The following is a 110985-nucleotide window of genomic DNA, read 5'->3' as shown; positions in this document are numbered from 1 at the left end:
CGGTCTCGCTCGGCGAACCGTCGCCCCGGCTGCTCCAGGACGCGGTCCGCAAACGCGCCGCGATCGCCGCGCTGCCGTACCCCGTACGCCCCGACCGGGAACGCCCGCGGCCCCCGGCGCACGCCCTCGACGAGGGTGGACTCGGGCTGCTGCAACGGGAGTTGCTCACCCACGTCGACGGCCGACGTACCGCACGCGATCTCGCGTTCCGCACCGGGCGCGGGGTCTACCCGGTCACCGCCGAGGTCGCGCGGATGCTCGCCGAGGGCCTGCTGGAGTGCGCGGACAGCCCCGTGCCGATCCCGGTGCGGGTGCCGGCCGAGGCGCCCGAGGAGTTTGTCGTGTGCCGTCGTGAGCAACCGGCGCTCCCACCAGCGCAGTTCACCGCGCCCGCCGAGCTGCCCCGCCGTAATCCGGGCGCCAGCGGTATCACCGAGACTCTCGTCCCCGAGAAGAGCGGGGCGGGCTGGAAAGGGTTCTTCCGCCTGCGGAACGGAACCTGGAAATGACCCTGATGAACAAATGCGATCAGTTTTAGGGGAGTTGAGTAAGTGGATCACAAAGCCCTGACTTTGGAAATGCGCGAACTGCGGGAAAAGGTGACCGGTATCACCGATACCGCGCTCACGGCGGCCGACGGACTGCTGATCGCGGCCGACACCGCCGACACGATCGACCCGGAGGCCCTCGCCGCGCTGGCCGCGGCCGGCCTGGGCCTGGCCCGGCGCACCGCCGAGGCCACCGACCGCGGCACGCTGCGCCAGACGGTGACGTACGGCAGTCACGGCTGCGCCGCGACCTACGCCGTGGGCGACACCGCGCTGATGGTGGTGCTCGGCGACGAGGGGATGGACGTGGACCGGCTGCACCTCGCGGCCCGGCCGACGCTCGACCGCATCGAGTCGATCCTCACGGAGAAGGCGTCAGAAGGAGTGTGAAGGGATGGCGACGAAACGTATGACCCCAGGATTCTCCGACCAGGTGATGGGCCTGGTCAAAACCCTCCGCACCGATGCCCCCGACTGTGTGGCCTCGGGTGTGGTCGACATGTCCACCGGCATGCTGCTGTCGTACGAGACCATCGACAACCACCCGCCAGAGGTCCTCGACCTGCTGGCGGGTGCGACCCTCGACCTGTTCCAGGGCCGGACGGTCGCGATGATCGAGGACGTCTTCAAGGAACGCCGCGGGATCACCAGTGACCACCACTACTTCCAGGAGATCCTCGTCAACAGCGAGAACCTCACCCATCTGTTCGTGCGAATGACCGAGCAACAGGACGTCGTCGCCGTGGTCGTCTGCCGCAAGTCCGTGAACGTGGGCATGCTCTTCGCCCAGGTCCGGCGCGTGGTGCGGGAGTACGGACTCTGACGAGGGCGGGCGGGCGGCTGCGCACGGACTCCTACTCCGTGCGCAGGCCGTCCGGTCGCATCATGCGCAGCAGCGGCGGCAGGCTCAGCAGGGTCACCGCCAGGACCACCGCCGCGCCGATGCCGGACATCGCCAGCACGCTCGACCAGTCGATGCGGATCGCCGTGGCGCTCATCTTCAGCAGCACAGCGCCCAGCGTCAGCCCCACCGCCGTGGCCAGGACCAGGCCGAGCCCGATCGGGATCGCCGTCTGCCACAGCACCGACAGGCTCAGGGTGCGCCGCCGGGTGCCGAAGGCGACCAGCGCCGACAGCAGCTTCCTGCGCTCCCGCAACTGCTCCAGCTGCGAGACCAGCAGACTCGCCCCGATGAGGAGCAGCACACAGCCGGCACCGATGAACAGTCCGGTGCGGATCGAACGGAACTGCGGCGACTCGTCGTTGACCGACATGACGAACACGTCCGCCAGCGGGTCCATCGCCGCGACGGTGTTCCGCGCGTGGTCGCTCGCGTCCGGCACCGACTGGTCGAGCGAGACGAACACCTTCTGGTCCAGGCCCTTCACCGCGCTCGCGGGCAGCGCGCCCGAGGTGATCAGCAGCCCGTCACGCGCGTAGCCGCTCGGGTCCTCGCGGTGGGTCGCCGTCTTCACTCCGGCCGGCATCTTCCAGGTGGCCGGAGTGCTCGGCATCTCGTCGTACGACGGGTCGAAGTACACCGTTCGGCCGGCCCTGGCCAGCTGCTCCGTCTTGGTGGCGGCCTCGGGGTCGGCGCCGCCGGTGATCCGGAAGACGTCGCCGTTGCGGCAGGCCGTCAGGTGGGCCACCTCACGCAGCTGTGCGCAACTGCCGACGGTCACTTCCGCCACGTCGTCCGGGTTCTTCGCCCGCTCGCCGATCGTGGTCTGCGAGATGGCCGACGTAGCGCGCACGCCCTTGGTCCCCGCGAGCTTGTGGTCGGCCTCGGCCAGCGAGGTGCCGCCGGCGACGGTGACCTCCATCTGGGCCCGGCGCAGATCGTTGCCGGTCGGCTTGGTGTAGTTGCCCTGGACGCCGGAGAACAGCATCTGCAGGGCGATCGCCCCGGCCACCGCGACCGCGATGCCGTTGACCATCCGGGCGGCCGTGCCACTGCTCAACTGGAGCCTGCGGACGGCGAGTTGCCAGGACACCGAGCCGGAGTTCAGCCGGGCCACGGTGGCCTCGACGACCCAGGGCAGCAGCGCGGTGACACCGACGAGCAGCAGGACCGTGCCGCCGATCACCAGCCACTGGTTGAAGTTGCCGTTGGAGTCGCCCTTGCCGGTCATCGGGTAGAGCATCGCGAGGCCGGCCAGCGGCAGCAGCAGCCGCCACCACAGCCGGCGCCGCGGCGGCTTCGCCTTGCGGACCACACCGAGCGGCTCGATGACGACCCCGCGCAGCGCGAGCAGCGTCACCAGCACGGCCGCGGCCGGTACGGCGACGGCGACGAGCAGGGCGAGCGCGGGCGACGGGTTGAGGTCGCTGGGGTACAGGCTGATGTCCCGCACGTCTATGAGGGACACCAACTGCCGCCCGACCAGGAAGAACACGGTGCCGAAGACGAGCCCGAGGAGCGCCCCCGCGAGCGCCTCGCCGCCCGCGATCCGGCGCGCCATCCGCCCGTCCGCACCGACCAGCCGCAGCGCCGCGAGCCGCCGGTCCCGGCGCTCGCCGCCGAAACGCACGGCCGCCGCGATGAACACCGCGACCGGCAGCAGCAGCACGATGAACACGATCAGGATCAGCAGGAGCAGCACCGGGTCCAGCTTGTCCGGCGTGTTGCCCGGGGAGGGCCCGTAGTAGTTGATGCGCTCGACGGTGCCGCCGGACTGACGCCCTTCCAGTCCCTTCCCGCCCGCGTAGTAGGCGAGTTCGGCGGGCCCGATGAGCCCGGTCTGCCCGATCGTGCCGGTGATCCGGTAGGGCAGCCGCTCACGCAGCAGTTTCCCGGAGTCGGACTCCAGCAGCTTCTCCAGCGCGGGGGAGACGGCCATCGTGCCCACCGCGGGGAACTTCGCGACCCCCGGAGGCAACGGCGCCTTGGTGCCCTCGGGCTGCAGCAGCCGGCCGCGGACGTCCTTGCTGCCGAACGTGGTGTCCGTGTCGGCGACGATGAGCGTGTTGTCCGCCTTCGCCAACTGCTTCCCGCTGTACGTGAAGTCCATCCGGGCGTTGCCGCGCGCGTCTCGCTCGGACAGCGCGTTCGGCAGCGCGGTGGTGAGCAGCAGCAGTGCCACCCCGAGCCCGACGCCGACGGCCGTCAGGACGGCCCGCACCCAGCCCTCACGCCCGCCGCCGAAGGCGAAGCGCACCCCCATGGCCAGATCGGCCGACCTCCCCCACGCTCGGCTTCGCTCGCGCGGGAGGTGCCCCCATCGCACGTTCATACGACGCGCTCCATGTCCCTGGACTTGCCGTCCCGTACGACGATCTCGCGGTCCGAGTACGCGGCCACCCGCGCCTCGTGCGTGACCAGCACGACGGCCGCGTTCGTGGACCGGGCCGCCTCGGTCAGCAGCTCCATCACGCGCTCGCCGTTGAGCGAGTCGAGCGCGCCGGTCGGCTCGTCGGCGAACAGCACCCGCGGGCTGGTGACCAGCGAGCGGGCCACGGCGACGCGCTGCCCCTGCCCGCCGGAGACCTCACCGGGCCGCTTCTTCGCGAGGTCGTCGACCTCAAGCCGCTGCATCCAGTTCAGCGCGGCGCGCTCGGCCTCCTTGCGGTGTGTGCCGTTCAGCCGCAGCGGCAGGGCGACGTTCTCGACGCAGGTCAGCTCCGGCACCAACTGCCCGAACTGGAACACGAACCCGAACTCCGAGCGGCGCAGCGCGCTGCGCTGGGCGTCGCTCATCGTCGCCATCTCCTGTCCGTTGTACGTGATCGAGCCCGAGTCGGGCGGCACGATCCCGGCGAGACAGTGCAGCAGCGTCGACTTCCCGGACCCGGAGGGCCCCATCACCGCGACGACCTCGCCGGGGTGGATGGAGAACTCCGCGCCGTCCAGCGCGGTCGTCGGCCCGTAGGCCTTGCGCAGCTCCTGGGCCGCGAGCAGGGAACCAGCGGGATGTGTCGTCACTTGGCCACCACCTCGGCGAGTTTGTCGAGGCGCGCGGCGGTGAGCTCCAGCCACCGCAGGTCGGCCTCCAGATGGAAGAGGGCGTGGTCGCAGATCAACTGGTCCGCGAGATCGCCCTTGCGCTTGCGGTCGGTCAGGATGCGCATGCTGCGCAGATGCTCGGAGCGCTGCACGTCGAGGATCTCGGCCGCGTTCCGGTGCGTGAGCAGCGCGAGGACGACCTTGGTGTAGAGGGCCGACTGCAGATACGGCTCGGGCTTCTCCGGCGTCGCGAGCCACTTCTGTACGTCGGTGATCCCGGCGTCGGTGATCGCGTACCGCTTGCGCTCGGGACCGCCGCCGGCCTCGATGCCGTCGACCTCGACGAGACCGTTCTTCAGCAGGCGGGACATCGTCGAGTAGACCTGGCCGTAGTGCAGCGGCCGGTCGTGACCGAACTTCTCGTCGAAGGCCCGCTTCAGGTCGTAACCGTGACGCGGGCCGGACTCCAGGAGCCCCAGGAGGGTGTGACCGATGGACATGCGGAGCACTCTACACACGGGGTATACCTGGCGTGTATACGCACGGTGTGTAGATCATGGCGGCCCGTACGAGTCCGCAGGTGGGGGCCGATTGTCACGGTTCTGCCACACGGGGTCTGCACCATCCAGCCCGTCCGGCGTTTGAGGACGAGGCCGTTCAGGCCGACGGGGGTCTGGGGGCGGAGCCCCCAGGAGGCCGACCACGACGAGGCAGCGGCCCGGCCTCACCGGGAAGCCGTCCTGCCTCCGCCAGCGCCCGCCGCAACAGAAACTCGATCTGCGCATTGGCGGACCGCAGTTCATCACCGGCCCACCGCGCGATCGCGTCGTACACCGAAGGGTCCAGCCGTAGCAGCACCTGCTTGCGCTGCTGCGGCTGACGCTGAGGGGTTGAACCCCCGGAGGGAACCGTCACTGGTACAGGGTGCCCGTGTTCAGCACGGGCTGCGGCGCCCGGTCCCCGCAGAGCACCACCAGGAGGTTGGAGACCATCGCCGCCTTCCGTTCGTTGTCCAGCTCCACGATGTCCTGCTCGGTGATCCGGGCCAGCGCGGCCTCGACCATGCCCACCGCGCCGTCGACGATCTGCCGCCGGGCCGCGACGACCGCCCCGGCCTGCTGCCGCTGGAGCATCGCCGAGGCGATCTCGGGCGCGTACGCGAGATGCGTGAAGCGGGACTCGATGATCCGCACGCCGGCCGCCTCGACCCGGGCGCTCAGCTCGACGGCGAGCTTCTCGGTGATCTCCTCGGCGTTGCCGCGCAGTGAGAGTCCGCCCTCGTCGTGGGCGTCGTAGGGATACTCGATGGCGATGTGCCGTACGGCCGTCTCGGTCTGGGTGGCGACGAACTCCGTGTAGTCGTCGACCTCGAACGTGGCCTGCGCGGTGTCGCGGACCTTCCAGACGACGACCGCGGCCAGCTCGATCGGGTTGCCGTAGGCGTCGTTGACCTTGAGTGCCGCGGTCTCGTGGTTGCGGACCCGGGTCGAGATCTTCGTGCGCGAGGTGAACGGGTTCACCCAGCGCAGCCCGTCCCGCCGGATCGTCCCCCGGTACCGCCCGAAGAGCTGCACGACCCGCGCCTCGCCCGGCGCCACCGTGTTGAGCCCGCTCATCGCGGTCACCGAGGCGAGGAAGAGGAGGATGCCGCCGATGATCAGCGCGGCCTTGCCGCCGGCTCCCTCGACCGCGGTGGCGGTGATGATCAGGCCGACGGAGACCAGCACTCCGGCCAGCCCGAAAATCAGCGCGAGCCCGCCGCCGACACTGTGCGCGGCGAACTCCCGCACGCGCGGGGCAGGCATGTCGGGTACGTCTGCGGGTACTTCGGTGGTCATGATGCTCCCCCATAGCTTGGTTCTAGCAATCTGATATCAGATTACCCGTCCATGGCAACCCTCAACCCCGTTCGTACGTCGGTTCCATAAGGGCGGGTGCTGATTGTCACGTCCGTAATGGACCGGATCGACAGCCCTTTGTCACAACTCCTGGTGTTAGCTTTCTGAGCTGACTTGACGGGCGAACCTGTGTGACACCAGAGCACAAGAGAGCGAAGCGGAGCGAAACGGACTCATGGGACGAGCGGAAGAGAGACGAGCGCGCCAACGCGGTGGCCACCGCGCGGCGCCCAAGACCCGCCGCTCGTCGGGGGCGGACGGCACGGGCGCCACGGGCACCAAGGGCTCCAAGGACGGCAAGAGCTTCATACGCAGGCTCTTCACCTGGAAGAAGATCCTCGGTACGTTCCTCGGCCTCTGCCTGCTCGGGATCGGCGCGTTCATCGTGCTCTACATGATGATCAGCATCCCCGCGGGCAACGCCGACGCGAAGCTGCAGAGCAACGTCTACAAGTACAGCGACGGCTCGGTCCTGACCCGCAAGGGCGATGTGAACCGCGAGAACGTCGACCTCTCGCAGGTCCCCAAGGCCGTCCAGCAGACGTTCGTCGCCGCCGAGAACAAGACGTTCTACAGCGACGCCGGCGTCGACCTCAAGGGCACCGCCCGCGGTCTGCTCAACACGCTGTCCGGCAAGGGCGCGCAGGGCGGATCGACGATCACCCAGCAGTACGTGAAGAACTACTACCTGACGCAGGACCAGACCGTCACGCGCAAGCTGAAGGAAATGGTCATCTCGCTGAAGCTGGACCGCGAGAAGTCCAAGGACTACATCCTCGCCGGGTACATCAACACCAGTTACTACGGCCGCGGCGCCTACGGCATCCAGGCCGCGGCCCAGGCCTACTACCGGGTCGACGCGAAGAAGCTGTCGGTCGAGCAGGGCGCCTATCTCGCCGCGCTGCTCCAGGCGCCGAACCAGTACGACTGGGCGATCGCGACCGACACCGGCAAGAAGCTGGTGCAGGCGCGCTGGAACTACGTCCTGGACAACATGGTCGGGCAGGGCTGGCTGAGCTCCACCGAGCGCGAGGCCATGAGGTTCCCGGTGCCCGAGGCGCCCAAGGCCGAGGCCGGCATGGCGGGCCAGACCGGCTACATGGTGTACGCCGCCGACCAGGCCCTGGAGAAGCAGCTGATCGCCTCGGGGCAGGCCGCCAACGCCAAGGACGCCGAGGCACTGGTCACCGCGGGCGGCTGGACGATCACGCTCAACATCGACAAGAAGAAGCAGGCCCAGCTGGAGAAGGCGGTCAAGTCCCAGCTGACCAGCAAGCTCGACGCCAAGAAGCGCAAGGTCGACGCGAACGTCCAGCCCGGCGCGGTGTCGGTGAACCCGAAGACGGGTGCGGTCGTGGCGATGTACGGCGGCGCGGACTATCTGAAGCACTTCACGAACAACGCGACCCGCAGCGACTACCAGCCCGCCTCCACCTTCAAGCCGGTGATCCTGGCCGCGGCCCTGGCCGACGAGGCCAAGACGCAGAGCGGCAAGCAGATCACGACCGACACGCTCTACGACGGCACCAGCAAGCGCCCGGTCGTGGGCAGCGACATCGGGTTCGCGCCGGAGAACGAGGACGACCAGAGCTACGGCAAGGTCACCGTCCAGACGGCGATGAACAAGTCGATCAACTCGGTCTTCGCGCAGCTCGGTGTCGACGTCGGCATGGACAAGGTCCTGAAGACCGCGGGCGAACTGGGCATGGACACCGGCGACCTGAAGGCCGTACCGGCGCAGACCCTCGGCACCATGGGCGCGAGTCCGATGGAGATGGCCGGCGTCTACGCCACCTTCGACAACCACGGCAAGAAGGTCACCCCGGCCCTCATCAAGTCGGTCGCGCACAACACGCGCACGGTCACCATGCCCGACCCGATCGGCGCCCAGGTCATCCCGCGTGAGGCCGCCGACACGGTGTCCTCGGTGCTGACCGGCGTGGTCGACGACGGTACGGCGAAGGTGTCGGTGGCCGAGAATCCCAAGCGCGACGGGCAGCAGGTCGCTGGCAAGACGGGTACCTCCGACAACAACAAGTCGGCCTGGTTCACCGGTTATACGCCCGACCTGGTCACCTCGGTGGGCCTGTTCGGGGAGGGTGCGCCCGGGACCAGCAAGGCGAGCCAGCAGGTGCCGCTGACCGGTGCGACCGGCCTGATCACCGCAGGCGGCGGCCGCATCAACGGTGGTGGCTATCCCGCGCAGATCTGGGCGACGTACATGTTCGGAGTGACCAAGGCGAACGGCAAGTTCGACCTGGACACCGACCAGGGCGCGGCGGTCGAGCCGGACTTCACGCCGACGGCGACCCCGACCCCGACGGCGACGCCGTCCCCGACCCCGACGACCAAGTCGCCGTCGCCGACCCCGACGACGGAGTCACCGACGCCGACCCCGACTCCGACGCCGACCCCGACACCCACCCCGACGCCGACGATCAGTCCGCCGGTGACACCGACCGGCGACGACACGGACAACCCGTTCGACCAGCTCAACCAGTAGTCAGGTCACACGGAGAGAGGGCGCCCGGCACTTCGCCGGGCGCCCTCTCTCCGTGTGCCGCTGGGTGAACTCGCGTACCGCTAGGCGAAGTTCGCGGCGATCCGGTCGCCGAGTTCCTTGTCGATGTTGTGCCAGTACTGCAGGGCGCGGTCGAGGACCGAGCGGGAGACGTCGGCCTTCAGATGGCCGCTGACGTTGGCCACGAGACGGTCGCGGGCCGCGTCGTCGAGGACCTCGCGGACCATCGTGCCCGCCTGCCCCCAGTCGTCGTCCTCGGCGTGCAACTTCGTTGCCTCACGCACCAGTTCACCCGCCGTCTGCCAGCTCGCCGGATCGCCGAACTGCCCGTAGTCGGCCGCCGGACCGCCGTAGGAGTTCGGTGCGTACGGCCGCGCCGCGTTGGACGCCTCGTAGCGCATCGGGCCGTCCTTGGCATACGAGTTGACCGGGGAGTGCGGTCGATTGGGCGGCAGCTGGGTGTAGTTGGGGCCGATCCGGTACCGGTGGGTGTCCGGGTACGAGAACAGCCGGCCCAGCAGCATCTTGTCCGGGGACGGGCCGATGCCCGGCACCAGGTTCGAGGGCTCGAAGGCGGCCTGCTCGATGTGGACGAAGTAGTCCTCGGGGTTCCTGTTGAGGGTCATCCGGCCGACGTCGATCAGCGGGTAGTCCCCGTGCGGCCAGACCTTCGTCAGGTCGAAGGGGTTGAAGCGGTAGTCCGCCGCGTCCTCGAACGGCATGATCTGGACCTTGAGGCTCCAGCTCGGCGCGTTCCCGGACTCGATCGACTCGTGCAGGTCACGGCGGTGCTTGTCGCCGTCGGAACCGGCCAGCTCGTCGGCCTCGGCCTGCGTGAGGTACTCGATGCCCTGGTCGGTCTTGAAGTGGTACTTCACCCAGAACCGCTCACCGGCGCCGTTGATCCACATGTAGGTGTGGGAGCTGTAGCCGTTCATGTGGCGGTACGTCTTCGGGATGCCCCGGTCGCCCATCAGCCAGGTCACCTGGTGTGCCGACTCGGGGGAGAGGGTCCAGAAGTCCCACTGCATGTCGTTGCTGCGCAGCCCGGTCGCCGGGTGGCGCTTCTGCGAGCGGATGAAGTCCTGGAACTTGATCGTGTCACGGACGAAGAAGACCGGGGTGTTGTTGCCCACCATGTCGTAATTGCCGTGCTCTGTGTAGAACTTGAGCGCGAAGCCGCGGGGGTCGCGCCAGGTGTCGGGCGAGCCCTGCTCGCCTGCGACGGTGGAGAACCGCGCCAGCATCTCGGTGCGTTTGCCCGGCTGGAAGAGGTCGGCCCGGGTGAACTGGCTGACGTCGTTGGTCACTTCGAAGAAGCCGTACGCACCGGAGCCCTTGGCGTGCACCACCCGCTCGGGGACCCGCTCCCGGTTGAACTGGGCCATCTTCTCGATGAGGTAGTGGTCCTGGAGCAGGATCGGGCCGTCGGGACCGACGGTGAGCGAGTGTTCGTCGCTCTCCACCGGGATCCCGACGTTGTTCGTGGTGTACGGAATCTGCTGGGGTGTCTGCGTCACGAGCGTCCTCCTGTTCAGGGAAAGTAGGTCGCTTCGCCTTCGCGTACCCCAGCAGTCAACTCCGACGCCGGTATGTCGGCAACTTTTGGACGATGTCTAATTCCGGTTCAGTTCGAACCAGACCACCTTCCCGGTGCTGAGCCGGGTGGCTCCCCACCGACGGGCCAGTCTGTTGACCAGGTACAGCCCGCGTCCGCCCTCGTCCGTGGCCCGCGCCTGCCGCAGCCGGGGCAGCTGGGGCACGTCGTCGCCGACCTCGCACCGCAGCACGTCGGTCCGCAGCAGCCGCAGAGTGACCGGGCGGGACGCATAGCGCACGGCGTTGGTCACGACCTCGCTGACCAGCAGTTCCACGGAGTCACTCATGTCCTCCATGCCCCAGCGGGCCAGCGCGCGGCGGGCCAGCCGGCGGGCCTGGCCGGGGGCCGAGTCCTCCGGGTCGAGGAACCAGTACGCCACGTCGCTCGGCGCGATGCCGTCGAAGCGGGCGGCGAGCAGCGCGATGTCGTCGTCCCGGTCGCCCGGGCCGAGCATGTCGAGCACCTCGTCGCACAGGGCTTCCAGGGGCGGCGGGTGATCGGGTCCGGTGAGCTGCGCGACCGCGGCGAGCTTCTCGCGCAGCTGCTCTATCCCGGTCCACACGTCCCGAAGCCGCGACTCGACGAGCCCGTCCGTGTAGAGGAGCAGCGTCGCTCCCGCGGGCGCGTCCAGCTCCACGGCCTCGAAGTCGACCCCGCCGACCCCGATCGGCGCGCCGGGCGGCACCCGCAGGACCTCGGCCCGGCCGCCCAGGTGCAGCAGCACGGGCGGCGGGTGGCCCGCGTTGGCGATGGTGATGCGGTGCGAGACCGGGTCGTAGACCGCGTAGAGGCAGGTCGCCATGCGGTCGGTGCCCAGCCGCTGGGCCTGTTCGTCGAGGTGGTGCAGGACCTCCTGCGGGGGCAGGTCGAGGCCGGCCAACGTCTGGGCGGTGGTGCGGAGTTGGCCCATGATCGCGGCCGAGGTCATGGAGTGGCCCATGACGTCGCCGACGACCAGGGCGACCCGGCTGCCGGGCAGCGGGATCGCGTCGTACCAGTCGCCGCCGACGCGCGCGGTCTCGGCGGCGGGCAGGTACCGGGACGCGAGCCGTACCCCGGTGGGCCGGGGGAGGGTCTCCGGGAGCATGGTGCGCTGGAGCTCGTCGGCGATGTACGCCTCACGGCCGTAGAGGACCGCCTTGTCGATGCCCAGGGCGCTGTGCGTGGCGAGTTGGGCGGCGACGAGGAGGTCGTCGGCCTCGAACGCCATGCGCTCGGGGCGGCGCAGGAAGAGCGCGGCGCCGATCACCCGGCGCCGGCCGCGCAGTGGCGCGAGGATCGCGCGCTGACCGGCCGGGACGATCAACTCGCCGCCCTCACCGAGGAGTTCCGGCAACGCGGCGCGGGCGGCGGGAGAGTCGGCGAACACGGGACGTACACCCCGCAGCACCTCGTTCAGCGCGCCGCCGGGCCGTACCTCGCACAACTCCGCGGTGACCGCGGACAGTTCGGAGGGCTGCTCCGGCTGTATCGCCGGCATGAAGCCGTTCTCCGTGTCCCGCTCCTCCGGGATGCGGTCGGTACGGCGCAGCCGCAGCACGACGGGACCCGTGGGCCGCTCGTCGCCCACCGGGAGCGGGTCGCGCAGATAGACCAGGATCGCGTCCGAGAACGTCGGTACGGTCGCCCGGCACAGCCCCATGACGATCTCGTCGAGGTCGATGCCGCGGGCGATCCGCCGGGTCGCGGCGCCCACGAAGCGCAGCCGGTCCCCGTCCCGCCGCATCGGCATGGGACCGCCGGACGGCAGCCCCTGTCCCGTACGGCGCTCCTTGGCGGCGTCGGAGACCTCGGCGCCGCCCGGCTGGGCCGGGATGCCGTCGGGCGACGGGCGGGGGCGATGGGTGTCGGGTTCGGCGGCCGAGGGCTGGGAGTGCTCGGAGCCGGCTGCGGCGGTATCGGGCTCGGGCTTCACAGGGGTACCTGCCGGGTCCTTCCCCTTGGCGCGGGACGTGCTCGTACCCGGCGCCGAAGGCGGCTCGCCGGTGCGTGCCTGTGCCGGTAAGCCAGCTCCACCGGACGGCCTGGACGGCGTCGAGGTGTGCAGGAGCGCCCCGCGGGGGTCTGCGGGGTCGGCGCCGCCGGGGCGCTCGAAGGAGGTGGGGTGCTCCGTCACGCGTGTCGAATCCGTCCGTCCGGGACCGCACGCGGTACGTGCGGATCGTCCCGCTGAAATGCCGATACCCGGAATACGTGCCCCAGGAACGGAATTCCCGCGTGGTCAGAGGCTGTTCCTGTGCCACCGGCGGACCGGCGGCCCGCTCCGGTGTCGCCCTGATACCCCTCGCTCACGTCCTGCCGCCCCTCGGTGACGTCTGGTCAGTCCCGGTACATGCCCCGGGAGTTGTGCGGTGCCCTTGCGGAGGACGATCCTACGGTTGCGCACCGGGGGCGCATCAAGGGTCTCATGTGGACATGTGCGCGGGGGTGCGGTCCCAGTCCTCCGGAAGTGAAGGTACAGCCCAGGACGGATCCGGGCGCCAGTGCTGCCATCCGTCCGCGAACGGCGACCCCCACGCGCGGATCGTCTCGATCGCGGACCAGCCCGCTTCCCTTACCCGCTCGGCCAGTTGGGGATCCATCAGACCGTCCCGCTGGGCCTGCGCGAACTCGTCCTCGTCGAGCCAGCGCCAACTGCGGTCCGGGTGCACGGAGATGTCCAGGAAGTGATCCACGGAGTCGACCCCGCCGTCCCAACGGACCTGCGGTTCCTCAAGGTTCACGTACCAGTTCTTGAACTGCCATCCGGGCTCCCAGAAAAGCCATACCGACCAGGGCTCACCGGGCCGCGCCAGCTTCAGCACACCCGTGCCGAACCAGTGGTCGCGCTGGACCGTACGCGGCTTGGTGTAGCGGGTCTCCAGCGGCTCCCCGTGCACCGACGTACCGTCCGCGAGCACCGGCTTCACACACTCGGTGCCGGGCGCCATCCAGACGGCGAGCAGTTCCTCGTCGTCCCGGACGACGGTGACGGGGCGGGCGATGTGGAAGCGCGGTCCGGCGTTCTCCCGGTAGCGCCACAGGATCTGATCCCCGGGCGCCCAGAAGGCCGTAGACGTACCCGCTTCCACCGCTCGCACCGCTCCACCGTCTGTCATGAAGAGATATTAGGTGCCCCGGGCATACGACGCTGCGGTGCGCGTCACGGTTCACGCCAGGGCGACAATTGGTTACGGACGCGTCATCCGCAGGACATCGAGGGCCTCGTCGAGCTGCGCCTCGGTGAGGTCACCGCGCTCCACATAGCCGTTCTCCAGCACGACCTGGCGGATCGTCTTCCGTTCCGCCAGTGCCTTCTTGGCGACCTTGGCGGCCTCCTCGTACCCGATGTACTTGTTGAGCGGAGTGACCACGGACGGCGAGGACTCGGCGTATTCACGCGCTCGCTCCCGGTGCGCGACGATCCCCTCGACGGTCCGGTCGGCCAGCAGCCGCGAGACGTTCGCGAGCAGCCGGATCGACTCGAGAACGTTCTTGGCGATCACCGGCAGCATGACGTTCAGCTCGAAGTTGCCCGCGGCCCCGGCGGTCGCGACGGTCGCGTCATTGCCGACGACCTGCGCGGCGACCATCAGCACGGCCTCCGGAATCACCGGGTTGACCTTGCCGGGCATGATCGAGGACCCCGGCTGCAGATCGGGCAGCGAGATCTCGGACAGCCCGGTCCGCGGCCCGGACGCCATCCACCGCAGATCGTTCGCGATCTTCGTCAGCCCTACGGCGATGGTCCGCAACTGCCCGCTGGTCTCGACGATCCCGTCCCGCGCGCCCTGCGCCTCGAAGTGGTCCCGCGCCTCGGTCAACGGCAGCCCGGTGACCAGCGCGACCTCGGCGATCACGGCGGCGGAGAACCCGGGCGGGGTGTTGATCCCGGTCCCGACGGCGGTCCCGCCGAGGGGCAGTTCGGCGAGCCGCGGCAGCGAGGCCTCCAACCGCTCGACGCCGTAGCGCACCTGCGCCGCGTACCCGCCGAACTCCTGCCCCAAGGTCACGGGCGTGGCGTCCATCAGGTGGGTCCGCCCGGACTTCACCACATCGGCGAACTCGACGGACTTGCGCGACAGCGCGCCCGCGAGATGCTCCAGCGCGGGGATCAGGTCGTGGATGACGGCACCGGTGGCCGCGATGTGGATGGAGGACGGGAAGACGTCATTGGACGACTGCGAGGCGTTGACGTGGTCGTTCGGATGCACGTCGCGCCCGAGCCGTTCGGTCGCGAGGGTGGCGATCACCTCGTTGGTGTTCATGTTGGACGAGGTCCCGGACCCGGTCTGGAACACGTCGATCGGGAAGTGCTCGTCCCAGTTCCCGCTAGCCACCTCACGGGCGGCCTCCTGGATCGCCTCCGCGATGTCCTTGTCGAGTACGCCCAGTTCGGCGTTCACCTTCGCGGCGGCGCCCTTGATCCGGGCCAGCGCCTCGATGTGGGCGCGTTCGATGGGCTGCCCCGAGATCGGGAAGTTCTCCACCGCCCGCTGGGTCTGCGCCCGCCACTTCGCGTCGACCGGGACCCGCACCTCCCCCATCGAATCGTGCTCGATACGGAACGGACCCACTGTCTGACCGTCGGCCATCGCCGATCACCTCCTGTGGGGGACAGCATCGCGGACACGTCCCGTGTTCCCACCTCAGCGGACGGAAACGGAGTGTCTCGGCCGAGTGCTCAGCGCTCAGCGGCCGGGCGGTGCTCAGCGTTCAGTGGCCGGGTGCGGTGCACACCGGCTGCCCGGCCACCTCGGCACAGGCCTGCGCCCCGCGCGGGTCGGCGGCGGCCAGCATCGGGCTGCTGTAACCGTCCGTGCGGTGACCGGGGTACTCGGCGGACAGCTCGTCCTGCCCGGCCCTGACGGAGATCTCCCGCGCCCCGCCGACCCGGGTGCGCACTTCCGACCAGACGGTGGCGCAGGACGGCGAGTACCGCAGCAGCACGACCTGACGGGCCCGGGTCACGGCGCTCTCCGTACGGGCGTCCCGCGCGCAGCTCTCGGAGGAGGGCAGCGCCCCCTGACAACCACTGGCCCGGCAGGAGGCGACCGTGTGATCGAGGACGTCGGTGGCACCGGCGGTGACCGCGACGGTGGTGGCCATGGCGGCGAGGGCGACGAGGGCGCGGGCCGGGGGACGCAGCCGACGGGGTCGTACGGGCGGCACGGGCGGCACGGACGGCACGGGCGGCGAGGACGGGATCGCAGGCTGCGCGGGGGGAGTGGCGGACGGTCTGGACTGCTCCTGGACCGCCGCATCCCACAGCGAGAGCAGCGCGCCGGGGTCGGTGTGGGCGAGCCGGGCGAGGGCCTCTACGGCTGCCCGGGGCGGGAGTTGGTCGCCGTTGAGATAGCGGTGCCAGGTCGATTTGCTGAACGGGGTGACGGAGGCCAGCGCGGCCAGGCTCAGCCCGGTCCGCCGCTTGAGGAGCCGGAGCCGTTCCGTCAGGAGCGGCCCCGCGTCGTCGTAAGGGCCGGACAGGGACCGCTGCTGCTCGGCCGTCACGTGGCTTTCCATCCTGCTCCTCGCCGTACCGGGGTGAACGCCGTGATCCGTTCCCGGGGCCGGCCGCGTGCCACACCCCGATCACCGGAATATGAAGGGGTGTTGACGTGGCACCACCCGACAGGACGCACGGGGCCGTCCCGCCGGGTGGTGCCGTGGGTCAGACGAGGGTCAGCACCAGCGGACGGCGCTGCGGTTGCTGACGTAGTGCGCGGAGACGTAGCCCTCGTGGTGCGGGAGCTTGTACCAGCGGTGGTTGCCGAAGACGTACGACCCGTACGTCTTGCAGACGATGGGCAACGTCCGCCCGACCGACCGTGAACCGACGACGCGGTACCCGGTGCCGGGGCCGGAACGGACGTTCAGCCGCTTGTGGTGCCGGGTGGTGACCTGCCCCAGGGCGTGCCGCGTCACGTGGTGGTGGGCGACGTGGTGTCGGGCGTGGGGAGCCGGGGCGGTGGTGGCGGCGACGGCTGTCACGGGGAAGACGGCGACGGCTGCGATCGCGGCGACGAGCCCGTTGCGCAGAGTGCGTCCGATCATGGGGGGTTCCTCCGAGTCGACCGAGGACCACGGGGTGTGGTCCAGTCGGTTCGGAGCTTTTCCGGCAAAGCGCCTGAAAATGCCGTCCCGCATGTCCCTGGGACGAACTGGGACAACATGCGGGACATGTCAGCACGTTGGGGGTCCAGGGGGCGGAGCCCCCTGGCCGGGTGAAAGGGGCAGCGCCCCTGGGGATGGGACGGGTAGGGGCGGCGGGGGCGAGCTGCATCCATCAGCGGCTCCGCCACGGGCCCTACGCCAGCCCAGGCCCCCGTACCGGGATGTGAGTGAACGTCGGCTCCGGTGCCGGGTTCTGGAAGAAGTCGTTGCCCTTGTCGTCGACGACGACGAACGCCGGGAAGTCCTCGACCTCGATCTTCCAGACCGCCTCCATGCCGAGCTCCTCGTACTCGACGACCTCGACCTTCTTGATGCAGTCCTGGGCGAGCCGGGCCGCAGGCCCACCGATCGACCCGAGATAGAACCCGCCGTGGGCGTCGCACGCGTCGGTGACCTGTTTGCTCCGGTTCCCCTTGGCGAGCATCACCTTGGACCCGCCCGCCGCCTGGAACTGCTCGACGTACGAGTCCATGCGCCCGGCGGTCGTAGGCCCGAAGGACCCGGACGCGTACCCCTCGGGCGTCTTCGCCGGACCCGCGTAGTACACCGGGTGGTCCTTCAGGTACTGCGGCATCTCCTCGCCCGCGTCGAGCCGCTCCTTGATCTTGGCGTGCGCGATGTCACGGGCCACGACGAGCGGCCCGGAGAGCGAAAGCCGGGTCTTCACCGGGTACTTGGTCAGCTCGGCGAGGATGTCGTCCATGGGCTGGTTGAGATCGATCTTGACGACGTCACCCGACTCGTCCAGGTGCTCGTCGGTCGTCTCCGGCAGGAACCGCGCCGGGTCGGTCTCCAGCTGCTCCAGGAAGACACCCTCGGCGGTGATCTTCGCGACGGCCTGCCGGTCGGCCGAGCAGGACACGGCGATGGCGACCGGGCAGGACGCACCGTGCCGGGGCAGCCGCACCACCCGCACGTCGTGGCAGAAGTACTTGCCCCCGAACTGCGCCCCGATCCCGATCCGCTGCGTCAGCTCGAAGACCTTCTGCTCCAGGTCCTTGTCCCGGAAGCCGTGCCCCAACTCCGAACCCTCGGCGGGGATCTCGTCCAGGTAGTGCGCGGAGGCGTACTTCGCGGTCTTCAGCGCGTACTCGGCGCTCGTGCCGCCGACGACGATCGCCAGGTGGTACGGCGGGCAGGCCGCCGTGCCGAGCGAACGGATCTTCTCCTCCAGGAACTTCATCATGGAGCCCTCGTTGAGGACCGCCTTCGTCTCCTGGTAGAGGAACGACTTGTTGGCCGAGCCGCCGCCCTTCGCCATGAACAGGAACTTGTAGGCGCCGCCGTCGGTCGCGTACAGCTCGATCTGGGCGGGCAGGTTCGACCCGGTGTTCTTCTCGTCCCACATGGTCAGCGGGGCCATCTGCGAGTACCGCAGATTGAGGTTGAGGTAGGCGTCGTAGATGCCGCGCGACAGCGCCGACTCGTCCTCACCTTCGGTGAGGACGTTCTGCCCCCGCTTGCCCATGACGATCGCCGTACCGGTGTCCTGGCACATGGGCAGCACACCGGCGGCGGCGATGTTCGCGTTCTTCAGGAGGTCCAGCGCGACGAACTTGTCGTTGTTCGACGCCTCGGGGTCGTCGATGATCCGGCGCAGCTGCGCGAGGTGGGCGGGCCGCAGGTAGTGCTGGATGTCGTGGATGGCCTCGGCGGCGAGCTGGCGCAGCGCCTCGGGCTCGACCTTGAGGAACGTCCGCCCGTCGGCCTCGAAGGTGGAGACACCCTCGGAGGTCACCAGCCGGTACGGGGTGGTGTCCTCTCCCATGGGGAGCAGATCGGTGTACGCGAACTCAGGCATCGCAGCCCATTCCTCACTCGACAGACGGCCGCCCGCCGACACTGGCGGGCGCTCACCAGCGTAGAACCTGCCACTGACACCGAGCTTGTGAGGTAAGGCTCAGTTCTCCGGGACCTCTCCCCGGGACTGCGCCACGCCAACGTTGTCCACACCCCTAGTCGCGATCTATCGCGTTTCGGTACGCTGCTGCCGTGGACCTTCAGAAGCAGCCCGTATCCGCGCCCACGGCCCCGCAGCCCGCGCCCGCCGCATCCGCGCTGCGCGCCTCGGACGCCGACCGTGACCGCATCGCCGACATCCTGCGCGAGGCCCTGGCGGAGGGACGCCTGGACTCGGACGAGCACGCCGAGCGGGTCGAGGGGGTGCTGAGCGCCAAGACGGTCGGCGAGCTGGAGGTCTTCATCCAGGATCTGCCGGCCGCCCATGGACACCGTGCGACGACCCCGTCGTACAGCCCCGCCCCGAACCGCCCGCCGGAGGGCGCGATCCCGGCCGAGGTCGACGAGCACGTGGTGGCGGTGTTCAGCGCCGCGATGCGCAAGGGCCGCTGGCGCGCGGGCCGCCGTATGCACGCGTACGCCGTGTTCGGCAGCGTCGAGATCGACCTCAGCGAGGCGATCTTCGAGTACCAGCAGGTCGTCATCAAGGCGGTCTCGGTCTTCGGCAACGTCGAGATCCGCGTCCCGGAGAACGTGTCGCTGCGCGGCACCGGCGGCGGAGTCCTCGGCAACTTCGAGGTGGACACGCTGGATTCCATCGAGCCGGACGCGCCCGTGGTCTACGTCGACGGGTGGGCCGTACTCGGAAACATCGAGGCAAAACCCAAGCGGGGCAAGCTAGTTGCGGACATTCTCGATCGGGTTCAGCGCAAGGTCGACAAGAATTTGCGCAAGCACCTGGACCGTTGACGGTTGTGAATCGGGACACATGTGGAGCTGATCGGTCCGCGCCCGTCCGGTCCTGACATCGCGCAGAAGCGCCCGAAAACCAGCGCTTCGGAACTCAGTGCATAGGCGCGCGCACAGCGGGTAGGCCTTGCTGCATCGTCTCTCGCTCGCGAAGCCGTCGTCAGGAGTAGACCGTGCTGCAACCGCCGCATTCGTCCCTGCAGGTAGCTGCTGTTCCGGCTCAGCGGGTGCCTGCGCGAGACAGGGACCAAGACGCTCCCTGGCACACCGAAGCGGTGTGCCGGCGCGACGAGGCAGGCCTGTTCTTCGCACCCTCCAAGGAACCCACCGCCGCCCGACTCTCCCGCGAGGACGCCGCGAAGCGCGTCTGCGCCCGCTGTCCGGTCATGGTCGAGTGCCGGGAGCACGCACTCCTGCAACCCGAGCCCTACGGCGTCTGGGGCGGCCTCACCGCCGCCGAACGCCGCGTGGTCCTGGCCAGGCGCCGCCGTCGCGACCTGGAACTCCAGAAGGCGCGAGCGGCGGGCCGCATAGCAGCGGCCGGCTGACCGACCGACGTAGAAAGGGGCGCCCCCACCGCACCGGGGGCGCCCCTTTCACGTACGACCGTGTGGTCGTGGCTTCGTTGGCGCTACGGCGCTACGTCGTGGCTACTTGGCCCGGTCGAAGTCGATCGCGCTGTACGCCCGCAGCTTGCTCAGCCGGTGTTCCGAATCGATTCGCCTGACGGTCCCGGACTTGGACCGCATCACGATGGAGTCGGTCGTCGCGGTCTCCGCGCGGTACCGCACACCCCGCAGCAGCTCGCCGTCCGTGATCCCGGTCGCGACGAAGAACACGTTCTCCCCGGACACCAGGTCGTCGGTGGTGAGCACCCGGTCGAGGTCGTGCCCCGCGTCCAGCGCGCGCTGCCGCTCGGCGTCGTCCTTGGGCCACAACTTGCCCTGGATCACGCCCCCGAGACACTTCACGGCACAGGCCGAGATGATGCCTTCAGGGGTGCCGCCGATACCGAGCAGCAGGTCCACGCCGGTGCCTTCGCGCAGCGCCAGGATCGACCCCGCGACATCCCCGTCGGAGATCAGCTTGATCCGCGCACCGGTCTCCCGGATCTCCTTGATGATGCCGTCGTGCCGCGGCCGGTCCAGGACGACGACGGTGACGTCCTCGGGCGTGACCCGCTTGGCCTTGGCGACCCGGCGGACGTTCACCGAGATCGGGGCCTCGATGTCGACGAACTCGGCGGCCTCGGGCCCGGCGACGAGCTTGTCCATGTAGAACACGGCGGACGGGTCGAACATCGAACCCCGGTCCGCGGCGGCGAGCACGGCGATCGCGTTCGGCATGCCCTTGGCGTTGAGGGTGGTCCCGTCGATCGGGTCGACGGCGATGTCGCACTCCGGCCCGGTCCCGTCGCCGACGCGCTCGCCGTTGAAGAGCATCGGCGCCTCGTCCTTCTCGCCCTCACCGATGACGACGACGCCGTTCATCGAGACGGTGGAGACGAGGGTCCGCATGGCACGCACGGCGGCGCCGTCGGCGCCGTTCTTGTCACCGCGCCCGACCCAGCGGCCCGCGGCCATCGCGGCGGCTTCGGTCACCCGGACGAGTTCCAGGGCGAGGTTGCGGTCGGGGGCCTCGGAGGGGACTTCGAGTTCGGACGGCAGATGATGATGCTCGGTCATCGGAGCGCACCTTTCTGATACGACGACGGCCGGATGAGGGTATGGCCCCGACTCTATCGCCAGGCAGACAAAATGAGCAGGGGGGCCCACGGATGAGCGGACCAGGGCACCTGAGACGATAGGGGCGTGGCAGGTTCGAACGGCAAGCAGAAGACGGTCCGGGACATGATTCTCTCCCTGGGCCTGATCGGGATCGCTGCGGCGATCGTCTACATCTTCATCCCGCACAGCGACCACGCTCCCGACGTCAAGCGGGTCGACTACCGCGTGGAGCTGCTCACGGCACGCCGTGCGGCGCCGTACCCGGTGGCGGCCCCGGAGGGCCTGGCCAAGACGTGGAAGGCGACCTCGGTCAGCTACGACGGCGCCGCGTTCGACGCCTGGCACCTCGGATTCAGTGCCCCCGGCGGACAGTACGTGCAGATAGAACAGTCGACTCAGAAGCCGGCCGACTTCGTCGACACCGCCAGCCAGGGCTCCGCCGCGACGAAGACCACCCAGGACATCGACGGCCACACCTGGACCCGCTACACCGGCGGCCGCTACGACGCGCTCGTGCTCGCGGGCAAGGGCTCGACGACGGTGGTGGCGGGCACGGGTTCGTTCGCGCAGCTGACGGAGATGGCGAAGGCGCTGCAGACGAAGTGAAGTGAGCTGACGGCTGCGACGAAGGCCCCCGGCGCTGTGCGTGCCGGGGGCCTTCGTCATGTCGTCAGGGGGTCATCCGGCTCAGACGGTGGTGACGACCTCGTCGTACGCCAGGCGCGGGGAGCGCGGGAACCAGGCGTCCGGGCCCGGCTTGCCGATGTTGATGACGACGAACGGGGTGTGGTCGTCGTCCAGGAACTCCTTCTGGACGCCCGCGAAGTCGAGACCGGTCATCGGGCCGGCGGCGAGGCCGGCGGCGCGGATGCCGATGATGAAGTACGCGGCCTGGAGGGCGGCGTTCAGCGCGGCGTTGCCCTCACGGACCGAACGCTCGCCGAAGACGGCGTCCTTGGCCTGCGGGAAGTGCGGGAACAGGTTCGGGAGCTCCTCGTGGAACTCGTTGTCCGCGGAGAGGATCGCGACCAGCGGGGCGGCGGCGGTCTTCTTCTGGTTGCCCTCGGCGAGGTGCTGCACGAGACGCTCACGGGCCTCGGGGGAGCGGACCAGGGTGATGCGCAGCGGCGACTGGTTCATGGAGGTCGGGCCGTACTTGACCAGGTCGTAGATCGCCTGCACCTGCTCGTCCGTCACCGGCTCGTCGGTGAACGTGTTCGCGGTACGGGCCTCGCGGAACAGCAGGTCCTGGGCGGCGGGGTCAAGAACGAGAGACATACGAGAACTTCCTCGGGGTGGCCGGAAACCGGAACCGGACCGTGGTCCGGATAGGCTGACGAGACCGACCGTACGCGATATGAGGTTCAACGTTCAACCAAAACCGGAGCAGGGTGATCCGTATCACGGGGGAATGCCGTGGGGGCGGCTTGCGAGGGGGGCGGTTGTTGCTGGTGAGCGATCAGCGTCGGCGGCGGCGGTGGTCGGCGGCGGGTATCGGCTGGCCGCCATCACTGACGGGCGTTTGCGGGCGCGGCTCGCTGTTCCGCTGCGGGCTGCCGCAACTCGCCGTCCGGCGCTGGTAGTTGCCGGCTGATCGCTGGCGCTGCGCCGGCTGGCGGCCGCTGCGACTCGCTGTCGGCTGTCGGCTGCCTGCGGGCGCCATTCGCCGTCCGCTGCGGGTTGTCGGCTGTCGATACCGGCCATCGGCTGCCAGCCGTTGCCATCGGTTCGCCGACGCCGACGCCGACGCCGACGCCGACAGCTGTCAGCTGCTGTGACTCGCTGTCGGCTGACGGTTGGCGCTACTTGCCGTCCGTTGCCGGCTGTCGGCTGTTGTGACTCGCTGTCCGCTGCCGGTCGGCGGGTGCCCGCCGTTCGGCGTCGCTGTCAGCCGGCGCTCGCTGCTACTCGCCGTCGGTTGCTACTTGCTGTCCGCTGTGGATTGTCGGCTGCTGTTGCTCGCCGTCCGCTGCCGGTCCCCGGCCGCTGGTCGCTGCCAGCTCTGCGCTGGCGCTGCCAGGTGGCGGACGCTGCGGCTTACCGTCTGCTACCGGCGGGCGCTATGTGCGGTCCGTCGCTGGTTTTCGGCTGTTGTGACTCGTCATCGGCTGGCTGCCGTTCCTTGGCTGCTGGCTCGGCACCGTCGCTGACAGCGGGCGGCTGCCGCGACCCGCTGTCGCTGTCGGCGGGCGCTATTCGCCCCTCTGCCGCTGGTTGCTGGCGGTTGTTTTCGCCATCTGCTGAGAGTCGTCGGCGGTTGGTAGCTGCCAGCAGTTCGCTGTCGTTGCGCCGGACGGCGGCCGCTGCGGCTTGCTGTCCCTCGTCGGCCGTCGCTACGTGCGATTCGCTGCCCGCCGGTTGCCAGCGCCGCTGCCCGCGCGGGCTGCCCCCTCGCGCTACTCGCCGTCCGCCTCTCCGGCCGCGCCCTCGTCCTCTTCCTCCGCGAGCGCCGCGTCCAGCCTGGCCCGGGCCCCGTCCAGCCAGCGGCGGCACACCTTGGACAGTTCCTCGCCGCGCTCCCAGAGGGCGAGGGACTCCTCCAGGGTCGTGCCGCCCGCCTCCAGGCGTCGTACGACCTCGATCAGTTCGTCGCGTGCCTGCTCGTACCCGAGCGACTCTTCCGTCACCTTGCTGGTCATTCGCCCACCCTATGCATCAACAGGAACTACGCCTCGAACAGGAACTACGACTCGGCCCGGACCGTGAACTCGCCCTCGGCGACCCGCGCGCGGAGCACCTCGTCCGCGCTCACCTCGTCCGGGTCCCGGACGACATGGCCGTCGGCCCGCTGCAGCACCGCGTACCCCCGCTTCAGGGTGGCCGCGGGGGAGAGGGCCACCACGCGTGCGTGCGTGTGGGTCAGCTCCGAGTCGGCGCGGTCCAGAAGGTGGCCGAGGGTGCGCCGACCGCGGTCGAGGAGGGCGGCGACATGGTCCGCGCGCTCGTCGATCATCCGGTGCGGATCCTGTATCGACGGCCGGGACAACGCCTGCGCCAGCCCGCGCTCCTCCCGGTCCACGAACGCCACGACACACCGCCGAGCCCGGTCACGCAGTTGCCGTACGCGCTCGTACTCCTCGCCGACGTCCGGTACGACCTTCTTCGCGGCGTCGGTGGGCGTGGAGGCACGCAGGTCGGCGACGTAGTCCAGGAGGGGGTTGTCGGGCTCGTGCCCGATCGCGGACACCACGGGCGTACGGCAGGCCGACACGGCCCGTACGAGCTGCTCGTCGGAGAACGGCAACAGGTCCTCCACGCTGCCGCCGCCCCGCGCCACGATGATCACGTCCACGCCGTCGAGCGCGTCCAGTTCCTTCACGGCCTGCACGACCTGCGGCACGGCGTGCACGCCCTGCACAGGCACGTTGCGCACCTCGAAACGGACCGCGGGCCAGCGATGCCGCGCGTTCTCCAGGACGTCCCGCTCGGCCGCCGAGGCCCGCCCGCAGACCAGCCCGATCAGCTGTGGCAGGAACGGCAACGGCTTCTTCCGGTCGGCCGCGAACAGCCCCTCGGCGGCCAGCGACTTCTTCAACTGCTCAAGCCGCGCGAGGAGTTCCCCCACCCCGACCGGCCTTATCTCGGTCGCCCGCAACGACAACTGCCCCCGCGGCGCGTACCACTCGGGCTTCGCGAGTACGACCACCCGCGCGCCCTCGCTGACGACATCGGCGACCTCGTCGAACACCTGCCGGAAGCACGTCACGCTCACCGAGATGTCGTACGACGGGTCACGCAACGTCAGAAACACCACACCGGCACCGGGGCGCCGCGACAACTGCGTGATCTGCCCCTCGACCCACACCGCACCGAGCCGATCGATCCACCCGCCGATCAGCCGGGAGACCTCACCGACGGGGAGCGGCGCGTCCGGAGCCGTGTTGAGAGCCATGCGCCCGAGAGTAACGGCCACCTGTGACAACGGGGTCGAGGTGTGGGGCGGGGTGGGGTGGCCTGCGGGGGCTGTCGTTGACGTGTCGGCCGGCATCCCTTCAACACAGGCCGCGCAAACTCTGCCCGTCCGGCGTTTGAGGACGAGGCTCCTTCAGGGCCGATGGGGGTCTGGGGGCGCGGCCCCCAGGAGACGCTCGCCCCCACCCACGCCCGGGTAGCTACTGCCGGACCGCCCCACGCGACTGCACCGCCAGCACCACCAACCCCACCGCCAGCCAGATCGCCCCCACCACCTGCGCGGTCCCGGACGCCTCCACGATCACGGCGATCGTGATCGCCGCCCCCAGCACCGGCACCAGCACGTGCCGCCACCACACCACAGGCCCACCCCGGCGCCGTACCGCGAACCACCCCACCACGCTCGCGTGCAGCAGCGTGAACGCGGTGAGCGCGCCGATGTCGACGACCGAGACGAGGTGGTCGAGGCCGTCGTCGCGGCGGGCCGCCCAGACCGCGGCGACCAGGGTGATGACCGCCGCCGACAACAGGGCGACCCTCGGTACCCCGGAGTCGGTCTTCGACAGTGCGCGGGGGAGGCGCCGGTCGCGGGCCATCGCGAAGACCAGGCGGCCCGCCGCCGCCTGCCCGGCCAGCGCGGCGAACGCCGCGCCGATCGCCTTGCTGACGGCGACCAGGTTGTGCAGCCAGTCGCCGACCGAGACGTCCACCGCGTCGTAGAACGCCGATCCCTGTTTCCCCGGGTCGGCGGCCAGCTGTGCGGACGTCGTCGGCTCCAGGAGGGCGACCAGGTACGTCTGGGCGATGAACAGGACACCGGCCAGGGCGAGGCAGAACAGCAGCGCCCTGGCGACCTTCTCGGAGCCGCCGGTGACCTCCTCCGCGAAGGTGGCGACCGCGTCGAAGCCCAGGTAGGACAGGACGGCCACCGAGACCGCGCCGATCACCGCGGACAACGCGAACGCGCCCTGCGTGCCGTCCCCGGACAGCGGCGACAGCCAGCCCCGTTCGGCGCCGTCGCGCGCGAGGACGACGATCGCCGACACGATGAAGATGACGAGGACGACGATCTCCATCGCGAGGACGAGGAAGCCCACGCGGGCCGCCGCACGCACACCCCAGAGGTTGAGGCAGGTCGTGATCACGACCGCCAGCGCTGTCCACACCCACCGGGAGACGTCCGGGACCAGCGCGTTCATGGCGATCCCGGAGAAGAGGTAGGCGACCGCGGGGATCAGGATGTAGTCCAGCATCGCCATCCAGCCGGCGATGAACCCGGCCTCCCTGCCGAGCCCTACGCGCGCGTAGGCGAACACAGAGCCCGCCTGAGGGACGACCCGCACCATCTGCGCGTAGCTGAACGCGGTGAACGCCATGGCGACCGTGGCCACGATGTAGACCAGCGCGACGGCACCGTGCGACTTGGCGTCCAGGGTGCCGAACACGCCGACCGGCGCCATAGGGGCGATGAACAGCAGCCCGTAGACGACGAGATCCCGGAAACCGAGGCTGCGCCGCAGCTGGGGCCCGTCGCCGGCCGAGGTCTCCGTCTCCGTGGCCGTACCGCTGTCCCTGTCCGCCATCTCGCGTCTCCCGTACGTCGTGCCTGGCCCCCACCCCTCCCACTCCACGGCCAGTCTCCCCAAGGACGCGATCTTTGACCCGTCGAGCGCGGCCTTACGATGGGACGCATGACTGCTTCGTCTGGCCGCCGTGTCCTGCTCGCCGCCCCCCGGGGCTACTGCGCGGGTGTGGACCGCGCCGTGATCGCCGTCGAGAAAGCCCTCGAGCAGTACGGGGCTCCGATCTATGTCCGGCACGAGATCGTGCACAACAAGTACGTCGTCCAGACCCTGGAGAAGAAGGGGGCCATCTTCGTCGAGCGGACCGAGGAGGTCCCCGAGGGGAACATCGTGATGTTCTCCGCGCACGGCGTCGCGCCCGTCGTCCACGACGAGGCCAAGCAGGGCCGCCTCGCCACCATCGACGCGACCTGCCCCTTGGTGACCAAGGTCCACAAGGAAGCCGTCCGTTTCGCCGACGACGACTTCGACATCCTCCTGATCGGCCACGAGGGCCACGAGGAGGTCATCGGCACCTCCGGAGAGGCCCCCGACCACATCACCCTGGTCGACGGCCCGTCCGATGTCGCCAAGGTAGAGGTGCGGGACCCGTCCAGGGTCGTATGGCTGTCCCAGACCACCCTCTCGGTCGACGAGACCATGGAGACGGTCGACGCCCTGAAGGAGAAGTTCCCGCAGCTCATCTCCCCGCCCAGCGACGACATCTGCTACGCCACGCAGAACCGCCAGCTCGCCGTGAAGCAGATGGGCGAGGAGGCCGACCTGGTGATCGTGGTCGGCTCGAAGAACTCCTCCAACTCCGTACGGCTCGTCGAGGTCGCCAAGCTGGCCGGCGCCCGCGCCGCCTACCTGGTGGACTTCGCCGACGAGATCGAGGAGGCCTGGCTGGAGGGCGTGACCACGGTCGGCGTCACCTCGGGAGCCTCCGTACCGGAGGTCCTGGTCGAGCAGGTCCTGGAGTGGCTGTCCGGCCGCGGCTTCGAGGACGTCGAACTGGTCAAGGCGGCCGAGGAGTCCATCACGTTCTCGCTGCCCAAGGAACTCCGCCGTGACCTGCGCGAAGAGGCGGCCGCGCTGGTCGCCGAGCGCACGGGTTCGGACCGTACGGCACCCTCCGGGCAGTGACTGTCAGTCGTTCGTCGTAGCGTGGATCCATGCAGATCTTCGGCGTGGACATCGGTGGATCCGGGATCAAGGGCGCCCCTGTGGACCTGGACAAGGGCGAATTGACGGAAGAGCGGTACAAGGTGCTGACCCCGCACCCGGCGACGCCGGACGGAGTGGCCGACGGCGTGAAGGAAGTCGTCGACCACTTCGGCTGGACGGGACCGGTCGGGTTCACGTTTCCGGGCGTGGTCACCGGCGGGGCCACGATCCGTACGGCGGCGAACGTCGACAAGAGCTGGATCGACCGGGACGCGGGCGCGCTGTTCAGCGAGCGACTGGGCGGCCTCCCGGTGACGGTCGTCAACGACGCGGACGCGGCGGGCGTCGCCGAGATGCACTTCGGCGCCGGCCAGGGCCGCAAGGGCACGGTGATCCTGCTGACCTTCGGCACGGGCATCGGCAGCGCCCTGTTCGTCAACGGCATCCTCGTGCCGAACACGGAGCTGGGCCACCTTGAGCTGAACGGCCACGACGCCGAGAAGAAGGCGTCCAGCAAGGCCAAGGAGGACGGCGAGCTGACGTGGGAGCACTGGGCCCACCGCGTCCAGAAGTACCTCGCCCACGTCGAGATGCTGTTCTCGCCCGAGCTGTTCATCATCGGCGGCGGGGTCAGCCGCAAGGCGGACAAGTTCCTGCACTTCATCGAGGACATCAAGGCCGAGATCGTCCCTGCGCAGTTGCAGAACAACGCGGGGATCGTGGGGGCGGCGATGCATGCGGCGGGGGACGACTAGGGGTGGCTAGGGGTGGCTAACGGCGACCGGTGACGACTGGGGCTGGCTGTCGCTGCTGGCTCCGGTGGAGTTGGTGGTTGGTGGTTGGTGGTTGGGTGGTGGGGGCTCGGGGGCGCTTGATCGGTGCGGGTGTGCCGGTCTTGGGTGGACGCGCGGGTCGCGGTGGGCTGAGTCCGGTGGGTGTCGGCTGCGAGGCGGGGGGCCTGTGGCAGGTGACTACGGAGGGCGTCCGCCGCGACCTGCGTGAAGGGGCGGCGGCGCTGGTCGCTGGGCGCGCGGGGTCGGGCGGGCTTGTAGGGGCCCGGGGGTGGCTCGGTCGACGGGGGATGCTCCGTGGCTGAGTCTCCGGCTCCGGAATCGACCCTGCGACTGGCCTCAGGACCGGTGGCCTCAGGACTGGTGGCCTCAGGACTGGTGGCCTCAGGACTGGTGGCCTCAGGACTGGTGGCCTCAGGACTGGTCCTGGGACGACCCTGGCTCCCGACCTGACCCTGGCCCCGACCTCGACCCGGCTCCGGTCCCGACCTGGCCCTGGTCCCCGCCCCCGACCTCGACCTGACCTCGGTCCTGGCCCTGACCTCGGTCCCGATCTTGCCCTGACCTCGACCCGGTTCCCGACCTCGACCCGGTTCCCGACCTGGCCCGGCCCCGGTTCCCGACCTGACCCCGGCCCCGGTTCCCGCCCTCGACCTGACCTCGGTCCTGGCCCTGACCTCGGTCCCGACCTGGCGCTGACCTCGACTCAGTCCCGACCTGGCGCTGACCTCGACTCGGTCCCGACCTCGACCCGGGCCCCGACCTGGCCCCGTCCTCGACCCCGACCCCGACCCCGCTCACGGTCCCTGTCCTTGTCCCGGAGTCGGCCCCTGGGACAGGCCTAGGGATCGACCCCGGGGTCGATCCCGCGGCGGCTCCAGGGAGTCACGCCCGTCGGCGACGCCTCAGTAGCCGGACCCTGCGGACCGTCGCGATGAGGCCCGCGACGAGCGTCCCCCCGTACAGCCAGCCGGCCTGCGTGGCGAGTCCGGTGAACAGGCCCATCAGGCGGTTGCCGAGGCCGCCGCTGCCGTCGGCCACCGGGAAGAGGCCGACGGCGAAGGCGATCGGCACGACGACCGGCGCGGTCAGCAGGTCGCCGCGTCGGATCCAGACCGCGGTGAGCACGCACACCGGCACGAACAGCACGCCGTAGACAGTCAGCGATGCCCCGAACAGGAACTGGTCGATACACCCGAGCACGAACATCACGGCCGCGCAGAACAGGCCGCCGCCGAGCCCGGTGAGCCGGGGGTTCGGCAGCTGACGTACGGTCTCGGCCGCCGTAGGGCTCGGGCGGCGTACGGCCGCCGGACGGCGCTGTGCGGTGCCGCGAGGCTGCGGGCCCGGGCGGGTCGTGCGGGCCGGGCCGCCGTTCGGGCCCCGGCCCGCCTGCGGGGGCAGGGGCGGGGCCCCGCGTCTTGCGCCGGGCTGTGGGGGTCGTGTCCTGTGTTGCTCCACTGGACCAACTTAGGTCGGTTTATGTGCCGAATAGGTCCTCAGACACGCCGATGGGCAGAGCTTGGCCACGTGTTCGACGCGGAGCCGGGAGGGCGCGGCTCACGCCGTAGACTGGTGGATCGGCCCCCGGCCCCGGTCCCCGCGCCCCCGGCCGGCCCCTCCACTGCTCTCACGCCACTCACGTACGGGAAGTCGCAACGTGTCGCTCACGATCGGAATCGTCGGTCTGCCGAATGTCGGCAAGTCGACCCTGTTCAACGCCCTGACCAAGAACGACGTGCTGGCGGCCAACTACCCGTTCGCCACGATCGAGCCGAACGTCGGCGTGGTCGGCGTCCCCGACCCGCGCCTGACGAAGCTGGCCGAGATCTTCTCCTCACAGAAGATCCTCCCGGCGACGGTCGACTTCGTCGACATCGCGGGCATCGTGAAGGGCGCGTCGGAGGGCGAGGGCCTGGGCAACAAGTTCCTCGCGAACATCCGTGAGTCCGACGCGATCTGCCAGGTCATCCGCGCCTTCAAGGACGAGAACGTCGTCCACGTCGACGGCAAGGTCTCGCCGAAGGACGACATCGAGACGATCAACACCGAGCTGATCCTCGCCGACCTGCAGACCATCGAGAAGGTCCTGCCGCGCCTCCAGCGGGAGTCGCGCATCAAGAAGGACATCGGCCCGAAGGTCGCGGCGGTCGAGGCGGCGCAGGAGATCCTGGAGAAGGGCGACACCCTCTTCTCGCAGGGCATCGTCCAGGGCTCGGGCAACGAGGAACTCCTGCACGACCTGCACCTGCTGACGACCAAGCCCTTCCTCTACGTCTTCAACGTCGACGAGGACGAGCTGGTGGACGAGGACTTCAAGACCGAACAGCGCGCCCTGGTCGCCCCCGCCGAGGCGATCTTCCTCAACGCCAAGCTGGAGGCGGACCTCGCCGAGCTCGACGACGAGGAGGAGGCGATGGAGCTCCTGGAGTCGGTCGGCGTCGAGGAGCCCGGCATGACGACCCTGGCCCGCGTCGGCTTCGACACCCTCGGCCTCCAGACCTACCTCACGGCAGGCCCCAAGGAATCCCGCGCCTGGACCATCAAGAAGGGCGCCACCGCCCCCGAGGCCGCCGGCGTCATCCACACCGACTTCCAGAAGGGCTTCATCAAGGCGGAGGTCATCTCCTTCGCCGACCTGGTGGAGACGGGGTCGGTCGCCGAGGCCCGGGCCAAGGGGAAGGCCCGTATGGAGGGCAAGGACTATGTGATGCAGGACGGGGACGTGGTGGAGTTCCGCTTCAATGTCTAGCCGCTGACATATCACCACGTTGCTGATCTCGCAAACATGCAGGTCAGAGAGGGTCTGACTCTTCGGGGTCGGGCCCTTAGTTTTTCCCGTGCTGGGATGGTGCTGGGATAGCTGACCCCTCGTCACCTGCCATCACCCCTGCTCATCCCTACCGTGCTGGGACGGGATGGGATGCCCGTGCTGGGATTTGTGCGAGCGGGACGCTGGCCGAGTGTGAGGTAGTGCGGACGTGGCACTTTTCCTACTCGTTTGACACAATCGGGGTATGGCTGAGACGACGTACAGCATCGGGGAAGGGCCGGCGACACGGGTGAGCCTGTCGCTGCCGGAGGGGACCGCAGAGGCGATTCGGGCGCGGGTGGGCAAGCGGGAGTTCTCCGCATTCATCGCCGAGGCGGTCGAGCGTGAGCTGCGCGGACAGGTCCTGGACGAGTACCTGGCGGACTACGAGAGCCGCAAGGGGCCGGTCTCCGAGCCGGCTCGTCAGCGGGCGCGGCAGGTCTTCGACGAGGTGTTTGCCGAGGAGGCCGAGTGGCCCGCCGCCGGTTGAGTCACGAGGGAACTCTGGTCCTCGACAGCGAGGGACTCTCGAAGCTGCTCGCCGACGATGAGCAGGTGGTGGCTCTGATCGCTGAGGCGCGCTCGCGCGGCATGGAGGTCGTGATCAGTGCGCTCACCATCATCGAAGTCGTCCACGTCCGTACGAACAAGTCCCGCCTGAACTGGGTGCTTTCCGGGCTGCGGGTCGTCCCGGTCGGTGACGAGGAGGCGAGGGCGGCCTCGAAGTTGCTGATGAATGCCGGGTTGCACGGACACAAGTACGCGATCGATGCGGCCGTCGCCGAGGCCGCGCTGCGACAGCACCGCCCCGTGGTCATGCTGACTTCCGATATCGACGACATGACGAAGCTGTGCGGCGAGCGGGTCCGGCTCGTGGCGGTGTGATTTCCCCTGGTTCGGCTTCTGCCTTTCGACGGTTGATCAGTGAGTGGCGGTGGAACTACCAGTATTCGGCGGACCACCGGTTTCGGTAACCGGCGATCCGCCGCTATGTTGCCGATCTTCCGCCTGGTGAAACTCCGTAGGTCGCGGGCGGAGTCAAAGCTCAGTAGGAGCGGGGCCCGTAGGGGCTCCAGTGACCGAGGAAGGGCTTGAGGTCGTCGCCGCTGGGCTTCGGTGGCGTGGGCAGTTTCGGCGCTGAGACCGATTCGGTGAGGATTTGGAGGTGCGCGTCCGCGAACGCGAGCCACGCCTCGATCTCGGTCCGCTCCTGCCCGGGCGGAAGTGATGTGGCGTGGTCGCGTACTGCTGCGATGTATTCGGTCAGGCGGCTGGCCTGGTACCAGGTGTCTGCCTGTTCTCCGAGGCGTTTGACGCGGTAGGCGTGGGCGTAGGCGGCGTGGGCTTCCTGCATGGCGGCTTCCCGGCGCTTTCGCTCTACCTCTCTGGCTTTCTGGTCCGCGAGGCGTTTGCGCTCCGCGGCTTCGCCACGGAGGCCGACCTCCTGCACGATCTCGGCGAGTTGTTCTTCCAGAGGCCGGTCGGGGAGATCTGCCCATTCGCTTGCACGGTGCGGGCTGCCACCGCGGAGTATGAAACGCAGCCGGCTGGAGGGGGTGTAGTCGAAGCGGGGGATGCGCATCCATGAGTACTTCTTGGCGTCGGCGAGTTCTTTGTCCGTCGGGACGTGTTCGCTGTGGTCCTGTTCTTGAAGGACGAGGAAGCCGACACTTTCGCCTTGGGCAGTGATGGAGAAGTGCGGTGGTGCCTTGCGCCGCCGATGGGGCGGGGGAGCGCCTTGTGTGGTTCCGAGCGCTGCCTTGTGGCCTTGTGCTTCGGTGGCGGTGATGAGGGTGTGGATGATGCGCAGGGCTCGGCCCTGGAGGGGTTTGGTCAGGCCCATGGGCTGCGGCTGCTTTTGAAGGGCGTTCACGACGGCATGGGGTTTGGAGAGTCTGGCTGGCACATGGAGCGGGGTGAGTTCCGCGAGGCGCCAGGCAGGGATGTCGACCAGCTTGATCTCGTAGCCGCGGTGGGTGCGGTATCCGTGGAGTTCCTGCGTGTGGGGGATCTTGCCGGACTTGCGGGCGGCATTGACTCGTGACGCCCAATTCACGGCGTGCGGGCCGGATTCGATGGGCTTGATGAGGCAGCCGTCGTTCGCAGCGGCCAGTTCTTCGAGTAGCTGGTCCGCGTAGTTCGCCAGGGCCTTCGGCGCGGCTCTGGGGCGCCGCGGTGCCGGTTTTCGGGCAGGTCGTTCCGGCGGTCGGGTGCTCTGCTCCACGGGGTGGATGCCGTGTTCGATGAGTTGCTGCCGCCCCTTCTCGGTGAGGTGGGCGCTCCAATGCCCGCGGCGTTTGGTGATTTTGATGAGCCCTCGGTTCTGCAGGGCCTGTCCGCTGGTCTTGTAGGTGCTGTCCGTCCAGACCTCGTCGGGACACCCCTGGCTCACCCAGTCGAGCACGGCCTGCTGCCGCTTGTTGAGGGCCTGTTCCATGTAGCCTCCCGCCGTTCCCTGGGTGCCCTGCCCCCGGAGACGATGCCCGCTGCCCTTGCGGGAATTCTGGGCTGTTGAAAGGACTCCTCGTTCGGGTGAGAGATATAGAGTGCGTGTTTACGGCGAGAGTAGTTATTCCTGGTATTGATGCGAAACGGCTTGGGTTCAGAGTCGTCGATAGGGATCTGGCTGAACTGGCTTGGGGTGCGGGTGGATGCCCGGGAGGGGCAGTGGGCCGACATCGTGGTGCACGCAGCTGAGCCCGAGATCGGGCGTACGTGGACGTTGTCGACGGTCGCCGCGGTGCGCGTCTGAATCAGATCACCGTGGACGGAGCCGTCTTGCCGAGGTAGATCTTGAACGCCTCGCGGATCTGGCCACGTGTGTAGCCGGCGGTGTTGACGTTGGCCGGTACGACCTCCCGCTCGTATCCGCGCTTGCGGGCGGACAGGTACTTGACCACGCTCGATGCTCCCGTGTTGGAGACGAACAGGTTGCGGGCGGTCCGCAGGTCGGTGTGTGACCCTTCGAAATTACGCGCGTGGCCGATGCCGACCCGGCTGGCGGTGTAGTACTTGCACTCGATGGCCAGCAGGCACTTATTGCCTCGCGGCGCCATCCGGATCTGCTGTGAGAGTGCAGCCTCGTCGGTCGGCAGGATCAGGACATCGCACTCGTGCACTCGCGGTGATCGAACTCGGCCTCGACAGCCCTGAGCCGGAAGCCTGACAGCAGGCCCGGCCCAGGGCGCCTCAGCCGGTCAGGGCCGTGGGTCGTGGTTGATCAGCTTCAGCAGGCTCAAAAGCTGCTTGGTCTCCGTCAGTGCCTCGGCTTTCGTCTCCGGGGCGTCCATGTCCCAGTGAGCCAGCTCATTCCGGTACTCCTTGACGGCGGTGATGCGGCGCACGAGTGGGAGCGTCGGCCGCTCGCAGGTAGGGGTGCGCTCAAGGGGAAGCGGATTCGGCCAGGCTCCGGGAACGCTGCACGTGGTGAGCGGGCTCGGGCGGCTATGCAGCCTCGTCGAGCATGGCGGACTGGGCCGACTCGCTTTCGACGCCGATGACTTCGACGGTTACGCCGCGAGCGGCGAGGGCCTTCGCGGTCTGGGCCAGGGTGATGGCGGAGAACGGGAAGAGGGAGTCCGGCGTGAGCTTGGCTCCGTCCTTCAGAAGGATCGCGAAGACGACGCGGCGCGGGGTGAAGTCCTCGGGGATGCTGCGGGCCGGATCGCTGTTGACGTGTACGGACCGGGCGAACTCCGCGCGTACGGCCGCGTTCTCGAAGAGGAGCTCAACGGAGACGCGCGCCTGGCTGAACAGGTGACTCAGCGGGCTGGAGGAGTGCGCGGGCTTCACGAGGACAAGAGTGTCGTCCTCGGTGAACAGGTCGCAGATCTCGACGGAGTTGCTTGCCCGAAAGGGGTTGTGGACATTCTTCTTGTCCAGGCAGACCCAGCCGCGACGGGCCTGGGCGGCCAGCTTGTTGTAGTCGCCTTCGTCTACGGGACGCATCACGCGCATACCCTTCTTGTTGAGCTTCTCGACGAGCGGCCAGCGGGGGAGATCGACGGAGGGCGCGTCGGGGAACAAGGGAGCCACGGTCTCGTTGACGTTGCGCAGGTAGCTCGCCCCGAGCTCGTACCACTCCCCGTCGAGCAGACAGAACGTGCGGGAGCTGAGGGAGAAGGTGGCCTCGATCCACTTCATGGCGGTTTCCTTGGACAGGGCTTCCATGGAGGCGGTGCGCGGGGCGAGCGCGGTCCGTGCGGAGAGCGTGTCACGAAACAGTTCGACGGTGCCCTGCCGGAGCGCCGTGACGCGGGCGCCTGCTTTGATCACACGGGCCCGCTCCAGGACGTAGTCGAGACTGAACTCGTCCCGGAGGTGGGGCGGGCAGGACCCGATCTTGATGGTGCAGGCGGTGGACCGGGGCAGGTCGGTGTTCTGGGAGAAGGGGACGGCGGTGATGATCCGGCCGTCTGCGGGACGGCCGAGCGTGGCGTCCAGTTCCGCGTCGAGCGCGTCGATGAGGGAGGGGACCTTGACCGGGGTGATGTGCTCCACGAAGGCCAGGTCGGGGTGGGGAAGGACGTGCTCGCAGATCGCGGCGATAGCGCGGACGTCCTTGACCAGCGTGGTGGGGGTGGTGCCGAGTTTGATACGGAGACCGATGCCGCCCTCCGCGGTCATGGCCCCGTTCCTGGTGCCGCTCCCTGCGGTGAGGTCGACTTCGTCGAGGTAACCGCCGAGGTGGCGGATGATCCGCCCGTGGTCCCGGAGTCCGAGTGCCGGTACGGAGGCGCCGGCAGGGATCAGGGAACTGTCGATGCGCGCCTGGCCGAGGACGCTGGTGGTGAAGTCCCGCACCTGACGCGGGTTGATGGCGCGGATACCGAAGGACAGACCGAAGTGCGCGTCCTTGAGCTGGGCGGGGAGAAGCCGGTAGCCCTGGTCGAAGCCGATCGCGTACACCACGTCGTCGACCGCGAGCACGAGCAGTGCGCCGGTGCGCTGCTCGCTCTGCAGCAGGTCCGATTCGCCGGCGAGCCGGAGGACATCCTTGCCCCAGGCGGCTTCCTCCTTCGCTACGGCGAAGGACACCGCGAGGGCGGGAACTCCCATGTGATCGCTGACGTCGCGCACGACCGCGTCCAGGGTGTCGAGGGCGTCGACGTCGAGGGCTTCGAGCATCGACTCAGGGGTCGCCTTGACGTGGGTCAGGCGGTACAGGGTGCGCTTCGACGCGGTGCTGGACACAGAGGTCTCCTGGGGCGAGGTTGCGGTGCGGTTCGGTAACACGAGCGGCCTTGCGGGACGGGTGGTGTTGAGGCGGACAGGGGCGAGTGCCCGGCAAGGGAGCAGAGGTGCGGCGATGAGGACGCCGGTGCGGTCGGACTCGTATGGGGTCGGCGTCCCGGCGGGTGGTGCCGGGGTGATGGTGACGAAGGTGCCAGAAGATTGGAGTTTAAATTGTTCGAGAACCTGATAACCCTGGTTATCAACCGCTGGCGAACTGAAAGCTCGACCGGCTGTAGCGTGTGAGGTGCACTGGGAGAAACGTTCTCGACCGAGAGCACAAGGCAGTCGTCACGAAGGGAGCGGAACCGCATGGTCGGCACACATGAAGCAACCGCTCCCATCCTGTCGGAGGAGACCTCCTGGCGGATCAGTTACGCCGAAATCGGGACCTTGGCCCAGGTTCAACGGCCCGTCGTCACCACCTGGGTGCGCCGGCACGCGGACTTCCCTGAGCCCGTCGCATACGAGGGAGCCAGCCCGCTCTTCGACGGCGGCGAAGTCGCCGAATGGCTGCTGTCCACGGGCCGCGGCAATGCTGGCTCCGACCAGATCCAGGCGGAGTGGGTGCTGCACACTCTGTCCGCCTGGCGGCGCGCGATCCCTGCCCGCACGCTGGTCGACACGGTGACCGCGCTGCTCTGCCTGCGCCGGCTCCTCGACGAACCGCTCTCCGAGCTGCCGTGGCGCACGATCCTGGAGCGCGCCGCGGAGACCGATTTCGAGGACGCCTACCTCCACAGAGAACTGCGCGACCTGCCGGACGCCGAACGTCAGGGCCCCCTGCTCGCCGTCCTCGCCGACCAGCTCACCGAGGCCGCCTACACCCCGGCCGACGCGCTCGAACGGGTCATGGACGCGCGCCGCCGCCTGGGCTGCGACGACCTCGCCGCCGACGAACCGATTCCGCTGGTGAGTCGGGTGATGGCCCACCTGTCCGGCATCGCGCGTCTGAACGAGCGCGAGCAAGGGGCGACGGCCGCCGTCCTGTACCCCAGGAGCGGAGATCTGCTGGTCGCCCTGCGCGAAGCAGTGTCCGACGCCGAGGGCATGCCCTTCTTCCTCTCCGCGGACCCGATGCCGGACCTAGTCCGGCTCGCCCGCCGCCGTCTCATGGCCCAAGGCGTCCAGGAGTACGAGATGGACCTCGTGGACGGCGAGGAACTGGCCACGGACGACTGGGGAGACCCGCACGTCGTCGTCTGTGCCCTCCCCTACGAGGCGGCCGAGACCCGCAGCCCGCTCGCCGTCCTGCACAGCCTGCAGGACCTCACCGATCTCCTCGCCGAGGACTGCACGGCCATCGCCCTGGGCCCCGCCGACGCGCTCGTCCGACCCCTGCCCGCACGCGGGGAAGCAGACCGCCTGCGCCGGGACTTTCTGGAACAGCACCTCCTCAAAGCCGCGATCAGCCTCCCTGAAGGCGTACTCCCCTTCCGCCCGGCTCACCGCACCGCGATCTGGGTCCTGCACCGTACCCCCGAAGCGCGGCGCACCGGCCAGGTCCTCCTCGCCGACCTTTCCTCACGCACCCTCACCGCGCAGGCCCTGGAAACGCTGGCCGAGGACATCGACATCTTCCGTGATGCCGGCTGGCGGTCGGACGGCCGTCACGAACCGCGCAACGCCGTCATCGTCCCGGCCACCACCCTGACCGGCGCACCGGGCACTGCGTTCACCCCGCAGCACCGCTCGCACGCCGACCGCTACACCCGCACCGTCGTCGAACGCCCGGCCCGCATCTCCGAGACCGAACTCCGCCTCCAGCAGCTGACCGACGCCACCCGCAGCGCACTCGACCACGCACCCACGATCCGCGCCAACGCCGTCCTGCGCCCCGACGACCAGCCGACCCGCCGTACCACCGTGGCCCGCCTGCTCAAGGACCGCCGCCTGCGCCGACTGCCCGGCCACCGCATCGCCGCCGAACACCTCCTCACCGAAGGCGCAGGCCACTACACCGTCCTCACCGCGGCCGAGATCACCGGCAGCGCGCCGGTCGACAGTCACCGCATAGACCGCGCCGTACTGCTCAACACCTACGAGCACGCCTACTTCACCGAACCCGGCGACATCGTCGTCACCGCCACCCCGAGCTTCGGCGCGTACGTCGACGACGAGGGCCTGTCCGTGGTCGCTTTCCCCGCCCGCGTCCTGCGCGTACGAGCCGACGCTGAGCATCCCGTACGGCCCCGTGTCCTGGCAGCGCTTCTGCGCTCGGCGGCGGCCGAACACCGGCGGGTGAGTGGCGCGGTCCGCTCCGCCCGCCGCATAGAGGACCTCCTCATCCCCGACCTCCCCGGCGACGAGGCCGAGCGGTACGACGCGCTCCTGGCCGACATCGCCCGCCGTACGGCCCTGCTGCGCCAGCACGCGGCGGCCCTCGAAGACCTGACTTCCCTGACCGCCGCCGGCCTAGTCGACGGCACGCTGACCCTCGCTGAACCACTCTCGTCTGACCTCCGCCTGACTCGCGAAATCTCTTGAAGGAGACCCGAACGCCCATGCCGCCCCGGAAGAAGAAGCCCGCCGACCAGGCGGAACTGTTCACCGCCTCCACGCCCAAGGAAATCCAGGCCATCCTCTGGAAGGCCGCGGACAAGCTGCGCGGCTCCATGGACGCCAACCAGTACAAGGAGTTCGTCCTCGGCCTGATCTTCCTCAAGTACGTCTCCGACGCCTTCGAAGAGCGCCGCGAACAGCTCGCCAAGGAACTCGCGGAGGAGGGCATCGCCGAGGACCGTATGGAGGAGTTCCTGGAGGACCAGGACGAGTACACCGGGCATCACGTCTTCTGGGTCCCCGAGAGCGCCCGCTGGTCCTCGATCTCCGCCAACGCCAAGAGCGGCAACGTCGGTGAGGCCCTCGACCAGGCCATGGACGCCATCATGAAAGCCAACCCGTCACTGACCGGCGTCCTCCCCAAGATCTTCAACAAGGACAACGTCGACAAGAAGCGCCTGGCCGAACTCGTCGACCTCATCACCGACGCCCGCTTCGGCGGCAACGACGACAAGCCCGCTCAGGACGTCCTCGGCGAGGTCTACGAGTACTTTCTCGGCAACTTCGCCCGCGCGGAGGGCAAGCGGGGCGGCGAGTTCTACACCCCGAGCAGCGTCGTCCGCCTGCTGGTGGAGGTCCTGGAGCCGTATGAGGGCCGCGTGTACGACCCGGCCTGCGGCTCCGGCGGCATGTTCGTCCAGGCCGCCAAGTTCATCGAGGCCCACCGTGGCCGCGGCCACAAGGCTGACATCTCCGTCTACGGCCAGGAGCTCAACGAACGCACCTGGCGCCTGGCCAAGATGAACCTCGCCATCCACGGCATCGACGGTAACCTCGCCGCCCGCTGGGGCGACACCTTCGCAGACGACAAGCACCCCGACCTCAAGGCCGATTACGTCATGGCCAACCCGCCCTTCAACATCAAGGACTGGGCGCGCAACGAGTCGGATGCGCGGTGGAAGTACGGGGTGCCGCCGATGGGCAACGCCAACTATGCCTGGCTCCAGCACATGATCAGCAAGCTGGGGGAGCGGGGGACGGCTGGCGTCGTCCTCGCTAATGGCTCGATGAGCAGCCAGCAGAGCGGGGAGGGGGAGATCCGGCAGGCGTTGGTGGATGGGGACATGGTGGCTTGCATGGTTGCGCTGCCCTCTCAGTTGTTCCGCACGACGCAGATTCCTGCTTGCCTGTGGTTCCTGGCCGAGGACAAGTCGCCGGGTGGCGTGAAGGGGCAGAAGGTTGCTGCTTCGGATCGCCGCGGCGAGATTCTCTTTATCGATGCTCGCGGCATGGGCGAGATGGCCGACCGCACCGAGCGCGTTCTAACGGAAGCCGATCTTTCCAGGATCGCGGGTACATACCACGCGTGGCGTGGGACGACGAGTGCGAAGGATGCAGACGAGACGTACGAGGACGTTCTCGGGTTCTGCGCCAGCGCGGATCTGGAAACAGTCCAGAAACACGGATATGTACTTACGCCCGGACGGTACGTCGGGGCGGCTAAGGCGGAGGGGGAAGATGCCGAGGCAGTCACGGAAAAGATCGCGCGACTGACGGGCGAGCTGTACGAACTTTTCGACAAGTCGGAAGCGCTGGCAAAAACGGTGCGCGCACAGCTGGGGCGGATCGATGCCTGAGGAAATTCGCGCGGTCCCGCTCGATTCGCTTGTCAGTGACAAGATTTCCTATGGAATTGTTCAGCCTGGAAACTTGGAGGCTGATGGAGTTCCGATCGTTCGGGTAAAGGACGTTCGCAGCGGTAAAATTGACACATCGGACCCGTTGGTTGTTTCTCGTGAAGTGGAGCAGAAATACACGCGAACGCGATTGCGTGGCGGGGAAGTCCTATTGACGCTCGTCGGATCAGTAGGTGAAGTTGCCGTTGCCTCTGAGGAAGTCCGTGGATGGAATGTGGCGCGCGCCATTGCTGTAGTTCGGCCGAGTTCAGAGGTTACGGCTCAGTGGTTGAGGCTGGTTCTTTCAAGCAGTGCAGCGCAGCGCTATTTTGGCGACCGGTTGAACACTACAGTTCAGGCCACGCTCAACCTGAAGGACGTGCGCACTCTCCCGGTGCCGATGCCCTCGCTGCGTGAACGCGACGCGGTGTGCGCTGTTGTAGGTGCACTGGACGACAAGATCGCCGTCAATGAGCGCATTGCGGCCACCTACGAGCGGCTGCTCCAGTGCCGGTTCGTTGAGCTAGGTCTTGGTGACGATCCGGACGGTGACTCGGTGATCCCGATTACGGATCTCATCACTTTCGGTCCGAAGCTCGGAAAGCCTGTCGCTGCTGAGCCGGTATATGTGGACATGGCGGCGCTTCAGGCGAATCGCGCTGGAATTCCGTCTTGGGCTCGGCGTGAGCCGAAATCTGGCCCTCGTTTCATGAATGGTGACACGCTCATGGCACGTATCACTCCTTGCTTGGAGAACGGTAAGACCGGCTACGTCGACTTCATGGAGGACGGAGAGATCGGGCTAGGGTCTACCGAGTTCATCGTGCTGCGTTCCCTTCCGGGAGTCCCGAGCGAGCTGAGCTATTTTCTGGCTCGCGACTCTCGGTTCCGTGAACACGCTATCCGGAACATGGTTGGCTCGTCTGGGCGTCAACGGGTCAGTGCGGCAGATGCTTCGAACTACACGGTGATGGCTCCTGATGCCGAGCAGCTCGCGGCGTTCGGAAAGGAAGCCTCCGCCACTTTTGCGCACATGAAATCTCTGGAGAGTGAGTCCCGCACTCTCGCTGCTCTCCGCGACACCCTCCTTCCCCAACTCATGTCTGGCCGTATCCGCGTCAAGGACGCCGAGAAGATTGTCGAGGACCACGTATGACCACGCACGGGAACGACAACGACCACGGCACCGGCGACACCCCTACCCCCGAAAATTTCCGCCCCCTCGAACTCGACTGGGAGCTCCTCGCCCTCGAAGAGCTCTTGGAGCTCGACTGGCCGAAGGCCGAGGGTAATGAGCTCGCTCCCGGATCCGGCCACCGCCGTTCCTGGGACGACCTGATTCTCTACTCCGATCTTCGCGAGGCCATTGAGAGGCTCAACCCGGCCCTCCCCCCGGACGCCGTCCGTGAGGCCCTCGCAACCGCCGCGACCCCGACCTCCCAGGACACGTACGAGGAGAACCGGAGCGCGCACGGGTACCTCACCGACGGCGTCCACTCCGTCACGTACACCGACGCGCTCGGCGCCGAGCACACACCGACCGTTCGGATCGTCGACCTGGAGAACGCGGACGCGAACACGTACCGCGCCGTCCGCCAGGTGACCGTGATCAACGGCGAGCGCAACCGCCGCTTCGACCTCGTTCTGTACGTCAACGGTCTCCCGCTTGCCGTCATCGAGCTCAAGCGGGCGGGCGACCCTAACGCCACCCTCGCCGCCGCGCACACCCAGATCCGGCACTACGTCGAGGAATTCCCGACCGCCTTCCGCTACAACGCGGTCGTGCTGCTCTCCGACGGGATAACCGCCAAGTACGGCACCCCCTTCACCCCGTACGAGCACTTCGCCCCGTGGAACACCGACGAGTTCGGCGCCCGTGTGGATGCCCTGGGTGACTTCAGCGCCAACGTGGGCGCGGACGGCGACGACATCCCGACCGGCCAGGACCTCGCCCTGCACGGCCTGTTCACCCAGCCGCGCTTCCTCTCCCTCGTCCGGTCCTTCATCAACTTCGTGCCGGCCAAGCGCATGAAACGCATCGCGAAGCCGCACCAGTACTTCGCGGTCACCCGTGCCGCTGACGCTGTACGCCGCGCCGCCGCGACTGACGGCAAGGCCGGTGTGGTCTGGCACACCCAGGGCTCGGGCAAGTCCGAGGAGATGGTGCTGACCACCAACCTCGTCATGCGCGACCCCGCCCTGCACAACCCCACCGTCGTGGTCGTCACCGACCGCACCGACCTCGACGACCAGCTCTTCGACACGTTCAAGGAGAGCGAGGTCCTCCCGGAACAGCCCCACCAGTTCCTCAACCGCGCCGAACTCCGCGAAGAACTCGCCGCTAAGCGCACCGGCGGCATCCTCTTCACCACCCTGCAGAAGTTCGGCCGCACCAAGCAGGAGAAGGAGGCCGGGACCGATCACCCGCGCCTCTCCGAGCGGCGCAACGTCGTCGTCGTGGTCGACGAGGCCCACCGTAGCCATTACGACCACCTCGACGGCTACGCCCGTCACCTGCGTGACGCGCTCCCGCACGCCACGTTGCTCGCCTTCACCGGCACTCCGATCTCCGAGGCCGACCGCAACACCCGCGAGGTCTTCGGCGACTACATCGACACTTACGACCTCAAGCGGGCCGCTGACGACGGCGCGACCGTGAAGGTCTACCACGAGAGTCGCGTCGTCCAGCTCGTCCTCGACCGAGACGTCGACCCCACCACCATCGACACCGAGGCCGACCGCATCACCGACGGCCTGGACGACACCGAGCGCACCCGCGTCGAGCAGGCCGTCGCCACCATGAACGCCATGTACGGCGCCCCCGCCCGGATACGCGACCTGACCCAGGACCTCGTCGAACACTGGGAGGCGCGGCGTACGGCGATGCTGCCCTTCGTCGCGGACGCCGACGACGCACCCGGCGGAGCCCCCGGCAAGGCGATGCTCGTCTGCGCCACCCGCGAGATCTGCGTCCGCGTCTACGACGCCCTGCGCGAACTGCGCCCGGGCTGGCACACGGACGACCCCACCACCGGCGCCATGAAGATCGTCTACTCCTCGGACTCCCGCAAGGACAACAAGGAGCTGCGCGCGCACGCTCTGCGCGACTCCCAGCGCAAGGCGGTCATCAACCGCGCCAAGGACCCCGAGGACGAACTCCAGCTCCTCATCGTCAACAACATGCTCCTGACCGGCTTCGACGCGCCGTCCATCCACACCATGTACCTGGACCGGCCGCTGCGCGGCGCCGGCCTCATGCAGGCCCTCGCCCGCGTCAACCGCCGTTTCCGCAAGAAGGAGGACGGCCTCCTCGTCGGCTACGCCCCCCTCACCGAGAACCTCCAGAAGGCCATCGCCGAGTATTCTGCCGACGACCAGGCGGACCAGACCCTCGGCCAGGACATCGACCGTGCCCTGGACGAACTCCGCAACGAGTACGACATCCTCGACCAGATGCTCCGTGGCTGGAACTGGCGCGAACGCCTCTCCCGTCCCGACGCGAAGGCCTTCATCAAAGCGGCCTACACCACGGCCGAGCACCTGCGCAGTCCCGCCACCCCGGGCAACAACCCCGACCAGCTCGACGACCCGAACCAGACGCTCAGCCGCCGCTTCCGTGAGCACGGCTATCGCCTGGAACGCTTCTTCGCCCTCGCCGGCTCCTCCGCCGATGTCGGTTCCCGATTCCCTGACCAGCCCTACTGGAAGCGCGACATCCAGTTCCTCGTCGAGGTCCGTACGTACATGGCGAAGCTCGACGCCATGGACCGCGAAGCCCAGGGCCTGCCCGTCGCCCGCGACGTCGCCCTCTACCTTTCGCAGCTCACCTCCGCCGTCGTGGAGACCGGCGGTGTCACCGACCTCTTCTCCGCGGCCGGACTGGACAAGGCCGACCTCACCCACCTCAACGACGCACTCGTCGGCCGCCTACAGAACAGCGAAACCCCGCACCTGGCCGCCGAAGCCCTGCGCCGCCTCGTCGAGCAGAAGATGCGAGAGCAGACCCGGCACAACATCGTCCGCCAGACCGCGTTCTCGGAACGCCTCCAGGATCTGATGACCCGCTACATGCGGCAGCAGCTCACCAGCGCCGAGATCATCGCCCAGCTGGTGGAACTGGCCAGGACAGTCGCCGAGGACGCCCGGCGTGGCGAGAAGTTCACCCCGCCGCTGGGTGATGACGAACTCGCCTTCTACGACGCGGTCGCCGACCTCGGCAGCGCTCGCGACCTCATGGGCGACGAGATCCTCTCTGGTATCGCCCGGGATCTCGTCGTCCAGGTCCGCAAGAACCTCAAGAAGGACTGGATCGCCCGCGAACCCGTCCGCGCCAAGCTCCGGGCCACCATCAAGCGCCTCCTGGCTCGCCACGGCTACCCGCCGGAGCAGTCGGAGGACGCGATCAAGCTGGTGATCCGTCAGATGGAGCACTTCGCCGACCGGTGGTCCCAGGACGGCTCGGCCGCCGACGCATAGCCCTCGTTCGTATGGCTCCTTGCCCCGGCACAGCGCTTGCTTGGCGCGGCGGTTCTCTGCCCGGTTGGATGCCCCGTGTTAAGACCGGCATCGGACGTGTCCGCTGCCCTTGCTCAAAAGCAAATTCCAGTGCTGCGCGACGCGGAGAGCGCCCGGCCGCTACTTTCGAGTCCGCGGAAGGGTCCGCAGAACGGTAGAGCAGTCTGGGGGAGTTAGGGCATGTCGCAGAGAGCGCTGCTGTTGATGGTGGTCGTCCTGGCGTCTGTGGTGGTGGGGCTCGTGGCAGGCATTCTCGAGTTTGCGGGCGCGGGGAAGATTGTCACAGCTGTCAAGTACGGCGGTGGTGCCTGTGGAGTCGCCATGCTCATCGGACTGGCCACTGTTACGTGGCTGATGTCGTCGTGATCCCGAAGGAGCGAGGGAGTGAGCTGGGGCGCCTGAAGTACCGGCGAGTGCTACTGGCCGTTGAGAAGCTGCGCAGCACGACTGATGCCGAGACGACGTACCGACTCGCCTTTCAAGTGGTCTACCTCCACTGCTGGTCCAGCCATGGAGCAGCAGTGGAGCCGGGGCGCCCGTGGCGACCCGGCTCGGGGTCCGCGGGTGCGATGCTGAATGCGATCTGGCCGCGTACGCCCGTCGCTCGTACCTACAACCTGCCCGCGTGCCGCGACGAAGGCGTGAGCCGTCCCTTCGAGCTCATCGATCCGGCTCTCCACGAGCTGATCGTGGAGGTTCGGCGGCTGGAGCCCGACGTGGGGCTCTTCGATGTGTTGCTCGACATGTACTCGACGCGCTATTCGCGCGGCGATGACTACTTCACGCCGAATGATCTGGCGTACCTCTTCGCAGGACTGGCCGCTCCCCGAGGAGGCGAGGTGGTTCGGGACCCGGTGTGCGGAAGCGGGCGACTACTGCGAGCCGCCGCCTACCGGGCTCGAACCCAAGGTGGCGAAGTGCGCTTGTCCGGAGCGGATCTCAATCCGACGGCACGCTATGCCGCGGCCGTCAACCTCGCCCTGCACGGATTCCATGCCGACCTTGGCAAGGGAGAAGCTGACAGCCTCCGGGCTGGGACGTCGCCGGAACCGGCCGACGTGGTCGTCGCCAACCCTCCTGTGAACCTGCGAGATTGGGGGCATGGCGAACTCAAGGACGACAGGCGGTGGACCCTGGCGGTACCAAGGTCGGGTAACGCGAACTTCGCCTGGGTCCAGCACATTCTTGCCGACCTGACGCCGCAAGGGCGGGCCGTTGTCCTGCTCTCCCCCGGAGCAGCCCACAGCAGCAACAGCACCGACGGACTGATCCGTCGCAGGTTGCTCGAAAACGGTCTGGTTGTAGGCGTCGTGGCTTTGCCGGCATGGCTCTTTCCACACACCAGCACGAGCATGGCGCTGTGGCTGCTCGCCAAAGGGGAGCGGCCGAACACCCATCGGGTCCTGTTCGCGGATGCAGGAAAACTGCCGACAGCGAGGGACGGGTCACGGCGCATTTTCGACCAGGACTCGGTCGAGCGTCTTCTGCAGATCTTCGGTGAGTGGCAGGACCTCCGGCGCTGTGAGGATGAGGGCGCTCCTGAATCCGTGCCATGGTGCCGTGCGGCGAGTCTTGAGGAAATCACTGATGCGGGCTTCGACCTGACTCCCGCACGCTACGTACGGAACGGGGGCACCGCGCAGTTGCATTCAAGTGACGGAGACCGGAACCGGAAGGCCGAGCTGTATGAGTGCATGGATCATAGCGCCGCAGCCAGGAACCGAGTCCGTGATGCCTTGGAGAGCAGGCATGACTACAGAATCGGATGATGTCCCCACTCCGTGGCCCGTCGTTGAGTTGCGTGAGTTCCCTGGGGTCGAGTACGCCGCCTACGGAATTGCGCGACAGCAGAAGGCATCCGGCGGAATCCCTATGATCCGCGCCACAGAGATTGTCGAGGGAGGTGTGCACGTCCAGGAGTTCACATTTGTGCCTCCCGATGTGGCCAGACGCCACCCACGCAGCACGCTGAGGTCTGGGGACCTCCTTGTCGTGCTCGTGGGGCGTGTGGGGGAGGCAGCAGTTGCAGGGGAGGAGCACGCAGGATGGAATGTCGCCAGGTCGCTCGCGGTCGTCCGCTGGACACCAGAGGGCCGCGCCCAACAATGGGATCTGTGGCTTCGATGGTGGCTGAAGACCTCGCAGAGCCACAGCTATCTCACGCTGTCCTCGTCGAACGCCGAGCACATGACCTTGCCTCTGCAGGCACTCAACCGACTTCCCGTGCCAGTGCCGCCAGCGCCGGTGCGGGAGAGGCTGCTTTCGCTGATCTTGCTTGCTGAGCGCAAGAATGCGTTGAACACCCGGATTGTGTCTTGCGCGACGGGACTAGCGGATGCGCATTTCGTGGAGGCGCTGCAGACGTGCGGGCAAGGTCCGGCTGCCGAGCGTGCAGTGGGCGAAGTGTGTCAGGTTACGGCTGGTGTGGCACAGTCTCTGCCGGACAGCGAGCAGTCGGCTCTGCCGTGGGTGTCTCCCCGCGAAGTACTGAACTGTAGGACAGTACATCTGGGTGCAGTGACTTCACGCACCGTGGCGCAAGCGGAGGTTGTATGCCCCTCCGGCAGCCTCTTGATCGCGCCCCGTCCCGGGGAGGTGCGGACCGTGCTCACCACTACCCCGGTAGTGCCAGGTCGGCGGACGCTCGCGATTTACACGAAGTCAGAGGTCGATCGAATGTGGTTGTTGCACTCGCTGCGTTACCGGAGGCGGGAGTTGACGGCCGTTACGCAGGGCGAGCAGGCCCGCGCGATGAGGCGCAAGGACTTTTCCCGTTACAAGATCCCCTGGCCGACCGATGCGGTGAGGCGGGACTTCGCCAGGCGTGCTGCTGCCCTGCACTACCTCGCCTACGCCTCCGCCAGGGAGCGACACGTGATGGAGGAGCTGGTGGTGCACGAGCTGGAGAAGGGGGGCCTGGCGCGTCTCACTTCGGCCAGCTGAATGCCGAGCTGATCCACGTTGCCCCTCTCTGGAGCACGGAATCCAACGCTCTGAACGAACGGCGCAGTGCCGCGCACACCGTTTCTCCGCTGGCGGTCCGAGAGAACCCTGACCAGCCATGTTTGGGGCGCCCCCGGCAGGACTCGAACCTGCGGCCAAGCGCTTAGAAGGTGTACGAGGTTTAGCGATGTGCTTACCTGCGTCTTTGCTGGTCGGCTGAGACCAGACTAAAGAAAGGCGCTTGGCCTGAGATTCTTGGAACTTTGACGCGATCTCGGCCCCAGAACGGAGCCCGCCCCGGCCGCCACCTTACGGGGCAGTCGGGGCGGTCAGGGCGCGACTCCGCGCTTTGGACGGAACGGGACCTCGCGCGTGAGGAACCTGCCGCGCCCGTCCGGGGGCGCCGGTTAGTCGTAGCTAACGGGCGTTGGGGGGTGATCCCCCGATTGGTGCATATGCCAAACACGCTGGCTGGATTCGAACCTACATTCGAGTCGTGGTGCGGGCCACCCGGCGGGATACTCCGGGGGAACGTCGACCGCCGGGTGACCCTGTCGTCGGGAGCGTGCGACTTCGCGCTGCAGGTCGACGATCGTGCAGCCGTGCAGGGAGCGCACGAGTTGCCCCGCGAGCATCCAGCGCGCCGCCGTCGTGCCGTACGCGGCTACATCCTTGACGGCGGTCCGCACCGGATACCCGAACGCCGAGGGCGACCAGACGCGCCCGTACACCCCGCACACCTCGCTCTCGCGGACGCGCACAGCGACGCTGCTGCCGGCGAGGTGATGGCACTGCTCGACTGCCTTGCCCGCGCATGGCAGACAGACCGGGGGGTGCGTCGTGAGCAGATCGTTCGGCCAACCCTTGTAAGCGTTCCGGTCGTCTTCGAGCAGCCACAGCACGCCGTCGGAGTTGCGGTCGGCGGACCCACCGCACACCTGACACAACTTGTGTTCCATCGCTACGCGCTGCCGCATCGGGTGCACGTTGGCGTACTCCGGGCGCCCGGTGCCCTGCGCCATGGCGCGGCCGTTCCACAGCACGCCATACTGGTCGCGGTCCTCGGGCATCTCGTCGGCAAACGCGATCCCGCCCCGTCCCGAGTAGATCATTTTGCGCTTGTACGGTTGCTCGCCGCTCCAGGGCGCGATGAACGGCACGATGTCGGGCCGAGTCGGTGCCGCTGTCACGAGGCACCTCCCAGGGGGCGCCCGAGGTGGGCGAGGGCGAGGTACAGGCGACCGCCTGCGCGGGCGTTCGCCCGGTACTCGTCGACTTCGGCCACCGACGCGACTTGCGACAGCTCGTCGAGCCCGACCACGAGCAGAGCGCCGCCGCACTCTTTGAGCCCGCGCATCCATCTGGGGTGCTGCACCTTGAGCGCGTAGCCGGCTTCCAGGAACCACAGCAGAGCCACGCCACCTTGGATCGTCAGCCGGACGCCGACGTCGGGTACCGGCTCGCCGGCCGGGACGGCGCCGAGCGACTGCACTACCTGCCGCATGCTGGCCTCGACGGCGGCGGGGTCGGCTTCGTCGAACTGCGGCGCCGGGTAGGTGAGCATCAGGCACGGGATCAGCTCGCCTGCGTCCGTATGGTCAAGCCACGTGCGCACGTTGACCGTTGCGAGGGTCGAGAGGGTCACGACCTCGGCGAGCGTAGTCTCGGCGGTCATCGGCCGCCGTCCATGGCCATGCTCGCGCTAGCGGCCGCGTATGCCTCGTACAGCGCCGTGCCGTCCGTGAGCGTCGTACCCGGAGCAACAATCCACGAGCGGGTGAGCAGCGTGTGCGGGGCGACGACGGCGGGTGGTGGTACGTGCAGCCTGTCGCCCTTGGCGAGGACCCTCGCGCCCGGCTGGTCCCAGTCCTCGACCGAGCCGGCTGGCACGAACACGTCGACATGGTCGGCGTTATGCAGGACGGGCCCGATCTTGGCGCCCGCATTGCGTAGGGCTTGCACGGTGCGCCACCCGTGCGGCCGGTCCATGCGGACGACGTCCCATCCCTTGCCTACGGGCAGCGCGGCAAGCCCTCCCTCGGCCCATCGCGTGAGGGTCTGCGTCACGCTCGCGCCGCTGTCCCTGATCCAGTCGAGATTGTGATCTTCGTGAGCACTCATCATGCCCCCACGTGGTTCAGGGCGGCGAGCATGTGCCGACCTGCGTCGCCGCCATGCAGCAACGGGACTCGTACGCCGGTCTGTTCCTGCCAAGGCGGCGGGTCCCAGCGGGTCCCGTGCGTCGGTGGCAGAGCGACCCACTGCTGCGCGGATGTTCGCAACGTGACTGCCGCTGGCGGTTGCTCGCCGAGCGCGTAGCGGCCAGTGGACGGCAGTACGAGCAACGCGCAGTACGCACCACAGTCGATGAACGGTACGGGGCTCACTCGGTCGAGCGGGACCATGGTTGCCAGTCCCAGCCAGCGCGGCATAACGAGGGCGTCGAACGCGGCGCACGCGGCGATGATTCCGGCACCGGGCGCGGTGTCGAGGGTCGCCTCGATGTCGTCGGCGGGGATGGGTGTGAAGGGTCCGGGCAGTGGGTGAGCGCCGGGTGTGGGGCACTCGACGTTCTCGCACGTACAGCCGGCCCGAGGCCGGTAGCGGTGCCCTAACGCGATCGGCCAATTGAAGGCGCGCAGGTAGATGCGCGCAGCGTCGACCGGGCGTCGGGCGTCGATGGCTTCCATCTGACTTCCCTCGTGTGATCAGTCGCTTACGGAGCGTGGCTCTTGAGCGTGCACCGTGCGAGCGACCGCGCCCCCTAGATTTCCTAGGGGCGCTTTCTAGGTGTGCCGTCGCAGCACGTTGGTTCTACAGAACCCACCTCGCCTCCGCACGAATCCCCCTAGCCTTTGGCTATGGAGTGGTTCATGGCAGCCTTGGTAGGAGCAGCCGGCGGTGCCGCCATGGAGGCCATCGACATCATCAAGGCCATCAAGTGGCACCGCCAGATGCCTTGGAACGTCCAATCGGACACCATTGATCCACCACAACGCAGGGCCGAGGTGCGGCCCGGCGAGGAACGTCTACCCGCACCCGGTTGGAAGGCGTATTGCGTCGCTGGGGTGCTGCGGCTACTTGTCAGCGGAGCCCTGACCGGTGTCGTGGCAGCCACCTATCCGCAGAGCACGAATCCACTGGCGGCATTTCTCATCGGGCTGGGCGCTCTGTCGGTTGTCCAGCAGGTCACAACACTGGCGCCGTTGATGGTTAAGAGCGCGGGGCAAGCCGCCCTTGGCGGCGTAGTGGGGGAGTCGCAGCAACAATCGCAGGCTCTCCACCAGATAGTGCGGCAGCCTGCTCAGAGGCAACCGAATGGCGCTCCGCTGAGGCCAGAGACGGGTAGTCCTTCAGCTGGGAGTCCACAGCCCGACACGGGCGTCGCCGCACAGCAGGATCCGGCAGGCCAAGGAGGTGCGGCGTGATGATTGCTGCCGAGTCCTTCGCGGGCCGCGTGCTGGCTGTGTTTTCACGTCGCTCTCCCGGCTTCCGGCCTCCCCTGAACACGTCCGGCCTGCGGGTGCCGGACCGTCTTGATATGGCTCCTCCCGCCTCGGTTCCGGATGTTGCAAGCCCTGGTGAGACTCCCCCGGCCGATCCAGTCCAGGACAGCATTCTGGGGCTGAGCCTGGCTGACGTGACAGCTCGCTGGAAGTCCGCGTCTCCAGAAAAGCGGCTCTGGCATCGTCGCGACCTTATGAGCGTCTCAAGTTTCCTGGAAACCGGGGCCGCAGCCCTCGACCCTGACCTCACCCTCGACCTCAGCCTCGCGCGCGCCTTCGCCCGCGGCCTCGAAGGCGCCCTCAACCACGCCAGCGAACGCGCGCGTGTCCTCGCCATCGACACCGATCGCGACCTCGGCGTCGCCCTCGGTCGTGCCCGCTCCCGCGCCCTCGACCTCGACCACGCCCTCGACGGCGCCCTCGACCACGCCCTCGACCACGCCTTCGACGGCGTCCTGAACGGTTCCCGCTCCCTCGCCCGCGACCGTGCCCGCGCCCTCCAGCGCGACCTCGACCGCGCCCGCGCCCTCGACCCCGACGGCACCCTCGACCCCAACCTCGCCTTCGCCACCTCCCTCGCCCGCACCCTCGCCTACTTCCTCGACCTCGACCCCATGCGCTCCCTCGACTTCGCCACCTCCCTCGCCCAAGCCCTCGCCCTCGACGGCGCCCTCGACCTCGACCGCGGCCTCCACCGTGCCCGCAACCGCGCCCGCAACCTTGCCCGAGACCTCGACAATGTGCTTACCCAAGACCTCGACCGCGGCCTCGACCTCTTCCGCGTCCTCGACGTCAGCACCCTCGCCCGCCAATTCGCCCTTGACTTCGCCTTCGCGCTCATCCTCGACCTCGACCTCGACCTCGCCCACGACCTCGAAGAAGCTCATGCCAACCTGACTGACGCGGCAAATAACTTCTTTGGAGCCGACCTCACCGCCGTGGATCTTGCTGAGGTCCACCTTGCGGGGATCCGTTGGGACAGTGACACACGGTGGCCAACGTCTGAGTGGGGAACTCGTATGCGCAGAGCATCCGTGGAGGACCCTCCTGGATCCGGAGTCTTCGTCGTCCTTCCTGAAGACGGCCACCACTACGCAGATAGCGGTTCCCTGGCACCAATCTCGTGAGATGTCACATCTAGGGGGAGTTGAGTACCCGTCAGTGGACGAGTTCCATGTTCCTGATCAGCGAGGACAGTGCCGCAGCTTGAGAGGGAACGCCGACCCTCGCCAGGTTCGAGACCAACGCGCGAGCCATCGGGTCCGCGTGGACGTAGTACGGGGCGTCGCTAGCTGCCTGACGCAGCGTCGCCACGGCGGCCGGACGGCGGCCCATCCGTTCGTAGGCCCGCGCCTTGTCGATCTTGTAGTGCGTCTGGCGTTCCTTGCTTGGCACTTCGTCGACCTTCACGCCCTTGACCTTGTTCAGTCCGGTGTCGGGTTCGTCGACCTCGACACCTGCCTCGGCGGCGTGCACGGCGACAGTTCCACGGCCGAACACAGTGTGATTGTCGAGGTCGTAGAACCCTGTTCCGAGCCGGTCGGCATCTTCCAAAGCGGCGCTGATGCGAGACCATGCATCGACGCCCTGACCACCGCGGGCGTGCGCGATTGCCGCGCGCAGGTGCAGCGCTCCCCGCAGCGACAGCGCCTCGTGCTGTGGGTTGCCCGCCGACGCGAGCGGTTCGAGATCGCGCAGCGCCGCCTCGGCGACAGCCACGGTTTCAGGTAGGGAAGCCTGATGCAGCAGTGCGCCGCACCGGTCCCATGCGACGGCGGCTTTGACGAGGGGGTCGTCGAGTTCGGTTGCGGCGCCGGCCCCGACCTCGGCGGCGACCCACGCAAGATCGGGGTACCCGAGTTGGTTGAGGCACATGCGGGCTGTCCGAGCTGCGTCCACCATGAGACGCAGCGCGTCGTCGCGGCCGTTGTCCTGCAGAAGCGCTGTGTTGAGATCCTCGATCATTCCCGGCAGCAGCGTTGCGACGGCGGGGAGATCGGCCGCCTGCCGCGCCGCGTTCGCCTTCCGCGAGCGCTTGCGCAAGTCGGCCAGGTCCACCGGGGCGCCCGTCGGAGTGAGCCCAGGGTGCCCAGAGAGGATGAGTCCGGTACGTCGGAGACCGGTGCGCATGGCTGGAATGTGGGCGTGCGCGAGGTTGCCGCCGCTGCGCTGGAGCCTGTACGGCTGCCCAAGCAGCCACACGACATCGACGTCGCACAGATCTGCGATTGCAGTGATCAGCGAGTAGCGGTCGAGTGGCATCCTGCCCGCCTCGACGTTCGCGAGCCACGACTCGGTGTGAGCGAGGAGCCCAGCCATCTCGGCTTGCGTTAGGCCCGCTGCCTGCCGGGCAATCTTCACGCGGGTCCCGATGTGCTCGTCGGTGCTGAGAGGCATACTGGTACTCCGTTCTCTGGTCGCACTCAGAACGGTACGCCGAATGCGCCCCCCGCAGCTGAAGTTGCGGGGGGCGCAGTCACGTTGAGGAACGACAGAGGCGCCCCTGCCCGGCCGTGAGGCCAGACAGGGGCGCAGTGCTGTCATGCGATGCGGCGGCGCTCGGCGGGCAGCCCGAGCAGCAACTGTGACGAGGTGGGGCTCGGCGACGGGTCGCTCGGTTGCGGTGCGCCGTCGCGCCTGCAGATGAGCGCGTCGGGGTCCCATGACGGCGTCTGCAGGGTGTACCCGTCGGGGCAGGTCTGCCCGTCGTTGCCGTCCGTCCCGTTCTTTCCGTCCGTCCCGTCCTTTCCCGGCGGTCCGGCGGGTCCTGCAGGGCCGACCGGTCCGGTCGCTCCGGGCGGGCCGGTCACCGTGGCGCCGGGCTCACCCTGCGCGCCGGACTGTCCGGGCGACGGCGTGATCGTGGGTGCTGCCTTGCCGGGCTCGCCCTGCGGCCCGCGGGGTCCCGCTGGACCGGGGATCGGTACGGGCACCTCGGCCCGAGCGGGCAGATCGTCGACAGCTCGTGCCGGATCCGGCGCGGCCGGCGTCTTGCCGTCGGCCGTGATCTGCGCCCGCAGCACTCGCACGTCGCCGGCGAGCGTCGACACGGCGTCGCCCCGCAAGTTCGCCTCGGCGGCGAGCGCGTCGGCGCGGTTCGCCTCGGCGTCGATCCGCAGCCACACCAGGATGACGGCGCCCGACAGTACGAGCAGCACGGCGGCGACCGCGAGCGACCGCCACCGCTGCGCGAGGATCGGCTGAGCATGACGGCGCTTCACGTGGGTTGCCCTCCAAGCTCGACGATCCGTTCGCGCAGCAGCGTGTTCTCGGTCGTGAGTGTCGTGATCTGCCCCTGCAGCGCTGCCTTGTTGGCGCGCTCACTGGCGAGTTCGGCGTACGCCGCGACCAACTTCAGTTCGTTCTCGGCGAGTTGTCGGCCGAGCTTGTCGCGCTCTTCCTGCAGGTTGTCGACGAGCGTCGAGTACCCGCCGAGCACGGCACCGGACTGCGAGGCGCGGTTCGCGCCTCGTTGCCCGACGATGGCGGCCGCGGCCGCTGCGAGCCCGACGACGATGGTTCCGACGGCGCCGAGCGTCGCAGCGTCCACGCGCTTCCTCCGGGTGTGCAGTGGGGTGTGTCCGCAGCCGTTAGACCGGTGTCACCCGCTGGTCGAGTCGCCGCCGAGGTATCGCGCGCCGTCGACCGGTTCGAGCGCCTCGAACTTGGGGTAGGCCGGCGGCCGCGCCCATCCGAGGAACAGCCCGGCGAGGTTCTGCAGGAAGGTTCCCGGCAGCCGCTCGCCGACCACTTCGAGCAGCCTGAACACGAGGTAGTACCCGAGCGCGATCGCGACCGTCACGGCGCCGACGACGGTCGCCGAGTCGATCTCGACGCCCGCGCGCACGGCGAGGGTGAGCAGCCAACCGGCGACGAGCGGGACGCCCGTGCGCATGGCGGAGACAAACAGACCGGTCGTCATGAGCCGGCCCCCTTTCGATGGTGGGTGAGCCCGGCCGCCCGGCGGCGGCCGGGCAACGGTCAGGCGACGACGTCGAACCCGTGCTTCTGCCCGAGCCGCTTGAGCGTCGTCATGCCGGGCGTGCCGTCGGCGTCGCCGCCCGGCTGCGTCCCGTGGAACCCGCACCGCTGCTGCCACAGGCTGTAGCCGCTGCGGGTGGCCATTCCGGCGTGCCCGTCGGCGTACTGCTTCGCGAGCAGCTTCTCGGCGACGAGCGCGTTCTCGACGTAGATCGCCGGCTCGTACGAGACCGGCGTGCCCTTCTTCGGGGCGTCCTTCTTGAACGCCGCGATCAGCTTCGAGAGCGACACGACCGGCCGCTTCGAGCCCGAACTGCCGCTCGTGCTGGTCGACTTCGGCGGCGTCTTGTACTTCGGGCGACCGAACCCGGCGATGTCGTGCACGACCCTCACGCGCCTCGCGCACACGTTCGCGGTGTTGCCCTCGATCGTGAACACGTACTGATAGTCGGCCGAGACGCCCGTGACGATCCCGACGTGGTCGATCTTGCCGATCTCGCTCGACCCGTCCCAGTCGAAAAAGATGATGTCGCCGCGACGGATCCCGCTCGCCTTGATCCCGTTGGTCATGGCGTGCCAGGCGCCCGCGTCCTTGAACCGCTGCGCGTGCGCCACGGTGTACGCGAAGTCGGTGCCGAAGCACACCGCGTCGTGCTCGCCCGCGTCGACGGCGGCGCGGGTGATCGTGGCGTCGCACCACGCGAAGTTCCCGGAGTACGCCGCGCCGTTCCGGGCCCGGTACCACGACTGAATCTCGTTCGGCTCGCCGGTCCCTATCCAGCGCTCTACCTGCGCGATCATCGTGTCGACGCTCATGCGGACTCGCCCCCTTCCGGGGTGTCCGCAGCCGGGGCGTCGCCCTCGTCGGCGGTCGCCTCGGGCTCGTCGTCCTGGTCGACGGCGATCTCGGGCGCGGTGTAGAACCCGGCCATGTCCGGGGCGCCGTACACCTCGGCGAGCAGCCGCTGCTCGTCGTCGACCGTCGGGCCGTTGCCGGTGCGCACGAGGTGCGCCGCCTGGTCTTCCTGATCGCCGAGCCGCTCGGGGATCGGCCGTGCTGTGTCACCCATGGGTGAGCCCCTTCTGTTCGGGCATGAAAAACGCCCCGGCCGGGTCGGGCTCGGGGCGTGCGGAGTGCGGCAGTTGGGCCGCGGGGTCAGTGGCTGTGGGGTACCTGCAGCGCTCGCCAGATCGTTTCGTTGGGGTATCCGGCGTACGCGCCGCCGGGCGATCCGCACGTGACGTGCCAGTTGCCCCACGCGGTGAGGTCACCCGAGCCGATGTCGGCGGTCGGGGTGTACGAGCCGGCGCCCACGGTGACGAGACGTTTCGCCGCGGCTAGCACCATCGGGGAGGTACGGCCGACCTTGAACCAGTCCTGTCCGGGATAGGGGCTGTAGGCGGCGGCAGTGCCCGACGAGGTCTTGATCAGCGAGGCGTCGTCCACCCAGGCGGTATCGGCCGTGATCATCGGCGATGCGTACTTGGGGTACCCGTAGCCGTACACGTTGGCGTCGGACCGGTTGCGCACCCGCAGGTACACCCCGTCGCCCTCGCTGCTGCCCGTGTTGTTGCTATTGAATTCGATCGTCCATATCTGAGTGGAGCTGTACCGGTACACGAGACCGGTGTGATCTTGACCGGACGTGCCGAGCATGACCTGCGCACCGATGGCGGGGAACCATGACCATCGGTTCCAAGACTGGTAGGTCGTGACGCAGACGTCGCAGGCCGGGGTCTGCGGCATGATTGTGATGTCACCCGCCCGGTACGCGAGCCACAGCAACCCGATCACGCACCATGACTGCCCGTCGTAGCTCGCCATGCCGGGCGTTTCCTTCGCGTACCGGTTGAGGTTCGTCCAGGTGCCGGCCGAGTAGTCCTCTTGGTATTTGATCGCGGCCTCTTGTTGGCCGAGTTCGATCAGGGTCTGCGGCGAGATCGCGGCGACCATGGGATCCCCCTATGCAGGGTCGAGGATGCGCCACCCGACCGTTGACGTATCCGTCGACGAGGTCGACTTGATGACGAACGAGGTGCCCGCTGTCCGGGCGTTGACGTAGACCGAGCCGACCGCGCCGCCGGGGGTCTGGACCGTGAGCTGCACGACGCTCGTCGCGGTGACCGCCGTCGTGTTCACGGTGACCGTGCCGGCCGCCATGACGGCGGTTCCCATGCGCGCCGCGGTGCCGCCGCTCGGGACGACGGTCCTGCCAGCCATGACGAGCGAGCCGTCGCCGGGGTCGAGCCGGTTGACCGTGCCGGTCAGCACGTTCGCCTTGACCGCGGTCAGACCGAGGACGGTCGCGATCGTGCCAGCGTCCGTGCGTACACAGGTCGTCGCGCCGGAACCCGGCGACACCTCGGTGACGCCGACCAGGACGACGCCGGTCGTGCTGTTGGTGAGCCAAACGGACGTGCCGTCGGATGCCTTGGTCACGAACCCGCTCACGTTCGTGCCCTTGCCGCCGTACACCGTGAGCCCGGTCGTGCACTGCTCGGCTCCGCAGCCGGTGAGCGCGACGCCCGTGCAGGTGTCGAGCCGATACCCGCTCGGGGATCCCATCGCGGCGCAGGCGCTCAGGCTGGTGTACGACATGCCGTCGAGCCAGTACCCGGCGCCGACGTTGCCCTCGGCCGAGCAGCCGATCAGGGACGTCGACGCCCCGCCGAGCACGGTGTCTTGTGGCGCCTGCAGGTGGAACCCGACGCCCCCGCAGGTACGGACCCGCACCCGGTGCAGCACGCTTTCCGACAGCTCGTGGCAGAACACGCCGTCGCCGCCCATGCTTTGGATCAGCACGTCTCGGATCGTGATGTTCGCGGTCGACGGCGCCGAGAACCGCGTGAACCGTACGGCGCTGCCGAACCCCCTGCCGGGCCCGGAGAGTTGCAGGCCCTGCAGCGTGACGCCGCTAATGTCCGTACCGGTGATCAGGTCGAGGTTCTGGTTCGTCGCCTGCAGGATCGACACACGGTCGCCCGCGCCGAGCGCGTTGACGTTGCTCGCCCAGTTGAGCGCGGCGCCCAGGGTGTAGCGGCCGGCCGGAACGTACAGGGTGCCGCCGCCCGCCGTGCTCGCCGCGGCGATCGCTGCCTGAATCGCGGGGGCGTCGTCGGTGATGCCGTCGCCCGCCGCGCCGTAGTCGCGGATGTTGAGCCAGTCCAACGGCGATTCGGCCGAACTGCCGCCTCCCGAGGTGACGTTGTGCGCTTCCATCCACGCGCGGGAGGTGCCGCCGGCGTCCGCCCACATGCCGGTGATGTTGTCGGGACCGAGGAAGCGCGGCAGGAACCCGTACTCGTCGGCGCGTACCGAGGTCATCGGCGTACCGCCCGCGTCCTGCAGGTCGGTGTACTGCGTACCGCCGTCCGCGGCGTCGTAGAACGAGATCACTGCGTTGCCGGCCACTCTCCACAGACCGTCGGCGGGGGCGACCACGTAGTCGGCGAGACCCGCCCCGTACTCGTAGCGAGTCATGCTCAGTCCACCACCCAACTAGTGCCGGAACCCGGCAGGATGAAATCGTCTTTGGCGATCGCCGGGTGGTTCGAGAGCCACACCTGACCGGGGCGGTCCGAGGCTTTCGAGTAGATGATCAGCCGGCTGATCTCGACGCCGGACGTGTAGGCCATGACGTACTGATCACGGTTGGGATGCTGGTACGCGCCGGGGATCAGCACGGGCAGGCGCGACTCGGTGAACCCCGCGACGGCGGCGCCCGTCCGCTGGAAGCTGCCGAGGCGCAAGTGCACGTTGCCGTTGCGCTTCTGCAGCACGCTGTCGGTGGTGACCGTCCACCCGGAGATCGTGGCGTTGACGAGGACCGTGCCGGAGTCGTCGAACACGCCGATCCATGACGTGCCCGTCCACACCCGGACGCGTCCGGTGTCCGTCTCGAAACACATCTCGCCCGGTGCCGGGGTGGGATTGCGGGTCGTCGAGGTGCACGGCCGGATACGGACACCGACGTACAGCTCGCCGCGGGCGACCGTGACCGAGGTCGCCCCGGTCGGAACGGTGACCGTGGCGAGCGGCACCTCGTAGACCCCTGTGTCTCCCACTGCCTGAGTGAGGGCGGGGGCGGTACCGCCGGGGGTGCCCGGCTTGACGACGGCGCGAACGGTCCATACGGACCGGTCCAGTTGGAGCACCACGCGATCGACCCGCGTCTGCCCGCTGGTGTTGGCAGCGATCGGAAGGTTCACGTTCGCCGTGCCGGCCGACCATGCGTGCCCGCGCACCGAGGCGTAGATGCCCGCTCGGACGTCGACGGACAGACCGTTACCGGCTGCCACGACGGCCGTGTCGCCGGGGTCGCCGTACACGCCGTCGCCCGAGAATCTCGCGGCGATCTTCTCGTACTCGGTGTCGGTGACGGCGCGACCGTTGTGAGCCGGTGACGGCCAACTGTCCTGAGCCACGCGAGCGCCTCCTATCTGGATTCGAGCCGGCCGAGTCGGCGGCTGAGTGTGCGAATGGCTTGGACCATCGCGGGGTCGGTGGTCGCGTCCGGCGAGCCGACCAGGGTCGTCACGTACTCGCCCGCCTCGGGTGTCGCCTGCAGTTGGATCGAGCGCACGAGGTCGGCGACCTCGACGCCGTACGGGAGCGCGACAGTCACCTTGTCGCCGAGGTCGAAGTCGCGGCCGGCCTTGAGATCGTCGGTGTCGACGGTGACCGTCGCGAGTTCGACCGGGGCGGCGCCGGCGGAGATCTCTCCGCTGCCGGCCTGCGTCAGTTCGCCGTCTGTGTCGGTCTGCGCCGAGCCGTCGACGTACTTCTCGACACGCCACCAGGCCCCGGCCGCCGCAGCGTCGGCGACCTCGACGTACGTGCGCCCCGATGTACCGATGTCCGGCTCGGTGCCGGCGATCAGCGCATGCGTGACGGTCGGCGCGGACCGCTTCCATTGGATCGAGCGGAGGTTGCCCAGACCTTGACTGAACCGCGCGGTCGCGGTCAGATCGCGCGGCTGATAGCAGCCGAACAGGATCTGCCCGCCTGTCTGCCGGGTCCGGAAACCGATCGCCCCGCCGTCGAGGGCGATGCGCCTGCAGACGTCGAGCAGAGGCTCGAACCGCGTGCTCAAGGTCGTCGAGGTGCCGACGCCCGCAGCGGTGTCGAGCGCGAGGTGCGGTATCCGGCGGTCGCTGCGGGCACCCGGCCCGCAGTTCTCATTGACCAGTGCACGGACGATGGTTTCCGCGTTCGTACTGGTCATGGTCCGGTACGTGTTGGCGAGCTGCGCCGTCCACGCGTTCGCCGGGGTCGGCCACGTGATGTAACCGGCGATCGTCGCGAGGTCGTCAGAGAAACTGACCGTGACCCTGCCCGCGGGATTGTCGGTGACCGACCACGAGTAGTCGGCGGGGATCTCCATCGGGCCGGCCGTCCATACGGCGCCGTCGCGGATGACGACGAGGCGGTTACCCGGCTGTAGTTGGGCCATGACCTCGGGCAACGCGGGCACGTCGACGCTGCCCGAGCCGGGCTCGCAGTATCGCTTTGTCGCGTCGAGGTTCGTCCACCCGTCGATCGGGTCGCCCTGCACGGCGAGGTTTCTGTCGGTGATGAGCAACTGCACGGCCACGCGACCGCCGCCCCCTTTCGATCAGGCGGTCTCGTACCGCGGGTTGAACACGAGGTCGACGGCGCTGCCGGGTCCGGACCCGTCCAACTGGAAGGTGACGGCGTTGTCGCCGGGAGAGAGTCCCCACAGCACGGCGCCGGGCCAGTTGAGCCCGCCGATCCAGTTCGACCCGTCCTGATAGCGGACCGCCGGCGGGTCGGTGGAGATCGTGACCTGTTGTCCGGCGAGCAGCGCGCCGTGCCCGACGTTCGGATCGGTCGGGTCGAGCGTGAACGACTCGGTCGTTACGACCGGAGCGCCGGCGACGAGCGTCGTCCGCGTCACGGTGAACGTGATCAGGCTCGCCGGACCCGTGACCGTCCACTCCGGCCACACCACCACATCCCCCGGATTGCGGAGTGTGGTCGCCCCGAGCACCTGCGACGACGAGACCGTCGGGTATGGGGTGAAGAAACTCGACAGTGCGCCGGTCTCGCGATGCACCGACACCTCGACGGGGTCGATCCAATACGGGTCCTCGCACCACAGAGTGATCGCTGCCGAGTCCGATACGACGCCGGATCCGCGTGCGCCGCGCCCCTCGAACCCCTCTTGGTAGTAGACGGCGATCCGGCGGCGAGTCCCGTCGGGCCGCGCGATCTCCAGCCATCCGGGCCCCTCGCGCAGCGTGCGCGTGAACGCCGTTGCGAGCGCTCGCCAACGGCCGACGAACTCCATGTGGTCGTCGCCGTAGACGTACAGCGGCCACACGATCGCCCGCGGCTGCGCCTGCGCGTACCGCAGCCGGGCGCCGCCGCGAGGGTGTGCGTCGGTCGTCAGCGCGTACGAGGTCGCGCCGAGCCCGCTCACCCCCTCGACGAGCGTGAACCAACCGGCGTCCTCGTCGGTGAGCGACCAGACCGTACCCGTCGGGTCGGTGTAGGTGGCGACGGCGAACCCGACCTCGGGAAGCGGGACCGGCGTACCGGTCCCGCCCCCGGTGTCGGGCGGGGTGATGACCGGCGCTGTGATGATCGGCATCTAACGCGGCCTCCCCACGCGAGCTAGGGCGTCCTGTCGACGCTGCAGCAGCTCCAGGTCGCGCACGGTCATGTCGAGCGTGCGCGGATAGAAGTTGTACGTATGGCCGGACTGCTCGCCGGACGCCGCCCCGGCCGCGCGCATCGCCTCGGCGGTCGGCACGACGGGCGGGATCGCCGCCCGGCCGAGCCGCTTCGCGCCGGCCCGTACCTCGCCGAGCGACTTGTCGGTGCCGACGACGACGCCCGCGCCGACCATGCGGCCGACGTGCTCGGTTTCCTTGGCCGGTGAGCGGATCTTGAGTCGCTTCTCGATCGAGTCGACCAGGACGCCGCCGAGCTTCGTCATCTGCTGCTGCAAGACCTTCTCTTGCGACTGCAGACCGGTGAGGAACCCACGACCGGCGTTGACGCCGCTGTCGTACATCGCGTCGGCCATGGTGTTGCCGTACGACGTCGACAGCTTCGAGCCGGACGCAGCAAGCGAGTTGATCTTTTTAATGTCGCCTGCGGACGCTCCGGAAATGAGCTGCGCGAGCCCGCTGTCGGGGCCGGCGGCGACCATTTGCTGAATGACGGACTGCGCGACTCCCTTCTTCTGCGCCGTCGCGATCAGCGATTGGAAGTTGGCGAGCGTCGACTGCCTCGTCTGCATGCCCGAGATCAGGTCGCCGACCGTGGCGATCTTCCCGCCGTTGATGTTCGTCAGCCCGAGGTAGTCCTGAGCCGTTCCCTTCTGGTCGGCGGCCGCCTGCCGCGCGGTCGCGATCTTCGAGGCGACCGCGTCACGCTGTTGGGCAAGCGCCTGTAGCCGGGCCGACGTCGCGAGCGTCTGTGTCGCAAGCGACCGGCCGGTCTTGCCCGTCTTCTGCAGATCGGCGGCGAGACCCTTCGCCGCCGACGCGATCGTGCTCGCCGAGCCGGTCAGGCTCTTCGTGAACGAGCCCAAATCGCTGGGCACTTCCTTGCGAGCCTTCGCGGCCGCCGAGGTCGTGCCCTTCGCGAACCCGCGCACGCCGAGCCCGGCCATCATCCCGAGCGAGGTTCGGTGGTCGTAGACCGTCGAATTGCCCGATCCGAACCTGACGAGTTCGGGCCCCTGTTCGCCGACCCACGCGAGTTCGCCCGCCCGAGGCCGACCGCCCGAGGCGTACCCGCCGGCTCGGTTGTACGCCGAGGTGAGCGAGCCGTACCTCGACAGCGCGTACCGCATGCTCGCGTACAGGTTGGCGAGCGGGTCATAGATGCCGCGCGACGCGAGCTTGCCCGCGTACGCACTGAACGTCGACCCGATCACCTGCATGAGCCCGCGAGACGGGTCACCGTTCTTCGCGTTGACGTCCCAATTGTTGATCGCCTTGGGGTTGCCGCCGCTCTCCTGGTTCATGCGGCGCAGCACGGTCGGCAGTAGAGTCGCCGGCTGCCCGACGAGCTTGAGTGCCTGCAGCACGACCGACGACCATCGGGTGACCCCGGACCCGCCGACGTCGCCGCCGCCGAACGCCGACTTCGCCGCGTCGACGACCTTGTCTTTCAGCGCGCCGAGCATCTTCGTCGGCACCTTGCCGACCATCTGCGCGACACCGCTCGTACCGATCGACGCGATCTTGCTGCGGATACCCGAGGTCGCCTTGTCCCACAGCTTGGCGGGGTTGGCGAGGAAGTCGACGCCGTCCATCACGGCCGAGCCGATCGACTTCGCCTTGCCGCCGACCCAGTCGGCGACGTCGCCGAGCACGCCGCCGCCGGCGAGTAGCTGAGTGCCTGCCGCGGCGTGCAGTGCAAGCGCCCGCTTGCGGTATTGCGGGTCGGTCGGGATGACGAACTCGGGATACCTCGGGTTGCCCTCGCCGACGATCGCGGTCGGCTTGTTCACCTTCATCGGCGCGGCCGAGCCCCACGGGCCGACCGTGCCGCCGGACGCGAGCAGCTTCGGCGCGGCCGGCAGCTTGCCGAGCCCGACGAACCCGGCCACGCCGTCCCAGACCTTCTTAATCCCGTTCGAGTAGACCGACCGGATCACGAAGTTCACGGGCTCTTTGGTGGCGTCCTTGATCCGGCCGAACGACTTGCCGATCGACTTCTGCGCCGAGTCGAACGAGTCCGAGACGAGTCGGATGCCGGTCTTCAGCAGATCGAACGGCGGCTTCACGCCCTTGTTCCACAGCCACGAGGCGGCCGAGCCGATGCCCTCGAACGCGGGCTTCAGCGCCGTCCGATACAGCCATGTACCGGTCGCGCCGAGCGCGCGAGCGCCGGTCGTGAAGTAGCCGAACACGATCTTCGTACTGCTCCAGAACCAACCGGCGGCCGTGACGATCCCTTGGAACACGGGCAGCAGACCGTTTCGGTACAGCCACACCCCGACCGCTGCGACTCCCCGAGCGCCTGCCTCGAAGTAGCCGAACACGATCTTTGTGCTGCTCCAGAACCAGCCGATGACCGTCGCCGCCCCGCGAAAGGCGGGCTCGATCCCGGCGTGCCACAGCCACACCGCGGCCGCCGCGATCCCGGCGAATGCAGGCTGCAAGGCGGTGCTCCACAGCCACCCGCCGACCGCGCCCAGCGTCTTGAACGCCAGTACCCACGGCGCGATCACGGTGACCGCGACGATCGTAAACAGGATCTTCGCGCCGAGGGCGATCGCCGAGAACACGGGCGACAGCACGGTCGACCACAGCCACGAGGCGGCCGAGCCGATCGCGCGCAGTCCGGTCATGAGGTAGCCGAAACCGGGCTTGAGCGCCCCGTTCCACAGCACATCCCAACCGGCCTTAATGCCTGACCACGTGGCTTGGACGATCGAGCGGAACGTGTCGCTCTTCTTGTACGCGACGACCAGCAACGCGACGAGGGCGAGGACGCCGACGATGATCAACCCGACCGGGTTCGCCGACGTGACGGCGTTGAACGCCGCCGCGACGCCGGTCGCGATCCGGGTCGCGTTCGACCACAGAAGGATCGCCCCGCGGTAGACCGAGAACGCGCCCGCGGTGATCCCGGTCGTGATCGCCTGCGTGGCCATGACGGTCGTGAGACCGACGACGGCGACGCCGACGGGGATGAGCCATGCCCCGTACTTCTGCAGCCATCCCGCAGTTGCCTCGAACGCTGTGCCGACAGCCTGCGCGGCGGGCACGAGGTAGGAGACGAGGGCGCCGCCGACCGTCCTCGTCGGCGGCAGTACGTACTTGACGAGGAACTTCCCGGTGTCGCGCAGCGCGGGCAATGCGTACTTGCTCGCGAAGTTGGCGAGCCCCTGCAGCGCCTGCCGCTTGAACACCTCGACGTCGTGCGAGGCGGTGTTGCTGAGCTGCTTCCCCATGCGGCCGGCGGCGCCGCCGACCTTGCCGAGCCCGGCGGCCGCCTTGCTCGGGTCGAGGGCGAACAGCGCCTTACCGAGATCCTCGGCCTGCGTACCGAACAGGCTGGTCGCCGCCTGCGCTTGCTTGACCGGGTCTTTGATCCCGCGCAGCCGGTCGAGGGTGAGCTGCAGGACACCGTTCGCGGACTTCCCGCCCTTGGCGAACTTGCCCGCCATATCGTCGGCGGACAGCCCGAGCATCTTGAACCCGGCCGCGGTCGTCGTCGACCCGTCGACCGCCCGGATCGAGAATTCCTTGATCGAGTCGGCGACGAGGTCGCCGTCGCGGGCACCGTTCTTGAGCCCCTGATTGATCAGCCCGATCGCGGTCGCGCCCGACAGCCCGGCTTTCTTCCACTGCACCGAGTACTCGTTGACCGTGTCGATCAAGTCGCCCGCCTGGTCGGCGCCCGACTGGAACCCGGCCGTCAACAGGTCGAACCCGGCCTTCGCGTTCTTGACCAGGCCCGTACTCAGCAGCTTGCCGACAGCCTTGGTCGAGTCGGCGACGTCGGCGTCGAACACGTCCGCGAGGTTCAGCGCGTCCTTGCTGAGCCCGACGAGTTCCTTGCGCGGGGCGCTGATCGCCGCGACGCCGTTGCGCTGCAGCGACTTGAGCGACTCGTCGACCTGGTCGATCGACTCGCCGTACCCGGAGGCGTAGACCTTGCCCGCGATCTTCCCGGCGCGGGCGGTCTCCTTCTCGGTGAGCCCAAGGGACGCGCCGAGCTTGGCCGTTGCCTTGTCCTGCTCGACCGCCTCGGCAAACCCGACCGCGAACAGCCCGCCCGCGCCTGCGGCCACGCCTACGATGCCCGCTTTCAGCTTGCCGCCCATGCCGCCGAGGAACCCGTCGCCGGCGTCCTCGCCCGCAGACGTTCCGACGCGCGCCGACTCGCCGCTGATCTGCTGATTGAGCAGCCGGCCGAACCCTCGCGTCTCGGGAACGACACTGACGTACCCGACACCGACCTCGACCGGCATGTCGATTCACCCCGTTCCGGGCAGCACCTGCGATGTGATGTGGTCGTAGGCAGCCCGTGCCTTTGCCCGGTCCCGCTCGGTCGCGGCTGCGGATTCCTCGGGCGTCGGGTCGCCCGGCCGCCAACCCGGCTCGGGGTACGGCATCGGCGGTTTCTTCGGGTCGCGGTTGGCGTTCACGAACGCGGTGAAGAGCAGCGACAACAGATCGCGGGTGTCGGCGGCCGCGTAGTCGAGTGCCTGCCACGCGTGCCCGTTGTGGGCGCGGTTGGTAGCGCTGTCCGGCGGTAGCCCCTCGACCAGGACGCGCAGCAGTCGCAGCGTGATCTCGCCTCGCCAGTAGGCGGCGAGCGGGCCGCCCTTGCCGACGCTGCTGCCGTAGTACCGGATCAAGTCCGCCTCGACGGCCTCGGGTTGCTCGCCGAGGACGTCGACGGCGGTGTACGTGTAGACCTCGACGACGTCGTCGCCGTCGGGGTCTACCCCCTCGTAGGGCGTACCTTCTGCACCTTGTCCTGCGCCTCGTTGCGGATGCCGACGTACAGCAGCATCACGCCGTTGACGTCGCCGCCGGCGTCCTTGAACGCCTGGTACTGGTCGCCGAGCAGGATGCGGGCGCCGGCCTCGTCGCCCTTCGCCTCGTTGAGATCCTGCTGCATGTCGTCGGGCGTGAAGATCGGGTGCGGGAAGCTGAACACCTGCGGGTCGTCCTCGGGGCCGACCTCGAACTCGACGAGTTCGCCGCCGACCGCCTCGGCGTACGACCGCTTGACGGTCTCCAGCCGGTACCGCGCCTTGTTGGGCTTGCTCATGATCGTGTGCCTTTCTCGGGTGAGCTGCGGGTGAGCGTTCGAGGGCGAGGGACGGTCGGGGCTCACCCAGAACCGCCGTCCCCCGCCCGGTCATGAGGGACCGTCAGCCGCCGGACGGGGCGAGCGAGCGCCAGCCGGGGCCGTCGATCCAGTTGCGGCACGAGGTGCCGACGGTGCTGTCGCGGTACGCGGTGACCGTGACCGGCCTGGTCGTCGGGTCCGCCCGCGACCACGTCTCGTCGTCTTTGTCGCTGAGCCGGGCGCGCGGCATGAACTTGACGACGTAGATCTCTCCGCCGTCGTCGCCGTAGTCGAGGCCGATGAACAGCAGCCGGCGGAACGGGTTCCGCCCGGACTTGGCCCGGTCCCACGTCCACGCGGCCGAGCCGATCGCAGGCAGCGCGCCCGTGCCGGACAGGGGCAGCCCCTCGTACATGGCGACGGTCGCCGTGTTCGTCTCCTGCGGCGACCACGTCGCGGTGAGCACGTCGCTTTCGACGTCGCTGCGGGTCGGCTCGGAGGACTGCGACGAGGTGACGTCGGCCATCGACACATCGCTCGGGAAGCTGATTCCGTCGTCGGTGGTGTAGCCGATCGGCACGAATCCGGCCGGGATCGTGACGAGGTTGCCGTCGGTGTCGAACGGGTTCGTGATCACGGCGGTCGAGATGTCCGCCGCGAAGATCGCCTGTACGAGCTGCTTGCGTATGTACTCGGTGTGCAGCCCGGTTTCGAGCGACACCGGGGTCGGTGTGGACATGCTGATTCCCTCCGTGGGAAACTCCCGGCCGGCGCGCGGCTCGGGGTGAGTGGGCAGGGTGGCGGGTGAGCCGATCAGGGGGCGGCGAGCGCCTTGCCCCGTAGGGACACCTCGACGGCGAACGAGGCGCGTTCCTGGCCGCTTTCGGGGTCGGGGGAGGTGTTCGGACCGCCGACGTCGACGACGTCGTACGCGACCGCGCCCCGCCATCCCGGGATCGCGAACACGAGCGCCCGCACGACGCGCACGAGGTCGGCGACGGCGCCCTCGTCCGGTCCCCAGCACTCGAAGTCGAGCCGCGGCCGGTCGGTGATCCGGTCGATCCGGCTGCCGCCGACGCGCTCGATCCGGACGAACGAGGCGGGGCGCGAGGTCGGCACACGTGTGACGACCCGGACGCCGATACCGGCCGTGTCGAGCGCCGCCTGCAGGTAGGCGCGGACGACGGCGACGGCGTCGGGGAACTCGACCGGTGCCGCCATCACTCGACCGCCCGCGCGGCGTCGAGGGCGCGCAGCAGCGCCCGCCGCGACACCTCGGGGTACGGGGTCGAGTAGTCGCCGACGACGGCGCCGCGAACACGGTGCTCGCCGGTCTCGATGTCGACCCGGAACTCGCCGCGCCATCCCTCGGCCTGCGCCGTCGCGCTCGCGTCCGCCTCGATCGCCCGCACCTTGCGCTCGATCAGCGCCCGAGTCTCCGGGGCGCGCAGGAAGCTCGCGATGCCGCGGCGGTTGGGGACGAACCTCGTTCGGGCCATGTGATCACCCCTCGACCGTCTTGAGCCTGATCTCGTAGTGGTGCAGCTCGGCCGGGGTGTACGCCGGTCCGGGCGGGCCGATCACCTCGAAGTCGAGCCCCTGCCAGTGCACGCGGTCGCTGCCGTACACCGTGAGCGGGTTGCCCGAGGTGTCGACCGGGTTGCAGACCATGAGCCACTCGCCGATCTGTGCCGACCGCTGGTCGTTGTCCTCGGCGCCCGTGCTCTGCTGCAGCCACGCGGCGACCTCGGCGTGCGTCGTCGCGGCCGGCGACCAGTCGTCGACCTCGTTCTCGTACCGGTCCGTCGTCCGGCCGGGATGCTCGACGTCGACGAGGTGCGGCAGTACGTCCTCGGGGATCATCGCCTGCCCCGAGTCCAGCCGAGCGGCTGCCAGTCGCACGGATCCGGCCGCCAACCCGGCAGCCCCTCGTCGCGCAGCCCGACCGAGTACGCGGCGTCGGCGTCCGGGTCACTCTCGTCCTCGGGCTGCAGGTGAGCGATCTCGTCCTCGGTGAGGTACAGCCCGCCGTCCTCGCCGAGCGACTCGGAGTACTGCCCGATCGTGCGCTGCCGGTACCCGCCCGGATTGGCCATGACCCGCCGGACGACCGCGACGCAGATCGCGCGCAGCGTCGCCTCGTCCGGTGTGTGCCCGGTTGGGATGTGCCGCCGCATGATCGCCGACGCGTCGTCGAGGTACACCTCGACCTGCTTCCGCTTCGGGCTGCCCTCGGGCAGGGTGACGGCGGCGCGGTCGGTGTAGTCCGTGACCGTCGCGAACGCGTCCGCCACCGCCCTACTCCTTCGGCTGCTCGGGCTCGACGAGTTCGGCCGCCTCGCACGCCGCGATGATCTCCTCGCGGCTCGCCTCGGCGGCGACCTCGACGTCGTGCTGCTCGGCGTACGCCCGCCATGCTTCGACGCCCGAGCCGCGGCCCGAACGGGGCGGCGCCTCGTCTCCCGAACCGTCGCCCTCGCCCGTGGGCGTGGGCGCCTCGACCGTGGAATCGGCGTCGGTCCACGCGTGGTCGCCGATCCGCTTCGCCACCCTCGGCGGCACCTCGTCGTCGGGCCCGTACGGGACGCCGTCAACGTGCACGTACGCGATCAGTCGTCGACTCATGCGAGCACCTGCGCCTTGAACGTGAGGTTCGGCTCGCGCAGAACCGGGATGCCGACCGCGGCCGCGTGCGTCCACAGGCGAACCGGATCCTTCGTCTTCCACGTGGCAGCGACGACGCCGGGCTGATCGCCGGGCTGCAGCGAGTAGTCGTCTTCGAGACTCTCGGCGGTCGTGCCGAGCAGCGTCGCGCCGAGATCGGTCGGCTGCGCCGCCGAGGTCGAGCCGGGCTCGGGCAGCAGCGCGAGCGCGTTGCCCGGAGTGATCCGGGTCGAGACGCCCTCGACCTTGACACGCGCGTCGTAGATCTCGACCGGGGGCAGCCCCATCGAGGAGAGAACGGCGTTCAGTTGGTCGTTCGTCGCCATCGGCGCCGAGCCGGCCGGGGCCAGCGGGTAGACCTGCCGAATGACCTGCGCGCACATGGTCATGTGCTGCACAACGATCTTCGGCGCGAGGATCACGGCCGGGCTCTCGCCGTTGGTGTCCTCGTACGTGGCGACCCACGACTGTAGATCGCTGAGTGGCGTTGCGTTGGTGTGGTCCGACCACAGCGTCGCGGCGACGACCGAGTGCGCGGCCGAGCGGCCGAAGTCGATCGTCTGCTGCAGCTCGGCGACAGGCATCGCCGCGTTGACGAGAGTCTGCCCGCGGCCGACCTCGAACCGCGCCGCGATGTTCTTCGCGAGGCGGACGGCGTCACGAGCGATGAACGGCAGCGCCTCGTCGCGGGCCAGCTTCCGCAGGCGCAGCCGGTCGTACTCGTTCAGCATCATCTTTTCGGAGATCGGGGGCAGCTCGCCCATGACCTTGCCGAGTCCCTCGCGTCGGCCGATCTTCGACTCGGCGTCCCACGAGCGGTAGCTCGACGCCTCGGCGAGCCCGCCGCCGCCCTTGAGGAACTCGTACGTGATGTCGTCGACGGACACGTTCGGCAGCCACCGCGACAGGGTGAACTTGTTCACCTGCAGATCGGCGAGCGCCGCCCGGATCAGGCCGGTGAGTTCGGTCGGCTCGATGAACTCAGTATCGAGAGTCCAGCTCATCTCTTCTCTTCCTCTCAGACGAACCGGATCGAGCCGGCGACGTCGGCCTTACCGGCGGCGTCGACGGCACCGAGCGGCAGGCGCGACTCGCGCACCTTGCCGTGCGTGAACAGGGCGCCGGCCGGGTCGATCGTGTTGACCGACGGGGCGCCGACGGCGGCGAACAGGAACCCGACGAGGGTCTGCCGGCCGTCGTTCGCGGCGTCGCTGTACGGGCCGTACTTCCCGCCGACCGTGATCTTCCCGAGCGGGATGCCGCTCAGGAAAAACCCGTTGGGGTAGTGGGTGGCCGGGGTGAACAGCGACGTGTCGAGTGCGATCGACTCGGTCGCCTGCGTGCCGTGCTCGGAGCCGAGCCACGACTGATCGTCACTCGCGTACGTGGTCGTGCGCTGTGTGAGGTCCATCTGCGATCCCTCCTGGATCAGGTCTTGTCGCCGCCGCCGAGCAGCGTCTTGTACAGCTCGCGGCCGGCCTCGATGCCGCCGCCCTTGCCGCCGTCGCCCGAGCGCCGCCGGGTGCCCTGGTATCCGGCGCCCCGTCGGTGGCGCGTGTCGCGCTCGCCGTCCTGGTCGCCGTCGCCGGTTCCGTCGTCGTCTCCGTCGCCCTTGCCGTCGCCCTTCTTCGGGGCGAGCCGGTCGATCAGCTTCGTGAGCCCGTCCTCGTCGACGTCGCCGTTCGCGTCGATGTACTTCGAGAGGTTCACGTCCTCGACGACGTCGGCCGGGTTGTCGAGGCGGCCGGACGCGCCGGCGAGGAACACCTGCCGGGCGAGGGCGGCGGCGCCGCGCGAGCGTTCCTCGGCGACCGCCTTCTTCACTGCCTCGGTGATCGCCTTCTCGCTGTCCGTGGCGTTCGCGGCCTTGAGGTCGGCGAGTTCCTTCGCCGCGTCGGCGTTCTCCTTGGCGCGCGCCTCGTGCTTGCGTGACTGCGCCTTCCACTTCTCGACGTCCGAGTCGCCCTTGCCCGTGTCGGGCTTGGTGTCGTCGGTGCCGGTGCCCTTGCCGTCCTTGTCGGCGTCGGGCTTGCCGCCCTTGTCGTCGCCCTTGCCGTCTCCCTTGTCGTCGCCGTCCGCGTAGAACACGGGCGAGAACGGGTGGGTCGGGTACGGGTGCGACCATGCCGACTCGATGCCGGGCAGGGTGGGCAGGGTGCGTGCGCGCATGACTGTGTCTCCCGTGTCGGGTGGGGTGAGCGAGGGTGCGCCGTGTCGGCGCCGTACGTCACGCGGCCGGGATGTCGTCCGGTCCGGTGAAGTTCTGTCGGCGGACCGCGAGCAGCGGGCCGTACTCGCCGTGTTCGCGAGTGATGATCAACTGCCGGTAGTCGGGGGCGCGGCCGCCGGCGTCGCTCTGTCCGGTATCCCGGGCGATCGCGTCGTGCGCGTCTTTGAGTAGCTGCTCGTCGATGACGTGCCCCGGATCCTTGTTGCCGGGCAGCGGCTCGGGCTCGCAGTGGCAGCCGGGGTGAATCGGCATCAGGTCGGCGACCCGGTACCGCTGCGTTGAGGCGATCACGCACAACGCGCAGTTCCCGGTGCCCGTCATGCGGCGCCGGTAAAACTGCGCGCCCGAGCGGGTCATCGACTGCCGCGCCGCCTGCGTACGGGCGAGCTGCATGTCGGTCTCGGTGATGCTGAGCAGCCGCGTACGCGCCTGCCCGATCGCGTCGACGTAGTCGGTCCCGCGTGAGAGCGCCGTATAGGCGGTGACGAACGGGCGCCGGTAGACCTCGGCCGGCTCGACGCCCCGCACCGCCTCGTCGAGGACGACCCCGGTCGGCGCTGCGGTGCCGCCCGTCATGTCGGCGATCATCGCCGACAGATACGCGTCCGTAATCGCGCCCATCTGTTGCTGAGCAGCGAGCACGACCGGCAGCGCCCGCTCGATGAACAGGGCGGCGTCGGCGTCGCGGTAGCTGCCGAGGCTGTCGAACGCGGCGAGGGCGAACGACACGACACGATCGCGCAGGGACGTCGACAGGGCACTGTACCGGTCGGTGAGCGCCGCCTGCAGCGCCTCACCCACCGGTACCGTCCTCGGGCAGATTGCCCGCCGTCGGCGCCGGGTTGGCGGGCAGCAGCGAGGCGGCGAGCAGCGCCTGCGAGGCGGCACCCGCCGTGATCCGGCGGACCGTCGCGGGCGTCTCGCCCATCTGCTCGGCGATGATGTCGAGCGGGTAGCCAATCGACTTGAGCTTGGTCGCGGCGTCGGCCTTGACCGCGAGACTCACGTGCGCCGGGTTCGCCCATCGCACCTCGGCCTCGGTGTAGTCGGCAGGAACGCCCGCCTGCGCAGCCGCGAGCGCCATCACGGTTTCGAGCTGCTCGCCGAACGACGCGATGTGTTCGAGCATCTTCGCCACGTGCAGGATGTCGAGCGCGCCGATCGTGTCGGCGCTGATGTTCACGAGGTCGCCGGCGTAGTAGTACGCGGGTGTCTGCGAGACGATCAGCATGTCGCGCACGTCGGACTCGTGCTCTTTCAGGAACCCTGACAGGTCGGTCGCGTCGAGCTGCCCGAACTGTGCGTTCTCCCCTTCGCTCGCCCACACCGCGGACGGCGAGGGCACGAACGGCTGCTCGACGACCGTGAGCCCGGTCGCCTCGTCGATCCGCTTCCGGAACTTGTGCCCCTTGATCCACTTCTGCCGGAACCCGGAGTACCTCGACGCCGCCATGCGGTTCAACACGCCGAGGTTCACACGGTCCTGAATGTCGAGGACGCCGAAGAACTCGGGCTCGGGGTCCTCGCCCAAGTCGGGCATGCGGGCGAACTCGACGAGCGGCAGTATGCCGAGGTCGTGCGGCTCGCCCTGGTCGCTCTTGCCGATGTACTCCCACGAGTCCGGCCCCCACGGCAGCCGCCGCCCGTAGCAGCGCTCGGTCGTCCGGTAGGGGAACACGGTGTCGTCGAACAGGACCCACGCGTACCCGTAGCCGTCGACGTCGTCATGCCGCGCCTTGAGCCCGACGTACGGCTCGCCCGTCGCCGGATCGGTCTCGACGATCGCCTCGCTCGGGTGCTCGGCCGTGATCAGCGGCGAGGGCCGGCCGTTCTCCTCGGTCCGGGTGGGGTGCGGGCCGACGGACATGTACCCGACGCTCTGCGCCATGGCCACGCGCCACACGAGTTTCTGCCGCGAGTCGAGCCGGTTCGCCTGCCACCAGCGAGAGGCGTTCGCGTCTGGCTCGCCGTCCGGGCCGGTCACGCCGAGCGCATTGAGGCGGTGCACGGACGCGTTGGCGATCAGTCCGCAGAAGTTCGTGCGGCTTTTGCGCTGGAAGTCGACGAAAGCGGCCTCCGCGTTCTTCGGCAGCTCGGGCAGCATCGGCCGGCCCCGGTAGTAGCGCCACCATTCGTCGAGCCGCCCCTGCCGCTTGCGCAGCTTCCGGCCGAGGCGCAACAGCCACCAGTCCGGCGAGTCCGGGTTTTCGTCGAGCACCGTACCCCCTTGATACAGATCAGTGACAGGCTCGCTATGTCCTACTGAGTCCCGTGTCGCTAGCTTGATGAGATGCTGCTCGTGCCAACTTCGGCCACTCCGACGATTGCCGTTGTCGCCCTGTGTGTCTCACTCTTCTCTGCGACAGTGAGCACCATCGCGCTTTGGGTAGGCGGGGCCAAGTTCAAGGTGAAGACTGAAGGGCGCCGGACGCGTTATCGGCGGGGGCGACGACCCACCGGACAACCCCCGGGGTGGACCGTGACAGTTCGCGTGTTCAACACTGGCCGGTTGCCGGTCACGATCACCCACGTCAGCGTGGTCCGAAGGAACGATCTGTTCGCAGCGGTAAATCCCGTTAATGACGTGAAATTTCCGCTTGTTCTGGTGGGAAAAAGCCGCGACTACTTTAGTTTCTCCGTTCCGTGGCTGCCCGAAGACGCCTCCTGTGGTTGCAATTTGGGAGTCCGAGTCGAGGCAGGTCTGAAAACCTATGAGCGGACACTCTCCCTGCGCTAGAACGTCCCGCCGAACATCTCTTCTTCTTCTACCGCGACACCCTTCGCGATCGCGTCGAGGCGGCACTGCCACGCGAGGACCGAGGCGACCGCGGCGTCGATCTTCTTCGGGCTGTCGGGGTGCGCCTTGCCGATCTGCAGACCCGAACGGCCGGGTCGGCGCCGGGCGTTGCACAGATGCCGCACGAGCGCCGACGAGCCGTCGTGCGTCAACTCGCCCTCGGTCAACGCCGTGTGGAATTTCTCCAGCGCCCGCACGATCAGCACCGACCGGCCGCCGGTCATCCACCACTCGATCGGGTGCTGCCGGGTCGCCTGCACCTTGAGTCGCGGCCCGTAGGCCGCTTCCCAGTCCGCAACGTGCGACTCCCACTTGGCGGGGTCGGCGTACATGCCGACGACGTCGTACGTCGCGAACGCCTCGTGCACCGCGGCGAGCACCTCGACGACGGGCACCTGCCACTCGACCGGCTTGCCGTCCGGCCCGAGCTGCGGCCGCTCGGGCTGCTCCCACACACCGATCGTGAACAGGTGCCCGTCCGACAGCCGGCACCCGATCAGTGCCGTCGCATCGGTCACCCCACGCGCGCGCTTCCGCGAGCCGTCGAACCCGATCACGATCCGGTCGCCAGGCTGCACCACGCGGCCGAGGTCGGACGACGCCCGCACCTCGGGCTCGGTCAGCCACGCGTCGGCCGCGTGCGTGATCTGGTTCAACAGGTCGGCCCGCAGATCCTGCGGCTCGTTCGACGTGTCGTAGAACTCGCTCGTGAGCCGCTCGATCGGCGACCAGCCGGGCCCGCACGGCGGATCGTGCAGCACGCACCCGTCGGGGTGATCGCTGCTGTCGCCGTACGCGTACCGCAGGCCGGCGACGAGCGACTGCTCGTCGGTCATGTCGGTCTCGGGCGGCGCCTCACGGTGATCGGCGAGAATCCCTCGCGCCCGCGACCGGCCGTCGATGATCGCCTGATAGTCCGATGCCGACTGCTCAGCGACCGAGCCCCCGCCGGGCGTGTAGGCGTTCGGCGTCTCGATCAGGCTGCCGCCCAGCTTCGCGGCGTTGAACCGCATCACCTTCGCGAGCCGGACGCCGCCGTTGGTCGCCGTCCATTCCTCGGTCTGGTCGAGCGACGCGAAGCACGCCGGGTCACCCTTGGCCGACGTCGCCGACGAGGTGATCGGAGACACCTCGCCGCGCGGCAGGTAGATCACGGTGTCGAGGCATTCGAGCCCGTAGTCGGTCGACAGCGACCGGCCGCGTGCCATCTCCAACAACGGGATCCACGTGTTGTCGGTCTGCTGCTCGGTCACGGCCGCGATGCGCACGAGCGGCGTTCGGATCGAGTACCACGGCCGGCCGACCGGCTCGCCGTACGAGTCGAACCCGTCCGGCACGACGTCGGCACATGCCTCGGCGAGCGCGATCGCCCCGACGAACGGCGACTTCCCCCAGCCTCGCGGCCGGCTGAGCAGCGCCCGGTGAATGACCCGCTTCCCGGTCACCGGGTGCAGCTCGTAGTACCGCAACAGGAACTCGGCCTGTTCTTTGGTCGGGATGTACGGCGCCCCATCGTCACGGCCGGGCTGCGCGAGATTCCCGATCATCCAGTCGATGACGTACCAACCGAGCGTCGGGAACTCGCCCTCGTACTCCGGGCCGCGCCATGGCATGACGCCCCCTTGCTACGCGCTGCCGCCCTCGGCGGACTTCCCGCCGTTGATCGGCCGCAGGTTCCCGTACAGCTCGCGAGCCGGCGGCACGCCCGAACTGCCGCGCCCCTGGTCGGCGCCGTCCGCCTCGGCGAACACCATGCGCAGCCGCGCCCGGTCCGCGGGCGTCGCCCCGAACGCCGCGACGCGCAGCCGCAGTTCGCCCGCCGCCGTCAGATCGCCGCGCCACAGCCGGGCGTGAATCAGGGCGGTGTCGAGTAGGTACTGCCAGTCGGACGAACCGAAGTGATCGGCCTGCGGCGAGTCGATCCACATCTGCCACCACTCGCGGGTGCGCTCGGGCCACACGAACTCAACTAGGTCGCCGTCGCGCTCGATCCGGAAGTCGGGCAGCTCGGGCGCCTCGGCGCGCTCCCACCTGAGTACGGTCTGCGCAACCGGGTCGGCGTTGCGCCGCACCTTGCGTGCCTTCGGGGGCGGGCCGTTGCCTGCCATGGGCTGTACCTCCCGTGTCGGGTGCGCGCTCAGCGCACCCGTGTCGGGGGCGCTGAGCCTAGAGATCGTGGACGTTTTCCCAGCCCTTGACGCCCAGGTGCTTGGCGTCCTGGTCGAGGGTGCGCGCCGCCAAACCGACGTTCGCTAGAGCCGCCGTGCTCGTGTCCGCGTCGGCCTGTTCGAGAATGGCCGTGCGGGACGTCAGAACCGCCTCGGCCCAGGCATGCGCCGCGTTCGCGAAGTCGCGCGTATCCGCGGGAGCGTCCTTTGCGAGATCGGCCAGCTTGGGAGTCACATACGCGGCCGTCTCCTTGACGCTTTGGATGTGGTCCTTCGCGTCCGCATCGTGCGCGGCGACAGCTTTGGACTCCATCTTGATCTCAGCACGTAGGCTGTCGATCTGGTGCGTGATCGGCTTGACCGACTCGGTGTCGTCGGTGCCGCCGCATCCTGTGAGTGCGGCTAGCACCGCCGCGGCAGCGGCTACCGCTGCAACAAGTCGCTTCATCACTATGACCCCCCGCCGCCGGTGCATCACTGCGATGCACAAGGCGTGTGGATCCTGCTACGCAGCGTCGAGCCCTGTCAACGCGCTGATCACGTGCTGCAAGTTGCCGAGGCGCTGCGGCGTGCCGCCGAACGTCCGCCCCGTGACCGCGATGTACCGGCCGGTCGCGTACACCTCGACCGAGCCGTCGTCGAGCCGCAGCCGACGCCCCGCGTCGCCCGGCAGCCGACCGTGCCCCCACACGTGCAGCCCGTCGCCGCCCTGCGACACCTCGACCCACGTCGAGCCGTCGACCGCGTCGAGGACGTTGCGCGCCCAACCCGCGACCGTGCCCTCGTCGTCGAGGCAGTGATCGAGGTCGAGGCAGACGACGCCGTCGCCGTCGAGGACGAACCCGAGCCCGACGCCCGCAGTCGAGCGGGCGGCGTCGCGGTACCGCGACCAGGACGCAGGGTCGGTGCTGCTCGCGGCCGCGCCGTCGACGGCGACCGGAACCTTCCGCGAGGTGCGCCGGATCCATCGCGGCCGGCTCGTCAGCTCGGCCGGGATCGCGCGGGCCGCGCGGTGAGCAGCAGCTCGGCACGCCGGCCGACAGAACCGCGCGTGCCGCCGGGCCGTGATCGGCATCGGCTCGTCGCAGTGCTCGCAGGGGCGCCTCGTCGTCATGAGTCCATGATATCTCGGCGTACGCTTTTAGCGCTCTGACCTGCATGTATTAGGTTCGTATCGGGTGTGCGGCAGGCTGAGAGGCGATGTGCGGCCCCTCAACCGCGCGCCATCAAATCAGCCTGCCGCATCCCTGCCCGCCCGCCAGCGGACCGCCCACGCCCCGCAGCGTGGCCGTTTTTCCCAGACCCGTACAGAACCAGGCCCGCAGCACCTCCCGAGCGCCAAAGGGGGCGGGGGTGGGAGTCACCCCCCAGGGTCGGGGCGTGAATTCGGGCGCCGGATCCGTCGATCTCGTCTGGTCGTACGCGAGTTGTCGCCCCGCGCGATCCCGTGAGCCTCTGACCTGCGGAAACGCGGCTAGATGCGTAAACATGCAGGTCAGGGCGTTGTGATGTAGCGCGCGAGGTTGCAGTTTCGCCTCGGTCGCCAAACTGCAGCGCCTGCACGGTAGTTGTGAGCCTCTGACCTGCGGTTTTGTGCATCGCCTTGCAAACGTGCAGGTCAGAGCGTTGCGGGCTCGTTCGGTACGTGCGCGCCTTCGTACGGGCTCGACGGGCTGTCGCCTCGGTCGCGGCCGCCTCTGTCGACTGCGTAAACGTGCAGGTCAGGGCGTTGTGATCGTCGTGCAGCGTGCTCGATTTGGTCGCCCGTTCGGTAGCTGTGCCGTCGGCCCTCAAATCGTGCGCCACGTACGAGAGTTGCAGCGCTCTGACCTGCATGTTTGTGCATGTCTGTCGAGCCTCGACTGTGCAGTGCGCGTGCCGATCGAGCAGTGTCTCGGGCTCACCTCGTACCGCACCGCTCTGACCTGCAGCGATGTACGCGTACGCGTGAACGTGCAGGTCAGGTGGGTGTAACTCCGGGTAGGGGGTGCCTAATTGGGGGAGGGGGTGTCAGATCAGGCCGGGGTGTCGCTCCGGGGGGCGGGTCATGCGTTCGGCCCACCGTGCGTCGTTGCCCTGGCGGCTGCTCTTCTTCGCGTGGCAGTCCACGCACAGCGCCTGCAGCATCTCGAGCCGGTGATCGTCCTTGGCGCCGATGTGGTCGACCTGATTCGCCGGGCGTGCGCACGCCCGGCCGTCGATCCGGTTGCGGCACCGGTACTCGTCGCGCTGCAGCACGGCCGGCCGGATCGCGGTGTACCAGTCGGGCGGCAGTTCGGCCCGTCGGTTGCTGCCGACCCATCCGCCGCTCATGCCTCGTCGTCCTGGTCGCGGCTGTCGTCGTACGGCTCGGCGCGCTCGGCGCTGCTGTCGAGTACGGCGTCGGGCGTGAACCCGAACGTCTTTCCTCGCTCTGTGGGTTGGTCGCTGCGCAGGGCGTCGAGGATGCGGAGCGCTGAGTTCTCGACGTCGTCGAGCTGCTTGCGGCTGTATCCCTTGGCTGTGATCTCGACCTCGCGGACCCCGTCTGACAGGTGTACGCGCATGGGACGGGGTCCTTTCGGAGGCGAGATCAACTGACGCCGGTTGCCTCGCCGTTGACCATGGTCGCGAGGACGCGCGCGGCGCCTTCCTTCTTCGCCGGAACTGGGATCATCATCACCTGATCGCCGTTCTCGACGGTGATGAACAACTGCGTCTGATCCTTCTTCAGCAGCAGCGCGAACACGCCGGTCAACAGGAGTCGGGTTGCGGTGACCCGCTTGCCTGCGTCCTCGCCCCGCTCGATGGTCATGCGTGCGCCGTCGATCGGTATCGGGTCCTGATTCGGAGCGCGGAACTTTCCCCCCATGACCGTGATGCCGGCGGACGCCGCGGCTTGGGTGATCTGTCGTTGGCGGTGCGCTGCGGCCTTTTCGGCGTCGGTCTTTTTACTGCCGAACACGGGTCCCCCCTCGTGGTTGTGAACGAGGGTCCATGGTGCCTGTGTTGCGGGGGATGTGACCAGGACGTACAGCGCGGGGCGGGCAGCAAACCCGCCATGGTTCGTATCTGTCTCCGCCCCGCGCGAGTGGGGGGCGCCTCGGGGGGGGAGTTGAGGCGGCGCCGTGCCGGTCGAGGGTGGGGTGCCCGGCCGGCTGTTGGGGGAATGACGAACGCCCCGCGGTGAGCGGGGCGTCGGGTGGTTTCTGTGTCCGGGCATGGTGGACTTGCCGCCAAGAATGCGACAGGTGATCGTCTGGAGTCAAGCGAGGGCGGCGTGTTGAGAGTGAGATCGGTTCGGGCGCTCGCCCGCTGCTACCTGTAGGCGATCTCTCTACGCCCGCCCCTATATATGGGAGGGGAGGGGAGCGCGCGCACGCGAGTCCCGAGGGAGTCCCCTAGGGACAGATCGCATTGACCTGCGGGGTCATGATCTTTCGGCTGATAGATGTAGCGCTCATTCGTCGATCTTTCGCCCGCCAATCGTCGATGAACCGCGTGCGATTCATGAATCATCGCCGTCTTTATGGAGGGGGAAGTTCACCCGTTCTACGTGCCCGTTCGAACTCGGCCATCGCTCGGATGCGGTCGTTGTCCATCTCGCCGCGCGCGCGAATGATCTTCTCCCAAGCGCCGACGAGCGCCGCTACGGCTGCCGTGAGGCCCGCCAGGATGGCCAGGAAGACAGTCACCGCTTGTGGGGCGTCCGGCGGAGTCAGGTGGCCGTGTTGATCCCAACTGTGGGTCAGGTCATACGTACCGAGGCATACGACCAGGACACAGCCGAAGACAACGACGTACAGCCCGTAGGTAAAGAGGCGCTCACGTTGCCGCAGCCACACCAGACGGTCGTTCCTACTTGATCGCGGGACCGAGCCCACATAGCCGTCACCTGCCAGCGACAGTGGGACTGGTCCCGCCCATGACCGGATTCGTACGTGGCGCGTATACAAAGCGAAAGGGAGGCCGATCGAAGCGGCCAGAACGGCTAGGTTGACGATCGTCAGCACAGACACGATTCATAGTGACGTACGACACGCCGCATCGTATGCGGAATGAGTCAACTGTTGTTGCGTCACATGACTGCGCCCTGTACTGCGAGGCGTGCGGTACAGGGCGCAGATGCGCCGGCCGGGGCGCTACTCGGTGTCGGCGACGGTCACGACGAGCTGCTGCAGCTTCCGCCCCCTGTTCGGCGCACCACAAGACGCGCAGCGTCTGGCGTCCCTTTACCGTCAAGGCATGTCAACTCCACCGGCGCCGGTCGAACCTGTTTCGGCCGTTGAGATCACCACCACGAGTGATCCATGGTCGCTCGCTGAGGTCGCAGAGTTCTTCGCTGACCTCGATTCGATCTATCTATACGCCCATGATCAGGCACAGCTCGCGGGCACCGCAGGGCGTCTCAAAGCCTTCGGTGACGATGTGCGAGAGGGCGACGCAGCCATCGATCGACCGGAGGTGGTGTTTCTTAGCCTCGCCTCGCCGATGGTGGTAGAACTCGCGACGTGGGCGCAGCAGCATCTCGACCCGAGCCTCGGTTGGATGTTCGCTTTTCTGCGTAGCTCGACCGGGCGAGGTGGCTTGTTTGGGGCGTTGCCGAACTACCACGAAGGGAGAGCGCGCTCTGCGGAAGCCAAGCTTCGCAAACTCAAAGCGGACCGTGCGATCGAGGCGATCGAGCGAGTGAAGCATCGGGTCGATGACGTCCAAATAGGGAAGCGTAGGAGGAAGAGGAAAGGGCACTGATTGCCCAGTGCCCCCTGTCCCTTCCTCGTTATCGGTGTGGCCCGTTCTGCGACTTCCAGCCGGCGAACGGACCCCGATTGTTCGTGATGTACGTCGGCGCCTCGCGCACCGCTCGGCGGCCGGTCGGCAGCGCCCATACGAGCCCGCACACCGCGGCGGCCGCGAGGAACTGCACGAGGCTGTCGACGAGGATCTGCAGCGCCTGCATGCCGAAGTAGGCGCCCACGCCCGCCCCGGCGGCGAACACGCCCTTCGCGGCGGTGCGTTGGGCCTGCGGGTCGATCCCGGACGGCGCGGCCGGCGCTACGGGCGCGGCCGGTACGTACTCGGGCCCGTATTGCGGGTACAGCATGCCGTCGATCCGCACATACCCGATCACCCGCATGCCGGGCGGCGCGGGCACGAGGCGCTGCTCGGCAGCCGGCACGACGTGCCCGACGACGGGCTGGTGCGTCGAGGGAACGTCGTACCGTCGCCGCGGCTCGGGCAGGTGCTGCGAGGGCATCGGGTCACTCACTTCGCGCTCGGTCGGGCAGGTAGAAGCGGGTCGAACGTCCGTCGCGGCGTGACTGCACCCCGTGCTGGGACCAGACCCTGAGTGCTCGGGTGACGGTGTCGCGCGAGTTGTAGGTGCCGGCCTCACGCAGCTCGTCTTTCGTGGCCGAGCCCATGCCGACGAACACGCGGTACAGGTCGGGCCATTCGTCGCGGTCGACGGACGTACCGTCGGGGTAGCGCAGCGGCGCGAACTGTTCGACCCACGGCTCGTCGGTGATCGCGGGCTGCGGCTCGGTGTCGCGCTTGTCGGTGTAGTAGAACCCGACCGCGTCGGCGATGACCTCGTCGGACACCCACTGCGCGCGGTACACGCGGCGCGGGTCGTCGTGGTCGGGGGTCTGTGCGAGGTACTTGCCGGGGGCGTCGAGTTCCTCGGGGTGCCATCCCTTGGACTGGCAGCCAGCGCCGAAGATGAACGGGGCGTGCCCCGACTCGCCCTGTCGGGTCGAGAGTCGGTTCGCGTAGTTGCCGCGGGCGTCAGTGTTGCCGCCAAACACTCTGCGGGACGGCTGCTGTGTGGCGCTCACGAACATGATCCCGAGGAACCGCACGATCGCGAGCAGCGACTCGTACAGCGCAGCGAGGTCGGGGTCTTGTCGTACGAGTTCGCCGAGTTCGTCGGTGAACACGAAGATCGCGTTCCCGTGCACGCCGGGCACCCACTTGCGCACGGGCCCGTTGCCCTCGGCCATGGACTGTTCCGACAGTGCCTTGAGAATGTCGCCGCGGCGGTGCGCCTCGTCGCGGATCCGTTCGAGCAGTGCCCGCGCCTCGTACTTGTTGCGGGCGACCTTCATCACGGGCGACCAGGGCCCGAGTTCGGGTGCGCCGGGCTTCATGTCGATGCCGTACAGGTCGGCGTCGACGCACTTCGCGAGTCGCACGATGATCAGGTTCAGGATGCCGGACTTCCCCCAGTCCGAGGCGCCCGCGATCAGCGTGTGCCGGTACATGAGGTCGAGGAACATCTCGTTGCCCTCGTCGTCGGCGCCGAGCAGCACGGGCACCGTGCACGTGCGCACGCCGTTGTCGACGAACGGGATCGTTCCGGCGAGCCGGTCGACGGTCGACAGCCGTACGACGAGTTGGTTCTCGGCGTCGCCGCGGCGCAGCGTGAGCCGGCCGGGCATGCCGAGGTTGTTCGCGAGCTGCGCCTGCCGCTTGATGATCGACTCGGGCGACGTGTTGCGGCCCATGGGCATGACGACGAGCGCGTGCCATCCATCCACGGTGCGGGTGAAGGCGAGCACGTCGGCCGGCGCCGAGCCGGTGAGGGCGTGGATAGCGCGGCGCAGTGCCGTTTCCTCGGGCGTGCCGCCGATCAGACCGGGGTCGGCTGCGTCGAGTCCCATCGCGGCGGGCACGACGCCCTTCGCCTTGACGGTGTCGAGCTGCAGTTTCATGCGTACGTTGCGCTGCTGCGCGAGCCATGGGCCGTATATGCCGTACGCGGCGCCGGTCGTGAGCCCGTACGCGGTCAGGGTCGGCCAGTCGAGCCCGGACCCGGCGGCGACCGCGACGTCGGCGAGGGCGACCGTTCCGGCGGCGCCTGCCTTGGCGATCGTGTCGTTCTTGCTCTTGAGCGCGAGTACGGCGGCGGTCGCCGAGCCGGCTGCGAGCAGACCGTATCCGAACGCCGGTCCGGCGCCCGGCTGCACGAGCCCGAGCACGGTCAAGGCGGCCGTGCCCCCGGCCGGTGCGAGTTCCCACCGCCGCCGCGAGATCCACGCGCCGACCCGCACGAGGGTGTCGACGCAGCGCTGCCACGAACGAGACGACGATGACGACGACGACGTGACGACGGCGAGCCCTGATCTGCGCTTTTCGATCTTCGAATTCGTCTCGGGGATCGTCGTCACGAGCTGCAGGTGCGGCACGTCGGTTTCGTCGTAGGGGTCGAGCTGCTCGGCGGTGCTCACAGGTACTGCCCCGTTCCGTCTGCGTGCTGCTCGGCGTCCGGACTCGCGGCGGCGGCTGGCGCATCGGTGGCGGTGTCCGCCGGGAGCACCTCGGCCTTCTTCCTGTTGTCGCGCGACTGCACGGTGCGGACGTACGACGCGTCGGCCTTTTCGTAGCCGTGCCGTGTCAGGTGCTGCGCGATCTGCGGCGCCGTCGCATCAGGCGCGACACGCATCACGGCGCGCACCGCGTCAGCCTTGTTCAGGCTGCGTCCGTGCAGCGCCTCGTCGATGCGGCGCAGCACGACAGCGGGGTCGGCGGGCTGCTGCGGCGACGGGGCTGCAGCTTCCTGATCTGCGGGTATCTCGGCTGCATCCTGCCGCGCCGCAGGTTGCACGGGCGACGCCTCAGGGGCGGGCGCGGCGGCGATCGCAACGGGCTGCCGCACTTCGATGACGAGGTGATGCGGCGCGGGTTGCGGCGGCGCATCATCCTCGCGCATCACGGTGACGCGTTCGGCGCCGCGCGCCGCATCGACGCGCCTCTCGGCTGCGGCGGCGACCTCGACGAGCCGCGCCTCGACGTGCTTGTCGAACACGCCGAACGACTTGCGCGGGTGCAGCAGCCAGGACAGGAATCCCAGCGCGGGCGCCGCCTCGGGTACGCGGCCACGGCGGCGCAGTTCTTCGCGGTGCTCGAACCGGTGCCACATCTCGAAGGCGAGTTCAGCGATCACGGGCGCGGCCGCCATGACGACCGAGCCGACGATCCCCCACCCTTCGAGCTGCGCGTGTTGCCAGTTGACCCATGACGAGGTGCCGATCATCGCGAGCATGGCGGCGCGTGGGGCGAGTCCGGAGTCGTCCGACGTCGCGTACTGCTGCGCGAGTCGGGCGAAGAAGAGGGCGGCGGCGTCGAACATCAGGCAGCCGAACAGGGCGATGGTCTTAGGGGCGTCGAATTGGTCGTGCAGCAGCGTGTACACGGACCACGTTCCGACGGCGAGGGCGGCGCCCATGACGAGGAACAGGGCAAGGCGGGTCGGCCAGTTCCGGCGCGTTCCCGATGTGGCGGGCATGGCGGGCTCTTCCTGCCGGGTCGGTCTGTCGGTCATGCGAACACGGTCCGGACGGCGCTCGCCGTGCCGACGCCGAGGAATTGCGCGATGCCGTATGCGATGCGCGGGAAGGCTCGGGCGAGCAGCGCGACGGCGGCGAGGGTGCACGTCGAGGTCAAGTGGTCGACGGCGAACCCGACGGCGGCGAACACGAGGTTCAGCACGGGACCGATCGCGGCGGGGAACGCCACGGCGAGCAACGCGAGTGCCCACAGCAGCAGGCGAAGGGAAAGCCCTGATCGGGTATGGGTGGCCTGCGGTGCGCCGCTACGATTCGTCACGGATCTGCCCTCTCGGCTTCACGGTCGGTGCGGGCCGGTCCACCCCGGCTCGTGGCGTACTGGCGCCGGCCGGGGTTTTCCGTGTGCAGAACCAACGTAGAAGCGACCTCTTTACATTGTCAAGAGGTCTAGGGGATGATGCCGACGTGCCCGAAGAGCCGACGACACCGAAGAGCGGTGATGATCTCTTGTCGATCGCGCAGATCTGCGCCGACTACGGGATCACCCGTCAAACGCTGCACGATCGCCGCACGGCCCCTGACAGCGGCTTTCCCGAGGGGGTCGGGCAGCCCGGCAGCACGCGCGTGAAGTGGCGCCGGCGTGATCTTGACACGTACTTCGCGGCGCACCCCGTGTCGCCCGGCCGCCGCACCGATCTGCAGCGCGGGGAGTAGGGCGCTGTCGACCCCGCCGAGTCCGTGATCGGTGGGGTCTTCCATGTCCGCATGGGGTGCGCCGAGCTGCAGTTGGTCGAGGGCAGGCAGAGCATGGTCGTATGGATGCGACGAGACCTGTGATCGTGAATCCGCCGTCGCCGAGTGGCGGCCGCCGGGTGCGGGTCGACGGTGAGATTCTCGGGCTCGCGCACAGCCTCGTCGACGTCGTCGAGTTTCTGCGCCGCGCCGGGCTCGAACTCGACCCGACAGAAGTCGCCGAGTCTGGCCTGATCGAATGGCGCGGCGGCGGCCCCCACGATTGGGGAACCGCCGCCGATCGGTGAGCCTAGATCTCGCTCGATGGCTGCAACGCTGCCCATGCCTGGGACAACGCGAGCAATGCCGCGTGCCCGTTTCTGTAGGTTCCGTTCTGTACTTGGTCGATGCGAACGGTCTCGGCGCCCTGCTTGATTGCCATCAAGAGTTCTAGCCGAGCCTCGTCGTTCTCGGTCTTTATGTTCGGGACGTCATCGCCTTTGCTCATGTCGCCGTCCTTTTGTCGTGCTCACTTTCATCATCATCCCGACTGCGCTGAGTCGCACCTGCAGGTATAGAGGCTGCTACGCGGCCGTTTGTCGACCGCGAGCTGCTGCTCGCTGCCGCGCCCGATCGTCGGCCCGCTTCCGGCGCCGAACCGCCTCGCCGAGTTCCCGCTGCAGGGTGGCGAGCTGCGCGGCCGTCGACCACGTGCGGCGGGCGGAATCGAGCCCGACCGGCGCCATGCAGTCGGGACCGGCGCACGACACGATGTCGTCCTCGCCGCCGCCCGCGTGCATCGTGAGATCGCTGCCGCAGTACGGGCACGGCTGATCCATCGTCACGGCGTACCGGTCGACCGTGCCGCCGATCGTCCGCTCGATCCGGCGCGCAGCCCCGCGGGCGACTAGCCCGATCGCCGCCCGGTGATGATCGCGCAGTGGCAGGCACGGCCCCTCGTCGCCGCGCAGCCGGCCGAGCAGCCACTCGGCCGCCCGAACCGCGGAGCGCTCACCCATGGTGAAGTGCCACCGGGCGGGGTCGGCCCCGTCCCGCGCGGCGAGCATGCCGAGGGCGAGCCCGACCGGGTCGCCCGGGATCGCCCGGCGCAGCGGCTCGACCGTGTCGCGCTGGATCTCGGCCGCGACCTGGTCGGCGATCGAGCACAGTGCGACCTCGACGGCACGACACGCGTCGACGATGTGCAGCCGCAGCGGCACCGGTCGCTCGCCGAGCTGTTCGGGTTGCCGGTCGGGGCGCGGCAGGTGGCTTCGGCCCTCGCCGACGTAGTCGCAGTGCAGGCACTCGTACCGGGGCCGACCGTGCTCGTCGGTCTTGGTCACGAGGTGCTGCGCGTGCTGCAGCAACAGGGCGGTCTCGTCGCGGTCGTGCTCATCGAGGGAGCGCAGGTACTCGGCCTTGCCCATGGCCGGAGGCCACGTGTCCGAGGTCTGTGAGGTGTCGATCAGGGCTCGCAAGTGTGTCCAGTGGTCGACGACGACCTGCAGGTCGTCGAGGGCGGTACGGGGACGGGTGGTGTGCTGCATGGTGAGCGCTCCTGTGGTGCGTGGGGCGTAGGCTGATCACACCGCGAAGGGGTACGGGGCGCCCGGTGCTTGCCGGCTTGGGGCGCCCCGCCGTCGTGTCAGCTCTCGTCGTCATCCATCGGTGGCGGTCCGACGTACAACCGGGCCCGCCCTGCGAGTTCTGCGCGCTCGCGCTCGAACCATCGATCGGGATCGAACCCCCATCGGGCGGCGTCCCACTCGGTCGCCCGGTCGCGGTAGTCGAGCCACGTGTCGAGCAGCAGATCGACCGAGCCGGGGTCGCTCGCGAACCGCAGTCGCACGGCGAGCGCCTCGAATGCCTTCGGCGAGGCGGCCATGACTACTCCTCCGGTCCGGTGCTCGGCATGAACCGCGAGATCTGCCGCATTGCGCGCGCCTCGACGAGATCCCACGCACGCGCGGCGTCGGCGAGGGTGCTGCGCCGCAGTCTCATCACGGTGTGGTGGGCGTTGACCGCCTCGGGCAGCGACGTTGCCTCGGGCAGGTCGAGGCGGCGCTCGATCCGGCCGACGGCGGCGCGGTCGAGGATCGCGTCGAGCTCGGCGAACAGCCGTGCGTCGTAGTGCGGGTGCCGGTGTCGCCACGCCCGGATCTCGTCGAGCGCGGCGTACAGGGGGTCGGTCGCCGTCTTGACGGCGTCGGTCCGGGCAGCGGTGTTGTCCACGGGGTTCCTCACAGTCTGTGGATGGCGGCGAGTTACAGCGGCGGCAGGTTGTCGATGCGACGGCCCCTCGGCTTGCGGCGGCGCGTCACGGGGGTGCACTCGCCGGCGAGCGGGTCGGGCCCGTACAACCAGTCGAGGGCGGCCGCGAGTTCGTCGTCGGACAGCTCGGCGAGCGACTCGACGTCGTCGGGGTCGAGGCCGGCGAGGTCGTCGGGCTCACTCATGCCGCCTCGCCGGTACCGGTGTTCAGCCACGGCGCGAGCGCGCCGAGCACGACCTCGACGCGCCCCTCGGTGCGGTCGGCGACGCACCTGCAGGTCGAGGTCCGCGAGCACTTCGGGCACGGAACGGGCCGGCGCAGTGCGTGTTCGAGGACGCGCCGCAGAACGAGCGGGGCGGCGACCGCTGTATCGCCCGCGCCCGTGGGCGTGGGCGTAGTGAGCTGCTGCTCGTCGCCCTGGTCGACGAGCACGATCTCGGTCGCGCCCTGGTGCCCATGGATGAACTCGACGCTCACGCGGCCCCGGTCCCAGAACACGGCGCTCGGGTGCTCGCCGCGCCACCGGATGTTCGCGGTTCCGTCCGGCCACAGCACGCCGTCGGCGACGTTCCCGTCGCCGCTCACCCCGCTCACGTCGTGGTGTCGGCGCACGGTGAAGCGGAGCGGAACGAGCTGCTGCTCGGGCCGGACGACGGTCCGGCCGGTCAGTTCGCGGGTGGCCTCGTCAATGAGCGCCTGCGCCGCCTCGGCATCAATGGCGCGGCGGGCGAACGCGAGCAGTGCCTCGGTGGCGGTCATCGTGGGATCGGTCATCGCTGCGCTTCCTTCTCGATCGGTGGGGCGTACTTGTCGAGCACGGCGGACGCGACGGCAGCCACGAGGAACACGACGGCGCAAGCGGCCGCGACCATGGCGGCGATGCCGAGGTATCCGACGGCGGCGGGCTCGGTCATGCGGCGCCTGCCTGCCGGTAGCGCAGGTGCACGCCGTAGCCGTTCTCGTGATCGATCTCGGCGACCGCGGCGGCGAGTTCGGCGCCCCGGCGCGGCCCCTCGGGGTCGGGTTCGCCCGGCCGGTGCTCGCCGGGGCGCGGCCCGCCGAACGAGCCTGTCGGGTACAACTCGGCGAGCAGCGGATCACGTTGCTTCACGGCTGATCTCCCTTGCTGTTGGTGGACTGCGCCGCCTGGTACACGTCGCGGCGCGAGGGGTGAAGCCCGGTCATCACGCGGCCGCTGCCCGGCAGATGGCAGGGGCGGCCCGGTGAGGACCCGCACACCGGGCAGTGCACGGCCTGCTCGGGCGGTCCGGCTGGCCGCTCGCGCCTCGGGAACCGGCTCTGTTTCGCCTCGCGGAACTCGTCGTTCGCAGGCACGAGTTCGACGGTCCGATCGCCGCCGAGCCGGCTGCCGACGGCGGGCAGCAGCTCGCGCAGTCCGACGGGCTCGGCGGCGCCGACGGCGACTGCGGCCCGCTGCGCGCGCAGTGCCTTGACGTAGCCATTGCCGTACCGGTCGTCGGGGTCGACGTCGGGGTGATCGGTCGGCTCGAATGTGCCCGTCGACCGGCTGAGCCGGTCGCGCACCTGATCGCGCCAACGACTTGCGATGTCCTTCGGCATGACCGGCCACGCACTCTCGGCGTAGTGGCGGCCGACCGCCTCGCCGGCGAACTGCAGCGGCACGTCGCGCAGCACGGCGGCCCACATCGTGACCTGCGCCTCTTGCTCTGCCTCGTCGGCCCGCACGACGCGGTCGTCGACGAGGGCGATCCGTTCGAGTAGGTCGATGACCTCGTCGACCCTCATGCGGTGTCTCCGTTCAGGCGGCCGCGCAGCCGGTCGAGGCCGGCGCGCTGCTGCTGGCTCTTGGTCACCGCGCCGAACTGCACAACGTTGCCGCCGGGGGCCGGCTGTTGCTCGGTGCGCTCGTTCTCGGCCCACTGCTGCCAGCGCCCGCCCCACGCGGCCGCCTGCACCTGGTCGTCGAGCATCCGCTGCCTGAACTTGCGGGTGACGGCGTCGAGTTGCTGCGCGGTGAGCTGCTCGCGGCCGCCGTCGGCGCGGGCGAGCTGCGCCGCCTGCACGTCGTCGTCGTTCGGCTGCCAATCGGCGGCGATCAGAGAGAGAGGTGCGCGACCGCGCCCGCTACCTCCTGCAGCCGACTCTCTACCTGCACCCCCCTTGTGGGAGGGGAGGGGAGGGGAGGGGAACGCGCGCGCGTGAGTCCCCGAGTCGTCCCCTGGGGACGCAGCGCCCTGACCTGCGGGCCCGTCATTTTTCGGCGCGTCATTCGTTGACGAATCGTCGTCGAATCCGTCGCGATTCTCGTACGGATCGCTGCCGGATCCGTTGCGATTCGTCTGCGAATCCTGCCCCGAGCGCTGTCGCCGCTTCTTCTCGGCGGCCCGCTCGCGCTTCGCGAGGACGTCGCGGCGCGACGGGTTGTAGATCAAGTAGTCGTGAATCGTGAAGTCGCCGCGAGCCGGCTGCAGGCACTTGGGGTGAGCGCAGTCGTGCCCCGCCATGTGCCACAGCCCGGACGCGACGAGCTTCGTGATCTGTGGCTTCGAGCCGTACATCTTGGCGATGTCTCCGGGCACGATGCCGTCGGTCAGGTGCCGGGCCGCATACGCGCCCGTCCGCGCCCACAGCCCGATCGCCGCGTTCCCGGCGGCGACGAACTTCGGGTGGCTGTCGGCGTTGTCGTCAACGACGAACCATGGCATCGGGGTTCTCCTATCCGAGGGCGAGCTGTCCCTCGGCGACCGAGGACTTTCGGGGGCGGCGCCCCTGTTGCCCTCGCCCGTGGGCGTGGGCAACAGGGGCGCCCGTGCACTGGTGGTCGATCACGTGCGGGCGGGTGCACTCCGTCTTGCGTCGGTGGCAGTCGGCCCACTGCAGATCGGGCTCGCCCGCCGTGGTGCGCACGCACCAGTCGAGCCGGTTTGGCTCGCGCAGCATCGCGGCCGCCGCAGGGGCCAACTCATCGACGTCGGCGGTCACATCGAGTGCCGCCCGGTTGCCGACGAGCTGCCGCAGTACGGTGCGACCGCAGCGGCATCGCTCACGACGAGCGCCGCCTCTGCTGCTCGGTGGGTATGTCACCCGTAGCGCTCGACTCGGCCGCCGGACCGCTTGCGGGCGCGCTCGCGTTCCTCGTGCGCCTCGAACTCGCCCTCGGTCGGATGCTCGGCGAGCAGCAGCTCGACCGCGGCGTCGACGTCCTGCGAGCCGGGTCCGATCTCGTCGAGGGTGCCGTTCATCTTGCGTTGCCGGTACATGGCTCGCATGACCTCGCGCAGTCGCCTGATCTGGTCACCCTCGACGGCGACCTCGGCGAGTTTGACCCTGAGCTTTACCTGTGGGTCTTTGTCCTCGCCGACCGCGTGGCCGGTGTACGTCGTGCTCGCGAACTCGACGACCGCGACGATCCGGGCGCCCGGCGCCTCGAACAATCCGCGACGCAGGATCGCCGGGATCGCTTGCTGCAGCATTCCGGCCGCGCCGTCGAGCTTCACCTCGACCTCAGCGTCTTCGTCCAACCTGGGCATCTCTACTTCCTCCGTCGCTTGTTGAGGGACTGCTGCAGCACCCCGTACTGCCGGGCGGCCGCTGCACGGATCTCGGGTATCGGGCACTCGTCACGGCGGTGCCGGCCGTAACCGATCACGAGCGACTCGACCTCGACGTCGCCCTTCGCGGCCTTGCTGAACTGCCCGCACGCGCAGTCGGCATCGGCCACGGCGAGCGATCGATTCCCGTCCTTGCGCACGCGCAGCCCATAGCCGGGGCGCGGGTCGCCGATCGTGGGCGTCAGGGGCGCGCTCATGCCGCGCGCCCCAAGTCGCGGCGGGCGTACTCAACGATCTGCCGCACGAGCGGAACCTCGGGCGCGACCCGGTCGAGCAGTAGTTGCGTGGCGGCCGCCGCCTGCAGCGGCACGACGCCGTTACCGGCCGCCTTGATCCGGGCGTTGCGCAGGTTCGCCTCGGTCATGCCGGGCACCGGCGGTACCGAGCAGAGGTGCCCCTCGGGGCAGCCCATCATCCACTCGTCGAACTCGGCAGCTAGCTGACCTCGATCATTAGTTGGCCGGGGATGGGGCCGGCCGAGGATCGTTTCCCACTGCTCGACCGCCGGCCCGTACTCGCCCCAGTCGACGACGAGGTCGTCGGCGACGACGTCGAGCCCTGCAGCCCGGCCGCGACGCTCGGCAGCGTCAGATCGCCCGAGCTGCCACGCTGATTCGGCCCGCCCTTCTCGCCGTCCGAGGCGCGCGGCGTCGGCAGCAGTTTGCGCGTGACTCCCTCCAACGAGGGACGCACCGCCGCGCCGGCGCTCGGCGATTGATTGCTGCCGTACGGCGTCGCCGTCGGCGTCGGCAACAGCCGTGTTGCGTCCGTGAGCGTCCGGCCATACCCCTTGCCGTACGGCGTCCCGTCGGTCCGGAAGTTCGCCGTGTCCCGCGAGTCCGCTGCGGTCGGCGTCGGCAGCAGCGAGATCGCCGTACGCAGGTCCGGGCCCCCCTCGCCATGCCGGCCCGCGCCCTTGCGGTCCGACACTCGCGGCGTCGGCAGCAGCCGCAAGGCGCTCGGCAACTGCCCCTTGAACCCCTCGCCCTTCCAGTCGCGGGCCGTCGGCGTCGGCAGGCCACGCGAGGATGAACTCGCGAAAACGCTCGTGGGGAGCGCCGACCTCCGACGCGCGTACGCCCGCCCACTCCGCATCGAACCCGATGGCGGCCAGGTCGCCGAGAACGGCGCCAAGAGCTCGAAGCACGTAGCGTGCTCCGGAACTTGGGTCCATATCCGCAGAGCCGGGTTCCACTCCACGGTCAGCCTTTGTCGAGAGGATGCCGCGCACATTCTCGATCACCACCAGTCGGGGCCGAAGGATGGCAATCGCCCGCAGCATGTAGTGCCACAGACCCGAGCGAGTGCCGAGAGCGATGCCGAGCCGGTGCCCGGCGACGGAAAGGTCGGTGCAGGGGAACCCGCCCGTGAGAACGTCGATCGGGCCGTACTGCAGCAGCGTGCGCAGCCAGTGCACGAACCGGATGTCGCCGAGGTTGGGCACCTCGGGCCAGTGATGCGCGAGGATCCGCGCGGCGTACTGGAACTTGTCCTCGGGGTCGTACTGGCAGTGCCACACGGTCTCGCCGCCGAGCACGGCCTGCACGCCCATGTCGAGCCCGCCGTATCCGCTGAACAGCGAACCGATCCGAAGCGTCATGCCGCGGCACCCATCACGAACCGCTGCGCGTACGTGTCGGGCCAATCGCCCTTACCCAGCGCCTCGCGCTGCGCCTCGGGCATCGTGAACAGAGGCAGTCTGAGCCAGTCGTACGCGGCGGCGCGCAGCCACCACGCGTCGACCTGGTCGGCGCCCTCGTCGTTCTCGAACGTGGCGCCGGCCGCGAGGAACGCGGCCGCCGTCATGTCCTGCTTGGTGGCGCCGCCGTTGTCGCACGCGTACTTCTTCAGCGTCTTCGTGTTCACGTACGCCCACGGCACGCCGGCGTCGACGAGCAGCGCCTGCACGACGCCGTGCAGGCACGCCATGTTCTTCAGGTTCGTGAGGCTCATGCGCCCCGCGTTCATGGGCAGGTCTTCGATCACGGCGAGGTCGGGTCGTTGCTCGGCGACCTCGATCGTCAACCGGTCACGGATGACCGTCATCCGACGCGGGCCGTCCTTCTGCCGGGTCCGGATCCGGAACGTCGAGCCGTCGGGCAGGCACACGCCGGTCGAAGTGATCGAGAGGTCGAGCCCGATCACCTGCAGTCCGGCCGGGGCCGCGGTGTGGTCGTCGAGCGGCACCTCGTCGGCTGTGATCAGGCCGGGGATCATGTCGGTCATGCCGCACCGCCCGACAGCGGAGTGATCGGCCCGTACAGCGTCCGCAGCACGCCGAGCGGCTGGACCTCGCCGTCGTCGGCCCGCAGGATCGGCTCGCCGAGCCTGTCGGTACTGCCGTGCCACTTCCACTCGCGGTTGAACTCGTCGCCCCACAGCAGCGTGAGATCCCACGAGTCGCCGCGCGGGTCGCGGTACACGCCGCGGGCGCGGTCGAGGCGCCCGCCTCGCGCGTCGGCCGGCTCGTCCTCGCGCGGCCGATCGTGCTGTTCCTGCGTCGGGCTGCAGAGGAAGGGGCCGTGTTCGGCATCCAGTCGGGCGGCGATCCCGCGCAGCAGTTCGGCGGCGAGCGACTTGCACACGCCCGAGGTGTGCACGGTGTACGAGCCGTCGTGCTCGACCGCGACCACGATCGCGGCGTTGCCGTTGCGGTCGACGTCGAATCCGATGATGTTCCGGTCGGTCATGCGGGTGCCCCCTCAGTGCTCGGCTCGACCCACGGGCGCAGCGGCCACGTGCGGTCGACGACCGCGTTCGGGTCTGTCTTCCGGAAGTGCTTTTCGAGCCCGGCCGCCTGCTCGGCCGCCCAATCGATCTGTGCGGCGTGCAGCTCGGCGAGCGAGAGACCGCGGAACGCGTAGAACCGCGGCCGCCGGATCGCCTGGATCCGCTCGGGCAAGTCACGCCACCGCGTGTGTGCGATCTCCGCGATCCTGCGGGCGATCTGCGCGGCGGCGAGCGCGTCGAACGAGCAGCCGTGCGCCGCCTCGTCGTCCCACGGCACGCCGTAGACCTGCGCGAGCGTGACGAGCTGCCGCGCCCCTTGCTGCTCGCTCGGCCGCTTGCGGAACTGGTCGGCGTGCTGGTCGAGCACGCGAGTGTCGATCACGTGCAGCGGGGTGCCGTCGAGCCGGTCGTGCAGGGTCGGCAGTTCGTACCGGCGGCACTCGCGGTCGAGCAGCGTCAAGTCGTACGACACGTTGTGCCCGACGATCGCCGAGCCGGCGAGCAGCACCTGCCCGGCCAGTTCCGCAGTGATCTCGCGCACGACGTCGCGCGCCGGGTCACCCTTCGCTCGCGCATGCTCGGTCGTGATCTTGTGGACCTCGGTCGCCTCGGCGGGGATCTCGACACCGGGGTCGGCGAGCCATTCGCCGGCCTCGTCCTCGATGCCGCCGCCGCGCGCGATCACGGCGCCGGTCACGATCCGGTCGTTCTCGACGTCGACGCCGGTCGTCTCAAGGTCGAACGCGGACCATCGGCCGAAGTGCCACGTCATCGGCGTGCCCCCGATCCGGGCTGCGCCGCCGCCGGCCATGAGGTCGCGGGCTGCGCGGTCTGCGGTCCGGCTGCGTCCTGGTCGCCCTCGCCGAGCACCTCGACGTCGTACACGCCGTCGTCGTCCGGCCCGAGTTCGCCGCCGCCGTGTTCGTCCTGGTCGCCGACCTCGCCTGTCGTCGGGTCAATCCCGTTGCCGATGTCCTCGGCGATCCGCATGAGGTCGAGCGACAGCTCGTCGGACCCGTCGCGGGCGACGTGCCCGGCGCGGTTCGCCCGGTGCCACACCTCGCGCACCTCGGCGGACGTACGGCACTCGCGGGCGTCGGCGAGGTAGTCGGGACGCTCGGCGGGTGCCGCCTCGATCGCCAGCCGCTCGATCGTGCCCGGATCGAGGGCGGCCGCCATGGACAGCGGCCCCGAGAGGGCGTGACGCAGCGACGGGATCGCGGGCACGACCATGACGACGGGGAACCGCTTGGTCTTGCCCCGGCGCTTGACCTCGCGCTGCTCGATCCACATGCGCAGCGGCATCGGCGACTTGCCGTCGGTCGCGGCGAGCACGGCGTCGATCCCGCCCGCCATGGCGTCGGCCGCGTAATAGCTATGTGTCTCCAACCGCCACACGCCGAAGTCGGGAAGATCGGCGAGCATCACGTTCAGGCGCGACGTCGGTTTGCACACGCTGCCCGCCGGCTGCTCGTGCCACGACTCGCCGTGCTCGGCGAGGCACAGACACGGCCGGCGCGAGAGCTTCTCGGTGATCCCGTCGCAGCGGCGAGCGCACCCGCCGCCCGTCCATAGCTCGTTGTCCTGCGACAGCGGGTCGCCGGGCGGCAGGATCGCCCGCAGCTCGTGAGCCTCGGTGATGACCCGGAACTGCGAGATCTTCGAGCCCTGCGGCGTCCACTCCTCGGCGCTGCCGCCGTACAGCGTGGCAGCGCGCTCGACGTACTCACGGGAGTGCGACGACAGGATGAACGTCGCGCTGCGCTGCGCCTGCGGCCGCTTCTTCGGGTCGGCGTGCGGCGTGCTGTATCCGGTTCGGATGCGGCCGAGTTCGGCACCCTGCCGCTTCATGGTCATGATGCGCGATCCCATGGTCACGCTGCCTTTCGGTTGGATGCGCCCGGCGCCCACGGCGGGTCGATCGCCGGGTACGCGCTCGGGGCGTCGTGCAGATAGCGGGAGGTTTCGAGGGCGCCGAGGAACGCCCGGAACTGCGCCCGTCCGGACGGCACTTCGATGAACCGGCGACTGCGCGGCCGCAGGTTCAGCAGCGCCGTACGGTGCACCCGCGGCGCCGGCTCGCTGCTGTCGTCCGGCAGCAGCCACTCGGGGGCGTGCCGCAGGGCGGCGAGCTGCAGCGGCTGATCGTCATAGACCGTGCTCGCTGGCTTCTTCGTGCTCGTCTTGTAGTCGATGAGCCAGAGCTGCCGCCTACGGAACCGGCCGGTCGGCAGCCACAGCCACAGATCGCCCGTACCGGCGTAACCGCGCTTCCGGTTCATCACGGTCGTCTCGACCGCCTCGACGTCGTGCTCGAAGTCGACGCGCCACAGCCGGAACCACGCGGCGAGCTGCACCGCGTACGGCTCGACCTCGGGGTCGTACGGGAACGGCGTGTTCAGCACGAGCGCGACGGCCCGCAGATGCACACGCGTACCGAGGTCGGCCGCTCGCTCGCTGTACTCCCGTGCCACCGCGACGAGTTCGCGCCGCAGGGCGGTCGGCTCGACGCGCGCCCGGCGAGCGGTCGTGATCGGGTCGGCGATGACGGCGTCGGCGGTCAGGCCGGCCGCCCACGGCACGAGCGCCGGTTTCGCGATGCTGCCGAGCGCGTTCGTGACGCTGATCAGGTCCGGCCCGCCGTCGGGATCGGTGTAATACCGGCCCCGCTCGGTGTTGTGCGCCCACTTCGGATCGGTCATCGGACCGCCCCCACCCACACGTCGGCGCGACCGTCGCGGGCACTGTGGAAGAACGCGGCGATGCGGGCTCGGCGCCGTGCACGCACGAACGACGCGTCAGACAGCGCCGACGGGCTCGGGCACGTGCAGGGCAGTGTCGTCGGGAACTCGCACGGGCGCGGGTGCCGGTGAGTGGACTCGCCCTGTTGCGGCGATTCGCCGCGGGTGTCCTTCTCACGCGCGAGGGCGTCGCCCTCGACCTGGTCGAGCAGCCGGTCGGCCGCAGGCGCCCCGTAACCGACCCGTACGAGCGCGGCGTGCACCTCGTCGCGGGCGCTCATGCCGACCTCGTCTCGGTGTCGGCGTTCAGCAACTCGACGACGTAGGCGGCGAGAGTCGGCGAGTATGTCTCGACCTGCAGTGACGGGCAGCAGTCATAGACGCCGGTCTCGTCACGGGTCGGGCCGCCGGGGCCGTCGACGATCACGTGCTCGTCGTCGTCGCCGTCGGCGGTGCACACCGGGGCGAACCCGGTCGGCGACTCGCTGTCGGTGATGATGACCCGCCACATCGGGTGTCGCTCGCCGGCCTCGACCTCACAGAGGTGCCCGACAGCGGCCCGTGCCTGTACGAGAGTCCCGTTCACCGGACGCCCCATGACGCGGGCGACCGCCTCGGCCTCGACCCGACCGAGCAACTCGTCGAGGTACTCGCCGCCGAGGTGCGCCCCATCGGCGTACTCGTACAACTTGTCGCGGGCGCTCATGCCGACTCACCCGCCCCGCGGTCGGCGTTCAACAGCTCGACCAGGTAGTCGACGAGGGACGATTCGACCGCGATGATCGGCTCGGGGCAGCAGCCGAACGCCGACGGGTCTTCCGACTCGATGTGGTCCTCGTCGGTGCACACGGGCCCGATCGCGTTCGGCTCGGCGGCGAAGCCAACGAACGTCGCACGCCACTCGGGCCGATCGCTCCCGGTCGTTCCGCGCAGGAACTCGGCCGCCGCACGGCGGGCGTCATCGAGGGCGCTCACGCTGCTTCACCCGCCCCGGCGAGCTGCGGAATGCCCCGCTCGGTACGGAACTCGGCGATCGCCGGCCCACAGCACACGGGCTCGCCCTCGACGCTGTGCGTGTCTTGGTTCGTCGAGTCGTCCGCCGCCTCGTCGGCGGTCAGCACCTCCCACCGCAGCCGGCAGTACGAGCACGTGTGTGTCTCGGTGCAGGCGACGGTGACCTCGTCGACCTGCGGGCGCCGCCGCAGGTCGGCCGCGATCTCGTCGCAGCGGCGCCGGTAGTCGCCCTCGACGTCGCGGCTCGCGAGGCTGTCACTCACGGACAGGAACCCGAAGTTGCCGAGGCGGCGCGGCAGCACGGCGACCGTGATCGGCCCGCTCGTGGCGACGAACTCGGCGAGGTCGTCGAGCCCGGCGAGCCCGAGGTCGGCGGGGCGGCGCGGCTTGAGAGTGACCATGACGCGCCACTCATCGCGGTGCGTCTGCTTCACGCCGCCGCACCCCCCTCGGCACGCTGCGCGGCGGCCGCACGGCGGTCGGCGAGCGACCGCACCTGTCCGGCGAACTGCAGTGTGAGTAGCCGCTCGGCGAGGTTCGTGCACTGCCGGCCGTAGACCGGCAGTTTCGTGCGCACCTCGGCGACGAGGTCGTCGACGAGCCCCTCGAACGGGAGGTCGCTGGGGCGCTCGATCAGGTGCGGGTCACGCCCCTGCATGTCGACGAGCCCGTCGAACCGGTCGAGGAACCGGTCGGTGAGTAGCGCCTCGACGACGTCGGTCACGACGCACTGCACGAACGGCTCGACGTCGAGCGTTACGCCCGTGGGAATCGGCTCGGTCGTGATGCGGTACGGCCCGTCAACGGGCGTGTTGGTCTTGGTCATTGGGAACCCCCAGACGAGGCAGCGATCAGGACGACGGCGACGATCAGCAGCCCGACAGCGACGAGCGCGTTCTCGATCACGGGCGGGCCGCCGTCCGGCGATCGAGGCGGCCGTGCAGCTCGCCGTACATGGCGGGCACACCGACGCCGATGAGGCGGGCACGGACACCGCCGTACGTGCAGCGCACGACCATCGAGGCGCCCGTCGAGTCGCCTCGGGCGTCGCCGATGCCGAGCGCGTGCATCCACTGCTTCCAGTCGGTGAGCGACCTCGGGTGGACGACGAACGTCACCTCGCCGCCGGCCGCCGACACGTCGGGCTCGCCCGGCATGCCGTCGGTCTGCGCCCGTGCGGTGTCGGCCGCCTGCCGGGCTCGGCGGCACTGGTCGAGGGCAGCCGTGGCGGCCGGGCTCGGCGCGGGCCGATTCCTGCCGGGCGTCGAGAACGGATCGGTGGACGGGGCGAGCAGCCGCAGGTCGTCGAGCGCCCGCGCCGCTTCGAGGGCGGGATCGGTCGTCTTGCCGTGCACGATGGCGGCGGCGATCGTGCGAGCGGCGCGTTCGACGGTGGTGTTCGTCATGCCGACACCGACCCTCGGAACGCCGAGGGCACGAACTCGTCGTGAACGAGCGCGACATGTACGAGGATCCGGACGGTCGAGCCGTCGGCGCGGGCGGGCGTCTCGGCGCGCAGCGTCCACAGCGACGCCCCGTCGAGGGCGGGCGCGCGGTTCACGTCGCCGCCGAGGGCGAACACCCACGCGGCGAACTGCCCGCCGTCGGCGACGACGACGTGTACGCCGTCCTCGCGGACCAGCGGCGGCCGCACGGTCGGCAACATCAGGTAGTCGATTGCCGTCTCGACCGCAGTGAGTCGGGCGTCGACCGTCGGCGCCTCCGCCGTATGCAGGGGGATAACCTGTGCGCTCAAGGCACGTGCCTCGCTTTCTGTGTTGAGTGGGGAGCGAGCCGACAGGGGTCGTTCCGGATGCCGGTCCGGGCGGCCCCGACTCGCGTCCGGGGTCTGTCAGGCGGCGGCCGCGCCGGGGCGGTAGCTCGCGAGGTGCTGCTGCGCCTCGGCCCGCTTCTCCGCCTTCGTGGCCTCGCTCTTGGCGCGGCGGGCGGCCGCCGACTTGAGGGCGAGCGCGGTGTAATGCGCGCTGCGCAGCGACTCGGCGATCTGTGCGATCTGCTGCTCGGTCGCGTCGGGGTGCTTCTCCCGCGCCATGTCGACGAACCGCGTGTGATGCGACGCCCTACGAGCGGCGGCGGTACGAGCCGACCTGTTCGAGGTGTTCGCCCAACTCATGTGAGCCGCGAACCTCATCTGCTGCGACCGCTCGCTCGTGTTCACGTCGTTCTGCCTCTTCCTCAGGATGAGTGCCCATGCCCATGGGCGTGGGCATCGGGTCGTAAAAAAGAGCGTCCCGACGTACGTCGAGCACTTCGCATATGCGGTCGGCAACGTCCTTTGTGACCGAAGGACGTTCCCCCGACAGCAGTGCGCCGATCTTGCTCTTCGAGACGCCGACGGCGTCGGCGAGCTTCCGGATATCCAGCGAGCCGCCGCCCGGCGCCCAGGTCATCAGTCCTCGCAGCAGGTGATTGCTGGTCAGATGGAACCGGGCATGGGTCATGGATGCGCCTCCGTTTTGCTGCCCACGATCGTGGACGGCCCCAGTACAGCACATCGTTCGAACGGTGTCCACGATCGTGGGCACCTTATGGGGGAGTTAAGAATCGGTCGAGCATGCCCCCGGAGCCCCCATGACTGCCCCCGATCGTGGACAATGTCTCGCAGATCGAAATGGTTGTAGGCCCTGACCTGCGAATTTGATTGTTCGCCCGGTTTTGGGCGTGGACTCATGAGGCTGGAGAGGCGGAGGGATGCCAGAGCAGCGCAACGCGCTCACGGAACTCGTGAAGGCGCATGTCGGCGGAGGACGGCGCATGTCCACACGAGAGTTCGCGGCCGCTGCTGTGGACCCGGACACCGAATGGTCGCCGAGTAAGAGCCTCGTCGCGAAGATCATCGGCGACCAGGGGTACGACGTCACTCCTCAACTCGTCGGCGCGCTCGCCGTCGGACTCGGGATCGACCGCGCGATCGTCGCGGCTGCGGCGCACCTGCAAGTGATCGGGTACACCGAGGTCGAGTTGGCGAGCGGGGCGCCGGCCGTACTGCTCCGCATGATCGGTCCGGACGGAGAGGCGGACGGATCGACCGATAAGGCGCAGGCGATAGCAGAGCGATGGGACGCCGAACAGTAAGCGGTCACTCGATCGGGTGATGCTTCAGTGAAGTCGCGTTTAGCCTGTCGCCTCTTGGTGACGAGATCACACACCGTGTCAGGTGAAACGCCCTGTGTTTAGACCCCGCCTCGTCGTAGAGTGATCGAACCTCGCGCGTGTCGAACGCCGGTTCGATTAGTGCTGCACTCAATCGACCGGCGGGAACAGGGGGTCACGTGACAGATGTGCGAGTGGAGCAGGTCGAACTCGACCGAGGTGTGCCGATGATGTATCGGGACTTCGGGAGATACGTCCGGCTCGCTCACGATCCCCAACAGATCGACGAGGCTTCGGCGCTCGCACTTCTGTGCCTAGGCATGCCGCAGCTCGTCGGGAATCTCTCCGTGCAGCGAGAGCCGTAACCCCCCACCCGGCTGCACGCGTACGCCCCGGTAGCCGGCTCGTCAACGAGCCGGGCACCGGGGCGCAGTTGTTGTTCAGGCGATCCTGTCGGCCGGGCTGAGGCGAGCGTGAGCGGCGCGGGCGCGCTCGGCGCCGGCCGACGCCGCGTAGCGAGATAGCATCTGCCGCGAACTCCACCCGGTGATGCGCATCAGGTCGTCCTCGTTCCCCCCGTTCACCTTCCACAGGTGCGCGAACGTGTGCCGGAATTGGTGAGGGTGGATCGGGTCGATCTCGGCCTCGGCGCACCGCCGCTTGAGCATGGTCCCCACGCCCCAGATGGTGAACCGGTGCATCTTCTGCCCGCGGTCGCCCCACCACAGCCACATGTCCTCTTCGAGAGCCTTGCCCTTGTGCTTCGCGGCCGCCCGCAAGTACCGGTCGAGGGCGGTCGCGGCCGTGCGGCCGAACGGCACCGACCGCCACTTGTCCTTTTTGCCGAGGACGCGCAGCACCATCAAGTCGAGGTCGAGGTCGGCGACCTTGCGGTCGGTCAGTTCGGACAGCCGCACCCCCGTGTCGAGGAACAGCAGAAGGATCGCCGTGTCTCGCCGGTCGGCGTATGTCCGGCCCTTGCACGCCTTGAACAGCTTCACGAGATCGGTGTCGGAGACGACGGGCACCTCGGTCTCGGTGACCGTCGGTGGCTTCATCGTCCGCATGGGGGTTCGGTCGATCTCTTCCTCGTCAAGTAGCCAGTTGAAGAAGGTTTTCAGCGCCCTGAAATGCTGGTGCGCGTTCGACGCCGAGGTGCGCTTGATCGTGGCGGCGATGTACGCCTGCACGTGCTCGCGGTGCACCTCGTCGAGGTCGGTCGGGGCGGGCCGGCCGGGCTTGCCCTCGTCGTCCGCGACGGGCCGATAACCCTCGTCCTGGTCGAGCAGGAACTCGGCGAACTGTCTCGTCGCGTTCCCGTAGATCCGGATCGTGTTATCGCTCTTGTTCTCCGACTTGAGGGCACGCAGCCATGAGGCAGCCATGGGCCCGATGTTGTAGCGCTCATCTGCCATGAGAATACGATGTGCCCACGATCGTGGACAGTCAAGGCGCTTGGCCCGAAAGCGATGTGCATAGATCGGGAAATGAAAAAGACCAGCGTTTCCGCTGGTCAGAGGGTGTTTGCGCCCCCGGCAGGACTCGAACCTGCGGCCAAGCGCTTAGAAGGCGCCTGCTCCACTTGCTGAGCTATGCGGGCTGACCTGCGACAGCGCGGAAGCTTCTGACTATGCCCCGCCAAACCGGGGGTATACGGGATCTGTGGACGCTCACGCCGGCCCCGAGGTCTGGACGTGCATTCTGGACGGCGGCCAGGCGTCGGAGCTGGCCGCTGGCGTCCGGGGAGACCGCGAGTGAGCGCGAGCGCTGTGCTGCTCTGCGAGGTTCGGTGCGGTGGCACGAGCCTGATGTGGCGCTCGTAGAAGTTCCGCAGACTTCACGCATGTGCGGGCGCTTCCGGGTAGCGTTGGCGATCTTCGGCCTTCTTGTACTTTGTCGCGCATCCCGTGCTGGGATGGTGCTGGGATGTGCCCGCATTTCCGCAGGTCAAAGCCTTGTGGTGGAGTTCCGCTTCAAGGTGTGATCGTTCGTTCTCTGCATGTGAGCCATTGGGTCAAGCGTGCGCTTCGGAAAGGGCCGGGCTCTGTCGAGCCCGGCCCGCTGCTGGACGGAGACGAGCGCACCTCCGCCGTGCCGTCGCGGTCGGCGCGGTGGCACCGTGCCTCGGTCATCACGTCAGCCGGGTGATTCCGCGGAGGCCGTCCCCCGACGATCGAACCAGAGCGCTATTTCGGCCACGGTGGTCACGATCAGCAACGCCAGGCAGCATACGAAGCCGATCAGTCCGGCCTCCAGCCAATAGATCCCACGCCAGTCCATGCACTCCAGGGCCGGTGAGCAGCCGACGGTTCCGGGGCTGATCTGCGGTCCCTTCTCGTGGTACCCGATGAGGAGGCAGGCCACCGATATGACGGTCGCGGCGGACAGCAGGCACCACCGGATCCGCCGAGTTCCCCACCACGACAGAATCCAGCCGACGATGGTCATCGCCGGCAGGATCCACACGTATCCACTGACTATTGCCACACGGCATCGGTCCGTGACATCGAGTTCCGGCCGGTCTGCCGTTGGGTGACGTGGTTGCCCGTGTCGATCAGTCCTATCAAGGGGTGCTTGATGGTCGGCAGATCACCCGCCGGCTTCCGTGTCGTCACCTCCAGGCTCAGATCGAGCCGGTCACCGGACTTGAGCTTCACCGTTGTGCTCCACTTGGTTTCGAACAGCGACCTGGTCCGGGTACGCGAAAGGAGTCGTACACCGGCGTCGTGCGCTGTGTGATTGAGCCGGGCGTCGGCGACTTTGACGTCGCTCACGATCTGGGGATCCAGCGCCACGGAGAAGGACGCGGTTGCGGGGGCGGGGCCCGGTCCGATGCTTTGCACCGTGACCTGCACCGGATAGTAGTACCACCGCTTTCCGTTCCCCCACTCGTGGCGGCCCCAGACACCGCTGACCTCAAGGCCCCATGGTGTGGCGACGCCGCCGAACGTGCTCGGCCGGTGCGGCTGGAGGCTCCGTCGACCGCTCGCCTTCGCGTTCTTCCGGCTCACGGCGGCGGTCGAGTCCGCGGGCCCGACGACGAGATCGTGCGGATAGAGCACGGGGTAGGCGGTTCCCACGACGACCACCGGATCACTGCCCGCGGCGACGGTTTCGGCCAGGGTGACCGTGCAGGTCGCCAGTGTCGTCCTGGGGTCGGTGGTGATCGTGCTCGTCGTGCGCAGCCGGCGGTCGTCGACGGTGGCCACTGCGGCGGGCAGCGGCGAGTAGAGCCGAGGGTCGTAGGTGACGGTCACCTCGGTCCCGGCCGGAAGATCCGCGCCTGCGTGCTGGATCTGTACGGCCAACTGTCTGGGGAACGCCGCCGGTTGGACACCGACGCCGGGAAGGACCGCGACCGGGCTCGCGCCGACCGGCACCAGCACCACGTCCGAGGCCGCGGAATCGGCCCACGCCGGTCCGCCCAGACCGGCGACGGTGATGGTGGCGACGCCCAGTGTCAGACCTCCAAGAGCCAGGACCTGCCGACGGGTGATCTTCGGATCGTTCCCAGCGGCAGACCGGCCTCACCTCGATGTCGCGGGGAGATTCACAGTGGACATAGTCCCCGGTTACGTGTTCGTCCTGCCGGCGGTGATCGTCGTGGGATGGATCCTGTCGTGGTGGGGCGCCCGTCGGGTCCGGTGGTTCCTGCTGTCCGGCGCGGCCGTCGTCTCCGTGCTCTGCGTCGTCATCGGCTGGCTCGCGATGGGGCCGCCGGCGGACCCGGGGACCGTCGACTGCTCGTCCAGTTGGGCGTGCACGGACCCGGGTTCGCTCTACGTGGTCGCGGCCGGGCTGCTGGGTTTCGGATGCTGTGCAGTGCTGGTGATCCTCGCGCTCGTGGGCGAGGCGCTTCTGGTCTGGAGGGGACGCCGGGTCTCCAATTGAGGGTCCGGCGGTGGAGTCTGCTGTGCGCCGGGGTCTCATCTCCGTGCTCTCCCCCGTTTGGGGGCCCGTGTGTCGTCGCCGCGTTCACGCTCGCTCGACGGCGGGGACCTGCGCCGGTCACAGCCCATCAGGGTGCTGGCGAGGACGAAGTCGACGAAGGTCGCCACACGGGCGGGGTGGTGTGAGCTGTCCATGTGAACTGTCATCACGAACGGTCATTGTGTTTGAAATGCGCAGATTCGCACGGTTTTGATGTTCTTTCCGGGTGGTGTTCAATCGCGGCATGAGCAACGCAGACCGGCACCGGCTGATCGCCCAGGCCGTCAGGGAGTCGGGCAGTGCGACGGTCCCGGAACTCGCCGAACTGACCGGCGCCTCGGAGATGACCATCCGGCGTGACCTGGACACACTGGCCGCGCAGGGTGCCCTCCAGCGCGTCCGCGGCGGCGCGCGCACCCTGCTGCTCAGAGGCGAGGAACCGCCCTTCGCGCTGCGCGCCCACGAGGCGGCCGACGAGAAGCGCCTGATCGCGTCCGAGGTGTCCCGGCTCATCGCCGACGGCGAGACCGTCCTGCTCGACAGCGGCACCACCTGCCTGGAGGTGGCCCGCCTGCTGCGTGGACGGCACATCACCGTGATGCCTCTGTCGCTGCAGGCCATTCACGTACTCAGCGACGCTCCCGGCCCGACCACGTTGATGGTGCCGGGCGGACGGCCCCGCGCCGCCGAGGGTGCCCTGACCGGCCCCCTCGCACTCGCCTCCCTGGCGGCGCTGCGCTTCGACACCGCGATCGTCGGCTGCTGCGGCCTGAGCGCTGCCGAGGGCCTGACCGCCTACGATCTCGACGACGCGGCGGTGAAGAAGGCGATCATCGCCTCCACGCGCCGCATCATCGCCGCCGCCGACGGCAGCAAGCTCGGCCGCACCGCCCACGCCTACGTCGGCCCCTCCGCACTCGTCCACACCCTCGTCACCGACAGCACGGCGCCCGCCGACGAAGTAGCAGCGCTGGAAAGAGTCGGCACTGTCGTCAAGACTGTCTGACGGCGATCAGCGTCCCCGGGCCACCGCGTTGCTGGGAAGCCGGGCCGCAACCTCGGCGACGGCGGTGCGCTGTCGTCCAAGATGCGGGGTGCGGGTCCAGCGCCCAGGTGTGAACAGGCGGGTGCGGCTGGGGAAGTCGGCTTCGTCTCCGAGCCCGGGGCCCCTCGGCGACGTGCCGACCGCCAGCCCCTGCCGCGACAGCGTCTGCGGTCGGCACCCGTACGCGCCACGCCCGCGGTGGAAGCCTCGATGCCGACGCTGTGTCTCATGGTCGCCGACCGTGAGTCGCCCGTCGGCGACGTCAGCCCACGGTGTGCCGGGAGCGGCTCATGACGGCGATGCCGGCCGTCGCCACCAGGCCGTACAGAGCCGGTGCGAGGAACACGTGCGGCAGTCCCAGCACGGCCACGCCGAGACCGCCGGTCAGTCCGCCCAGGGCGCTGGCGATCGCGGTCGAGCTCATGAAGACGGCCGAGGCGGTCGCGACGGCCTCGGGCAGCAGGCGCTGGGCGACGATGATGCCCAGGCCGGCGAACACCCCCCATACCCCGCCCATGAGGACCTGGCCGGCGAACATGCCCGCCGCGCCGCCGGTGAGCGCGAAGCACAGGTTCGCGCCGGCGCCGAACGCGGCGCCGAGGACCATCAGGCGCATCATCCCGGTCCGGCGGGCGACGACCACCGCCACCGGCATCAGGACCAGCTCGATCAAGGGCTGGATGCCGATGACGGCGCCGCTGACCGCCGTCGGCAGGCGCAGGTCGTCGTGCATGTAGATCGTCAGGTAGCCGTACTTGATCGGCTCTCCCGCGTAGACGAGCACGTACAGTCCGGTGAAAGCGAGCAGGGGCAGCATGCCCCGCACCCCGACGCGCCGCTCGGTCGACGCCTGGGATACGTCTGCGGCCTGCGCGCCCAGTGGGGTCGAGCGGGCGCCCGCGAGGCCCATCGGGAGGATCTGCGCCAGGGTGCACAGTCCGGTCGCCACGAGCATCGCACGCGGGCCCGCTGCCGTGGCCAGCAGCGAGCCCGCGACCGGGCCGACGATCCACCCGGCCGTCAGCGCCATGCGCACGACCGAGACGACTCCGTCCCCGACCGGGCTGGCAGTGGCCTGCAGGTCGTCGTGGACCGCGGCGAACAGCTGCGACCCGGCACCGCCTGCGAACGCCAGGACCACGGCACTGATCACGAACGGCATCCACGCCTGATCTGCCAGAGCCATGGCACACCAGCCGAGGAACCCGGCCACGGCGCACAGCCGGAACAGCCCGAGCCGTCTTCCGGTCCGGTCCGAGCGGGCGCCGATGAGGTAACCGGCGACCGGGGCGGTGATGCTCGTGAGGTAGTAAAGGCCCGCTGTGGTCAGCGAGACGTGCAGGTCATCGACCAGGAACAGGGTGATCTGCGGGGCGGCGGCCGAGGTCCCGAGCCCGGACAGGAACAGTGCGACGGTCGCCCCGCGGTACAGCGGCGAGCCCCACACCGAGCGCAACGCGGAAGGGGCGGGCGCGACGTCGGCGGCCGGTACAGGTGACAAGGCGGGTCCCCCGAGAGATCAGGCGTAAGACGTCACACACCGTAGCTTCGAACATTTAGAACATCAATAGTGTTCGCAAGGCCGCCATCGGATCAGTAATGGTGTGCGCTTAGGTAGAGCGGTCCGGCCCACGCGCTCGCCCTCCGGCTCACGGACGAGGAAGTAGCAGCCGTGGAGGCTCCGTACGTCAACGTCGGACCAATCTGGTTCTCACTCGGACTGACTCGGGGTCCGCAACGAGCCTGGGCGTTGCCTCAACGCTCGCTGGAGCGGGCGGACTGGTGATGGATGCCTTGCTCGGCTGGGCGCTCGGTGAGCAGGGTGGAATATCGTCTCCTGGCTGCGGCCGAGGCGGCTGCGTGTATCGCTGCCGGGCGGCCCTGTAGAACTCCATGCGGTCCTCGACGGAGACAACGCGGATGCCAGTACGCAAGCCGCGTAAGGGTGAGCAGCGGGGCGTCTGGTCTGCATGTGCCAGGGGCGGAGCCCCCGATTCCGTTTCAACGTGTGAGCGGATGAATCAGCACCTCGCCGCCGATGAAGCGAACATGCAGGTCAGAAGGGTCCGGAGTCTCGTGAGCCCGGACCCTTCGTCGATCCCGTGCTGGATCGGTGCTGGATATTCTGACTCGACGTCAGTAGTGCCCAGGTGCCGTGAGCGGTGGGGTGATCCTGACGTGTACGACCTGCACCACGAGCTTTCCGCTGCCCATCGTGCAGGCGGGCCGACTCGCCGATCTACAGTCGGCGGCGTCCTGGCTGCGACGCAAGCGCAGTGGTCTTGTCGGCGTCTGCGGTGAAGGGGAGCCTCGGGGAGTCGATCGCCTACCGGATCAGCTTCCGTCCTCGTCCTGTGCGCGAGGTGCGGCGGGCCGGTGCGGGCTGTGCGAGGTGTCCCAGAAGTAAGGAGGTGTCAGGTCGTCGGCGCCGGTCTCCTGCCGGCCATGGTTCCGTTCGTCTGCGCTTCCGTCCGCCGCCTCCGGCGTGAACGTGCCTGCGCCCGTGTCGGTATCCGGGTCCGCGCCCGCCCCCGAGAACGGTGCGTCCTCGGGGGCGGCGAAGCCCGGTGACCAGGGTCCCGTGGTGCTTCCCCAGCCGGAAGGTCCGTTCTCCGGTTCCTCGGCGTCGTCCTCATCGGACGTCGGGAGGAGGGTCCGCCTGATCTCCTCGGCGGCCTCGGTCAGGCCTTCCGCCTCCAGGTCCCGCACCACGCGGTGGACGAACACCGTGTATCCGTCCATGCCCGGTTTCAGGCCCACCGCATCCAGCAACAGGAGCAGCCGATCCGAGACCCTCACCTCCTCCTCGCGGTCGAAGGTCCCTCCTCCTAGGCCGGGCCCGTTCCACAGCGGGTTCCCGGCGGTCGGCTCGCTCCGGGCGTACATGGGCGGGACGAGCAGGTGGCGGAAGAGCTCGGGCACCTCGTCGTCGTTGGCCGCTGCCGCGATCTGGGCGAGCGGGCCGATCATGTCGACCGCCTTCTCGATCTCGTTCTCGTGGCGGGCCAGCCACCACACCACCGCGCTGCCCGCGCTCTTGAGCACGTCGTCGCCGAGGTAGCGCCGTTTGTTGCGCTCGTGCTGACGCTCGTACTCCCAGACCTCCTCGTCCTTGCGGAGGTCGTTCAACTTCCGCAGGCGCTCGCGGTCGGCGGGTGTGAGGGTCAGCGTCACGTCGGCTGCCTGGGCCGTCACCCGTCCGCTCCGGTCGAGGAGCGGGACGCCCAGTTCCCCCTCCAGGAGAAATCGCGCGAAGTTCACCCGGCTGGGCACCTCGCGGTGGACGACCTCCGTGGCCCGGCTGACGACGGAGGACACGGCGAGGCCCGGGCAGGCGCCGCCGGCCGGGTGGGTTTGGTCGGGGGCCGGCCTCCACCACACGGTGGCGGAGAAGAGGAAGTCGTAGCCGTCCGCCGCGCTCGGCAGTGTCGCGTCGACCACCCGCGTCTCCTGGTACGGCAGCTCCGTCGGCGCCGCGGGGGGCTCCGGATCCCCGGGTCCGTACGGATCGGCCGACGCACGGCCACCGCTGAGGACCGTCATCACGAGCAGCAGCGAACCCGAGGCCGTGACCATGGACATGAAGCCCCACAGCAACGTCGGCCAGTTCAGGAGGTTTCCGAGCACAGCCGGTGCGAGGCCGCAGAGAGTGACGAACAGCAGGCTGGGAAAGCGGTGTTTCATCATGCCTCTTCCGTGGTCCGTGGTCCGGCGCCCGAACGCTCCGTACTCTCCGAGCGGGCGTACTGCGCGTGGTCGATGTGCTGCCAGAAGAGAGCGGCGACGGCCGCCCGGGAAGGGTGGCGCGCGGGCCCCGACCAGTCGTAGGCGATGGCGTAGAGGCGGTGGAGTGCGGGCGTGCGGCCGTGGGTCGCCCCGACCAGCACCTCCAGTGCCATCTCCCGTGAACTGTCGCCCGCCACGGTGTCCAGCCAACTGCTCACCAGCGGGTTCCAGAGCTCCGTCGGCGGCTGGGAGAGAACCGTCTCCCAGCCGAGGAACAGGTCCGGCCACGGCGGCGGGTCCGGTGCCCGGTCGCTGCTCAACAGTTCTGTGAGCAGCCGGAGATGGGGCTCGGCCTCGCGCGGCTCCCGACGAGTCCGGTCCCGCACGCGGTCGATCAGCAGCCGGTAGAGCCGCCGGTCGCGGCCGGCGAGGTCGAGAAGCGCCTCCCGAGCCCCGCGCGCCGCCTCCCCCTT

126 protein-coding genes and 1 tRNA gene (2 of these 127 cut by a window edge) are annotated in these 110985 nt (G+C 68.9%); 29 read left to right on the top strand and 98 right to left on the bottom strand.

Translation table 11 applies throughout. From position 1 onward, the window contains the following. From OG504_RS20665 to OG504_RS20655, 3 genes are all read left to right on the top strand, one after another. Window positions 1-509 carry the 3' portion of a MarR family transcriptional regulator gene (locus OG504_RS20665; RefSeq protein ID WP_405991157.1) on the top strand. The gene continues 409 nt to the left of window position 1, outside the view, so 509 of the gene's 918 nt are visible here — the last part of the coding sequence; the start codon falls outside the window, past its left edge; it ends in the stop codon at window positions 507-509. Window positions 510-578: 69 nt separating this feature from the next. Continuing rightward, window positions 579-938, top strand: coding sequence for a roadblock/LC7 domain-containing protein (locus OG504_RS20660; RefSeq protein ID WP_033286585.1), 360 nt, complete (start codon window positions 579-581; stop codon window positions 936-938). Window positions 939-942: 4 nt separating this feature from the next. Then, window positions 943-1371 carry a hypothetical protein gene (locus OG504_RS20655; RefSeq protein WP_026150674.1) on the top strand — a complete coding sequence of 143 codons (429 nt, stop codon included), beginning with the start codon at window positions 943-945 and terminating at the stop codon, window positions 1369-1371. Window positions 1372-1402: 31 nt separating this feature from the next. Here the strand turns inward: OG504_RS20655 and OG504_RS20650 are convergent, their stop codons facing one another. From OG504_RS20650 to OG504_RS20630, 5 genes are all read right to left on the bottom strand, one after another. Next, on the bottom strand, window positions 1403-3781 hold the full coding sequence (locus tag OG504_RS20650; RefSeq protein WP_405991156.1) for an ABC transporter permease: 2379 nt from the start codon (window positions 3779-3781) through the stop codon (window positions 1403-1405). After that, entirely contained in the window at window positions 3778-4470 is a 693-nt protein-coding gene (locus OG504_RS20645; protein ID WP_405991155.1) for an ABC transporter ATP-binding protein, read from the bottom strand. Before OG504_RS20645 ends, OG504_RS20650 begins: the two co-directional genes overlap by 4 nt. Next, window positions 4467-4991: a PadR family transcriptional regulator gene (locus OG504_RS20640; RefSeq protein WP_033286588.1), complete on the bottom strand. Its 525-nt coding sequence runs from the start codon at window positions 4989-4991 to the stop codon at window positions 4467-4469. Before OG504_RS20640 ends, OG504_RS20645 begins: the two co-directional genes overlap by 4 nt. Window positions 4992-5148: 157 nt before the next feature. Beyond that, window positions 5149-5406, bottom strand: a complete 258-nt coding sequence (locus OG504_RS20635) for a hypothetical protein (protein WP_405991154.1) — start codon at window positions 5404-5406, stop codon at window positions 5149-5151. After that, on the bottom strand, window positions 5403-6329 hold the full coding sequence (locus tag OG504_RS20630) for an SPFH domain-containing protein (RefSeq protein ID WP_405991153.1): 927 nt from the start codon (window positions 6327-6329) through the stop codon (window positions 5403-5405). Before OG504_RS20630 ends, OG504_RS20635 begins: the two co-directional genes overlap by 4 nt. Window positions 6330-6564: 235 nt before the next feature. Between OG504_RS20630 and OG504_RS20625 the strand changes: the two genes are divergently transcribed. Continuing rightward, window positions 6565-8892, top strand: coding sequence for a transglycosylase domain-containing protein (locus OG504_RS20625; protein ID WP_405991152.1), 2328 nt, complete (start codon window positions 6565-6567; stop codon window positions 8890-8892). A gap of 80 nt (window positions 8893-8972) precedes the next feature. Here the strand turns inward: OG504_RS20625 and OG504_RS20620 are convergent, their stop codons facing one another. The 7 genes from OG504_RS20620 to OG504_RS20590 all read right to left on the bottom strand — a co-directional run bounded on the left by OG504_RS20620 (window position 8973) and on the right by OG504_RS20590 (window position 18464). Then, window positions 8973-10430 carry a catalase gene (locus OG504_RS20620; protein ID WP_405991151.1) on the bottom strand — a complete coding sequence of 486 codons (1458 nt, stop codon included), beginning with the start codon at window positions 10428-10430 and terminating at the stop codon, window positions 8973-8975. A 96-nt stretch (window positions 10431-10526) separates the two neighbouring features. Next, a complete protein-coding gene (locus OG504_RS20615) occupies window positions 10527-12626 on the bottom strand; it encodes a SpoIIE family protein phosphatase (RefSeq protein ID WP_405991150.1) in 2100 nt (699 codons plus the stop codon). A 289-nt stretch (window positions 12627-12915) separates the two neighbouring features. Next, window positions 12916-13608: a DUF402 domain-containing protein gene (locus OG504_RS20610; protein WP_405991149.1), complete on the bottom strand. Its 693-nt coding sequence runs from the start codon at window positions 13606-13608 to the stop codon at window positions 12916-12918. 72 nt (window positions 13609-13680) lie between these two features. Beyond that, on the bottom strand, window positions 13681-15084 hold the full coding sequence (locus OG504_RS20605) for a class II fumarate hydratase (RefSeq protein WP_405991148.1): 1404 nt from the start codon (window positions 15082-15084) through the stop codon (window positions 13681-13683). 121 nt (window positions 15085-15205) lie between these two features. Continuing rightward, window positions 15206-16012: a DUF2690 domain-containing protein gene (locus tag OG504_RS20600; protein ID WP_405991147.1), complete on the bottom strand. Its 807-nt coding sequence runs from the start codon at window positions 16010-16012 to the stop codon at window positions 15206-15208. 159 nt (window positions 16013-16171) lie between these two features. Continuing rightward, window positions 16172-16543, bottom strand: a complete 372-nt coding sequence (locus tag OG504_RS20595) for an SH3 domain-containing protein (protein ID WP_405991146.1) — start codon at window positions 16541-16543, stop codon at window positions 16172-16174. Window positions 16544-16796: 253 nt separating this feature from the next. After that, on the bottom strand, window positions 16797-18464 hold the full coding sequence (locus tag OG504_RS20590; RefSeq protein WP_405991145.1) for a fumarate hydratase: 1668 nt from the start codon (window positions 18462-18464) through the stop codon (window positions 16797-16799). A 191-nt stretch (window positions 18465-18655) separates the two neighbouring features. On the opposite strand from OG504_RS20590, the gene OG504_RS20585 reads away from it, so the two are divergent. Together OG504_RS20585 and OG504_RS20580 are read left to right on the top strand one after the other, a co-directional pair. After that, on the top strand, window positions 18656-19372 hold the full coding sequence (locus OG504_RS20585; RefSeq protein WP_405991144.1) for a DUF1707 domain-containing protein: 717 nt from the start codon (window positions 18656-18658) through the stop codon (window positions 19370-19372). A 173-nt stretch (window positions 19373-19545) separates the two neighbouring features. Continuing rightward, complete coding sequence (locus OG504_RS20580) at window positions 19546-19920, top strand: WhiB family transcriptional regulator (protein ID WP_026150672.1); 375 nt, start codon at window positions 19546-19548, stop codon at window positions 19918-19920. A gap of 102 nt (window positions 19921-20022) precedes the next feature. Here the strand turns inward: OG504_RS20580 and glpX are convergent, their stop codons facing one another. Then, entirely contained in the window at window positions 20023-21057 is a 1035-nt protein-coding gene (gene glpX / locus OG504_RS20575) for a class II fructose-bisphosphatase (protein WP_033286599.1), read from the bottom strand. Window positions 21058-21183: 126 nt separating this feature from the next. Between glpX and OG504_RS20570 the strand changes: the two genes are divergently transcribed. Then, window positions 21184-21705: a DUF4245 domain-containing protein gene (locus tag OG504_RS20570; RefSeq protein ID WP_405991143.1), complete on the top strand. Its 522-nt coding sequence runs from the start codon at window positions 21184-21186 to the stop codon at window positions 21703-21705. A gap of 81 nt (window positions 21706-21786) precedes the next feature. Here OG504_RS20570 and OG504_RS20565 read toward each other — a convergent pair whose 3' ends face one another. From OG504_RS20565 to OG504_RS20550, 4 genes are all read right to left on the bottom strand, one after another. Further along, entirely contained in the window at window positions 21787-22377 is a 591-nt protein-coding gene (locus tag OG504_RS20565) for a malonic semialdehyde reductase (RefSeq protein ID WP_393761492.1), read from the bottom strand. Between the two features lie 1118 nt (window positions 22378-23495). Beyond that, window positions 23496-23738 (bottom strand): exodeoxyribonuclease VII small subunit, encoded by a 243-nt coding sequence (locus OG504_RS20560; RefSeq protein ID WP_327401575.1) that lies wholly within the window; start codon window positions 23736-23738, stop codon window positions 23496-23498. Window positions 23739-23782: 44 nt separating this feature from the next. After that, window positions 23783-24991 (bottom strand): exodeoxyribonuclease VII large subunit, encoded by a 1209-nt coding sequence (xseA, locus tag OG504_RS20555; protein ID WP_405991142.1) that lies wholly within the window; start codon window positions 24989-24991, stop codon window positions 23783-23785. 220 nt (window positions 24992-25211) lie between these two features. Next, complete coding sequence (locus OG504_RS20550; RefSeq protein ID WP_405991141.1) at window positions 25212-26594, bottom strand: APC family permease; 1383 nt, start codon at window positions 26592-26594, stop codon at window positions 25212-25214. Between the two features lie 99 nt (window positions 26595-26693). On the opposite strand from OG504_RS20550, the gene OG504_RS20545 reads away from it, so the two are divergent. Both OG504_RS20545 and ppgK read left to right on the top strand, forming a co-directional pair. After that, window positions 26694-27719, top strand: coding sequence for a 4-hydroxy-3-methylbut-2-enyl diphosphate reductase (locus OG504_RS20545; RefSeq protein ID WP_405991140.1), 1026 nt, complete (start codon window positions 26694-26696; stop codon window positions 27717-27719). A gap of 29 nt (window positions 27720-27748) precedes the next feature. Beyond that, entirely contained in the window at window positions 27749-28495 is a 747-nt protein-coding gene (ppgK, locus tag OG504_RS20540) for a polyphosphate--glucose phosphotransferase (protein ID WP_405991139.1), read from the top strand. A gap of 921 nt (window positions 28496-29416) precedes the next feature. Here ppgK and OG504_RS20535 read toward each other — a convergent pair. Next, on the bottom strand, window positions 29417-29992 hold the full coding sequence (locus tag OG504_RS20535; protein WP_405991138.1) for a DUF6542 domain-containing protein: 576 nt from the start codon (window positions 29990-29992) through the stop codon (window positions 29417-29419). A gap of 199 nt (window positions 29993-30191) precedes the next feature. Between OG504_RS20535 and ychF the strand changes: the two genes are divergently transcribed. From ychF to OG504_RS20520, 3 genes are all read left to right on the top strand, one after another. Then, window positions 30192-31283, top strand: coding sequence for a redox-regulated ATPase YchF (gene ychF, locus OG504_RS20530; RefSeq protein WP_405991137.1), 1092 nt, complete (start codon window positions 30192-30194; stop codon window positions 31281-31283). Window positions 31284-31548: 265 nt separating this feature from the next. Next, a complete protein-coding gene (locus OG504_RS20525; protein ID WP_006138089.1) occupies window positions 31549-31833 on the top strand; it encodes a hypothetical protein in 285 nt (94 codons plus the stop codon). Then, entirely contained in the window at window positions 31815-32228 is a 414-nt protein-coding gene (locus tag OG504_RS20520; RefSeq protein ID WP_405991136.1) for a PIN domain-containing protein, read from the top strand. The genes OG504_RS20525 and OG504_RS20520 overlap by 19 nt, the downstream gene beginning before the upstream one ends. Window positions 32229-32388: 160 nt before the next feature. On the opposite strand, the gene OG504_RS20515 is transcribed toward OG504_RS20520, so the two are convergent. After that, complete coding sequence (locus OG504_RS20515) at window positions 32389-33780, bottom strand: hypothetical protein (protein WP_405991135.1); 1392 nt, start codon at window positions 33778-33780, stop codon at window positions 32389-32391. Between the two features lie 147 nt (window positions 33781-33927). On the opposite strand from OG504_RS20515, the gene OG504_RS20510 reads away from it, so the two are divergent. Further along, window positions 33928-34095, top strand: coding sequence for a hypothetical protein (locus OG504_RS20510; protein WP_405991134.1), 168 nt, complete (start codon window positions 33928-33930; stop codon window positions 34093-34095). Between the two features lies 1 nt (window position 34096). On the opposite strand, the gene OG504_RS20505 is transcribed toward OG504_RS20510, so the two are convergent. The 3 genes from OG504_RS20505 to OG504_RS20495 form a co-directional block, all read right to left on the bottom strand. After that, complete coding sequence (locus OG504_RS20505) at window positions 34097-34462, bottom strand: hypothetical protein (RefSeq protein WP_405991133.1); 366 nt, start codon at window positions 34460-34462, stop codon at window positions 34097-34099. Window positions 34463-34540: 78 nt separating this feature from the next. Continuing rightward, window positions 34541-34687 (bottom strand): hypothetical protein, encoded by a 147-nt coding sequence (locus tag OG504_RS20500; RefSeq protein WP_405991132.1) that lies wholly within the window; start codon window positions 34685-34687, stop codon window positions 34541-34543. A gap of 100 nt (window positions 34688-34787) precedes the next feature. Then, window positions 34788-36536, bottom strand: coding sequence for a DUF6119 family protein (locus OG504_RS20495; protein WP_405991131.1), 1749 nt, complete (start codon window positions 36534-36536; stop codon window positions 34788-34790). Between the two features lie 351 nt (window positions 36537-36887). Between OG504_RS20495 and OG504_RS20490 the strand changes: the two genes are divergently transcribed. The 7 genes from OG504_RS20490 (at window position 36888) to OG504_RS20460 (ending at window position 48211) form a co-directional block, all read left to right on the top strand. Next, window positions 36888-39062: a hypothetical protein gene (locus OG504_RS20490; RefSeq protein ID WP_405991130.1), complete on the top strand. Its 2175-nt coding sequence runs from the start codon at window positions 36888-36890 to the stop codon at window positions 39060-39062. Window positions 39063-39079: 17 nt separating this feature from the next. Next, entirely contained in the window at window positions 39080-40714 is a 1635-nt protein-coding gene (locus OG504_RS20485; RefSeq protein ID WP_405991129.1) for a type I restriction-modification system subunit M, read from the top strand. Further along, on the top strand, window positions 40707-41909 hold the full coding sequence (locus OG504_RS20480) for a restriction endonuclease subunit S (RefSeq protein ID WP_405991128.1): 1203 nt from the start codon (window positions 40707-40709) through the stop codon (window positions 41907-41909). Before OG504_RS20485 ends, OG504_RS20480 begins: the two co-directional genes overlap by 8 nt. Continuing rightward, window positions 41906-45229 (top strand): type I restriction endonuclease subunit R, encoded by a 3324-nt coding sequence (locus tag OG504_RS20475; RefSeq protein ID WP_405991127.1) that lies wholly within the window; start codon window positions 41906-41908, stop codon window positions 45227-45229. The genes OG504_RS20480 and OG504_RS20475 overlap by 4 nt, the downstream gene beginning before the upstream one ends. 219 nt (window positions 45230-45448) lie before the next feature. Then, complete coding sequence (locus OG504_RS20470) at window positions 45449-45634, top strand: hypothetical protein (RefSeq protein WP_052577077.1); 186 nt, start codon at window positions 45449-45451, stop codon at window positions 45632-45634. Next, entirely contained in the window at window positions 45616-47037 is a 1422-nt protein-coding gene (locus tag OG504_RS20465; protein ID WP_405991126.1) for an N-6 DNA methylase, read from the top strand. Before OG504_RS20470 ends, OG504_RS20465 begins: the two co-directional genes overlap by 19 nt. A 907-nt stretch (window positions 47038-47944) precedes the next feature. Then, entirely contained in the window at window positions 47945-48211 is a 267-nt protein-coding gene (locus OG504_RS20460) for a hypothetical protein (RefSeq protein WP_405991125.1), read from the top strand. A gap of 407 nt (window positions 48212-48618) precedes the next feature. Here OG504_RS20460 and OG504_RS20455 read toward each other — a convergent pair whose 3' ends face one another. Genes OG504_RS20455 through OG504_RS20440 form a run of 4 tightly spaced genes read right to left on the bottom strand, consistent with a single transcriptional unit; the run spans window position 48619 to window position 50901 of the window. Further along, on the bottom strand, window positions 48619-49401 hold the full coding sequence (locus tag OG504_RS20455; protein WP_405991124.1) for a hypothetical protein: 783 nt from the start codon (window positions 49399-49401) through the stop codon (window positions 48619-48621). Further along, window positions 49398-49886, bottom strand: coding sequence for a hypothetical protein (locus tag OG504_RS20450; RefSeq protein ID WP_405991123.1), 489 nt, complete (start codon window positions 49884-49886; stop codon window positions 49398-49400). Before OG504_RS20450 ends, OG504_RS20455 begins: the two co-directional genes overlap by 4 nt. After that, window positions 49883-50332: a hypothetical protein gene (locus tag OG504_RS20445; protein ID WP_405991122.1), complete on the bottom strand. Its 450-nt coding sequence runs from the start codon at window positions 50330-50332 to the stop codon at window positions 49883-49885. The genes OG504_RS20450 and OG504_RS20445 overlap by 4 nt, the downstream gene beginning before the upstream one ends. Further along, entirely contained in the window at window positions 50332-50901 is a 570-nt protein-coding gene (locus OG504_RS20440; RefSeq protein WP_405991121.1) for a hypothetical protein, read from the bottom strand. The genes OG504_RS20445 and OG504_RS20440 overlap by 1 nt, the downstream gene beginning before the upstream one ends. 183 nt (window positions 50902-51084) lie before the next feature. Here OG504_RS20440 and OG504_RS20435 point away from each other — a divergent pair, with 183 nt between their 5' ends. Together OG504_RS20435 and OG504_RS20430 are read left to right on the top strand one after the other, a co-directional pair. Then, the gene (locus OG504_RS20435; protein WP_405991120.1) at window positions 51085-51639 is read left to right on the top strand and encodes a hypothetical protein; all 555 of its coding nucleotides are present in this window, start codon (window positions 51085-51087) and stop codon (window positions 51637-51639) included. A 272-nt stretch (window positions 51640-51911) separates the two neighbouring features. Further along, a complete protein-coding gene (locus tag OG504_RS20430; protein WP_405991119.1) occupies window positions 51912-52844 on the top strand; it encodes a hypothetical protein in 933 nt (310 codons plus the stop codon). A gap of 31 nt (window positions 52845-52875) precedes the next feature. On the opposite strand, the gene OG504_RS20425 is transcribed toward OG504_RS20430, so the two are convergent. From OG504_RS20425 to OG504_RS20265, 33 genes are all read right to left on the bottom strand, one after another. Further along, window positions 52876-54114, bottom strand: a complete 1239-nt coding sequence (locus OG504_RS20425) for a helix-turn-helix domain-containing protein (RefSeq protein WP_405991118.1) — start codon at window positions 54112-54114, stop codon at window positions 52876-52878. Window positions 54115-54257: 143 nt separating this feature from the next. Then, window positions 54258-54938 carry a collagen-like protein gene (locus tag OG504_RS20420; RefSeq protein WP_405991117.1) on the bottom strand — a complete coding sequence of 227 codons (681 nt, stop codon included), beginning with the start codon at window positions 54936-54938 and terminating at the stop codon, window positions 54258-54260. After that, complete coding sequence (locus OG504_RS20415; RefSeq protein WP_405991116.1) at window positions 54935-55267, bottom strand: hypothetical protein; 333 nt, start codon at window positions 55265-55267, stop codon at window positions 54935-54937. Before OG504_RS20415 ends, OG504_RS20420 begins: the two co-directional genes overlap by 4 nt. 51 nt (window positions 55268-55318) lie before the next feature. After that, window positions 55319-55639, bottom strand: coding sequence for a hypothetical protein (locus OG504_RS20410; RefSeq protein WP_405991115.1), 321 nt, complete (start codon window positions 55637-55639; stop codon window positions 55319-55321). A gap of 59 nt (window positions 55640-55698) precedes the next feature. Then, window positions 55699-56514: a CHAP domain-containing protein gene (locus tag OG504_RS20405; protein ID WP_405991114.1), complete on the bottom strand. Its 816-nt coding sequence runs from the start codon at window positions 56512-56514 to the stop codon at window positions 55699-55701. Next, window positions 56511-56768, bottom strand: a complete 258-nt coding sequence (locus OG504_RS20400) for a hypothetical protein (protein ID WP_405991113.1) — start codon at window positions 56766-56768, stop codon at window positions 56511-56513. The genes OG504_RS20405 and OG504_RS20400 overlap by 4 nt, the downstream gene beginning before the upstream one ends. A gap of 86 nt (window positions 56769-56854) precedes the next feature. Further along, the gene (locus OG504_RS20395) at window positions 56855-57652 is read right to left on the bottom strand and encodes a hypothetical protein (protein WP_405991112.1); all 798 of its coding nucleotides are present in this window, start codon (window positions 57650-57652) and stop codon (window positions 56855-56857) included. 9 nt (window positions 57653-57661) lie between these two features. Then, a complete protein-coding gene (locus tag OG504_RS20390; RefSeq protein WP_405991111.1) occupies window positions 57662-59179 on the bottom strand; it encodes a glycosyl hydrolase family 28-related protein in 1518 nt (505 codons plus the stop codon). 2 nt (window positions 59180-59181) lie between these two features. Continuing rightward, complete coding sequence (locus OG504_RS20385; protein WP_405991110.1) at window positions 59182-60123, bottom strand: hypothetical protein; 942 nt, start codon at window positions 60121-60123, stop codon at window positions 59182-59184. Between the two features lie 11 nt (window positions 60124-60134). Beyond that, window positions 60135-61292, bottom strand: coding sequence for a siphovirus ReqiPepy6 Gp37-like family protein (locus OG504_RS20380; protein WP_405991109.1), 1158 nt, complete (start codon window positions 61290-61292; stop codon window positions 60135-60137). Window positions 61293-61313: 21 nt separating this feature from the next. Next, window positions 61314-62312: a phage tail protein gene (locus OG504_RS20375; RefSeq protein ID WP_405991108.1), complete on the bottom strand. Its 999-nt coding sequence runs from the start codon at window positions 62310-62312 to the stop codon at window positions 61314-61316. Beyond that, on the bottom strand, window positions 62313-66659 hold the full coding sequence (locus OG504_RS20370; RefSeq protein ID WP_405991107.1) for a phage tail tape measure protein: 4347 nt from the start codon (window positions 66657-66659) through the stop codon (window positions 62313-62315). 6 nt (window positions 66660-66665) lie between these two features. Beyond that, the gene (locus OG504_RS20365) at window positions 66666-67049 is read right to left on the bottom strand and encodes a hypothetical protein (RefSeq protein WP_405991106.1); all 384 of its coding nucleotides are present in this window, start codon (window positions 67047-67049) and stop codon (window positions 66666-66668) included. Window positions 67050-67135: 86 nt separating this feature from the next. After that, on the bottom strand, window positions 67136-67468 hold the full coding sequence (locus OG504_RS20360; protein WP_405991105.1) for a hypothetical protein: 333 nt from the start codon (window positions 67466-67468) through the stop codon (window positions 67136-67138). A 103-nt stretch (window positions 67469-67571) separates the two neighbouring features. Next, the gene (locus OG504_RS20355) at window positions 67572-68228 is read right to left on the bottom strand and encodes a phage tail protein (protein WP_405991104.1); all 657 of its coding nucleotides are present in this window, start codon (window positions 68226-68228) and stop codon (window positions 67572-67574) included. A gap of 74 nt (window positions 68229-68302) precedes the next feature. After that, on the bottom strand, window positions 68303-68710 hold the full coding sequence (locus OG504_RS20350; RefSeq protein ID WP_405991103.1) for a hypothetical protein: 408 nt from the start codon (window positions 68708-68710) through the stop codon (window positions 68303-68305). Continuing rightward, window positions 68710-68988 (bottom strand): hypothetical protein, encoded by a 279-nt coding sequence (locus OG504_RS20345; protein WP_405991102.1) that lies wholly within the window; start codon window positions 68986-68988, stop codon window positions 68710-68712. The genes OG504_RS20350 and OG504_RS20345 overlap by 1 nt, the downstream gene beginning before the upstream one ends. Window positions 68989-68992: 4 nt before the next feature. Further along, window positions 68993-69352, bottom strand: a complete 360-nt coding sequence (locus tag OG504_RS20340) for a hypothetical protein (protein WP_405991101.1) — start codon at window positions 69350-69352, stop codon at window positions 68993-68995. Further along, the gene (locus tag OG504_RS20335; RefSeq protein WP_405991100.1) at window positions 69349-69783 is read right to left on the bottom strand and encodes a hypothetical protein; all 435 of its coding nucleotides are present in this window, start codon (window positions 69781-69783) and stop codon (window positions 69349-69351) included. Before OG504_RS20335 ends, OG504_RS20340 begins: the two co-directional genes overlap by 4 nt. Before the next feature lie 4 nt (window positions 69784-69787). Continuing rightward, window positions 69788-70114 (bottom strand): hypothetical protein, encoded by a 327-nt coding sequence (locus tag OG504_RS20330; protein ID WP_405991099.1) that lies wholly within the window; start codon window positions 70112-70114, stop codon window positions 69788-69790. Continuing rightward, window positions 70111-71157: a major capsid protein gene (locus OG504_RS20325; RefSeq protein WP_405991098.1), complete on the bottom strand. Its 1047-nt coding sequence runs from the start codon at window positions 71155-71157 to the stop codon at window positions 70111-70113. The genes OG504_RS20330 and OG504_RS20325 overlap by 4 nt, the downstream gene beginning before the upstream one ends. 14 nt (window positions 71158-71171) lie before the next feature. Beyond that, window positions 71172-71564 (bottom strand): head decoration protein, encoded by a 393-nt coding sequence (locus OG504_RS20320; protein WP_405991097.1) that lies wholly within the window; start codon window positions 71562-71564, stop codon window positions 71172-71174. Window positions 71565-71581: 17 nt separating this feature from the next. Continuing rightward, window positions 71582-72322: a hypothetical protein gene (locus OG504_RS20315; protein ID WP_405991096.1), complete on the bottom strand. Its 741-nt coding sequence runs from the start codon at window positions 72320-72322 to the stop codon at window positions 71582-71584. Between the two features lie 58 nt (window positions 72323-72380). Further along, complete coding sequence (locus tag OG504_RS20310) at window positions 72381-73184, bottom strand: hypothetical protein (protein ID WP_405991095.1); 804 nt, start codon at window positions 73182-73184, stop codon at window positions 72381-72383. Beyond that, a complete protein-coding gene (locus OG504_RS20305) occupies window positions 73177-74601 on the bottom strand; it encodes a phage portal protein (RefSeq protein ID WP_405991094.1) in 1425 nt (474 codons plus the stop codon). The genes OG504_RS20310 and OG504_RS20305 overlap by 8 nt, the downstream gene beginning before the upstream one ends. A gap of 515 nt (window positions 74602-75116) precedes the next feature. Then, window positions 75117-76793: a terminase gene (locus OG504_RS20300; protein ID WP_405991093.1), complete on the bottom strand. Its 1677-nt coding sequence runs from the start codon at window positions 76791-76793 to the stop codon at window positions 75117-75119. A 12-nt stretch (window positions 76794-76805) separates the two neighbouring features. Further along, window positions 76806-77288: a hypothetical protein gene (locus tag OG504_RS20295; protein ID WP_405991092.1), complete on the bottom strand. Its 483-nt coding sequence runs from the start codon at window positions 77286-77288 to the stop codon at window positions 76806-76808. Between the two features lie 58 nt (window positions 77289-77346). After that, window positions 77347-77796 (bottom strand): hypothetical protein, encoded by a 450-nt coding sequence (locus OG504_RS20290; RefSeq protein ID WP_405991091.1) that lies wholly within the window; start codon window positions 77794-77796, stop codon window positions 77347-77349. Between the two features lie 57 nt (window positions 77797-77853). Next, the gene (locus tag OG504_RS20285) at window positions 77854-78462 is read right to left on the bottom strand and encodes a bifunctional DNA primase/polymerase (protein ID WP_405991090.1); all 609 of its coding nucleotides are present in this window, start codon (window positions 78460-78462) and stop codon (window positions 77854-77856) included. Window positions 78463-79358: 896 nt separating this feature from the next. Next, window positions 79359-79661: an HNH endonuclease gene (locus OG504_RS20280; RefSeq protein ID WP_405991089.1), complete on the bottom strand. Its 303-nt coding sequence runs from the start codon at window positions 79659-79661 to the stop codon at window positions 79359-79361. Beyond that, entirely contained in the window at window positions 79658-79894 is a 237-nt protein-coding gene (locus OG504_RS20275; RefSeq protein WP_405991088.1) for a hypothetical protein, read from the bottom strand. The genes OG504_RS20280 and OG504_RS20275 overlap by 4 nt, the downstream gene beginning before the upstream one ends. Window positions 79895-79920: 26 nt before the next feature. Continuing rightward, a complete protein-coding gene (locus OG504_RS20270; RefSeq protein ID WP_405991087.1) occupies window positions 79921-80292 on the bottom strand; it encodes a hypothetical protein in 372 nt (123 codons plus the stop codon). Window positions 80293-80854: 562 nt separating this feature from the next. After that, window positions 80855-81346 (bottom strand): hypothetical protein, encoded by a 492-nt coding sequence (locus OG504_RS20265; protein WP_405991086.1) that lies wholly within the window; start codon window positions 81344-81346, stop codon window positions 80855-80857. Window positions 81347-81572: 226 nt separating this feature from the next. Between OG504_RS20265 and OG504_RS20260 the strand changes: the two genes are divergently transcribed. Continuing rightward, window positions 81573-82079: a hypothetical protein gene (locus tag OG504_RS20260; RefSeq protein ID WP_405991085.1), complete on the top strand. Its 507-nt coding sequence runs from the start codon at window positions 81573-81575 to the stop codon at window positions 82077-82079. Window positions 82080-82107: 28 nt separating this feature from the next. Here the strand turns inward: OG504_RS20260 and OG504_RS20255 are convergent, their stop codons facing one another. From OG504_RS20255 to OG504_RS20240, 4 genes are read right to left on the bottom strand one after another with little or no spacing between them, the layout of a single operon-like run. Beyond that, entirely contained in the window at window positions 82108-82584 is a 477-nt protein-coding gene (locus OG504_RS20255; RefSeq protein ID WP_405991084.1) for a hypothetical protein, read from the bottom strand. Between the two features lie 4 nt (window positions 82585-82588). After that, window positions 82589-84556: an FtsK/SpoIIIE domain-containing protein gene (locus tag OG504_RS20250; RefSeq protein ID WP_405991083.1), complete on the bottom strand. Its 1968-nt coding sequence runs from the start codon at window positions 84554-84556 to the stop codon at window positions 82589-82591. After that, window positions 84553-85650: a DUF2637 domain-containing protein gene (locus tag OG504_RS20245; RefSeq protein ID WP_405991082.1), complete on the bottom strand. Its 1098-nt coding sequence runs from the start codon at window positions 85648-85650 to the stop codon at window positions 84553-84555. The genes OG504_RS20250 and OG504_RS20245 overlap by 4 nt, the downstream gene beginning before the upstream one ends. Then, window positions 85647-85934: a hypothetical protein gene (locus OG504_RS20240; protein ID WP_405991081.1), complete on the bottom strand. Its 288-nt coding sequence runs from the start codon at window positions 85932-85934 to the stop codon at window positions 85647-85649. Before OG504_RS20240 ends, OG504_RS20245 begins: the two co-directional genes overlap by 4 nt. Before the next feature lie 146 nt (window positions 85935-86080). Here OG504_RS20240 and OG504_RS20235 point away from each other — a divergent pair, with 146 nt between their 5' ends. Then, window positions 86081-86329 (top strand): hypothetical protein, encoded by a 249-nt coding sequence (locus OG504_RS20235; protein WP_405991080.1) that lies wholly within the window; start codon window positions 86081-86083, stop codon window positions 86327-86329. A 101-nt stretch (window positions 86330-86430) separates the two neighbouring features. Continuing rightward, the gene (locus OG504_RS20230) at window positions 86431-86655 is read left to right on the top strand and encodes a hypothetical protein (RefSeq protein WP_405991079.1); all 225 of its coding nucleotides are present in this window, start codon (window positions 86431-86433) and stop codon (window positions 86653-86655) included. A gap of 2 nt (window positions 86656-86657) precedes the next feature. Here the strand turns inward: OG504_RS20230 and OG504_RS20225 are convergent, their stop codons facing one another. The 28 genes from OG504_RS20225 to OG504_RS20090 form a co-directional block, all read right to left on the bottom strand. Then, window positions 86658-86855 (bottom strand): hypothetical protein, encoded by a 198-nt coding sequence (locus OG504_RS20225; protein WP_405991078.1) that lies wholly within the window; start codon window positions 86853-86855, stop codon window positions 86658-86660. A 76-nt stretch (window positions 86856-86931) separates the two neighbouring features. Then, window positions 86932-87894 (bottom strand): hypothetical protein, encoded by a 963-nt coding sequence (locus tag OG504_RS20220; RefSeq protein ID WP_405991077.1) that lies wholly within the window; start codon window positions 87892-87894, stop codon window positions 86932-86934. Between the two features lie 98 nt (window positions 87895-87992). After that, on the bottom strand, window positions 87993-88232 hold the full coding sequence (locus tag OG504_RS20215) for a hypothetical protein (RefSeq protein WP_405991076.1): 240 nt from the start codon (window positions 88230-88232) through the stop codon (window positions 87993-87995). 2 nt (window positions 88233-88234) lie between these two features. Further along, a complete protein-coding gene (locus OG504_RS20210; RefSeq protein ID WP_405991075.1) occupies window positions 88235-88579 on the bottom strand; it encodes a hypothetical protein in 345 nt (114 codons plus the stop codon). A gap of 32 nt (window positions 88580-88611) precedes the next feature. Next, on the bottom strand, window positions 88612-88803 hold the full coding sequence (locus OG504_RS20205) for a hypothetical protein (RefSeq protein WP_405991074.1): 192 nt from the start codon (window positions 88801-88803) through the stop codon (window positions 88612-88614). Continuing rightward, complete coding sequence (locus OG504_RS20200; RefSeq protein WP_405991073.1) at window positions 88800-89393, bottom strand: hypothetical protein; 594 nt, start codon at window positions 89391-89393, stop codon at window positions 88800-88802. The genes OG504_RS20205 and OG504_RS20200 overlap by 4 nt, the downstream gene beginning before the upstream one ends. Next, complete coding sequence (locus OG504_RS20195) at window positions 89390-89533, bottom strand: hypothetical protein (protein ID WP_405991072.1); 144 nt, start codon at window positions 89531-89533, stop codon at window positions 89390-89392. The genes OG504_RS20200 and OG504_RS20195 overlap by 4 nt, the downstream gene beginning before the upstream one ends. Further along, complete coding sequence (locus OG504_RS20190) at window positions 89530-89730, bottom strand: hypothetical protein (RefSeq protein WP_405991071.1); 201 nt, start codon at window positions 89728-89730, stop codon at window positions 89530-89532. Before OG504_RS20190 ends, OG504_RS20195 begins: the two co-directional genes overlap by 4 nt. Next, window positions 89727-90386: a hypothetical protein gene (locus tag OG504_RS20185; protein ID WP_405991070.1), complete on the bottom strand. Its 660-nt coding sequence runs from the start codon at window positions 90384-90386 to the stop codon at window positions 89727-89729. Before OG504_RS20185 ends, OG504_RS20190 begins: the two co-directional genes overlap by 4 nt. Next, a complete protein-coding gene (locus tag OG504_RS20180) occupies window positions 90383-91306 on the bottom strand; it encodes a hypothetical protein (RefSeq protein ID WP_405991069.1) in 924 nt (307 codons plus the stop codon). The genes OG504_RS20185 and OG504_RS20180 overlap by 4 nt, the downstream gene beginning before the upstream one ends. A gap of 10 nt (window positions 91307-91316) precedes the next feature. Further along, window positions 91317-91583, bottom strand: a complete 267-nt coding sequence (locus OG504_RS20175; RefSeq protein WP_405991068.1) for a hypothetical protein — start codon at window positions 91581-91583, stop codon at window positions 91317-91319. A 98-nt stretch (window positions 91584-91681) separates the two neighbouring features. Then, window positions 91682-92131 carry a hypothetical protein gene (locus OG504_RS20170; RefSeq protein WP_405991067.1) on the bottom strand — a complete coding sequence of 150 codons (450 nt, stop codon included), beginning with the start codon at window positions 92129-92131 and terminating at the stop codon, window positions 91682-91684. A 2-nt stretch (window positions 92132-92133) separates the two neighbouring features. Further along, window positions 92134-92409 carry a hypothetical protein gene (locus tag OG504_RS20165; RefSeq protein ID WP_405991066.1) on the bottom strand — a complete coding sequence of 92 codons (276 nt, stop codon included), beginning with the start codon at window positions 92407-92409 and terminating at the stop codon, window positions 92134-92136. Then, a complete protein-coding gene (locus OG504_RS20160; protein ID WP_405991065.1) occupies window positions 92406-93812 on the bottom strand; it encodes a DNA cytosine methyltransferase in 1407 nt (468 codons plus the stop codon). The genes OG504_RS20165 and OG504_RS20160 overlap by 4 nt, the downstream gene beginning before the upstream one ends. Next, window positions 93809-94438, bottom strand: coding sequence for a hypothetical protein (locus tag OG504_RS20155; RefSeq protein ID WP_405991064.1), 630 nt, complete (start codon window positions 94436-94438; stop codon window positions 93809-93811). The genes OG504_RS20160 and OG504_RS20155 overlap by 4 nt, the downstream gene beginning before the upstream one ends. Further along, entirely contained in the window at window positions 94435-94902 is a 468-nt protein-coding gene (locus OG504_RS20150; protein ID WP_405991063.1) for a phiSA1p31-related protein, read from the bottom strand. Before OG504_RS20150 ends, OG504_RS20155 begins: the two co-directional genes overlap by 4 nt. After that, on the bottom strand, window positions 94899-95714 hold the full coding sequence (locus OG504_RS20145; RefSeq protein WP_405991062.1) for an exonuclease domain-containing protein: 816 nt from the start codon (window positions 95712-95714) through the stop codon (window positions 94899-94901). Before OG504_RS20145 ends, OG504_RS20150 begins: the two co-directional genes overlap by 4 nt. Then, window positions 95711-96814 (bottom strand): hypothetical protein, encoded by a 1104-nt coding sequence (locus OG504_RS20140; RefSeq protein ID WP_405991061.1) that lies wholly within the window; start codon window positions 96812-96814, stop codon window positions 95711-95713. The genes OG504_RS20145 and OG504_RS20140 overlap by 4 nt, the downstream gene beginning before the upstream one ends. Window positions 96815-96816: 2 nt before the next feature. Then, window positions 96817-97644, bottom strand: coding sequence for a hypothetical protein (locus tag OG504_RS20135; protein WP_405991060.1), 828 nt, complete (start codon window positions 97642-97644; stop codon window positions 96817-96819). Further along, the gene (locus OG504_RS20130; RefSeq protein ID WP_405991059.1) at window positions 97641-97964 is read right to left on the bottom strand and encodes a hypothetical protein; all 324 of its coding nucleotides are present in this window, start codon (window positions 97962-97964) and stop codon (window positions 97641-97643) included. The genes OG504_RS20135 and OG504_RS20130 overlap by 4 nt, the downstream gene beginning before the upstream one ends. Further along, window positions 97961-98389, bottom strand: a complete 429-nt coding sequence (locus OG504_RS20125; protein ID WP_405991058.1) for a hypothetical protein — start codon at window positions 98387-98389, stop codon at window positions 97961-97963. The genes OG504_RS20130 and OG504_RS20125 overlap by 4 nt, the downstream gene beginning before the upstream one ends. After that, window positions 98386-98658: a hypothetical protein gene (locus OG504_RS20120; RefSeq protein WP_405991057.1), complete on the bottom strand. Its 273-nt coding sequence runs from the start codon at window positions 98656-98658 to the stop codon at window positions 98386-98388. The genes OG504_RS20125 and OG504_RS20120 overlap by 4 nt, the downstream gene beginning before the upstream one ends. After that, window positions 98655-99131 carry a hypothetical protein gene (locus OG504_RS20115; protein ID WP_405991056.1) on the bottom strand — a complete coding sequence of 159 codons (477 nt, stop codon included), beginning with the start codon at window positions 99129-99131 and terminating at the stop codon, window positions 98655-98657. Before OG504_RS20115 ends, OG504_RS20120 begins: the two co-directional genes overlap by 4 nt. Continuing rightward, window positions 99128-99523: a hypothetical protein gene (locus OG504_RS20110; RefSeq protein ID WP_405991055.1), complete on the bottom strand. Its 396-nt coding sequence runs from the start codon at window positions 99521-99523 to the stop codon at window positions 99128-99130. The genes OG504_RS20115 and OG504_RS20110 overlap by 4 nt, the downstream gene beginning before the upstream one ends. A gap of 76 nt (window positions 99524-99599) precedes the next feature. Beyond that, a complete protein-coding gene (locus OG504_RS20105) occupies window positions 99600-100103 on the bottom strand; it encodes a hypothetical protein (RefSeq protein WP_405991054.1) in 504 nt (167 codons plus the stop codon). Beyond that, window positions 100100-100453: a hypothetical protein gene (locus OG504_RS20100; protein WP_405991053.1), complete on the bottom strand. Its 354-nt coding sequence runs from the start codon at window positions 100451-100453 to the stop codon at window positions 100100-100102. Before OG504_RS20100 ends, OG504_RS20105 begins: the two co-directional genes overlap by 4 nt. 96 nt (window positions 100454-100549) lie before the next feature. Beyond that, window positions 100550-100750: a hypothetical protein gene (locus OG504_RS20095; protein WP_405991052.1), complete on the bottom strand. Its 201-nt coding sequence runs from the start codon at window positions 100748-100750 to the stop codon at window positions 100550-100552. Between the two features lie 28 nt (window positions 100751-100778). Continuing rightward, window positions 100779-101159: a helix-turn-helix domain-containing protein gene (locus OG504_RS20090; RefSeq protein WP_405991051.1), complete on the bottom strand. Its 381-nt coding sequence runs from the start codon at window positions 101157-101159 to the stop codon at window positions 100779-100781. 313 nt (window positions 101160-101472) lie between these two features. Here OG504_RS20090 and OG504_RS20085 point away from each other — a divergent pair, with 313 nt between their 5' ends. Then, a complete protein-coding gene (locus OG504_RS20085) occupies window positions 101473-101793 on the top strand; it encodes a hypothetical protein (protein WP_405991050.1) in 321 nt (106 codons plus the stop codon). 197 nt (window positions 101794-101990) lie between these two features. Next, window positions 101991-102176, top strand: a complete 186-nt coding sequence (locus OG504_RS20080; protein WP_405991049.1) for a hypothetical protein — start codon at window positions 101991-101993, stop codon at window positions 102174-102176. A 75-nt stretch (window positions 102177-102251) separates the two neighbouring features. On the opposite strand, the gene OG504_RS20075 is transcribed toward OG504_RS20080, so the two are convergent. The 4 genes from OG504_RS20075 to OG504_RS20060 all read right to left on the bottom strand — a co-directional run bounded on the left by OG504_RS20075 (window position 102252) and on the right by OG504_RS20060 (window position 105200). Then, entirely contained in the window at window positions 102252-103226 is a 975-nt protein-coding gene (locus tag OG504_RS20075; RefSeq protein WP_405991048.1) for a tyrosine-type recombinase/integrase, read from the bottom strand. Window positions 103227-103338: 112 nt separating this feature from the next. Then, window positions 103339-103411 (bottom strand) — tRNA-Arg (locus OG504_RS20070). 536 nt (window positions 103412-103947) lie between these two features. Next, on the bottom strand, window positions 103948-104259 hold the full coding sequence (locus tag OG504_RS20065; protein WP_405991047.1) for a hypothetical protein: 312 nt from the start codon (window positions 104257-104259) through the stop codon (window positions 103948-103950). Window positions 104260-104288: 29 nt separating this feature from the next. Beyond that, window positions 104289-105200, bottom strand: coding sequence for a hypothetical protein (locus tag OG504_RS20060; protein ID WP_405991046.1), 912 nt, complete (start codon window positions 105198-105200; stop codon window positions 104289-104291). 166 nt (window positions 105201-105366) lie between these two features. Here OG504_RS20060 and OG504_RS20055 point away from each other — a divergent pair, with 166 nt between their 5' ends. Beyond that, window positions 105367-105702 (top strand): hypothetical protein, encoded by a 336-nt coding sequence (locus OG504_RS20055; protein ID WP_405991045.1) that lies wholly within the window; start codon window positions 105367-105369, stop codon window positions 105700-105702. Between the two features lie 283 nt (window positions 105703-105985). After that, on the top strand, window positions 105986-106747 hold the full coding sequence (locus OG504_RS20050; protein ID WP_405991044.1) for a DeoR/GlpR family DNA-binding transcription regulator: 762 nt from the start codon (window positions 105986-105988) through the stop codon (window positions 106745-106747). Window positions 106748-107048: 301 nt separating this feature from the next. Here OG504_RS20050 and OG504_RS20045 read toward each other — a convergent pair whose 3' ends face one another. From OG504_RS20045 to OG504_RS20035, 3 genes are all read right to left on the bottom strand, one after another. Further along, window positions 107049-108287 carry an MFS transporter gene (locus tag OG504_RS20045; RefSeq protein ID WP_405991043.1) on the bottom strand — a complete coding sequence of 413 codons (1239 nt, stop codon included), beginning with the start codon at window positions 108285-108287 and terminating at the stop codon, window positions 107049-107051. Between the two features lie 833 nt (window positions 108288-109120). Continuing rightward, the gene (locus tag OG504_RS20040; protein WP_405991042.1) at window positions 109121-110473 is read right to left on the bottom strand and encodes a hypothetical protein; all 1353 of its coding nucleotides are present in this window, start codon (window positions 110471-110473) and stop codon (window positions 109121-109123) included. Next, a protein-coding gene (locus tag OG504_RS20035) for a hypothetical protein (RefSeq protein WP_405991041.1) crosses the window boundary here: on the bottom strand, window positions 110470-110985 show its end. Its footprint extends 1467 nt past the window's final position; only the last 516 of its 1983 coding nucleotides appear in the window; its start codon lies beyond the right edge, outside the window; its stop codon occupies window positions 110470-110472. The genes OG504_RS20040 and OG504_RS20035 overlap by 4 nt, the downstream gene beginning before the upstream one ends.

Origin of the sequence: Streptomyces sp. NBC_00986 (assembly GCF_045162565.1) — a bacterium.
Lineage (GTDB): Bacteria > Actinomycetota > Actinomycetes > Streptomycetales > Streptomycetaceae > Streptomyces.
This window is presented reverse-complemented; position numbering and strand designations above follow the sequence as displayed.

Coding starts and splice junctions, on each gene's coding strand:
- OG504_RS20660 (WP_033286585.1), top strand. CDS start 579: ATGCGCGAACTGCGGGAAAAGGTGACCGGTATCACCGATACCGCGCTC.
- OG504_RS20655 (WP_026150674.1), top strand. CDS start 943: ATGGCGACGAAACGTATGACCCCAGGATTCTCCGACCAGGTGATGGGC.
- OG504_RS20650 (WP_405991156.1), bottom strand. CDS start 3,781: ATGAACGTGCGATGGGGGCACCTCCCGCGCGAGCGAAGCCGAGCGTGG.
- OG504_RS20640 (WP_033286588.1), bottom strand. CDS start 4,991: ATGTCCATCGGTCACACCCTCCTGGGGCTCCTGGAGTCCGGCCCGCGT.
- OG504_RS20630 (WP_405991153.1), bottom strand. CDS start 6,329: ATGACCACCGAAGTACCCGCAGACGTACCCGACATGCCTGCCCCGCGC.
- OG504_RS20625 (WP_405991152.1), top strand. CDS start 6,565: ATGGGACGAGCGGAAGAGAGACGAGCGCGCCAACGCGGTGGCCACCGC.
- OG504_RS20610 (WP_405991149.1), bottom strand. CDS start 13,608: ATGACAGACGGTGGAGCGGTGCGAGCGGTGGAAGCGGGTACGTCTACG.
- OG504_RS20605 (WP_405991148.1), bottom strand. CDS start 15,084: ATGGCCGACGGTCAGACAGTGGGTCCGTTCCGTATCGAGCACGATTCG.
- OG504_RS20600 (WP_405991147.1), bottom strand. CDS start 16,012: ATGGAAAGCCACGTGACGGCCGAGCAGCAGCGGTCCCTGTCCGGCCCT.
- OG504_RS20595 (WP_405991146.1), bottom strand. CDS start 16,543: ATGATCGGACGCACTCTGCGCAACGGGCTCGTCGCCGCGATCGCAGCC.
- OG504_RS20590 (WP_405991145.1), bottom strand. CDS start 18,464: ATGCCTGAGTTCGCGTACACCGATCTGCTCCCCATGGGAGAGGACACC.
- glpX (WP_033286599.1), bottom strand. CDS start 21,057: ATGACCGAGCATCATCATCTGCCGTCCGAACTCGAAGTCCCCTCCGAG.
- OG504_RS20565 (WP_393761492.1), bottom strand. CDS start 22,377: ATGTCTCTCGTTCTTGACCCCGCCGCCCAGGACCTGCTGTTCCGCGAG.
- OG504_RS20560 (WP_327401575.1), bottom strand. CDS start 23,738: ATGACCAGCAAGGTGACGGAAGAGTCGCTCGGGTACGAGCAGGCACGC.
- xseA (WP_405991142.1), bottom strand. CDS start 24,991: ATGGCTCTCAACACGGCTCCGGACGCGCCGCTCCCCGTCGGTGAGGTC.
- OG504_RS20550 (WP_405991141.1), bottom strand. CDS start 26,594: ATGGCGGACAGGGACAGCGGTACGGCCACGGAGACGGAGACCTCGGCC.
- OG504_RS20545 (WP_405991140.1), top strand. CDS start 26,694: ATGGGACGCATGACTGCTTCGTCTGGCCGCCGTGTCCTGCTCGCCGCC.
- ppgK (WP_405991139.1), top strand. CDS start 27,749: ATGCAGATCTTCGGCGTGGACATCGGTGGATCCGGGATCAAGGGCGCC.
- OG504_RS20525 (WP_006138089.1), top strand. CDS start 31,549: ATGGCTGAGACGACGTACAGCATCGGGGAAGGGCCGGCGACACGGGTG.
- OG504_RS20515 (WP_405991135.1), bottom strand. CDS start 33,780: ATGGAACAGGCCCTCAACAAGCGGCAGCAGGCCGTGCTCGACTGGGTG.
- OG504_RS20510 (WP_405991134.1), top strand. CDS start 33,928: ATGCGAAACGGCTTGGGTTCAGAGTCGTCGATAGGGATCTGGCTGAAC.
- OG504_RS20490 (WP_405991130.1), top strand. CDS start 36,888: ATGGTCGGCACACATGAAGCAACCGCTCCCATCCTGTCGGAGGAGACC.
- OG504_RS20485 (WP_405991129.1), top strand. CDS start 39,080: ATGCCGCCCCGGAAGAAGAAGCCCGCCGACCAGGCGGAACTGTTCACC.
- OG504_RS20480 (WP_405991128.1), top strand. CDS start 40,707: ATGCCTGAGGAAATTCGCGCGGTCCCGCTCGATTCGCTTGTCAGTGAC.
- OG504_RS20475 (WP_405991127.1), top strand. CDS start 41,906: ATGACCACGCACGGGAACGACAACGACCACGGCACCGGCGACACCCCT.
- OG504_RS20470 (WP_052577077.1), top strand. CDS start 45,449: ATGTCGCAGAGAGCGCTGCTGTTGATGGTGGTCGTCCTGGCGTCTGTG.
- OG504_RS20460 (WP_405991125.1), top strand. CDS start 47,945: ATGTGGTTGTTGCACTCGCTGCGTTACCGGAGGCGGGAGTTGACGGCC.
- OG504_RS20450 (WP_405991123.1), bottom strand. CDS start 49,886: ATGACCGCCGAGACTACGCTCGCCGAGGTCGTGACCCTCTCGACCCTC.
- OG504_RS20445 (WP_405991122.1), bottom strand. CDS start 50,332: ATGAGTGCTCACGAAGATCACAATCTCGACTGGATCAGGGACAGCGGC.
- OG504_RS20440 (WP_405991121.1), bottom strand. CDS start 50,901: ATGGAAGCCATCGACGCCCGACGCCCGGTCGACGCTGCGCGCATCTAC.
- OG504_RS20435 (WP_405991120.1), top strand. CDS start 51,085: ATGGCAGCCTTGGTAGGAGCAGCCGGCGGTGCCGCCATGGAGGCCATC.
- OG504_RS20430 (WP_405991119.1), top strand. CDS start 51,912: ATGAGCGTCTCAAGTTTCCTGGAAACCGGGGCCGCAGCCCTCGACCCT.
- OG504_RS20425 (WP_405991118.1), bottom strand. CDS start 54,114: ATGCCTCTCAGCACCGACGAGCACATCGGGACCCGCGTGAAGATTGCC.
- OG504_RS20410 (WP_405991115.1), bottom strand. CDS start 55,639: ATGACGACCGGTCTGTTTGTCTCCGCCATGCGCACGGGCGTCCCGCTC.
- OG504_RS20405 (WP_405991114.1), bottom strand. CDS start 56,514: ATGAGCGTCGACACGATGATCGCGCAGGTAGAGCGCTGGATAGGGACC.
- OG504_RS20400 (WP_405991113.1), bottom strand. CDS start 56,768: ATGGGTGACACAGCACGGCCGATCCCCGAGCGGCTCGGCGATCAGGAA.
- OG504_RS20395 (WP_405991112.1), bottom strand. CDS start 57,652: ATGGTCGCCGCGATCTCGCCGCAGACCCTGATCGAACTCGGCCAACAA.
- OG504_RS20390 (WP_405991111.1), bottom strand. CDS start 59,179: ATGACTCGCTACGAGTACGGGGCGGGTCTCGCCGACTACGTGGTCGCC.
- OG504_RS20375 (WP_405991108.1), bottom strand. CDS start 62,312: ATGCCGATCATCACAGCGCCGGTCATCACCCCGCCCGACACCGGGGGC.
- OG504_RS20370 (WP_405991107.1), bottom strand. CDS start 66,659: ATGCCGGTCGAGGTCGGTGTCGGGTACGTCAGTGTCGTTCCCGAGACG.
- OG504_RS20360 (WP_405991105.1), bottom strand. CDS start 67,468: ATGAGCAAGCCCAACAAGGCGCGGTACCGGCTGGAGACCGTCAAGCGG.
- OG504_RS20355 (WP_405991104.1), bottom strand. CDS start 68,228: ATGTCCACACCGACCCCGGTGTCGCTCGAAACCGGGCTGCACACCGAG.
- OG504_RS20350 (WP_405991103.1), bottom strand. CDS start 68,710: ATGGCGGCACCGGTCGAGTTCCCCGACGCCGTCGCCGTCGTCCGCGCC.
- OG504_RS20345 (WP_405991102.1), bottom strand. CDS start 68,988: ATGGCCCGAACGAGGTTCGTCCCCAACCGCCGCGGCATCGCGAGCTTC.
- OG504_RS20340 (WP_405991101.1), bottom strand. CDS start 69,352: ATGATCCCCGAGGACGTACTGCCGCACCTCGTCGACGTCGAGCATCCC.
- OG504_RS20330 (WP_405991099.1), bottom strand. CDS start 70,114: ATGAGTCGACGACTGATCGCGTACGTGCACGTTGACGGCGTCCCGTAC.
- OG504_RS20325 (WP_405991098.1), bottom strand. CDS start 71,157: ATGAGCTGGACTCTCGATACTGAGTTCATCGAGCCGACCGAACTCACC.
- OG504_RS20320 (WP_405991097.1), bottom strand. CDS start 71,564: ATGGACCTCACACAGCGCACGACCACGTACGCGAGTGACGATCAGTCG.
- OG504_RS20315 (WP_405991096.1), bottom strand. CDS start 72,322: ATGCGCGCACGCACCCTGCCCACCCTGCCCGGCATCGAGTCGGCATGG.
- OG504_RS20300 (WP_405991093.1), bottom strand. CDS start 76,793: ATGCCATGGCGCGGCCCGGAGTACGAGGGCGAGTTCCCGACGCTCGGT.
- OG504_RS20295 (WP_405991092.1), bottom strand. CDS start 77,288: ATGGCAGGCAACGGCCCGCCCCCGAAGGCACGCAAGGTGCGGCGCAAC.
- OG504_RS20290 (WP_405991091.1), bottom strand. CDS start 77,796: ATGAAGCGACTTGTTGCAGCGGTAGCCGCTGCCGCGGCGGTGCTAGCC.
- OG504_RS20285 (WP_405991090.1), bottom strand. CDS start 78,462: ATGACGACGAGGCGCCCCTGCGAGCACTGCGACGAGCCGATGCCGATC.
- OG504_RS20280 (WP_405991089.1), bottom strand. CDS start 79,661: ATGAGCGGCGGATGGGTCGGCAGCAACCGACGGGCCGAACTGCCGCCC.
- OG504_RS20275 (WP_405991088.1), bottom strand. CDS start 79,894: ATGCGCGTACACCTGTCAGACGGGGTCCGCGAGGTCGAGATCACAGCC.
- OG504_RS20260 (WP_405991085.1), top strand. CDS start 81,573: ATGTCAACTCCACCGGCGCCGGTCGAACCTGTTTCGGCCGTTGAGATC.
- OG504_RS20255 (WP_405991084.1), bottom strand. CDS start 82,584: ATGCCCTCGCAGCACCTGCCCGAGCCGCGGCGACGGTACGACGTTCCC.
- OG504_RS20245 (WP_405991082.1), bottom strand. CDS start 85,650: ATGACCGACAGACCGACCCGGCAGGAAGAGCCCGCCATGCCCGCCACA.
- OG504_RS20230 (WP_405991079.1), top strand. CDS start 86,431: ATGGATGCGACGAGACCTGTGATCGTGAATCCGCCGTCGCCGAGTGGC.
- OG504_RS20225 (WP_405991078.1), bottom strand. CDS start 86,855: ATGAGCAAAGGCGATGACGTCCCGAACATAAAGACCGAGAACGACGAG.
- OG504_RS20220 (WP_405991077.1), bottom strand. CDS start 87,894: ATGCAGCACACCACCCGTCCCCGTACCGCCCTCGACGACCTGCAGGTC.
- OG504_RS20215 (WP_405991076.1), bottom strand. CDS start 88,232: ATGGCCGCCTCGCCGAAGGCATTCGAGGCGCTCGCCGTGCGACTGCGG.
- OG504_RS20205 (WP_405991074.1), bottom strand. CDS start 88,803: ATGAGTGAGCCCGACGACCTCGCCGGCCTCGACCCCGACGACGTCGAG.
- OG504_RS20200 (WP_405991073.1), bottom strand. CDS start 89,393: ATGACCGATCCCACGATGACCGCCACCGAGGCACTGCTCGCGTTCGCC.
- OG504_RS20195 (WP_405991072.1), bottom strand. CDS start 89,533: ATGACCGAGCCCGCCGCCGTCGGATACCTCGGCATCGCCGCCATGGTC.
- OG504_RS20185 (WP_405991070.1), bottom strand. CDS start 90,386: ATGAGGGTCGACGAGGTCATCGACCTACTCGAACGGATCGCCCTCGTC.
- OG504_RS20180 (WP_405991069.1), bottom strand. CDS start 91,306: ATGCCATGGTTCGTCGTTGACGACAACGCCGACAGCCACCCGAAGTTC.
- OG504_RS20170 (WP_405991067.1), bottom strand. CDS start 92,131: ATGCCCAGGTTGGACGAAGACGCTGAGGTCGAGGTGAAGCTCGACGGC.
- OG504_RS20165 (WP_405991066.1), bottom strand. CDS start 92,409: ATGAGCGCGCCCCTGACGCCCACGATCGGCGACCCGCGCCCCGGCTAT.
- OG504_RS20160 (WP_405991065.1), bottom strand. CDS start 93,812: ATGACGCTTCGGATCGGTTCGCTGTTCAGCGGATACGGCGGGCTCGAC.
- OG504_RS20155 (WP_405991064.1), bottom strand. CDS start 94,438: ATGACCGACATGATCCCCGGCCTGATCACAGCCGACGAGGTGCCGCTC.
- OG504_RS20150 (WP_405991063.1), bottom strand. CDS start 94,902: ATGACCGACCGGAACATCATCGGATTCGACGTCGACCGCAACGGCAAC.
- OG504_RS20145 (WP_405991062.1), bottom strand. CDS start 95,714: ATGACGTGGCACTTCGGCCGATGGTCCGCGTTCGACCTTGAGACGACC.
- OG504_RS20140 (WP_405991061.1), bottom strand. CDS start 96,814: ATGGGATCGCGCATCATGACCATGAAGCGGCAGGGTGCCGAACTCGGC.
- OG504_RS20135 (WP_405991060.1), bottom strand. CDS start 97,644: ATGACCGATCCGAAGTGGGCGCACAACACCGAGCGGGGCCGGTATTAC.
- OG504_RS20130 (WP_405991059.1), bottom strand. CDS start 97,964: ATGAGCGCCCGCGACGAGGTGCACGCCGCGCTCGTACGGGTCGGTTAC.
- OG504_RS20125 (WP_405991058.1), bottom strand. CDS start 98,389: ATGAGCGCCCGCGACAAGTTGTACGAGTACGCCGATGGGGCGCACCTC.
- OG504_RS20110 (WP_405991055.1), bottom strand. CDS start 99,523: ATGACCAAGACCAACACGCCCGTTGACGGGCCGTACCGCATCACGACC.
- OG504_RS20105 (WP_405991054.1), bottom strand. CDS start 100,103: ATGACGAACACCACCGTCGAACGCGCCGCTCGCACGATCGCCGCCGCC.
- OG504_RS20095 (WP_405991052.1), bottom strand. CDS start 100,750: ATGGCGCGGGAGAAGCACCCCGACGCGACCGAGCAGCAGATCGCACAG.
- OG504_RS20090 (WP_405991051.1), bottom strand. CDS start 101,159: ATGACCCATGCCCGGTTCCATCTGACCAGCAATCACCTGCTGCGAGGA.
- OG504_RS20085 (WP_405991050.1), top strand. CDS start 101,473: ATGTCCACACGAGAGTTCGCGGCCGCTGCTGTGGACCCGGACACCGAA.
- OG504_RS20075 (WP_405991048.1), bottom strand. CDS start 103,226: ATGGCAGATGAGCGCTACAACATCGGGCCCATGGCTGCCTCATGGCTG.
- OG504_RS20065 (WP_405991047.1), bottom strand. CDS start 104,259: ATGACCATCGTCGGCTGGATTCTGTCGTGGTGGGGAACTCGGCGGATC.
- OG504_RS20050 (WP_405991044.1), top strand. CDS start 105,986: ATGAGCAACGCAGACCGGCACCGGCTGATCGCCCAGGCCGTCAGGGAG.
- OG504_RS20040 (WP_405991042.1), bottom strand. CDS start 110,473: ATGATGAAACACCGCTTTCCCAGCCTGCTGTTCGTCACTCTCTGCGGC.